Genomic DNA, 115343 nt, shown 5'->3' with positions numbered 1-115343 from the left:
GGATTCGGGGGTACGAACCGTCGCGGTTCGTACCCCCGGAACTGTTGTACGAGAGGGTGCGAACTCAGGCGTGCTGCGTGAATCCCAGCTGGCCGATCCGGCGGTTGGGCGCGTAACCCAGCTTCGCCAACGTCTCGTCGGTGTCGGCATACGTCTCACCGATCCGGTAGATGTCCCGAGCTTCCTTCGCGGTAGCCACCTCGCGGCCCAATTCGCCTGCAATGCGCACCAACTGCTCGATCTGCTGCACCGACGTCATCTTCTCGCCCTTGCGGCCCCAGATGGTGTCCTCGTTGCCGCAGCGAGCGTGCAAGCCCATCGCGATGGCCATCGTGTTCACCGGCAGGACGCTACGCATCAGCGTTTCCAGCGTCAGGCACGCACCGTCGGGAACACGCTGGACGAAGTTCATCATGTTGTACGGGTTGGGTCCGTCGAAGCCGCCGCCGATTGCGACCCACGTGAGGTTGACCGGACCCGTGTAGATGCCGCGTCGGATCAACCGCTCCACCGTTTCGAGCTGCGGAATACTGGACAACTGGAAATGCGGCTGGATTCCGGCGGCCTGCAACCGGCGCAGGTGCTCTGCCACCCACTCCGGACCAGCGGGCACAGTCATTTCCCGATACGTATCGGCCAATTCCGGACGCTGCATCGACGTACCCGCGATGTCGTCGTCGGTCATCAGTTCCATGATGTTCATCTGGCTGGTATTGATCGCGATCGTCACCTGATCGGGAGCCGGCTCCAATTCCGCCAGCATGTGACGCACGTCGTCGGACAACCACTTCGCATCGGCACCTTCCCCCTCCGGGGCAAACGAAATCGACCCGCCGACCTGCAGAATCATCTCGGGAACGGCCTCACGCAAGCGACCGAGAAGCTCGTTGAACTTCGACAGACGCTTCGAGCCCTTGCCGTCGAGTTCACGCACGTGGATGTGGAGAACTGTGGCACCGGCGTTGAAACAGTCGACGGCTTGCTGGACGTGCTCGTCCATCGACAGAGGGAGGTCTTCTGCAAAATCGTCCGGCTCCCACTCCGGTCCGTAGGGAGCAACGGTGATGACAAGCTTGTCCTGGGTTTCGGGGAACAGTGAATCGTCGTGGAAATGCATAGCGTGACTCCGATCGAGTGAATGAATTTATCTTCGGGGCTGGGAAGAGAGATCAGAACGGTGCGTCGCCGATGATTCCGGCGCGCTCCATCTTTCGAACCGCGGGCCAGTAGTCCTGCACCGCGTAATGCTGTGTCGAACGGTTGTCCCAGATCGCGACGCTGTTTTCGGTCCAACGCCACCGAACCTGGTACTCGGGAATCTGAGCCTGGCTCGCCAGGTAAGTGAGCAGATTCCCGGCGCCGGGGGCGTAATCGATTCCATAGCGGACGTTCTCGGGCGTGTGATAGTTCACGAGGTGTGTGGCGAACGAATTGACGAAGAGAATCTTCTCGCCGGTCTCCGGATGTGTTCGTACCACGGGATGTTCGGCGTCGGGAAAGCGTTCCTTCAGCTGGTGCCGCTGTTCGATCGGCATCCGAGCGCCGAAGGTCGACTCGATACTGTGCCTGGCACGCAGATCCTTGATCTGCTCCTTGACCCGCGCCGGCAGATTCTCGTAGGCGAGTGCCATGTTCACCCAAATCGTGTCGCCGCCGACAGGAGGTGTTTCCACACAACGCAATACACATCCCATGGGAGGGTTAACGCGCCAGGTGGCGTCGCAGTGATATGCATTCTCGAAATGCTCCGGCGGGCTGTCCAGATCCTTGTAGATGCGGACGAGGCCCGGGTGGTCGGGGTCGCTGCCCAGAGCCGGATGATCCTCGAGTTCACCGAATCGCTGGGCAAGTTCTACGTGCTCGGCTTTGGAGAAGGTCTGGTCGCGAAAGAACAGAACCTTGTGTTCGAGCAACAATGCCTTGATTTCGGCGAAGAGTGCATCATCTCGCGCGACCTCGCCGAGATCCACCCCGGACAACTCTGCCCCGATCGAACAGGTCAATTTCTCGACGCGGATCGTATTCCTCGACGAGGGAAGGTTTTCTGTGAGCGTTGCGGTGTTGGTCATGACAATTCCTCTGGGAAGTGCTGTTTCGGTTCAGACGGAGAAGACGGAGGAACCGATACTGCGACCGGACTCCATGTCGTGGTGCGCACGCACCGCATCTTCGAGGGGGTATCGCTGGTTGATCTCGATCTTGATTCGCCCGGACTCGACGTGTGAGAACAGTTCGCCCGCCAGTTCGGCACGTTCTTCGGGATCCGCGATGTAATCGGCGAGAGCCGGACGTGTGAGGAAGAGTGATCCCTTGACTGCCAACTGCATTGCCTGAATCGGCGGAGTCGGTCCGGACGCCGTTCCGAAGCACACCAGCAGCCCCCGCCTGGCAAGGCAATCGAGAGAGATGTCGAACGTGGATTGCCCGATACTGTCGTAGACAACCGGCACGCCGACGCCCCCGGTGATCTCCTTGACACGCGCGACGACGTCCTCGCGGGTGTAGATGACGACTTCATCGCACCCGTGAGCTCGGGCAACGCTCGCCTTCTCGTCGCTCGACACCGTTCCGATCACTTTGATTCCCAACAGTTTTGCCCACTGGGTGAAGATCAGTCCAACCCCGCCCGCCGCAGCATGTAGCAACACGGTGTCTCCCGCTTTCAACGGGTAGATGCGACGCAGAAGGTAGGCGGCAGTCAGTCCTCGCATGGTCATGGCGGCCGCGGTGTCGAAGGCGATGCCGTCGGGTAGCGCGATCAGGTCGGACGACGCCATGATCCGCTCGGTGGCGTACGCACCCAGCGGACTGCCGGTGTAGGTCACACGGTCCCCCACTGCAAAATCGACTACTCCCTCGCCGATCTCTTCGACCACACCCGCGCCCTCGACGCCCATCCCGGCAGGCAATTGCGCAGGATAGAGGCCACTTCGAAAGTAGGTGTCGGCGAAGTTCAACCCCACCGCTTCATGACGAACCCGAACCTCTCCGGCGCCCGGTCGTCCTACCTCGATCTCTTCCCAACGCATGACGGACGGTGTGCCGATCTCGTGGAACCGAATGGCGTTTGCCATCAATGCTCTCCAATTCTGTGGGCGGGCTCGACTCGATTACGGTCGAGCTGTATTCGTACGCAACAACTTCCAGAAGTCGGTGCTCGGCTTCGTGGTCGTGCCGAACTGATGTGAACAAAACTATGTGAGATCCGGCTCACATGCTTAACTTGACGAGACACACAACACAACATTTCGGGACATCGAGTAAAGGGGGACCTATGAAGCCACTCGCCCGCTACGCGTCACTGAACCGATACGTCGACCTGTGCCGAACAGTGGACGTGGACGCTGTGGCCCTCATGAGAAGTGTCGGCCTGAGCCCGGCAAGCCTGGCGAACCCCGACCAATGGGTACCGGCCGCCTCCATCGCATCGCTCCTGGAGCGATCGGCAGCGGAGTCCGGACACGAAGACTTCGGGCTTCTACTCGCCGGCCTGCGTCGACTGTCCAATCTCGGCCCCCTCAGCTTGGTCATCAGGGAAGAACCAGACGTCAGGAGCGCACTCGACGTATTGATGCGATACGAGCACACGTACAACGAGTCATTACGTATTCGATTGAACGAGGTCAACGGACTCGCCACTCTGCGAATCTCGCTCGAGGTCGGCGAACCGGTCGACACCAGACAGAGCGTCGAACTCGCAGTCGGCGCGACACTGCAGATCCTGCGGAGTTTCCTGGGTTCTCGATGGCAACCGGTCAGCGTGGGATTCACGCACAATGCCCCGAAAGACACGAGCACGCATCGGCGAATCCTCGGCGAGACGGTGGAATTCGATCACGAGTTCACCGGTATCGTTTTCTTCGCCGCCGACCTGGATGCGGCTAACCAACTTTCCGACGAGTTACTCCGGCCGTACGCTCGCCAGTTCCTCGACTCGCTTCCCGCCTCGGAAACCTCCGATACCCTCAGCCGCACCAAGGAATTGATCGAAGTTCTGCTTCCGACCGGCCGCTGCTCTGTCGAGCAGGTGGCACGCAGTCTCGGATTCGACCGGCGGACACTGCACCGTCATCTCGCCGAATCCGGAGATACGTTCACGGCCGTTCTCAATTCGGTTCGAAGCTCCCTCGCGGAACGATTTGTCTCCAACCCTCGCTATTCGTTGACCGAAGTGGCTGTGCACCTCGGGTTTTCGACGCAGGGTAGTTTCTCGCGCTGGTTTCGCACTCAGTTCTCGATGAGCCCGAGCGCGTGGCGGACTCAGCGCTCGATCAGCTGACCAGCACGACTCCGACGTAGGCGATCGTTGCCACCCACACAGTGGAAATCGCGGCCAGCACGAATGGCCGGGCGCCAACTCCACGAATGACGCTCAACCGCACCCCCAGCCCGAGTGCGAACATCGCGGCCGCCAACAGCGCCGTCTGCACCGTCTTCGCCAGCCCCAGAAGCTCATCCGGCAAGATGCCCGTGGAGCGCAAGCCCATGCAGCCGATGAATGCCACGACGAACAACGGAATCAGCGGGGGACGCTTGGCGGCAGTGCTGTCGACCATCCTGCGTTGCCGGATACTCAGAAACGCCATGACCGGCGCCAACATCAACACGCGCGCAAGTTTCACCACGGTCGCGACACCCAACGCGGTGGCGCCGAGAGCGCTGCCGGCAGCCACCACTTGCGCCACTTCGTGGATCGACCCACCGGCCCACATGCCTGCACCGACCTCGTTCATACCGAAAGCGTTGGCCAACAGTGGGATTGTCGGAATCATCAGAGTTCCGAAGATCACCACCAACGCAACAGCGGTGAGCAACTCTTCCTCTCGCGCATTCACCACACCGTCCGCAGCAGCCACGGCGGCAGCGCCACAGATCGAGAAGCCGCAGGCAATCAGAATTCTCTGCGACCAACTCAATCCGAGAAGTTTTCCGGCATACATGGTCCCGGCGATACCGAGGAACACAATCGCCACCACAACGGCGATCACTCCCCAGCCCAAACCGACGATGTCGGAGAACATCAATTGCAGCCCGAGCAGAGCGATACCCACCCGAAGTAGCCGTTTCGCCGAGAATGCCAGGCCAGGTTGGAATTTCGCCGGCAAAGAGACGGTATTCGCCAACACCGCACCCGCCACGATCGCAATCAGCAACGGACTCACGGCGGAGGTGAACCGACCGGCTATCAGCGCGACCGTGGCCCCCAAGGCGCACAACGCAACTCCGGGCACCAATGCAGCCACACTGGACCACCGTCGTACTTCTGACGAAGGGGCGACTGCGGGTTTCTCGGCCACGGACTTCACATCACGGTTCACTCATCCAGCGTCCTTGAGCCACCATCGCTCCGGTAGGGCGATTTCTACCATCACGGCATATCAAATCGATATGAACGTGAAGTTCGGTATAGCCTGTTTGCATGACCAGACGGTGGCCCGGCCTCACCACTCTCGAGCTACTCATCGGCATCGATGATCACGGAAGTCTCAGTGCGGCAAGCCGTTCAGCAAACATTGCGCAGCCGAATGCCAGCCGCGCCGTCAAAGCCCTCGAGCGGCAGCTCGGGATGCCCCTCATACACCGAAGGTCGACGGGGGCGACTTTGACTCCGCAGGGGACCGTCATCGTCCACTGGGCGCGCCGCGTCCTCGCCAACTCGAGGCAGCTTCTCGACGTCGCCGAAGGGATGCGGACCGAACGATCCGCGGAATTGACCGTGTGTGCCAGCATGACCGTCGCCGAACATCTGATTCCGGCCTGGCTCGGTATCTTTCGGTCACTACATCCTGGTGTCACCGTCCACCTTCAGGTCTACAACTCGACCCGCGTCCTCGAGGCTGTCGAGGTGGGAATGTGCAACCTCGGATTCGTCGAGTCACCGACCGTTCCGAAGAGCCTGTCCAGCGTCACCGTCGCGCGTGACTCGCTGGTCGTGGTCGTTCATCCGGATCATCCATGGGCGCGTCGACGAAAGCCGCTGACCGTCGCCGAACTGGCAGCGACGCCGCTGCTGGTGCGCGAGCCCGGATCGGGAACCAGAACGACTCTCGACCTGGCGTTACACGAATACGAGCGCGGTGCACCGTTGTTGGAACTGGGTAGTTCGGCCGCGATTCGAACCAGCGTGCTCGGTGGCGTCGGCCCGGCGGTACTGAGCACGCTGGCCGTCGAGGACCAGGTGAAGCAGGGAGAACTTCGGGTCGTAGCCGTCGAAGGCTTGGAACTCGACCGATCCCTGCGCGCAGTGTGGCGCCCGCCGCGTCAGCTCGAGGGCCCCGCAGGCGACCTGATGAAAGTAGTGCGTGCGAGCGGGTCCCGGAAGTCCTGAAAGCGGCTTACTTCTTGTCGGCCTTCGCTGCTGCCTTTGCGGCCTTCTTGAACTCGCGGACCTCGAGCAAAGACTGTTCGTCGACCACGTCTGCAATCGAGCGCCTCGAACCTTCGAGCCCGTAGTCGCCGGCCGCTTGGCGCCAACCTTTCGGCTCGACGCCGATCTGTTTTCCGAGCAACGCCAGGAAGATCCGGGCTTTCTGATCCCCGTAACCGGGTAGGGCTTTGAGCCGCTTCAGTACTTCCTTGCCGTCGGGATTTCCCGAAGTCCAGATCGCCGCGGTGTCGCCGTCGTAGTTCTCGACGATGAACTGGCACATGAGCTGGATACGCTCGCCCATCGACTTGGGGAATCGGTGCACAGCCGGAGGCTCGGCACAGACGGCGATGAACTCGTCGGTGTCCATGTCGGCGATACGCCTGACGTCGATACCGCTGAGCCGATCCGCCAGCTTCTTCGGACCGAGGAAGGCCGTTTCCATCGGAACCTGTTGATCGAGAAGCATTCCGATCAACAACGCCAACGGGTCCTCGGCGAGGAGAGCATCAGCTTCGGGGTCACCGACAAGGTTCAGTTGAAGTGCCATGAGTCCGATACTGCCACGTCAGGCGGCAGTTGTGACCGGCGCCGACGCATCCGGGGCCGGAATCTTCCACTTCTTCCAGCCGAACAGAACCAACGTCGAGACCGCGGCAAGCGTGAAGACCCAGAGGTAGACGCCGACGGTCGGAATCCGCAGATACTCGGGCGGCACGAACATGAACAAGCCCATGCCGACAAAGCGATCCGTGCCCGGAATGTCTGCAGGCACCCACCAGGTGTGGGACCAGTTCAAGACCGGGAGCAGGAAAACGAACGGCGCCACCCACGCCCAGCGCTTCTTCGACACCATCGCGTAGTGCGCGGCGAGGACGACCAGCGGGACGAACCACACCCAGTGATGACCCCACGAGAACGGCGAGACAGTGGTCGCGGTCAACCCAGTCATGGTAAGCCCCAGCAATTTCTGACCATGGCGGTGAGCGACCCACGCTGCCCCCAGCCCGAGGCACGCGGCGACTGCACTGCACGCGAGAACCAACAGTCGTGACGGAGTCGGTGTGTGGGTTAGTTGAGCGATCAGACCGGACACGGACTGGTTGCTCGGAGCGTCCGTCGGTCCGACGCGTTCGCTGTCGACAAGAGTGCCGGTCCAGTACGTGTACGCATCGTGGTACATGACGATGAAGCCGAGGGCGACGGTCGCTGCAAACGTCACGACTGCAGTCACCAGCGCGCGCCATTGGCGCGTGATGAACAGGTATACCCAGAAGAAGGCCGGAGTCAGCTTCACACCCGCGGCAATGCCGGCTCCGATTCCCCGAAGGCGACTCTTCTCGTCCCGCCCGAGGTCCCACACAATCAAGAGCAGCAGGAAGATGTTGATCTGCCCAAGCCAGAACGTCGTACGTACCGGTTCCATGAACAGAAAAATCGTGGTCGCCAGCGCGCTCACGACGTATGCCTTCACGTCGAGCCGATAGCCGAGATACTTCCAGCACAACACGACCACCGCGAAAAGCGCTACAACATTGAGAGCCGACCACACGACAATCGCCTGTTGAAACGTAAGCACGGCCCACACCGTGAACAGGATTCCTGCAAACGGTGTGTACGTGAACATCATTCCCTGCAGGACCGGACCGTCGTACAGCGGAAGTCTCTGCACGACGAAACTCCCACCGTGGCGGTAAACGTCGAGATCGAGGAAGTTGTGGAAGATTCCCCAATAGTTTGCATCCATCGGAACGCCGTACAGGACCATCAGGACCGACGCGATTGCGAGTACGGACAGAACGACGAAGCCCAAGACACCGACGCGGAGACGCCGCTGCGGAACCTCGGTCGGCACGACCGCTACCGGTACAACCGATTCCGAATACTTAGATTCGGCGTCCAAGCTCGAATCATCCGAAGCGTTGATCGCGCCCGTCACTACAACCTCCGGGATTTACACCCAATGTCGGGAATTGATGCTCCGAACGGTACAAGACGAGACCGAAAAGTACCGACCGGGCACGCCGCTTCGAGAACTCAGATCTCGGAGAGACGCGATTCGGTGGCTGCGAGCAGGACACACGTCGCCACGCCGTCCATGGCAACTTCGAGTTCAGCCGTGGACGGGAAGCTCGGGGCCAACCGGATGTTCCGGTCGTCCGGATCCGTGCTGTACGGGAAAGCCGATCCGGCAGCGGTGAGCGCGATACCCGCGTTCTTCGCCAGTTCGATGACGCGCTTGGCCGTGCCGTCGACCACGTCGAGGCTGATGAAGTATCCGCCCTTCGGCTCCGTCCAGGACGCGACCTTCGATGCACCGAGACGATCCTCGAGGATCCGCAGTACGAGCTCGAACTTGGGCGCGAGGAACGCGCGGTGCTTCTCCATGTGCGCACGAACGCCGTCGGCATTGCCGAAGAAACGCAGGTGGCGAAGCTGATTGACCTTGTCCGGTCCGATGCTCTTCTTGCCCAGGAACTTCTGGTACCAGGCAAGGTTTTCCGCCGAGCTACCGAAGAAGCTCACACCAGCGCCGGCGAAAGTGATCTTGGACGTCGACGCGAACACGAGCGGACGGTTGGGGTGTCCGGCCTCCGCTGCCATCGAGAGAATGTCGTAGGAAGGCGCAGTCTCGCCGACAAGCGGATGTACGGCGTACGCGTTGTCCCAGTACAGGCGGAAGTCGGGCGCGGCCGTCGGCATCGACGCGAGCGTACGGACAATTTCTTCGGAGTACACGGCACCCGTGGGGTTCGCGTAAACCGGAACCGCCCACATGCCCTTGATCTGCGGATCTGACGCAACAAGTTCGGCGATCTTGACGACATCCGGGCCGTCGTGGTTCATCGGCACCGCGATCATCTCGATGCCGAGGGACTCGGTGATCGCGAAGTGGCGGTCGTAGCCCGGTGCGGGGCAGAGAAACTTGATCTTCTCTTCCTGTGCCCACGGCCGGGCCGAATCCGGAGTGCCGTGCAGCAGTGAGAACACGACGTTGTCGTGCATGATCTCGAGGCTCGCGTTGTTTCCGGCGAGAAGGTTCGCAACGGGGATACCCAGCAGCTCACCGAAGATGGCGCGCAGTTCCGGCAGACCGGTGAGTCCGCCGTAGTTACGGCAGTCGGTGCCGCTTCCGTCACGGAAATCACCGTCGCCGGGCAGCGTCAGCAGCTCTGCGGAAAGGTCGAGTTGTTCCGGGGAAGGCTTACCGCGGGTCAGATCGAGTGCGAGCTTCTGCGCCTGGAGCTGCGTGTACTTCGCGCTCTGGCTCTCATGCTCGGAGGTGAGTTCTTCATGGCTCATCAACCCGATCTGGGTTTGGATAGGCATCCGGAGCGGCCTTTCACCGACGAGGCGGGGTCGGGTATGTGAAAAAAATAGAGGACCCCGCGCACCCGGCAGAGCCCGTTGACCCTTGCTGCCTTCCGGCCCTGGGGGAGTTCACAGGATGCGCGCCGCGCGGGATCCAATGAACAGTGTAGACGGCTTTCGCCGGCCGCTGCACACCACCTACCGGGGCCGAGATGCAAACATCGAGTTCCACCGGTTCTTCGCAGGTCAGGTAGCCGTTTAACGCTTCGCGCCCGCAATTGGGTATGCTGCTCCACGGAGGATTCGCCTAGTGGCCTATGGCGCTCGCCTGGAACGCGGGTTGGGTTAACGCCCTCAGGGGTTCAAATCCCCTATCCTCCGCCAGGGAAGTCCCCGACCAGTCTTGGTCGGGGACTTTTTCTTTGCCACGAAGCATCGCCGAGCAGCGATACTGTCGACGAATGCCTCCCTCGACAACGGGCCGGGTCATCGCAGCAGGTACCGGTCTGATACTGAGCGCACTTGTCGATGCCCCCGTGAAAAAGTGGATGTCTCACTGCCGAACACCTGCCTACGCCGCCGGCCTCGTGATCGCCGCGGCCGTTTATCCCGTGGCTCGGCAGGGACAAGCTCGGCAGGGACGCATGGCCGACGTCTCCATTCCCACTCGCGAATGGAGTGCAGTGGCCGCAACATTTGTGGTCTTCGTCGGCGCACTGGTTCTGCCGCCGGGTACCGCACGGCGATTGGTTGCAGCGAGCTGGGCCGTCCACCCGATTTTCGACCTACTTCACGAGCGTGGTCCAGAATCACGTCTGCCGGATTGGTACCCCGCAATTTGCGCGGGATACGACCTCGGAGCCGCTGGACTTCTTGCTGCCGAACCACGCAATTTCGTTTGACAGACTCACAAACCCGAGGACAGACTTTCCGTCCAACCCAACCATCGGGAGTACGCGTGATTGCCGGCCAGACCAATCTGCTCGCAGATTGCAGCAGTTGCTTCGGTCTGTGCTGCGTCGCACTCCCCTTTTCCAAGTCCTCCGACTTCGCGACCAACAAGAATGCCGGCGACCCCTGCAAGAACCTGCAGCAGGATTTCCGTTGCGGCATTCACACCGGATTGCGAAAGAAGGGCTTCACCGGTTGCACCGTCTACGACTGTTTCGGTGCGGGACAGAAGGTTTCACAGCAGACCTACGACGGCGTCAGCTGGCGTGATGCCCCGGAGACCGCGTCAGACATGTTCGAAACCTTCCCTGTCATACGCCAGTTGCACGAACTGCTCTGGTATCTCGCCGAGGCCCGCTCGCTGAAGCAAACCCACTCGATACGAAAGGAACTCGACGCTGCACTCGCAGAGACGGAAAGCCTGACCAACGGCACACCTTCGCAGATTCAAACCGTCGACGTCTCAGCACACCGAGCGGCAGTCAACACACTGCTCTTGCAGACGAGTAACCTTGTGCGCTCACCGATCTCAACCAAGAAGGGTCGAAAACTCGACCACCGCGGCGCAGACCTCATCGGCGCCAAATTTCGTGGTTCCGATCTACGTGGGGCCAACTTTCGCGGGAGTTACCTGATCGGTGCAGACCTACGCGACTGCGAACTCGATCGAGCCGATCTGATCGGTGCAGACTTGCGCGGCACCGACATTCGCGGCGCAAAACTCCGCGGCAGTATCTTTCTCACGCAGTTCCAGATCAACGCGGCGATCGGCGATTCGGCTACCACGCTGCCCGATTCACTGACCCGCCCCAGCCACTGGGCCTGAACCCGACTGTCAACTCCGTCGACGGAGAACGACCTTGTTAGCTTCCGGATCGACAGACACCCACGGCGGGTCACCGTCCGTTCCGTCCTCACGATGCATCAATGCGCTCTGACGCTGTTCGAATTCATGATGCTTGGACCCCTGAAACAGGGCAGCAACCTCTTCGAAGCCCGCGGCCGAGACCGGACGAGTCGTACGTCCCCGAGTCCACGGCAGTGCCCGGCCGCCGGTGAGCCGGTTCCAGAGAGTCTCGGCGAAAGCGAACAGGACCAGCAGCACGAGCAAGCCTGGCAGCGTCAACGCGAACAGAGTGCCCATGAAAGAAGTCTAGCGACGAACGCCCCCGGTCCCCTCGACTTCCGATCGGCCGCCCTATGTCTGGTCCCGCGGTCGATGATCTGCCACAATGCAAGCTGTTACGACTAGTAACACCTTCGGGGGGAGGATTTCACGTGAGCTTGATACTTGCAGCTACCGATCGTTCGGAGCTTGTCCAGACGCTTGGTACCGAATTAATACATTTCGGGCACCAGATACAGCTCGTCCGCACCGGGCGTCGACTACTCGACGACCTGGACACCGACAGTTTCGATATCGCCGTGATCGATCTCCTTCTGCCGGACATCGACGGCTACGAGATCGCACGGCAGATCCGCTTGCGCAGTTCGATGCCGATCATGATGCTGGTGGATACCTACGAGGACATCGACGAAGCACCACATCGCACTGTCTCGGACTTTGTGCTGAACCCGATCGATTCTCACGCGCTCGATCTTCGGGTCACCGCAATCCTTCGTGAAACCGCACATCCCGCCCCCGGCAAACACCAACGTCACGGTGACCTGCTCCTCGATCGACGTGCGATGACGGCGACGATGGGCGGAAAGCTGCTGGTCCTCAGCCGGACCGAATGGCGGGTGCTCCTGGAGCTGTCGACCGAGCCTGGGCGCGTGTACTCACGTGATCACCTGATCCGAAACGTGTGGGGTTCCGACCACGAAAGGACGCGTGTGGTCGACGCAACCATTCTCAGCCTGAGGTCCAAACTCGAATCCGATCCCGCGAAACCGAAGTACATCAAAACCATCAGGGGATTCGGATACCGCTTCGGCCCGGTCGACTGAAGTCGCCTTCGTGTCGGTGCCGCTCGATAAGCTCTTGTCATGGGTTGGTACACACCACAATCGGTCGCCCCGGATCTCTCCGACATCCTGGTGTGTGGCTGGACGGCGTGCGCAGAAGGAGAACACCTCCTCGTGCCCGATGCTTGCATGGACGTGCTGTGGATACGCGGCGTCGGCATACGCGTCTGTGGCCCCGAAACCGCTGCATGGTCATTCACTCTTCCGCCCGGAACACGCTCCGTGGGTGTTCGATTCCGCCCTGGATCGGCATCGCCGATGTTGCGAACCTCGGCGTCCGAGCTTCGGGATTCTCGCGCCGATCTCAGCGATGTAACCGACGCACGCACGGAACGAATACTGTTGAACCGCTTGGAAAATTCCGAAGACCACGAACAGGTCTCCATCCTCGAAAGCGCTGTTCGGAGTTGGGTAAGTTCGAGTTTCCGTCACGATCCGGTGATCAACCACGTTCGCACCGCACTGTCCGAACATTCGTGGAATGTCAGCTCTCTCGCCGACGCGGCGGCACTGACTTCGCGCCAACTCCAACGTCGATGCAACGACGCCTTCGGATACGGCCCGGCAACGCTGCGCTCGATCCTGCGCCTCCAGCGCTTCATGGCGCTCGCTCGCAGTCGACCCGCGCTGGGACTCGCTGAATCCGCCGCCCACTGCGGATTCAGCGATCAGGCCCACTTGACCCGTGAATGCCGCCGAATCTCGTCGCTGACCCCGGCGGCTCTACTCCGCACCCAAGCCCCCGACTGGCACGGGTCGGATACCGTTGTCGCGCTGGCGGAGGGAGACGCGGTCGCGTAATCCCGACCGCGCTCCCCCGCCGTCACTTCTGGCTGAAAAGCGTCCTTGCCGACCACAGCCCACCGAGGGAAAGAACTGCGACCGTCATGTAGTAGTAACTGGGGGCGTCGAGCGAGCCTGTTGTACTGATCAACCAGGTCAAGACCAACGGCGCGATTCCGCCTAGCAAAGTCACTCCGAGGTTGTACGACAATGACATTCCGGTAGCCCGGATCTCTGCCGGGAACAGCGAACTCATCAGGGCGGGCAAGGGACCGAAGGCAAACGCCATGATGACACCCAGGACCGAAACAACCAGGACGAGAGTCAGAGTCGACGGGTGATCGACCATCAATTTGAAGAGCGGCCAGGCCAAGACGATTGCCGCAACGGCGGCCCAGGTCATAACTCTCGCCGGTCCGACCCGGTCTGCAAGATGCCCGATCAACGGCACGGTGATCAAGGTGACCAGTCCGGCGACGATGCCGCCGAGATAGCCGGCCGAGGCGGAAACTCCGAGGTTCTTCACGGCAAACGTCGGCATGTACAAGATGAGGTAGATCGAGATAGTCGCGACGCCCACTACTGCGGCACCGGTCAGCACCCGGCCGAGATGCCTGGTCAGCGTCGTCTTCAGCGGAGCCCTTTCCGGAACGCTCGTCTTGAAATCGTCCGTTTCGTCAAGCTTGGCACGGATGTAGAGTCCGACCGGCCCGACGATGATGCCGAAGAAGAACGGAACGCGCCAGCCCCACGAGTAGAGCGCTTCATGCGAAAGGTGAGTGTTGAGCACGTATCCGAACAGCGATGCCAGGAAAACCGAGGCACCCTGGCTGGCAACTTGCCAGGAAGAGTAGAACGCCTTCTTGTGTGGCGCAGTCTCCACGAGGAAGGTTGTAGCAGTACCGAATTCACCGCCGGCGGAGAATCCTTGAATGAGACGTGAGACAAGGATGACGACGCCGGCCCACGGTCCGATCATCGAGGTCGTCGGCGCCACGGCCATGATGAGCGTGCCGATCATCATCAGCATCATCGTCAACGTCAAGGCGTTCTTGCGCCCGCGACGATCGGCGTAGCTACCGAGAACCATCCCGCCAAGCGGCCGGATGACGTACGAGATCGCGAACGTCGCGAACGTCAGTATCAAACCGAGCGTGTTGTCGCCGCCGGGAAAGAAATTATGGGCGATCACCACTGCGAATGATGCGTAGACGATGACGTCGAACCATTCGAGCGCAGCGCCGAGCGAACTGCTGATCACCGCCTTGCGAGCAGCGGCCAGGCGTTCCGGGGTGACTGTTCCGGAGGTTGGCGTAGTTGCCGTGGACATGGTTTTCCTTAGGGGGTCAGGGTGGGTCAGGCGCGGGCGTGAGCGATGACGTTCCGAACGAATTGCTCGCACTGTGCCAATTGGTCAAGTGTCACGTACTCGTCAGGTGCATGCGCCTGAGTGATGCTTCCCGGCCCACACACGACAGTGGGGATACCGATAGTCGCGAACATCCCGGCCTCGGTGGCGTACGCGACCTTTTCGTCCGATGCCCGACCACCCCATTGTTCGACCAGTGCGGCCGCCGAAGCATTCGCATCCGTCTCCAGGGGAGGGACCGAGGCCGACACGTGCATCGTCACGGAGGCTGACGGGTTTTCTTCCTGCATCAGGTTCTCGATCCGATTCGTCTCGGCGGCAAAGCGTTCGAGCAAATCTGCGGCGCCAGCTGAGCTGATGCTCCTGAATTCGAAAGTGATGGAGCAATCCTCGGGGACAGTGTTCACTGCGATCCCGCCGGATACGAGATTGACCGAACACGTCGTCCAGGCCACGTCGAATGCGTCGTCGTACGGGCCGGACGCACGGAGCTCGTCGGCCGCGCTTCTGACGAATCGAATCAACTCCGCGCCGTATTCGATCGCGTTGACTCCTTGCGGAGTGAGCGACGAGTGCGCCGAAACACCATGCAGATCAACACGTATGACGTTCATCGACTTGTGTGCGCGAATGACCCGCATCTCCGACGGCTCTCCGACGACGCACACATCAGGGCACAGGTTCCGGGAAACAACCTCCTCGACCAACCCGGCCGCACCGATGCAGCCGACTTCCTCGTCGTAGGAGAATGCAAAGTGAATAGGCTTCGCCAGCGGCCGAGCAACGATGTCGGGGATCGCAGCGACGACGATCCCGATGAACGACTTCATGTCGCACGTGCCACGTCCGTACAGGCTTCCGTCGCGAACGTCGGACGCGAAAGGGTCGCTACTCCAGTCTTGATCGTCGACCGGCACTACGTCTGTATGGCCGGAGAACATCACACCGCCGGCAGTACTTCCGTCAGGAGGAGTGAACGTTGCCAACAAGTTGAGCTTCGTTCCCTCGTCATCGGCAACAAGTACCGGCTCGACCCCATGGCGACGTAGTTCCGCCGCAATGAGATCGATCAACGGTCGATTGCTCACGGCACTCGTCGTATCGATTCCGATGAGGCGTTGCACCCACTCGAGGCTTCTCTCTGTCGGAACAGCGGGCAACGTGGTCGATGACATCTGGTTTCTCCTTTCACAGCATGAACGCGGTGGGCACTCGCCACCGCGTTCTGCCCTTCGAGCATGAATGAAGTGATCCCAGACACAATGAAGATGCACGATACTTGCACCATGATCGAAGAAACGCAGGATTCCGCCGTACTGGACGACGTCGACCTCGCCCTGATCAATTGCCTGCAACTCGACCCGCGAGCGTCGTGGCGCACGGTTGGCGACGCGCTCAAAGTGGATCCGGTTACCGTGGCTCGCCGCTGGCAGCGGTTACAGGATTCCGGCACCGCCTGGGTCTCTGCCAGGGCAACCGGCCATGGCCGTCCGGAGTCGTGTCTGGCTTTTGTCGAAGTCGACTGCACGACTTCGAACGCGTTGACGATTGCAGAACGACTTGCCCGCTGGCCGCACGTACTGAGCGTCGAACACACAAGCGGCCCAGGCGACTTGACACTTCTCGTCGAGGTCAGAGACATGGCTTTCCTGTCGCGCTTCCTGCTTCGGTCGCTCGCGTCGGTACCCGGGATCGTCAGTTCGCGTGCACACCTCGTCACCGAGGTCTTCGCGATCGGAGACGACTGGAAATTGCAGGTACTCGATGCCGCGCAGCGAGCGACGATGACAGACCGGCCTGTGCGATACAAATACGCGCCGACGGATCAGCGCCATCACGGGAAGACGTTCGACGCTGTCGACCGCCAATTGATATTGAAACTGGGTGAGGACGGTCGATCGTCGATTGCAGAGCTCACAGTCGGTACCGGCCTCAGCGAAAGTACGGTCAGGCGGCGACTTGCCGAATTGACGTCGCGCAACCAGATCGTGTTCCGCTGCGACGTGTCTCTGCCACTGTCCGGCTGGCCCCTCGTGACCTGGGTGTGGGGATATGTCGATCCCACGGACCGGTCGACGATTCGTGCCCTGGTGGAGCGAGTGCCGGGAACGCGGGTGTGCATGCGGATATCCGGTGGACGCGCCAACACACTGCTCGCGATCGCCGCACACTCCCTTCGCGAAACTCCCATTACCGAAGTACAACTCGCACAAGAGGCACCGGGCCTGGTGGTGCTGAACAGGTCAGTGGTGCTGCGATCGATGAAGAGGGTGGGCCGACTTCTCGACGACGAGGGCAAGAGTGCCGGGGTCGTACCGATGGACATCTGGGCGGAGGCCCCGGAGATCGAGTGAATGTCCGAAATAATCAATCATGACGCGCCGCGGTGGAGAAGGATTGTTGTCATGACTTCAACAGAGATCTCCCCCGCCCAGCGTTATCGGGATCTGGCCGCCGGATTCACGGCGCGGATCGACGCCGTACCCGCCGACCGCTGGGACGACGATTCCCCCTGCGAGGGCTGGACCGCCCGCGACGTGGTGAGACACGTGCTCGACAGCGAACGAGACATGGTCAAGGTAGTCGGCCTGGAATTGGCACCCGGTCCGTCGGTCGACGACGACCCGTCGGCAGCCTGGGCGGCCGTCCGCAATTCGATGCAGGAAATTCTGAACGATCCGGCAAAGTCCACCCTGGAATACGACGGACACTTCGGCAGGACCAACCTCGGGGCCACGGTCGAGGGGTTCTTGTGTTTCGATCTGGTCATCCACGGTTGGGACCTCGCGGCCGCAACCGGCACCGATACGACGATGCGAGACGCGGACGTGGAGTGGGTGTCGGAGATCGCCGCGGGCCTGGGCGAGTCGATCCGCATGAGCGGTGTGTGCGGCCCGGAAATACAGGTTCCGGACAACGCTGACAAAGCGACGAAACTCCTTGCCTTCCTCGGCCGGAAGGCGTGAAAAAGCACCCCTGACGTGGGCATTACTTCCATACGCATGTAATGTCGCGGTATGCCGGAACGCCGAAAATCCTCCACGAGTCCAGACCTGCTTGCGGCGGCATTGTTCGATGTCGCCGCGGAATCCGGACTGGAAAATGCCAGCGTTCGCGAGGTCGCAAAACGGGCGGGTGTCTCGATCGGCGCAGTGCAACATCATTTCTCGACCAAGGACGAGATGTTCGCATTCGCACTGCGAACACTCGTCGATCGATTGTTGACGCGACTGGCCGAATCGTCCGCCGACGCGGACCCGCATACCGCCCTGTTCCAGGCGCTCTCGCAACTCCTGCCCCTCGACGAGCAACGCACGCGTGAGGCGCATGTGCTCGCCGCGTTTGCCGTGCGCGCCGCAACCAGTGAGTCACTCTCCGAAATCCGCCGGACAACCCTGTTCACAATCCGCACCGGCATCTCGACAGTTCTGATCGGCATCGGAACTCCGGAAGCGGAAACCAGAGCGGCACTTCTGCTTTCAACCGTCAATGGATTGGCACTCGACGCACTCGGAAGCCCCGCCATGTATCCGCCGCAGTACCTCGATCACGCTTTGGAAACCCAGATCCGCCTCACCCTGCACGACGCCGAGAACCCGCTCGCCACCGTCGGGCTCGCCAGCTGACGTGGAAGGAGCAGGACGCTTCGCGCCGAGCCCGTCCGGCGATCTCCATCTGGGAAACCTCCGGACTGCTCTCCTGGCCTGGCTGTTCGCCCGCACCAGCGGGCGCGACTTCCTCATTCGGGTAGAGGATCTCGACCGTGTCCGCCCCGGCGCGATGGAACGACAACTCGACGATCTGCGCAGGCTCGGCCTCACGTGGGACGGCCCAGTCGTATTGCAGTCACACCGTCTTCCCTTGTACCACAAGGCTATCGACCAATTGCGCGAGCGTGACCTGACCTATCCCTGCTTCTGCACACGCAAGGAGATCCTGCAGGCACCGTCAGCGCCCCATGCTCCAGACGGCGCCTACCCCGGCACGTGTCGGAACCTTTCGGAGGCCGAACGCGCCGAGAAATCGGCAAGTGGCCGATCTCCCGCGCTGAGGCTACGGGCCGGCATCGACTCGTTCACCGTCCATGACGAACTGTTCGGCGAGGTGACGGGACCAGTCGACGACGTCGTCCTGCTCCGCGGAGACGGGGTGCCCGCTTACAACCTTGCCGTTGTCGTCGACGACGGTGCACAGAACATCGACCAGGTGGTTCGCGGCGACGACCTCCTGACCTCGGCTCCACGTCAGGCATACCTTGCCCAGCTGCTCGACATCGAACCACCGTCGTACGCCCACGTTCCTCTTGCCTTGAACAGTGAAGGCAAGCGACTCGCGAAGCGCGACGGCGCAGTGACTCTGGCAGATCAACTCGAGGCCGGACGCAGTACCGAGCAGGTTCTGACGATGATCGCGTCGAGCATCGGTCTCGCCGAACCCGGCGAGGTTGTCACACCACCCCAATTGGCGGATCGATTCGACTCTCGCAAGATCCCCCGGACCCCGTGGATTTTCCCGGCGAAGTAAGTGACGTATCAATCGGTGCCTCGTCGGAACAAAACTACGATTGTCCGATATGACAAAGCCGTCCGCAATAGCTATTCGTTGGCAATTCTCGAATAGTGAAGTACGGTCGAGACTGGCGAAGGAAATTCAGGGCGAGTTGTTCCTGCAAAACCACGCCCGGGATCTGAACCTGGAATCCGACCACAGTACCCACTTGCAGCATCCACGCTGACACGCACGTGCGGCACGGGCGACTCAGGACGAAAAGGAATACGCATGGTCCGCGAGCTTCGCGAGGCACTCGACGACCATCAATTCGAGGTGTTGTATCAACCCCAGGTCAATCTGAACTCGTCAGCAATTATCAGCTATGAAGCTCTTTTGCGTTGGCGCCATCCGCTGCGAGGGTTGATCGAACCTCAAGATTTCATGCGCTCCGCCGAATCCTCTGGGCTCATCATTCCCATCGGGCTACAAGCTCTGGAAATGATTTGTGCCCAAACAGCGTCGTGGCCTGAGCACATGATGGTCGCGGTCAACTTTTCGCCTCGCCAACTCGCTACCCCGCACGCCGCTCACGAGATCCTCGGAGCGCTCGACAGTTCACAAACGCCACTGAGCAGAATAATCGTGGAAGTCACCGAACTCGGCGTCGTAGGCCGGCATGCCGCCGAGACTCTTCACGTCTTGCACAACGAGGGAATTCGAATCGCGCTGGATGATTTCGGGGCGGGCTTCGCGTCCTTCTCCGCATTGTCGGAATTGCCGCTCGACATTCTCAAGATCGACCAATCCTTGACCTGGGCTGTCAGCGCAGCGGGTCGTGCTGGAGACCGCGCCTTCATGGTCATGGAGTCCATCGCCGACATCGCTCGGAAGCTAGGGCTTGATTCGATCGCAGAGGGCGTCGAAACCGCGGAACACGCAGCCAACGTCTTGCGGGCCGGCTGCGACATGGGCCAGGGCTATTACTTCGGCAAGCCACTTCCTGCGTCGTCCGTCGTCACTCCCGTGTGAGCGCTCGCCACTTCAGCACGACGACACTTCAGTACGACGACGATGCACTCGCTATGAGTGCGACCACGAGAATCACGGCAAAAATTGCCAAGAAGGCCGCGCCGACCGCAATTCCGGCTATCGCAAGCCCGCGCCCCTGTTGACCTGTCTGCTTGATCTGATTGAGCGCGACAATTCCCAGAATGATTCCGACGATTCCGCCGAGACTGTAGAAGCAACCACCCGCAAGCGATACAACCAGCGATGCAATTGCGAGACCATTGGTGCCGACCGGCTGCATCGGCGGTGCGTACCCACCCGCGAATTGATTCGGTTGACCGTACGGGTTCGGAGGTTGGCCGTACTGAGGCTGTCCGTATTGAGCCTGTCCGTATTGTCCGGGTTGCTGATATTGATTCTGCTGATATTGATTCTGCGGTCCGAAATTCTGCGGCGGCAGGTACGGGTTCGGTTCACCGATTCCGCCCGGCTGGGGGTTATTACCGGGCGGGTTGTACGACGGCGGTGGATAACCCGGGTACTGCTCGTTGGGAGTGGTATATCCGGGAACTTCAGGTGAAGACTGCGTTTCGGACGGGGACACGCCGTACCCCCCAGGAGGCAGGCTCGGAAATTCTCCGTACCCAGGTTTTGCCTGGTAATCGCTCGAAGAATCGTCGTTGTTGCCCCCGGAACTCGTCATACAACGCAGCCTAAACCACAGGTGACCTCCGAATCCAAGTGAGCAGATGTCATCCACATCGCTCTTTGATCCCAGTAGGGTCATATCCACTGTCACACTCGAGCGCGATATTTACGACTGAGGGGAACACATGACAACCGGTGGGTACAACCCCAACCAGAATCCAGAAGGCGGGAAGCAATTCCCACCCCAGGATCCATATGGCCAGCAGGGAACACCTCCTCCCGGAAGTTACCCACCACCCGCAGGCCCCCCGCAGGGAGGTAGCTACCCGCCGCCTCCACAGGGCGGAAACTTCCCGCCCCCTCAAGGTGGCAACTACCCGCCGCCTCCGCAGGGTGGAAGCTATCCCCCTCCCGGTGGCAACTACCCACCGCCTGGTGGGTACCCGCCTCCTCCCGTGGGCGGCAACTTCCCGCCGCCGCCCGCCAATGACTACGGCGCAGGATTCGGTGGACCACAGCTTTCCGTGGGTGCCGCGCTGAATTACGGCTGGGAACGCTTCAAGAACAATGCGTTGACGTGGATCGGCATCACTGTTGTCGCGGGCCTGATTTCGTTTGGCATCAACCTGTTGTTCGGGGGCTTCGACTTCTCGACCGACGGGTCGACTTCGGTGTCGGCGTTGAGCATCATAGGCGGATTGGTCTCGATCGTCGTCAGCATTCTGATCCAGGCTGCCTACGTTCGAGGTGCCCTTCATGAAGTCGACGGCAACAAGCCGGCTTTCGGTTCCTTCTTCCAATTCTCGAACATCGGCGCCGTTATTCTGGCGAGCATCTTGGTCGGGTTCGCGGTAGCGATCGGCCTCGTCCTGCTGATCATTCCGGGCATCGTCATCGCATTCCTGACCTATTTCACGTTGCAGTTCGTGATCGATCAGGATCAGGATCCCGTCACCGCAATCAAGTCGAGCGCCAGCGTCATCTCGAAGAATGTCGGCCCACTGCTTCTACTGGCACTCGCGGCAATCGGCATCAACCTCGTTGGCGCACTGCTCTGCGGTCTCGGATTGCTGGTCACCGGACCGGTCACTCTCATCGCAGGCACCTATGCGTATCGCGTCATCACAGGACGCTTCGTAGCAGCACTCTGACGAGGCTTCACCCCATCACCGAAGGCCCTGCGGTTCCACGTGAAACCGCAGGGCCTTCGGTGTGTTCTGCGCAACTGGACGGTCGCCAACTCGCATCCGAGCGCCTTGTGGTGCTTGGATGACGGACGTGACAGCTCAGGATCAGCAAGACGAATCGACCCACGAAACCAAATTTGCGCACGTCAGCCGGGGTTATTACCCGACGATCGTCGCGCTCTTCACCGCAACGCTGCTGATCTCGAACGTGGCGGCGACCAAGGGGGTCGCCTTCTTTGCGGATTCCGACTTCTCGCTCGGTCCCTTGCAGATTCTGCCCATAATCACCGATGGTGGATTCTTCTTGTTCCCGCTCGCCTACGTCCTCGGTGACGTGCTCAGCGAGGTCTACGGCTTCAAAGCGACCCGACGCGCGATCTACCTGGGCTTCGGCGCACTGATTCTTGCCGCTGCGTGCTTCTGGATTGCAGTGCAACTCCCGTCGGCAGAGTTCTACGAGAACCAGGCCGCCCTCGAAACCGTGGTCGGTGTCATTCCCCGGCTACTGGTCGCGGGCTTGGCCGCCTACCTCGTCGGACAGCTACTGAACTCACTGGTTCTGGTCATGATGAAAAAGCGCATGCAGGAGAAGCATCTGTGGGCGCGACTGATCGGCTCGACCGTCGTCGGCGAATTCGCCGATACCCTCATCTTCTGTTCCATCGCGGCCGGTGTCATCGGCATCAGCACATGGGAAGACTTCATCAACTACGTGCTGGTCGGCTTCCTGTGGAAGACGCTTGTCGAGGTTCTGGTCATGCCGATCACCTACCGCGTCATCGCATACGTGAAGAAGCGCGAACCGACCTACGCCTGAGGTGCAGGCGTCTTCGCCGCGTAGAACTTTCCGAGCATGTCTGCCTTGAAGTCGTGGAAGTACCCACCTTCGATGCTGGCTCGGATGTCGTCGACCAACTTCACGGTGAATCGCTCGTTGTGGATGGTGCAAAGCGTCGACGCGAGCATTTCCTTCGCCTTGAAGAGGTGATGGATGTACGCGCGGGTGTAATTGGCGCACGTGTAGCAGTCGCACTCGTCGTCGATAGGCGTGAAGTCACGACGGAATCGGCTGGTGTTGATGTTGAACCTGCCGGAGCGGACGTAAATCGCAGCATTGCGAGCAACACGCGACGGGTTGACGCAGTCGAAAGTGTCCGCGCCGTTCTCGATTGCGACGAAGAAGTCGTCCGGTTCACTGATGCCGAGCATATGACGCGGCTTGTTCTCGGGTAGTTCCTCGTTACACCAACGCACGATCGTTCCGAGGTTCTGCTTCTCGAGGGCGCCGCCGATGCCGTAGCCGTCGAAGCCGTATCCGTTCTCGCCTTCGATCGACTCGAGTCCGCGGCAGGCTTGACGTCGCAGATCTTCGTACTGCGCGCCTTGGATCACGCCGAAGAGAGCCTGATAGGGCTTGTCAGCGCGTTCGGCGGTGAGCTTCTCGTGTTCATTGATACAGCGGATCGCCCACGCCTGCGTGCGCTCGACCGATCGCTCCTGGTAGCCGCGGGTGTTGAGCAGCGTTGTGAGCTCGTCGAACGCGAACATGATGTCGGCGCCGAGCTGATGCTGGATCTGCATCGACACCTCGGGGGTGAAGCGATGCTTACTGCCGTCGAGGTGCGATTTGAAGGTCACGCCCTCGTCGTCGACCGTCGCCAGACGCTCCTTGCCCTTTGCGATGACGTCGTCGGACTGCACGCCGACGGCCTCCATCGCGAGCACCTTCTTGAACCCGACGCCAAGAGACATCACCTGGAAGCCACCGCTGTCGGTGAAGGTGGGGCCGTCCCAGTTCATGAACTTGCCCAGCCCGCCGGCCTCGTCGACGATGTCGGGTCCCGGCTGCAAGTACAGGTGGTACGCATTGGCGAGCAACGACTGCGCACCGAGTTCCTTCATGGACTCGGGCAGCACGGCCTTGACCGTGGCCTTGGTTCCGACGGCCACGAACGACGGCGTCGCGATATCACCGTGCGGTGTGTGGATGGTGCCGGTTCGTCCGAGCCGGTCCTCGAGCCTGGTCCCTACCGTGAAGATCGACTCGGGACGCTTGTCGACGACGGGCTCGGGCGGTGTCGGTACTGCAGAAGTCACGGGTTCAATCCTGTCACAGCCGCAGAAAGGGGCACGTCGTGCAGTATCGCTACGTTCACGATCCCGAGGATGCCGACGCTGCAATCGTTGCGGTGAGCGCAGCAGTGGTGGCTGCCTGCGTCGCGGCGATCGACTGCCGCACTGCCTCGCTCGCCCAGTTTCCTTGCGACAGCACTTTCGCTCGCGCTTTCGCCGCCTTGAACTGATCGGCCGGAACGATCACCTTGAGCATGTTCGCGCCTGCCAGGATCGATACCAATGCACCTTCGGTGGAAGTGGGTTGGCGGACGCCCAGCAGAATCTCACGCAGCACGAAGCGCAGTTGATCCTCGTACTGCGGACTGGTCGCCGGCCATCTGACGCTCGGAAAGATCCCGAACACTTGATGTTCCACGGCCGTCACTATTCCGCGGGCTCCCATACCTGCATAGAGCGCTTTCCTTGCACCCTTCGCAAGTCGGTTCACCACCGCAGTCGGCCGGGCCGGTGGCTTCTCGGCCAGCCGTGCCAATGCAGCGTTGAGAGTGGGATCCGCGAGTGGCCGATTGTCGATGACGACCGCCCGCGCCCGCCATCCGGAGCCGTCGAGGCGAACGCGGTCGGCAAGCACAAGCTCGACCAACAAGGCGCCTCCGAGCGCAACATCGACGTAGGACGACGAACGCAGTAGCTTTCCGCTGACGTCGTCGGTGGCGAGCAACAGCAGATCCTCGGCAATCAGCATGCTCACCACCGTAGTAGTGCGATCAGATCTCCGCGCCCACGAATTGGCTGTTGTACAGACGGAAGTACGCGCCGCGGGATTCGAGCAGAGCCTCATGGCTCCCCTGCTCCACGATCCGGCCTTCCTCCATCACCACGATCAGGTTCGCATCACGAATTGTCGAAAGACGGTGCGCGATGACAAAGCTGGTGCGGTCGTTGCGCAGAACCGCGGTGGCGCTCTGGACCAGCAGTTCGGTGCGTGTGTCCACCGAACTGGTCGCCTCGTCGAGGATCAGGATGGACGGCTGCGAGATGAAGGCGCGGGCGATAGTGATGAGCTGCTTCTCGCCCGCACTGACGTTGCTGCCTTCCTCGTCGATGACCGTGTCGTAACCCTCAGGCAGAGAGTGCACGAACTTGTCGACGTAGCTCATCTCGGCCGCGCGACGAATCTCCTCGTCGGTGGCACCAGGCTTGCCGTACGCGATGTTCTCGCGGATGGTTCCACCGAAGAGCCACGCGTCCTGCAGAACCATGCCGATCCGTGAGCGCAGATCGTCTCGCGTCATGTCGGCGATGTCGATGCCGTCCAAGGTGATTCGGCCCGAATTGAGTTCGTAGAACCGCAGGATGAGGTTGACGAGGGTGGTCTTGCCGGCGCCGGTGGGTCCGACGATCGCAACCATCTGGCCCGGCTCGGCAGTCAGGGATAGGTCCTCGATCAGCGGCTGTTCCGGCTTGTAACTGAAGGTGACGTTCTCGAACTTGACGCGACCCTTGTCGACCGTGGGCGACTTCGCACTCTTCGGGTCCTCCGACTGCTCCTCTTGGTCGAGCAGCGCGAAGACCCGCTCGGCCGAAGCGACGCCGGACTGCAGCAGATTGGTCATCGACGCGATCTGCGTGAGCGGCTGGGTGAACTGCCGCGAGTACTGGATGAACGCTTGCACATCGCCGAGCGTCATCGTTCCGGATGCGACGCGCATGCCACCCACCACTGCGATGGCGACGTAGTTGAGGTTGCCCAGGAACATCACGGCCGGCATGACCAGACCGGAGATGAACTGCGCCTTGAAGCTGGACTCGTACAGATCCTCGTTCTGCTTGCGGAAGCGCTCCTCGACCTCCTGCTGGCGACCGAACACCTTGACCAACTCGTGGCCGCTGAATGCTTCCTCGACCTGCGCGTTGATTCCGCCGGTGCTCTTCCACTGCGCCACGAAGTGCTTCTGTGAACGCTTCGCGATAAACGCCGTCACCATGATCGACAGCGGAACAGTTGCCACCGCGATCAAGGCGAGCAGAGGTGAGATCCACAGCATCATCACCAGAATGCCCAGGACGGTCATCACCGACATGACCAACTGGCTGAGCGTCTGCTGCAAGCTCTGCGCGACGTTGTCGATATCATTGGTCACGCGTGAGAGAACATCACCGCGGGCATGGGTATCGAAGTACCGCAAGGGAAGTCGGTGAATCTTCTGCTCGACGTCCTCACGCAGACGACGAACGGTTCGCTGGACCACGATGTTGAGCAGATACGCCTGCAGCCAACTGAACAGCGACGCGCAGACGAACAGCAGCAGCACGATCATCAAGACCTTGCCGACTGCGTCGAAATCGATTCCGGTTCCAGGCACAACTGCCATGCCGGACACCATGTCGGCGAGCTGACCCTGCCCCGAAGCGCGCAATCCTTCGACAGCCTGTTCCTTTGTCGTCCCCGGCTGGAGTTGCTTGCTGACGATGCCGTCGAAGATCAGGTTGGTGGCGTTTCCCAGGATCTTCGGAGCGATCGAGGAAAGTACGACGCTTGCCGTCACCAAAGCGAAGATCAGGACGACGATCGGCTTGTCGGGGCTCAAGCGTCCAAGGAGACGTTTGAGCGAAGGGCCGAAGTTCATGGCCTTCTTTGTGGGATCACCGCCGCCGGGCGGGCCGATGGGAGGCGAGGAAGTCGGCCGATTGCTCATGATGCGTCCTGTACGGCTAGCTGAGAGGCGACAATTTCGCCGTAGGTGGGACAACTGACCACGAGTTCGTCGTGCGTGCCGATCCCCACGATGGCGCCGTCGTCGAGCACGATGATCTGATCGGCTTCCACGATGGTGGAAATGCGCTGCGCGACAACGACGATGCAGGCGTCTTGCGTGACCGGCCGGAGCGCCGCACGCAGCCTCGCATCAGTAGTGAGGTCGAGTGCCGAGAAGGAATCGTCGAACAGATAGATCTGCGGCTTACGCACCAACGCTCTCGCGATGGCGAGTCGCTGACGCTGACCGCCCGATACCGTCGTACCGCCTTGTGCCACCGGTGTGTCCAGGCCTTCGGGCATGGCGCGGACGAAGTCGGCAGCTTGGGCGATCTCGAGGCACTCCCACAGCCATTCGTCGGTAGCTTCGGGGTTTCCGTAGCGGAGATTGGTGGCGACAGTGCCGGAGAACAGATACGGCTTCTGCGGGACCAGACCGATCACCGAACAGAGCAGCTCCGTGTCGATGTCGCGGACGTCGACGCCGCCCACCGATACCGATCCGGAGGTGGAGTCGATCAACCGCGGAATCAGGTTGAGCAGAGTGGTCTTTCCCGATCCGGTGCCGCCGATGATCGCCGTCGTCTTGCCTGGTTCGGCGCGGAAGGTGATGTCGCGCAACACTGGCTCCTCGGCTCCGGGGAACTGGAACTGAGCTCCACGAAGTTCGACGACTCCCGGGTCCTTCAGTTCTCGGACAGGATTCTCGGGCGGGATCACCGACGAATCCGTGTCGAGTACTTCGGAGATACGTTCGGCGCACACCGACGCACGCGGCAGCATCACCGCCATGAAAGTGGCCATCATGACGGCCATCAGGATCTGCATGATGTAGCTGAGCATCGCGGTGAGCGAGCCGATCTGCATCGAGCCCTCGTTGATCTGATGGCCACCGAACCAGATGACCGCGACGCTGGTGACATTGCTGATCAGCATCACGAGCGGGAACATCAGTGCCATGAGGCGGCCGACGCCGAGTGCAGTCTCCGTCAGCTCACGGTTGGCATCGCCGAAACGCTCTACCTCGTACGGTTCCCGTACAAACGCTCGGACGACACGGATGCCCGTGATCTGTTCGCGAAGAACACGGTTGACGGCGTCGAGGCGGCCCTGCATGACCCTGAATCCGGGGACCATCCGGGCAATCAGGAAACCCATCGAGACTACGAGAAGCGGGACGCTGATCCCCAGGATCCAGGACAGATTCAGGTCCTGACGCAGAGCCATGATGATGCCGCCGACGCACATGATCGGCGCCATGACGAGGATGGTGCAACTCATCACGACCATCATCTGCACTTGCTGGACGTCGTTGGTGTTGCGGGTGATCAGCGAAGGCGCACCGAAGTGCCCGACCTCTCGGGCCGAAAACGTCCCGACCTGATGCAGCACCGAAGCCCGGAGATCGCGTCCGACGCCCATGGCGACTCGCGCACCGAAGAAGACGGCACCCACCGAGCACAGGATCTGCGTGAGCGTGACCATCAGCATCATCCCGCCGGTGGAGAGGATGTAGCCGGTGTCGCCTTTCGTCACGCCGTTGTCGATGATGTCGGCGTTGAGACTCGGAAGGTAAAGGGCCGCCATAGTCGAAATAAACTGCAGGACGACAACGCCCGTGAGTTCACCCCGGTACGGCGTCAGATAAGTGCGCAGCAGCCTGATCAGCATAGTGAGCGAAGGTTACCAATCCTGGCCGACATGTGCCGCTGGATATTTCGATACACAAAAACTGCTGTGCGCCTTTATTAACCGCGGGGGGTTAATAAAGGCGCACAGCAGAGATCAAGCAGATGCGGACTGAAGCTCCGCTTCCTTTTCTTCACGGAGGGCCTTGCTGAGCTTCTCACCCTCGATGTCGACGTTCGGCAGAATCTTGTCCAGCCACTTCGGCAGCCACCACGCCTTGTCGCCGAGCAGTGCCATGACGGACGGGATGATCACCATGCGCACGATGAAGGCGTCGAAGAACACCGCCGCGGCAAGCGCGAAGCCGATCGACTTGATGAACGAGTTCGGTTCCGCGATGAAGGCACCGAACACGGAGATCATGATGACCGCGGCCGCACTGACGACCCGGGCGCCATGGTTGAAGCCGATGGTCACGGCCTCCTTCGCGCTCGCGCCGTGGACGTACTCCTCACGCATACGCGTCACGAGGAACACCTGGTAGTCCATCGCGAGTCCGAACACCACACCGATCAGGAAGATCGGCATGAAACTCACGAGTGGTTGCGGGTTCGAGATGATGCCCAACCAACCGTGCTGGAAGATCGCCACCGTCGCACCGAATGTCGCGAGCACGCTGAGCAGGAAGCCGAGCGTCGCCGTCAGCGGAACCAGGATCGAACGGAACACCAAGAGCAACAAGATGAATGCAAGGCCGACGACGACGGCCAGGTAGGGCACCAATGCATCCTTCAGCGTGTCCGAAACGTCGCCTTCGAGTGCGGTCTGACCGGTGATGCCGTAGCTGACGCCGATCGAATCGTTGAGTCCGCCTTCGGCTCCACGAAGGCTGGACACCAGATCCATCGTGGCGGGGTCGGTCGGACCACTCTTCGGAGTGATCAGTACCTGCGCGGTGTCGCCGGCCTCGTTGACCCCGACGACCTGTGCGTTCTGGACGTCATCGAAGCTCGAGATGGTCGAGACGACCTCCGCAAAGGCCTCCCCGGCGGGAACGCTGGCCCCCTTCGCGTCGACAACGGCGATGAGCGGTCCGTTGCGACCGTCACCGAAGCCCTCGTCGATCAGGTCGTATGCCTGACGCGCACTGGTCGCCGGGTCACCGGTGGCCTCCGACGGCAGTGCCAGGCTCAATCCCGTTGCGGGCAGAGCCAATGCGCCCAGAAGCACTACTCCACCGATCAGCGGCACGAGCGGACGACGGACGACGGCACTGATGAAGCGCAGAGCCAACTTCGGCTTGCCCGAATCTTCGTCTTCGGACTCCTCAGCGCGCTTGCTGAGGAAGGGAATCTTGCCGGCAAAAGCCTTGCGTCCGAACATACCCAGGATCGCAGGCAGCAAGGTCAAGGCGATCAGAACCGCGATCAGCACGGTAAAGGCCGCTGCCGCACCCATATCGGAGAGGAACGGGATGCCGACGACGCGCAATGCAACCAGCGCGATGATGACCGTCAAACCAGCGAATACCACTGCGGAACCGGCGGTTCCGACGGCGCGACCTGCTGCTTCGGCACGGTTGTCGGTAAGGGTGAGCTCATGCCTGAACCTGGACATGATGAACAGCGAGTAGTCGATCGCCACGGCCAGACCGATCATGATCGCCAACGTCGGAGTCATCGAACTGAGATCCATGAATCCGGTGGCAACCGTGATTCCGAGGCTGCCGATAGCGATACCGATGATCGCGGTGAGGAGCGGAAGCCCCGCGGCCACAAGCGAACCGAACGTGATGGCCAGAACGACTGCGGCAACGGCGATACCGATCAGCTCGGTGACACCACCGGGCATCTCCGCTTCCTGAGCAGCAGAACCACTGACCTGGACGTTGAGTCCCTCGGCCCGACCGACATCGGCTGCGGAGTTGATCGAATCACGCAACGCCTGATCGAGATCGGCGAAGTCACCGCTGAACGGAACCTCGACGTACCCGACTGTGCCGTCGGCACTGAGCGGCGACAACGCACGCGCGTCGTCCACGGCCTGTGTCTCGGAAGTTCCAGCCGCAGCAGCCTTTTCCTTGAACATCGCAACCATGGAGTCGTTGCCGGTAACCGGATTGACCAACGCCTTCGCGGCCTGTTCCGGAGTGGCAGTCGCCGGGTCCACCTTGGCAGAGTCGGCGACCTTGTCGATGCCACGAATACTCGCGAGCATGTCGTCCATGGCCTTGACGTTCGCCGGATCGGCCAGCGTCGTGCCTGCCGGAGCTTGCACTACGTATCGCGCGCTCAGCGAATCCATAGGATTGGGCGCGTCGGGAAAACGCTCCGCCATCAGGTCTTGCGCCTGCTGCGCCGGGGTTCCCGGAATGGAGAACGAGTCCTTGGTGGGGCCGGACAGAGTCGCTGCCCCGACGCCCATCAGAACCAGGATTATCAGCCAAACGCTGAGGACCGCGCCTTTTCGCCGGTAGGCGAACTTGCCGATCCGATAAAGATAGGTGGCCACGACGGGCTCCTTGCTGTTTCGGTGCGTGTACGTGGACAGGTATTACGTGTGGGGCTCAGAGACGAGACATCTCAGGGACGCGACATCTCAGGGGCAGGCGGCGGCGCGGGCAACCCGGCACGAATCTGCCGAAAAGCGTCGTGAACCAACTCTTCCGGACTGGAAGCCTCCGACTTTCCGCCAGTCCAGACGTCGATCACCGATTTAGCGGCTCCGCCCACCGCTCCCAGGAGGAGCGTCGGGTACAGGTCCTTCTCGGCGTCGGTACCGGTGCGCTCCGCCAATGCCTGAACGACTGCACGGTTGATCCGCTGATGCATGTCTGCGGCATCCCGGTAGAGCGCGGGACTCGAATCCGACAGCAGCCAGATACTTGCCTTCTCACTCCCACTCGGACCTGAGTCGTTCACGATTTCGACCACAAGTTCTTCGAGGACGTCGAGAATTGGTTCGTCCGCGGGCCGTGACGCAAGCGCCTCGATCCACAGGTTCACCGATTCCTCGAAACTGGCGAGCACTGCCTCCTCCTTGCTGGAGAAGTAGTTGTGGAACGTCCTCGTCGACACTCCGGCCTCGGAGGCGATTGCGTCAGCGGTGACGCATTCGATCCCCAGCGCACGAGCGAGCCGTGCTGCCGCGCCGCTGAGTGCGGCACGGGTTGCTGCCTTCTTGCGGTCACGAAGGCCTTGTTCGATGATCACCCCAACACGGTACCGAACTTGCAGAGCTCTGCAACTTTGCAGAGGTCTGCAATATTGTGCGATCGAACACACGGCACGGAAACTCGAGGCGTACCTCACACTCACGCACGGCAAATGCCTGAACAGCGCGACAGAGAGAGTTGCGAGCAACTCCACCGCCTGATGCCCCCTGCCAAGTTGACGCGTGAATCAACATGGCCTGACATACTTTGCGGTGAATTAACCGTAATTTGCTCGGCGAAGGAATCTGATGGACCCGCTCCTGCACACCTGGCCGGTTTCGTCCACGGTGATGCTGTGGGGATCGAAGTCCGGACGAGGCTCCGTACTACGTCTCGTCCGTCTCACCATCGGGTTCTGCTCACTCAATTTCTCGATCGTGGCGTTCCTGTTTCTCCTCAGCGGAGAGGGCCCGGACGGACCGTTTGCGCGCAGTTGGCTCGTCGGCATTGCGGCCGTCAACCTGATCCCTACGATTCTCTGGTTTGTCGGCCGAATCAGAGGTTCACGCATGCTCAAGCTCTACGGACTGTGGGCGGATCTCGGAACTGCCTCGGTTCTCATCACCTTCACCAGCCATAACGCCGCCCTCTTCGGCGCGGCACTCTTTGTCGCCACCGGCGCCTACTTCACCTATTTTCTCGATTACCGCTGGTTGGCCTTCCATCTCGCCTTTGCCACGACATTTGTCATCGCCCTGACGGTGCTCGGCCTGACGAACGGCGACTACTCGACAACCAGCGTGATCGCACGCACGGACGTCGTCCTGTGTGCCGTGATCTTCATTCCGGCCACGATTCAGTTCACTTGGCGGCAATTACTCGCGCGCGCAACGGGATCCAAAGTGGATGCGCTTACCGGCCTGTTGAACCGACGAGGACTGTGGGACATGTCGGAGCGCATCTGGTCGGTCGCGTCGGCAAATCGTGCCGACATTGCTGTTGCCGTCGTCGACATCGACAAGTTCAAGGCGGTGAACGACACGTTCGGCCACGAAGTCGGTGACGCCGTCATCATCCGGACCGGAACGCGCCTGCAGGCGCATGTGAACGGTTTCGGTTACGCCGCGCGCACCGGCGGCGAGGAGTTCACCGTTGTGATGATCGGTACTCCGTACGGACTTCGCAAACGAATCGCGACGCTCCCCAAAGCCGTGGTGAACGCCTCCGACGACCCCCTGGCCACGGTCAGCGTCGGCGCAGCGACGCTACCTTTCATCCCACATCAGGAAGAGTTCGACTACAACGAGTTCTCCCGAGCAATCGTTGCGGCCGATCATCTGATGTACGACGCAAAATCCGCGGGAGGCAACACCGCGAACACTGCTCCTATGGCAGTTCCGCGTCGACGGGCACACTGAAACCGGGCTGTATCAGCGCCGATTCCACGCCTCGGGATCCGCCGTCAGTTCGTGAATGAACTCGGGCAACTCTCCACCTGCAACATCGGTGAGTGTGACATTTTCGAGCACAGCACGGAGGTTGACTCGCACTGCAATCCACACCTCCTTGAGGGGCGTTGCCGGTCCCCCGTAGTCGACGTCTTCCGGTCGCTGACCCCGAATCGAAGCCAGCGGTCCCTCGACAGCTCGTATGACGTCGGCAATCGTGATCTCGTCCGCGGACCGAGCGAGCCAGTATCCCCCGTCCGGGCCTCGACGGCTGTTGACCAAGCCGCCGCGCCGCAGGTCCGAGAGCACCGCTTCCAGGAACTTGTGGGGTATTACCTGGGATTTGGCGAGAAACTCGGCCTTGGCCGGGTCAGGACCAACTGCCGCGAGCTCGACCAGAGTCCGCACGGCGTAGTCCACCTTCGCGGTGATATGCACCGGCAATTCCTACCATCGTTCTATGAATAGTCGCAACAAACCTGCGAGTTCTTCGCCGCAAAGGGTTCCCTGACGTTACATTTTAATGCATGATGTAACGATCAGAGCTAGAGAACAGGACAAATCGCGTGTGGGAAACCCTTCTCGAATCATGGAAGTCACTGCTCGAACCGCTCCATGATCCCGTTACGCTCGCAATCCCCGCGTTTGTCATCTTCCTCGCAATCGAATGGTTCGCGGCCCGTGCGCTCGAAGATCATCCCGACGACGCCGACGGACGCGCACGGCCGACACAGGGCGGCTACCGAAGCGTCGACGCCAGAACCAGCGTTCTACTCGGACTCGTGTCGATCGCAACGAGCACCTTCTGGAAAGTGCTGGCGCTGATCGGCTATTCCGCAATCTGGGTGTATCTCGCTCCGTGGCACCTCTCGCCGACTGCCTGGTACACCTGGGTGATCCTGCTGCTCGGAATCGACGTCCTCTATTACGCGTATCACCGCATCGCACACCGAGTTCGAGTCATCTGGGCCACACACCAGGCTCACCATTCGAGCGAGTACTTCAATTTCAGCACCGCACTGCGGCAGAAGTGGAACAACAGCGGTGAGATCATCATGTGGTTGCCGTTGCCGTTCCTCGGGATCCCGCCGTGGATGGTGTTCGTCGGCTTCTCCGTCAGCCTCGTCTACCAGTTCTTCGTCCACACCGAACGTGTCGGAAAACTCTGGCGGCCCATCGAATTCATCTTCAACACGCCGTCACACCATCGCGTCCACCACGGCTCCGACGCCGAGTACCTCGACCGCAACTACGCCGGAATCCTCATCATCTGGGACCGGATGTTCGGAACCTTCGCAGCCGAAACCCACCGGCCCACCTACGGACTCACGACGCCGGTCGGAACGTACAACATCTGGAAGCTCCAAACGCGCGAATATGCTGCCATTGCTCGTGATTGGAAGGCGTCGACATCGTGGCGGCAGCGAGCCGGCTACGTGTTCGGCCCGCCCGGCTGGGCGCCGAAAGCCGAGGTCACTTCAGCAGAATCCACAGCCCCGTCGCACTGAGCAGGAGCAGAGCGACCGCGAGAGTTGCTCCCATACCCAAAGCGGGCGTTGCCTTTTCGGCCGAAAACTGGGCCAACCGCCTGGGCCGCGACCGACGTTCGTAGACCGTCACCGCGACGACGAGCACGGCAGCGACGGACGGGCCGATCAGGGCCACCGACCCGAACGGCGGCAACCATCTCAGACAGGCGGCAGACAAGCCGAGGATCGACAGACTCGTACGCACGAACGAGAGCGATGTGCGCTCGGACTGCAAGCCCTTGTCCGGAGGCTTGACACCTTCCGACGGTTCCAGCGCGGTCAATCAGTTCACGACCTCGACCACCAGGACGGTCGCGCAGATCACCAGCACGATGCCGACGACCGGCGCCATGAGCGGCACCGGCAACGAGCGCTCAGTTCGCAGTGCACGCTCGGCGCTGATCCAGTGGACAAAGGAAGTGATGGCGATCAGAGCACCGCCGACGAGCAACAACGCGGCCAAGCCGGCACGAACCGTCGGGTCGAGAATGTCGCCGCCGAACGCTTCGAGTCCGACGCCCGACGCGACGAAGGCCGTTGCAGTGCGGATCCAAGCCAGATATGTCCGCTCATTGGCGAGCGTGAACCGTGGATCGGGGTCTTCGCCCGTTCGGAACGGTCTCCACCGGGGCATCACCTGTTCATTCCGTCCGGGCAGAGATCGCACACTGCCTTCGGAACGGACAAGAAGAAAGGAAGGTCATGTCCTTAATCTTCCCTGCCCGCCCCGAAGCAGTGCGAATCGGGTGGACGTAATTCAGCTCGCGGCGAGTGAGACCAGGAAGTCCACCGAGCCGCTGCCGTCGACGGTGACGAAACCGAGGGACGGAGGCTCGACTCCGAAATCGGTCCAGGTGACCGGAATCGAGCCCGATGCGATCAGCGAATCACCCGAATGCAGCACGGTCATGTCGACCGACACCGGCTTGGACTGACCCTTGAGCGTCAGCGTTCCTGACACCGTGACCGTCGCCGTTGTTCCGTCCGTCGGTACAGCAGACAAGTCCACCGGCGAGTCGATTGTGAACGTCGCCGTCGGATACGTGCTGGTATCCATCACATTGCCCGTGAACTGGCCGTCGCGCCGATCCGAGTCGGTCTTGATGCTTGCCACCTGCACCGTTACTTCGCCGGAAGTGAGCTTTTCACCCTCGACAACCGCGTTTCCGCTCACCTCGCCGGTGGTTCCGACGACGGTCACACTCGATCCGTTGAGAATCTCGTGCACGGTGTACCCAGCTGCCGTCTGGTTGTCCCCCTGCCCGGCGACGACGGTCCATTGCCCGTCGATCGATCCGGACGCCGCCTCCGCGCCCTCAGTGGACACCACGGCCGCCGGTGCATCGTCTTCAGCGATGAACTTCCCGTACGCCCACGGCCCCACGAACAGGGCGAGTACGACCACAACTACTGCTCCGCCGATCCACCAGATCTTTTTCATGGGCTCGACGATAGTTGCAGCTTCAACAGTTGTCAGGACTTACGACCTGGGAGAACCCTGTGAAAGTGCTCCACGACCACCCAAGGCGAGCCACATCTACAGCCATTAGTAATCATTTGGTAAAGTCGACTGTGCATTCCGGCCCCCAGCCTGGAATGCCTGGGCCGTGCGCATCGAATCATGCATCGATCCCGATGCGCACGGTCTGCCCGAAACACGAATCACACCGATCGAGGGAGCTCGCGATGGCGGACCTGACGCTCCTGACCGACGACGAGTTACGCGAGCGTCGGATCGCCCTCAGTCGCTCCCTCACTACCGCAGCAGATTTGATCCCCACCCCGCCACCCTCGTTCTTCGAGAAGCTGAAGCAGGACATCGATGCCGCCGCTGCAGAGTGGATCGCCCGCCGCTCCTGAACATTCGAATTGCGCACACAGAACCGGTTTTCGATTTCCTCACCGGTTCACCCCGCAAGGGTGATGATGCAGCGGACGGTCACCGGCACCATGACTTCATGGACTCCCCGACCGACTCAATCGCACAAGGTTTCACGCCGGCACACGCTCAACTGGCGAGATCGGCCGGAGTTCCAGCAACGCTCGCCGCTGAGAGTTACGTGGAAGCCCTCGCCCGGATCGTCTATTACTGGGGCTATCCAGCTGTGGACACCTTCGGCCGTACAAACATGTGGGAGATCATGGATGGCAAGACCGGACTCCAACTCGGTCTTCTGCCAGGCGCCGCCAAGAATTACACAGGTGCCCTCACCGACTACATGAGCCCGGCGCAGCGGTGGGTCGTCTCACCCAACAACGACACGATCTACGGCGCAGGATTCGCCGATCTCACCGACGAAACCGCAGTGATACAGACCCCGACCGAGGTACCCGACGGCCATTACTGGACTATCCAGATCGTCGACGTGCTGACCAATGTGACTCACCAACTTGGTTCGGCGACAGGCACTCCCGGCGGAAAGTTCCTTCTGGTCGGACCTGATTGGGATGGCGAGTTGCCGGAAGACTTCCTCGATGTGCTTCGATCACCGACGAACGTGGCTGGTGTCTTCCCTCGCAGTTTCGCAGCACGTTCCGAGGCGTCCAAGCAGCAGGCGCGGTCGGTGCTCGACCAGATCGGCATGTACCCGTTCAGCGAGGATCGCCCCGGCCCGCGGTCCTTCGGCTACGAGGCCCACGCCGCGAACTCGATCTACCCTCAGGGCGTCACCGCCGAAATGTTGGCGGCCGATCCCGACGCCAGTCGACCTCAATGGGTGAAGCCGGAATCTTTCTGGACCGATCTTGCAGCAATGCTCGATTTCAACCCGACCATGGGCGCAGCAGACACCCCGATGGCTGATCAAGCCAAGACGCTTGTCGCACTGCATCGTTCGGACAAGTCGTACCGAGCGCTGCTCGACCGCGCCGCGCTCCGCGCCGACGTCGCCCTCCATCAATCGGCGAGCTACGTCCAAACCGGGGTCGACGCAGGCAACGGATGGCAACGGCAACGCAACAGTGGCCTGTGGGGCACCGACTGGTTCGGACGGGCGCTCGCGGCCGTCATCTACATTTACGTCAACGACTTTCACGAGGCTGTCTACCTCATCCGGGGTACCGACCACGACGGAGCGTTGCTCCACGGCCGCGAGCGGTACACCATGACCTTCACAGAAGACGCACTCCCACCCGTCGACCGCAGTCGCGGCGGCTTCTGGTCTCTGACCATGTACGACAAGGACGCATTTATGCTCGCCGACGCACCGGGTAACCGCGTCAACCTCGGCACCGTCAATCTCGACGCGGGCGATCTCGTCTTTCGTGACGGGAAGCTCACCTTGCACCTGTCTCACGACGAGCCGACCGATCCGGATGCTCGTGCCAACTGGCTACCCGCTCCGCACGACGAATTTCGACTGATCATTCGCAGCTATGTCCCCGACAAATCAGTCCTCGATGAAACCTACCGATTCCCTGACGTCGTCCGAGCAACGGGACTATAGGCGCCACCAAGCACAAAAAAGCTCCCCACCTGCGTGAACAGGTGGGGAGCTTTGGCGGTGGCGGAGGGATTTGAACCCTCGGACGGGGGTTACCCGTCACACGCTTTCGAGGCGTGCTCCTTAGGCCGCTCGGACACGCCACCGTTGGTGACTTTACCGGATGGAGTGCCCGTGGCTGAAATCGCCAGGTGGAGCGGTATTACGTGAGCTTGTCCTTGATGCTGGAAGCGGCGTCCTTGACCTTCTCGCCTGCATCCTTGACGGCCGATTTCACCTGGTCGCCCTTGCCTTCGTTTTCGAGGTCCCGGTCACCGGTAGCGCTGCCAGCAGCTTCCTTGGCCTTGCCCCCGAGGTCTTCGGCCTTGTTCTGAGCCTTGTCTGCGATTCCCATGAGTACTCCTCTGTGAACGCGAACGAATCGCCTTCCGACGATCCGCCGATGCCCTGACGGCATCTGCCTCCACCATGCCCTCGATTGATGGATCCGGCTACCCGAGTGTGCGATCACTCTCGATGGGGAATACCGAATTCAGGCCCGCTGCTCGCGGAAGAAATCTTCCAAAAGCCCAGCGCATTCGTCCTCGAGGACCCCGCCGCGCACCTGCGGCCGATAGGTCAATCTTTTATCTCGAACTACGTCCCATAATGATCCGACGGCTCCGGTTTTCGGCTCCCACGCCCCGAAAACGACCCGAGAAACCCGGGCGAGGACCAGAGCGCCCGCACACATCGTGCATGGCTCGAGGGTCACGGCAAGCGTCGCACCTTCCAGGCGCCAGCCGTCACCGTAGGTTTTTGCGGCAGCACGCAACGCGAGGATTTCGGCGTGCGCGGTCGGATCGGACGACGCTTCCCTGGCATTGGAGGCCCGAGCAACTTCAACGCCGTCTGCGTCGAACACCACTGCCCCGACCGGGACGTCTGCGTCGGAGGCGGAACGTGCGGCCACGATGGCCGCACGGATCATGCGCTGGTCGTCAGCGAGAGTCATCTAGCGCGGGAGCTTGTCGAGCGCTGCGCCGAACTCGGATGCGAACCCGAGTCGCTGCGCGATCATCCCCAACTGCTCGTCCGGATAGAGATCGGTCTCGGCCGCAATGACGGCGAGCACGGGTTCCGGCAGGCCCAGATCGGCCAGCACGGACAGATCGCCCTCTTCCCAGGGTTCGACATCGTCGAGGTCGTCCGGGTCGATGTCGGGGATCTCGATGTGCAAGGCGTCGAGGACGTCGGCTGCGATGTCGTAGTCGATGGCGGCGGTCGCGTCGGAAATCAGCAACTGCGTGCCCGACGGCGCCGGACGCAACACGATGAAGAACTCGTCGTCGACGTCGAGAAGACCGAAGACGGCACCCGAACTTCGCAGCTCACGCAGCTGCGTTTCGGCGGCCGAGAGCGAGGTCAACGCGTCGGGCGTCAGTGCCTTGACCGTCCAACGCCCCTCTTCACGGACCACCGCGACACCGAAGCCTTCAAGCTCCTCCGACTGGTTCGAAGAGGCGCTCTTGTTACCCGCGCGCTGTGCACCCATGGCGCAACGGTAGCCCGCCTGGTGCCAGTGAGTGAAGTCCGAGCATCGATGTGCCAACCTGAACTCGTGTCTGCGATCGATTCCGCCCCACCAGTCTGCGTTCTCGGCCTCGGATTGATCGGCGGTTCGCTACTTCGCGCCGCCGTCCGATCCGGCCGCCGGGCGTGGGGTTACAACCGTTCCAGCGAGTCCGCCGACGCGGCCCGAGCCGACGGTTTCGACGCCGACACCGATCTGGTTTCAGTGCTGCAGAGAGCAAACGAAAGCGGCGCGATCATTGTGATCGCCGTGCCGATGCCTGCCGTCGACGCCACCTTGGAGGCAATCGCCGCGCATGCGCCCGACAATCCGATCACGGACGTCGTCAGCGTCAAGGGTGAAGTGAAGGCCGCGGTCGAACGAGCGGGCTTGAGCGCCAAGTTCGTGGGCGGTCATCCGATGGCGGGGACGTCAGCTTCGGGTTGGGCGGTCGGGGATGCCGATCTGTTCGTCGACGCGGTATGGGTCGTTGCCACCGACGAGGGCGTCGACGCAGACGTGTGGTCGCAGGTCGCCGACCTCGCGCTCGACTGCGGCTCGGTCGTCGTGCCGGCCGAATCTCTGGAACACGATCGAGCAGTCGCGCGAATCTCGCATCTGCCTCACCTGCTCGCGGAAACGCTTGCGATCACCGGAGCTGCCGGAGGCGAACTGGCTCTCGGGCTGGCTGCCGGATCATTTCGCGACGGCACTCGCGTGGCCGGGAGCGCTCCTGGCCTGGTGCGGGCGATGTGCGAGGGCAACCGCGACGCCCTGCTGGTCGCGCTGGACGAGGCGCTCGACCTTTTGCAGGGCGCACGTACCGATCTGCTCGACAACGGCTCGACGGCACGATTGGTGGACGCAGGGTTCGCGGCGCGCGGCGCCTACGAGTCGCACGAGCGGTGGGACATCGAAGACGTTCAGGCCGGAGAACCCGACTGGATCAACCGGATGCGAGACGCCGGTCGACGCGGCGGCGTCATCCGGCGATCCGCAACCTAGAACTACGCAACCTGGAGATACGAAACCTAGATACGAGTTGCCAGACCCGGGTAGTCGAGGACAAAACCTTCGGTGTCGACGGACAGCGTCGAGCTGGACACCGGGGACAGCACACTGATTCCGTCGGCGCCGGAGCTGTAGGTGATGGTCGCACCCTCGACGCGCAGGTCGAGGAGATTGACGTAGACGACCGGGACCTCGGCGTCTTCGATGTCGTTCTGCAAGCCGACGCGGCGGATGGGCAGCGTGTTGAAGAACGGGCTGAGGATCACGTCGACATCGAGTGCGCCATCGAACGCAGAGCGCTGGTGACTGGCGCCGTTCTCGACCATCCAGGTGCCTTCTTCGTCCCGGCTGATCGACATCTGACGCTCACCGGCGGCCAGGGCGGTCCGCACGGACAACCGGCGGGTGATGCCGGCCTCGTCGGTGACCAGGTCGTACGACGCGCTGAATGCCGGGTGCTCACTGCAGGCTCCACCGATGATCCGGCCGGAAGCCTTGATGCGATTTCCGTTCAGCTGCACACGAACAGACTCCATACGAGGAGCGTTGTGGGCCTGCCAGGTCAATACCGCGGGCCAGGACGCGTCACCGGAAGGTTGGATGCTCACCCGACCACGGTAATGGACGAACGGGCACGGAGCACCGCTGGTTCGGGTTATTGCTTCGATCAGGGACCTTTTAGGGACTTCGATCGGCCCCGAAGATCTCGATGTAAGGCGTTTCACAACGGTTCTTCCGTAAGGAGCACGCCGCGGACCGAATAGTTGGCAAACGGTGTCGGAGTTCTCGAGTACCGTGCTTCTAGGTCGGTTCGTGAGGAAGGGTGCTGTGACGTCGTCGCGGAGCATGGTGGGTTTGTTTGCCGGTATCGGTGGTCTCGAGTTGGGGCTCTCGGAACATGGGTGGAACACCGAACTGCTGTGTGAAATCGATCCGGGCGCGCAGGCAGTTCTCCGTTCGCGTTTCGCCGACGTGCCGTTGCACGGTGACGTCACCAAACTTCGCGCGCTGCCCAGTGACATCGAATTGGTGGCCGCCGGTTTCCCCTGCCAGGACCTCTCTCAGGCCGGCAAAACGGCAGGCATCACCGGCGCACGCTCAGGCCTGGTGGACGAGGTGTTCCGTCTGGTCAAGCGTAAGAAGGGCCCGCGCTGGCTGTTGATCGAGAACGTTCCGTTCATGCTCCAGCTCGGCAAGGGCGCCGCCATGCGGCACATCACCGACGCCCTCGAAGACCTCGGATACACCTGGGCGTACCGGGTGGTCGACGCCCGCGCCTTCGGACTCCCCCAGCGTCGCCAGCGAGTCATCATGCTTGCCTCGCGCACAGACGATCCCCGCGAAATCCTGTTCGGCCAGGACGCCGGCGAGCGCCTGGGTGGCGATCCCGCGGACTACCCCTGCGGCTTCTACTGGACCGAAGGCACTCGCGGTCTCGGATGGGCCGTCAATGCCGTGCCGACGCTCAAGGGCGGCTCGTCCGTCGGCATCCCCAGTCAGCCGGCAGTCCGGTTGCCGTCAGGTGAGATCGTCACTCCCGGTCTAGTCGATGCCGAGCGACTGCAGGGTTTCGATCCCGACTGGACGCTGCCGTCCGTCGAGGTTCCCGGCCTACGCCACAGCCATCGCTGGAAGCTCGTCGGCAATGCCGTGAGCGTGCGGATGGCGTCGTGGGTCGGTGGCCGGTTGAGCGATCCCATCGAATACGACGCCGCGGGCGAGACGCCACTCGAACCGGGCGACGCCTGGCCGAGTGCGGCCTGGGGCCGTAACCGCCAGGCCTTCCGCGTCCATACCTCGACCTGGCCGGTCCAGTACGACTACGAGGATCTGAGCGGCTTCCTCGAAGACACGCGGTTGCTGTCGGCTCGGGCCACCGCAGGCTTCCTCAAGCGCGCACGCATGGGTAATCTTCGGTTCATCCCCGGTTTCATCGAGGACGTCGAAAGCCATCTCGAGCGGATGGGCGGATACCCCGAGGCCGCAGCATGACGGACTCGCTGTTCCCCGAACCTGAAACGCTGTTTTCCGAGCCGGAACACGAACCACTGTGGAGTGCACTGCAACTCGCGGGCGACAAGCCCCCGGCCGACGCCGATCGCGGCGAGAAGAAGAACTACGCCCAGCGACTGTCCAATCAACTGGCACAGACGGTGGCCGACGCTCTGCGTCCGCTGTATCCCAACATCACCCCGACGGCGTCCGGTGAAGGCCAGGAGGCAACAGTCGATGTCGCCAAGGGCCGAAAGCGCTTGGACGTCAAGGCACTCGACCCCACTCTCGGCCTGATCCTCTGCGTCTCCATCAAGACGTACAACTTCCAGGACTACAGTCCCCGCAGCGGCAAGCTGGGACGGTGGACCAAGAACATCGTCCGCAACGACCACGAATTGCGTGGCGAGGCAATGGTTCTGCATCAGCGTCAGCCGTACAGCGTGTTGGTCGCCGTCATGTTCGAGCCGTACGCCACGTGCGACGACGGCGACCCGACCAAGACCAGCGACACCGGCAAATCCTCTTTTGCACACCACGTCACGACGCTCTCGAAGCGCTCGGGCCGGGGCAAGCGCGCGGTGGTCGGCGTTCCGGGAAAGGCCTGGGTGGATCTCGGCGCCGAGGACACCCGCTACGACCTCTTCGAGAAGGTCTACATCGGACTCTACGAACCCGATGGCGCAGTTCGGTTCTTCGACGTCGACGAGCCGCCGCCGCGCAACGGACGCCCCACCGAAGCTCAGACGCTCTCGTTCACCGACTTCGTGACCGTCGTGCACGGTGAAGTGGAGCGTCGCAACAGGTTTGCGCCCACTTGGTCCGATCCCGAAGACGGCGAAGATTCCGACGGCTGAGGGAACCACGGTGCCTGCGACGGATCCTGCCACCAGCGCTCGGATGAGCGCTCAGCGTCGGCGCGACACCAAACCCGAAATCGCACTTCGACGCGAGCTGCATCGACGCGGACTCCGGTACTTCGTGGATCGGGCGCCTGTCAAAGGTGTTCGCCGACGGGCCGATCTGGTATTTCCACGCCGCAAAGTCGCGGTGTTCGTGGACGGATGCTTCTGGCACAGCTGCCCGCAGCATGCGACGTTTCCCAAGAACAACGCGCAGTGGTGGACGGACAAATTGGCCGCCAACGTGGTTCGAGACCGCGACACCGATGCACGTCTGGCAGAGCAGGGTTGGACCGTCATCCGCGTCTGGGAGCACGAAGATCCGCTGGTAGCGGCCGAACGCGTCCAGAAAGCCCTGCTCGGTCCGTAAGCTCGATTTCGTGAAGGAACGCAACGTTGCGCGGTGGGGTTTGGTGGCTGCGCTGGCTCTGGGCGGAATCGTCTACTCGTCGTGGATTCTCGAATTCTTCCTGGACACCGGCCTCGACCCGGTGACATCGTTCCTCAGCGAACTCGATGCCGAGAACCAGAAATACCGCGATGTCTTCGGTAACGCCGATGTCCTGTCCGCAATCTTGATGTTGATCTCCGGAGCGCTGGGTCTGCTGATCACGCCCCGGCGAAGGCTCTACGTCACGGGCTGGATTGCGCTGGCGGTGTTCGGCATCGCGACCATCGCCGACGCGTCGTTCCCCCTCGAATGCTCGGGCGAGGGTTGCCCGTCGAGCGCACCCGACGGTCTACTTCCGCAGCTCCACCATGTTCACGCGTTGACGAGCAGCGTGGCGGTCTTCGCGATCTTCACCGCGATGATCGCATTCACCGTGGGAGCGTTCAGGTATCGCGAGCACCCTTCTTTGCGGACGGCGGGTCTGACCATTCTGATCCTGACTTCCCTTGCGACGGTGTGGATGTTGACGACCAACAGCATCGAAGTCTCCGGCGGCGGTAATCTCGGATTGGGTATCGCTCAACGTGCGCAGGTGCTGGGAATGTCGTTGTGGTTGTGCACCCTGGCATTTGCGATGTCGAGGCCGCCATCCACCGGGCTCCCGGCGTCGCCGCGCTGACAGGTTTTCCGGCAAGCGATTCGGGCGATCCTGGAACTACAACTGAAAATGGCTGCCCCGAACTAGCGAAGGTGTGCCCATGTCTCTCGCGTCGTCGTTCTTCGCCCATCCGCACCAGGCGTTCACTGCTGGTTTCTATCGCAACGAGTCCTTCGACTTCGAGCTACGAGTCGTTCTCGGGCAAGCCACCTTCGGCGCGGCAGACACCGGCGAAGTGCTCTCGGCCATCGCTCACGTCGGCGAGAAGGACCTCGAAGGCTGGTACGAGGCCTGGTTCGACCTCGGTACACGGGTATTCGGGCAGGCCGATGAGGCAGCCGAGGCCGGGCATTCGCGAAGCGCGTCCAACGCGTACCTGCGGGCGGCGTCGTACTTCGGTGTGGCGATCAACGCCGTCGACGGTCTCAGCGACGATTCGGTTCTGGTCCCCACTTTCAAACGTCACCGACAGGCGTGGGACCGCTTCGTCGACACCACCTCCCAGCCCGTCGAACGCGTCCGGATCCCTTACGAGGACACCTACCTTCCCGGGTACTTCTTCCGGCCGCCCGGCGACGTGCGACGGCCGACGTTGATCATGGTGAACGGTAGCGACGGCCCAATCAGCGGGCTGTGGGGCAGCGGCGGTGCCGGGGCGCTCGAGCGGGGCTACAACGTGTTGATGTTCGACGGCCCCGGTCAGCAGTCGATGCTCTTCGAGCGCAACATCCCGTTCCGTCACGACTGGGAAGCCGTCATCACGCCCGTCGTCGACTATCTCGTGGACCGGCCGGACGTCGATGCGTCGAAGCTGGCGATGTACGGGATCAGTCAGGGCGGGTACTGGGTGCCGCAGTCGTTGGCGTTCGAGCATCGGATCGCGGCAGCGATCGCCGATCCGGGGGTCGTGGACGTGGCCGCGTCGTGGCTCGCCCACATCCCCAAGAACATGCAGAAGCTACTCGACGAGGGAAAGTCGGAGGCCTTCGACCGCGACATGGCGATAGGGCTGGGAATGAAATTCTCCAAGGACAGCGCCCGAATCTGGCGTTTCCGAGCGCGTCCGTACCTCGCCGACGGCTACTACAACACTCTCGCCGAGGTTCGGAAGTACCACCTCGAACACGTCGCCGGCTCGATCTCCACTCCCCTGCTCATCACCGATCCGGAAGACGAGCAATTCTGGCCCGGTCAATCCAAGCGCCTTGCCGCCCTATCCGGCGGACCGACGTCGGTGGTTCCCTTCACCGCTGCCGAGGGCGCGAACTTCCACTGCCAGCCCATGGCGAGGCGTCTGACGGATCAGCGGATGTTCGACTGGCTCGACGAGCAGTTGGATCTCTGAATCAGGCCCTCGAATCAACGATCGAATGATGGCGTATTTGCTGTGCGCTCGATGGAGTTCGGCATTCGTCGGGTATCAATCTGTGGAAGCGTGCGAGTGTGCCTACCTATCACGACTATGTGTGGATTCAGCAGTACCTCAACACGAGCCTGTCTCTCGGGTACTGCGCTGCACTCATCCCTCGGTCCACTCCCGCACAGGTGTTGAGTGCCCTCGGCGCCGACGAGAACACACAATCGGAGGCAATCGGGATCGCCGAACTCGGCGAGGTGATGTCCGATCTCACTGAACAGCCCGAGACAGCCGGGGCTGGGCAGGTAGTCGCAGTCGCGGCGGTGGGCGACGACAGCACACTGTTGATGCAGATCAACGGCGGTTCCTTCGCTATCTCGGAAGAATTGATGCGGCCCCTTCTATCCGATCGCGAGGTGGCTTCGCACTATCTCAGCGTCAATGCCGACAGCCAGTTCATCTGGTGGTCGAACGGCACACGCGTGGCTGAATTCGAACTCTTCGGATCCAGCCCGGTGGTCGGGGACGATCGGATGGTGGATTTGATTCTCGATGTCGGCGGAATCGGAATCGACGATGACGCCCAAGGCTATGCAGGTGAGCATGCGTTGGAGGGCGCCTTTGCTCTCGCCGAGCAGATCACCGGCGTCGCAGTCCCCGCCTCGCTATTCGTGGAAGGCCAATTTATGGTGGCCGTTGTCCCCAAGTCAGGACAGTCCCCCTCGGCAGATGTGCCATCTGAGGCTTCTCCGCGAAAGTCGCCCGCTGCGTGGAGCGAGGTAGCGCGACGTTACAAAGCGGCGGAACGGATTCCGCTACATGGGGTGATGTTCCGCGGGCGACCCCCCGGCGGTCGTCCCTCCGTGCGACTCGAATTCTGGTTCAAGCCGCGCACCTGCATCCGTCTCGAAGACGAGCAGGGAGTGCTGTTTCTGCAGAACCGACAGAAGCAGACGTGGTTCCGCACCGACGGGGTCCTCGAACGACGAAACGGCGGATACAGTCTCGACATCCATATCGAACAACTTCTCCAGATACACAGAACCTGGCCGTACACACCTTTCGCCGACCTACGCCCACCCGACACGACAGGGCGGGAAGTAGAGGTCGACGGGCGGAGAGCGTGGGAATTCGCGATGCCACCGGATTGGGCCGGCCGTGATGCCACGGTGGCGTTCGACGCGGAAACCGGGATCCCTTTGCGGTGGGCGGACCGAACGGGCAGCCATGAGATATCGGCGCTGGAAACCGGTATCGACGTCGACGACGGCTTTTTCTCCGGCCCCTGATAATCGAAGCAAGCGAAGCGTCTGACGGATCAGCGGATGTTCGACTGGCTCGACGAGCAGTTGGATCTCTGAATCAGGACACTTTCTCTTTCTTCGACAACAGAGTGGCAATCATCGGCAACAGCAGAACCGTGATCGCCCCGGCCGCGACAAGAATCGACGCGTTGTCCGAGGACATCTGATGCGCGTCGACGGCCGCGCCCGTGACCGCCACGATCATGGGCAGGCCGGTAGCCCCGTACAACGCGACTTGCGCACTTTCGCGCGTGGTGAAGGGTGGTTCGACCTTCTCGAACTTGGTCACGAAGAACACCGGCACGCCGCGGACTACAACGATCAGGATCAAAAACGCAATCAGTATGCCGGGACTGGCGGCGACCGCCGAGACGTCGATCGCCATGCCTGAAGTGATGAAGAAAATCGGGATGAGGAACCCGAAGGCGATCCCGTCGAGCTTGATCTCGAGGCGCTCGTCGCCCTCTGGCATCAGTCGCCGCAGGATGAAGCCGGCGGCAAATGCACCGAGAATGACGTCGAGTGAGAACACAGCCGACAGCACTCCGAGGCTGACCAACAACAGAACGGTGAGGCGGACCGTCGTCTGCGCCGTCGTGTCCGCCCCTGCCCGCACCAGGCGATGTGTCCACGAGCCTTCGTGAATCAGCTTGCCGGGCAGCACCGCAACGATGACAGCGATCAAGGCGAAGACGGCAAGAACGATCAGCGACAGCACGGCACCACGGGCACTCAGCAGCACCGCCATCGCGACGACCGGCCCGAGCTCGCCGACGGCCCCGTGGTTGAGGACGGTCTTACCCAAGCGTGTGTCGAGGAGTTTGTTGTCCTTGAGGATCGGCAGCAGCGTGCCCAGAGCGGTCGACGTCATCGCGATGGCAACAGCGGCTTCGGCGGAGATCACGTTCCTCATGCCAAGCAGCGCGACCACCGTGAACGCCAGCGCGAGGCAGAACAGCCACGTGTAGAGCGCTCGACGTCCGCCGCGCCCACTGAGTTCCTGTCGGTCGATCTCGTAGCCGGCGAGCAGGAACAGCATGCCGAGGCCGAGTTCGCGCAGGATGCCGACCGCTTCGCTGTCAGCTGCGATGTTGAGGGCGAACGGCCCGACCACTGCGCCCGCGACCAGTAGCAACACCACTTCGGGAACCAGTCGACGCGGGATCAGGCCCGCGACTATCGGCGCAATGGCCGCGATCAGCGCAATCCAGAACAGCGAGGAGGCAATTGAAGGCACGGATCATTGTCGGACAAAACCGACCACTCTGCACACATTGCGACCGGTCAGTCTGGTAGAAGTATCGAATGCTCACCTAGTAATGCGTGAGCAATCCCACGTGAAGGAACGGCCATGACACAACCCCCGCAGGACCCTAACCAGCCATATGGCCAGCCGCCTCAGCAGCCGTACGGGCAGCAACCCCAGCAGCCCTACGGACAGCAACCACCGGCTCAGCAACCTTATGGACAGCCTTATCCAGATCAGTCTGGCGCGCCGTTCCCGGGCCAGTACGCTCAGCCGGCCGGTGGATTTCAGCAACCGCCGCCTTCACCGGCGAAAAAGAAGAAGTGGCCATGGGTCGTCGGAGGCATCGTGGCGTTCTTCGTGATTGTCGCGATCGCCACTGGCGGCGGGGACAAAGACAAGGAAGAATCCGCCGCGGCCCCCACAACCACGCAAGCCGCGGCCAACGGTGCCTCCGTGGCCGCAGTTGCCCCGGCCGAAGCTCCCAAGGAAACGAAGTCTTCGAATCCCGGAATCGGCGAGGAAGTGCGAGACGGAAAGTTCGGTTTCGTCGTGACGGGTATCGAGACCGGCCTCACGACGATCGGCGACAATCCCTACTTGCAAGAGCAAGCTGAGGGTCAGTTCGTACTCGTTCACGTCGAGATCACGAACACTTCCGACAAGCCCCAGGCTTACTTCGGATCCAATCAGACCTTGATCGACACCGAAGGTCGCGAGTTCACCAACAACACGATGGCAGCGATCAATATCGACGCCGAAACCGCGATCGGCGGCGACATAAACCCCGGCATCACACGGAAGACCACCATTGTCTTCGACATCCCGACCAGTGCCACCCCCAAGGAGATCGAGGTACACGACTCGATGTTCTCCGGTGGCGCCACAATTTCGCTTCAGTAAACCCGGAACAGTAAGAACGACGGTCTCCACCAGTTGACGATCAGCTGGTGGAGACCGTTCTCCTGCGAAAGGCCAACGGACTGAGGTCAGTACAGGTACTTGCGGTACGCCTCTTGTCTGGCGGGTTCGAGGTCCTCGACGCGCAGGCTGTGTTGCTCCGCCATCATGTCGCGCAGACTCGGCACCTCATCGGATGCGGGCCACGTCGACGGATCCCACAGCTTCGCCCGCAGAATTGCTCTCGCGCAATGCAGATACGCCTCGTCGATCTGCACGATCACCGCAAGCTGTGCAGGCTTGCCGTTCATCGCCATCGAATCCAACAGATCAGGATCGGTGGACAGAGTCGCCGTGCCGTTGACGCGCACGATCTCGTCGTGCCCGGGCGCGAGAAAGAGGATCCCCACGTGAGGATTCTCGATCATGTTCCGGTACGAGTCGGCGCGCCGGTTGCCCGGACGATCCGGGAGCACCAGTGTCTTCTCGTCGGGGAAGAGAACCTGACTGACCAAGTCTCCGCGCGGCGAGCAATCGCAATTTCCGGCCGCATCGGATGTCGCGAGCACAAAAAACCGTGCCTGCTCGATGAATTCACGGATCAACGGAGTCGTGTAAGCGGTCTGCTTCTCCATGATCGTCGGATGGGGCTGTCCGAGAATCGCATTGAGTTGTTCCACGGATTCGATCCGCCCGCCCGGGGCGTTCGACGCCGTCACGTCGACACGTCGTCGAGCACATGGTGGCGCCCGAGCGGCAACACCAACGGCTTACCCGACATGGGGTCGGGGATGATTCGGCTCTCGAGACCGAACACGGTGCGGACGTTGTCGCTCGTGAGCACCTCGGCAGGATCACCCGCCGCGTAGACCCGGCGATCGGCCATGGCGACGAGGTAGTCGGCGTAGCGGGCGGCGAGATTGAGATCGTGCAGAACCATGACAATCGTTGTACCCCGAGTCCGGTTCAGGTCGGTGAGCAGGTCCAAGACCTCAACCTGGTGGCTCACGTCCAAGAAGGTGGTCGGCTCGTCGAGTAGAAGCAGATCGGTTTGTTGGGCGAGCGCCATCGCAATCCACACACGTTGGCGCTGACCACCGGAAAGCTCGTCCACCGATCGTTCGGCCAATCCGGTTGTGTCCGTGGCCGCAAGCGCCTCGGCGACAGCTGCGTCATCCTCGCGGCTCCACCTCGACAGCACCCGCTGATGTGGATGACGACCACGGCCGACGAGATCGGCGACAACTATCCCTTCCGGTGCGATCGGTGACTGCGGCAGCAGACCGAGCGTGCGAGCGAGCTTCTTCGCAGGCAGGCGGTGAACATCCTTGCCGTCCAACAGAACATGACCGCTTCGGGGACTGAGTAGCCGCGACATCGACCGCAGCAGTGTCGATTTGCCGCACGCGTTGGCGCCCACGATGGTCGTGATCTTTCCCGGCGGCACCGCGAGGTCGAGCGATTCGACGACGGTCCGTCCTCCGTAACCGAGTTCGAGGTTTTCGACAGTCAGAGTATGGAATTCGGTCACAGCGAACCTCCCGTTCGGTTGGAGCGAATGATGAGGTAGACGAGATACGGCGCTCCCAGCGCGCCGGTCACCACGCCAACGGGGTAACGGGTGCCGAAGGCGTACTGTCCGCAGAAATCGGCAACGAGCACCAGCAGCGCTCCGACCAGCGCCGACGGAATCAAAAGTGATGTTCCCGGACCGACGATGCGGGCGGCAATGGGGCCGGACAGAAATGCGACGAAGGCGATGGGCCCCGCAGCGGCAGTGGCAAAGGCGATGAGTCCGACGGCCGCAATGATCGTCAGAATGCGCGTTCGTTCCACTCTGACGCCGAGCGCTTGTGCTGCGTCGTCACCGAGCTGGATGGTCGAAAGGTTGCGCGATTGGCTCAGCAGCACCGGCCCGAGCACGACCAGCGCCAGGAGTACGGGAACCGTCGAACCCCAGTTGGCACCGTTGAGACTGCCGGTGAGCCAACGCATCGTCTCCTGCAGATCCCACGCGGCGGCGGTACTGAGCAGGTAGGCGGTGACGCTGTCGAGCATCGCGGCGATGCCGATACCGATCAGTATGAGCCGAGTGCCCGCCACACCGTCCCGGAAAGACAGAACGTAGATCAAGACTGCGACGCCCAGACCGACAGCGATAGCAAAAACCGATACCTGTGAACCGCCGAGTGAAAGCGAGATGATCGCGAAAGCCGCTGCAGCGCTTGCGCCGGAGCTGATTCCGATGATGTCGGGGCTCGCGAGCGGGTTGCGCAGCATCGTCTGGAACGTGATGCCGCCCAAGCCGAAACAGATTCCGGCGACCACAGCGAGGACAGCGCGAGGCAGCCGGAGGCGGCCGACGGTGAACGAGGCACCAGGCACGTTCTCCCCCAGCACGACCCGAAGCACATCTGACGGCGAGTAGAAGGTTTTTCCCACCATCAGAGTGACCGCGAAGGAGGCGACGACGAGGACCATCAGCACGGCAATCACGATGCGGCGGCGTCTACCTCGTCGGATACGGCTTGCTCCGACTGCGTCGACCTCGACTTCGGGAGTAACGAATGTAGTGGTCACAGCTCACGTATTTTCTGACGGCGGACTATGTAAATGAAGAAGGGCGCTCCGATGAGCGCGGTGATGATGCCGACGTCGATTTCGCTCGGCCGGGCGACAATTCGTCCGAGAATGTCGGCGGCGACCAGAAGGGCGGCACCTGTCAGCGCAGAAAACGGTAGTAGCCAACGGTTGTCAATCCCGATCAACAACCGGCACAGGTGCGGGACGACCAAACCGACGAAGCCGATCGGTCCCGCGATGGCAGTGGCCGCACCGCAGAGCAACACTGCACCGAGCGCTGCCACTGCACGAACCACCGCGACGCGTTCGCCGAGACCTGATGCAACCTCGTCGCCGAGCGCAAGAGAGTTGAGACTGCGCGCTGACAGCAGACAGATCACGCAGCCGACAATGAGGAAAGGCAGACCCTGCCGGATCACCTCGAAACTCGCGCCACCGACGCCGCCGATCTGCCACGAACGAATGTTGCCCGCAATATCGTTTCGCGGCAGCATGATCGCAGTGATGAACGAAGCAAACGCAGCCGATGTTGCGGCCCCGGCAAGAGCCAACTTGAGTGGCGTGGCTCCACCTCGCCCGAGTGACCCGACCACGTAGACGAACAATGCCGCCCCGGCTGCACCGAGTACGGCCACCCAGATCATGCTGGTCTGGGTCCACAATCCGAACCACGCCATTCCGATCACCACGGCGAGCGAAGCGCCCATGTTGACGCCCAGGATTCCGGGATCCGCCAAAGGGTTTCGGGTAATCCCCTGCATCACCGCGCCGGCAAGACCGAGCGCAGCACCCACGACGATCGCGAGCACCGTCCGCGGAATGCGCTTGGCAATCGCACCCTGACCGATATTGTCGGTGGAACCGCCAAGTGCGGCAACGATGTCGGACCAATCGACCTCACGAGAGCCGATGACGATCGAGGCGCACATGAGCACCGCGAGGACCACGAGAAGGGCGATCAGCCACAGCGAATTGCCGAACGTCGGGCGCCGCGTATCGCGAGCGCCCGACGTCGAATCCTGCGAGGTTACAGTCACTCCGACTTTCCAGCGGCCCCGGCGAGCAGATCGACGTAGTCGCCGAGTACCCACGAAATCGCGAGTGGAGTCGGGTTGGCCGCCGTTCCCATCGGCCCGGTTCCATTGAGGAACACGATCGCGTTGTTGGCGACGGCAGGCATCTGCGAGAGCAGCGGGTCAGCCTTGAGTGCGTCGACAAGTGCCTGGTCACCGTAGGTGACGATCAGTTCGACGTCGTCGAAGACGTCCACACGCTCCGCACTGACCTTCTTCGAGAACTCACCACCCGTCGAGGCGTCGGCAACGCTCTTCGGCGTCGAAAGTCCGAGGTCCTCGAAGAACGCGGCGCGCGTGTCGTTCGCCGTGTAGAAGCTGACCTGGCTCAGATCAGCGGTGTCGACGTGCGTCAGGAACATGGTTGCCTTGCCTGCAAGCTGCGGATGCGCGGCAACCTCGTCGGCGATCTCCTTCTCGATGGTGGAGATCAGTTCCTGCCCTTCGGATTCCATGCCGAGGCCCATGCTGTTGAACTTGATGACGTCACGCCACGACGTCGCCCACGGCCCCTCAGGATACGCCACAACCGGAGCGATCTCACTGAGAGTGTCGTAGTCCTCCTGCGTCAATCCGGAGTATGCGGCAAGAATGACGTCAGGGTTCGTATCGGAGACGGCTTCGAAGTCGATGCCGTCGGTCTCGTCGAAGAGCACCGGCGGCTTCGCGCCAAGGTCGTCGAGCTTTTCCTCGACCCACGGCAGCATTCCGTTGCCGTTGTCGTCACCGAAAGTCGCCGCTGCCATTCCGACGGGAACCACGCCGAGAGCAAGGGGCACTTCGTGATTGGCCCAGGCAACGGCGGCAACTCGCTCCGGCTTGGCGTCGATCGTCGTAGTTCCGAAAGCGTGCTCGATCGTGACAGGGAAGGAGCTGGATCCGCTTCCGGCGCTGCCGCCGTCGGCGGTCTCCGAGGAGTCGGAACTGCAAGCTGTCATGCCGAGGGCGACTGCGACCGCTGCTGCGGCCACCGCCAAGAAGCGTTTTGAACGCATGAAAACAGAACTCTCTCGAGAAGGGGTACGGCCCTCAACCCGGCTCAATCAGGCACTTAGGTGAGGTTTGCCTAAACCGTATACGGGAGGGCAATGTGGCGCAATCGCGTGTTTGGGACACCCCGTGTAGCGATCGAGACAAGGTGTGATGGCCGATCAGCTAGCCCGGAACATCCCTGGTGTAGCGCCGGTAGTGCGCCGGAATGCCGCCCCGAATGCGCTGGTCGAGTGGTAGCCCACACGCTCGGCAACCTCTTGTAGATCCAAGCCGTGGGCAAGAAGGGTCACCGCTCGTTGGGCGCGCACAGCCGAGACCCACTGCCCGAAACTCATCCCGGTCTCCGACCGAAATACCCGGGTGATGGTTCGCGGGCTGACACCGAGGAGCCTTGCCCAGTCGGACAGCGTTCGCATGTCACTCGGATCGTCACCGATCGCATCGACGATGGGTTGCAGAAGTGGCGAGTCCGGCACCAGCACCAGCAACTCGTTCGGCGACGGTGCCAGCACGTCGATCACCATCTGCTCCGTGAGCGAGCGTGAAGAGGTTCCGAGTGAATCGTCTGCCAGTCGCTCGAGGAGGTTCCGCAGCAGCGGAGTGACCTCGATCGCCACCGGCACGTCGGACAGAGAAGGAACTGACGCGATGTCGAGCTGAGCGGCCCGATACCAGGTGCCGGCCGGCGCGATCGCCGAGTGCAGGACGCCGGCGGGCATCCACAGACCGACGGTCGGCGTAATGGTCCACGTGCGCGATCCCACCGTGGCGCTCGACGCTCCCCGCTCGTTCCACAACAATTCGTGAGTCGGGTGCGAGTGCGCATCCCACCGGGTCTCGCGGGAGACAAGTTCGTCCATGCCCGCAATGACAAAGGGCACCTCGACCGCCCCCGCCGAGTAGACCGGGAGCGTCCGACTGTCGACGGTCTCCAACGGGTTCTCCTCGGTTCGCGTGGCTGCTCCGCAGAAAGCATAGGTCGCGGGGATCGGTTGTCGGTTCCCACGATCGCGAGGATCACCGCCCGAAATCGCCGAGGTGACCTCACACACATTCAAGAATTGCGTATGCACCACAACAAAAAGAAGGTCACAGACCTCAAGTCTGTGACCTTCTTTCTTGTGCGCCCGAAGGGATTCGAACCCCTAACCTCTTGATCCGTAGTCAAGTGCTCTATCCGTTGAGCTACGGGCGCATGTTCTGTTGTCTTGCTGGTCTTGCGTGTCTTACCGTCGTAATTTCTATCATTTCTAACCCGCCGGTCAAAATCACCGGCTTGGCGGAGGCGAGAGGATTTGAACCTCCGGTCCCTCGTAAAAGGGACAACTCATTAGCAGTGAGTCCCATTCGGCCGCTCTGGCACGCCTCCCTGGGGGTTCCGATCCTTTCGGACCGCCGGATCGAAAGATTACACACCCTTCGCCACCAAAGGCAAAACGTGTGGTCAGCGGACTGTTTTGTGGACTTACCGCAGGTGGCTGTCGAACCAGTCGAAGATCCGGGTCTGAGCTTCGATGATCGAGGCCGAATCAGGGTCGTCGAGGTCAGCGTCCTCGGACAGCTGTGGCGGCTCGTCCGCCCGGTGAGCCAGTCCGGCGTAGCTGACCACCAGTGTCGCGACGTCGGCCTTCGCGGTCGCTTCCCGGAGCAGAGTCACGTGTTCGCGAGGCGTGCTGGGATCGTCCTCGCCGTACAGCGCCAGCCACGGCGCCTGCAGGGAAGTGGCCGCGTCGACAAGCGCCTGAGCATCCACCGACAAGGCTTCGACGATTCCCCGGGCGGCGACGCTCACCGCGGCGCCGACCGGACGGCTGGTGGCCACGAGCATCGCGGCGGTACCGGCGTCGTCGAATCCGAGCACCCCGATGGTGTCTGCGAGAACTTCGCGTCCGACGAGCCAATCGAGGGTCGCGTCGAAGTCGGCGAAGAGGTTGTCACCGAACACCTCACCCTGCATGTGTTCGGGTTCGCGGTGAAACAGGTGAGGTGCGACGCTCACCCACCCTTCGCCGGCAAGCGCGCACATCAGATTCAGCAGAGCCGGGCTGAACTTCCGGGCTTCATGCAGGACGACGATCCCGCCCCGCGTCGGGCCGTCCGGCTCCACCACGGTCAGCGGAACAGCCGTGGCGACCTCCCCTTCGGCTCCGCGCAGATACGCGGTGGCTCGGAAGATTTCCGACATCTTCTAACTCTGACACGCAGACGGCCGCTACGCACCAAATCAGTGCGCGCATAATCGACTCGTGACCGCACACATTCGCCCTGACCTCGCCTCCATCCCCGCCTACGTTCCCGGACGCAATTTTCCGGGTGCGATCAAGCTGGCGAGCAACGAAACGACAGTAGGGCCGTTGCCCGGTGTGCGTGACGCCGTCGCCGACGCGGTCGCCAATGCCAACCGCTACCCGGACAATGCCGCGGTTGCACTCATCGAGACGCTGGCCAGCTTCTTGAAAGTCGAGCCGGCCAACGTCGCCGCTGGTTGCGGCTCCGTGACGCTGTGCCAGGAACTCGTGCAGATCACGTGCGATCAGGGTGACGAGGTCATCTACGCGTGGCGTTCGTTCGAGGCCTACCCCGTGGTCACTCAGGTCGGCCACGCCGTCTCGGTCAAGGTTCCGCTGACCGAGGACTTCGGCCACGACCTCGACGCGATGCTGGCCGCGATCACGGATCGCACGCGGTTGATCTTCGTATGCAACCCCAACAACCCGACCGGCAATGCACTGTCGAAGGCAGAGCTCGAGAGCTTCCTCGACGCGGTTCCGGCGCACGTCGTCGTCGCACTCGACGAGGCGTACTTCGAATACTCACGCTCGGACGCCGACGGCATCGAGCTGTTCCGCAGCCGCCCCAACGTGGTTGTTCTGCGCACCTTCTCGAAGGCGTACGGCCTCGCGGGAATCCGCGTGGGTTACGCGGTCGCGGATCCGGAGATCATCGTGGCCCTCGGCAAGGTGCACACCCCGTTCACCGTGAGCGCTGTCGCGCAGGCCGCCGCAATCGCTTCCCTGGCTGCAGCAGACGAACTGCTTGCCCGCACCGAAGGTGTCATCGCCGAGCGGACGCGAGTTCGAACCGCTCTGATCGAAGCCGGGTACACCGTCCCCGAGTCGTCGGCGAACTTCGTCTATCTCCCCCTCGGAGAACTCTCTCCCGCTTTTGCCGAGGCGAGTACCGAAGCGGGCATTCTGATCCGCCAGTACGGCGTCGAGGGCGTCCGGATGACCATCGGCGATCCACACGAGAACGACGCATTCCTCGCTTTCGCTGACACCGACGTCGCGAAGCAGGCCGCGGGCATCGGCGTCACCGCGTGACACTCGATACATAACTGTTACGCCGAGGACTGGAATTCGTTTCGGCAGACGGGCACACTCAGGGAGGTTCGAGGCCGGTCCGAGTGAGGGAGCACGACGCATGACGCGACGCATGACACGAACGTGTGCCGTGCTCGCAACGACCCTTCTCGCCACCACCGCGACCTCCCTGAGTGGCGTCGCCAACGCAGAGTCCCAGGACACGGTGTCGGTACGTCTGTTGGCGTTCAACGATCTGCACGGCAGTCTCCGCCCGCCGGAAGGTGTTCGCAGCGAGATCAGGCAGGCCGACGGCTCGCTCACTCCCGCAGGTGGCGCGGCGTATCTCGCTGCTTACGTGACGCAACTTCGCAGCCAAGCCACCAACTCGCTGCTGTATTCGGTCGGTGACAACTGGGGATCGTCGGCGCTCGAGTCGGCGATGTTCAACGACGAACCGACGGTCGAACTCCTGAACCGGATGAAGATCGACGCTTCCGCGATCGGCAACCACGAACTGGACAAAGGGCTCGCCGAGTTCCGTCGCATGCAGTCCGGCGGTTGCTCCGCCGTCGATGCGTGCACGTTCAGTCCGTCCTTCGGCGGCGCCAACTTCCCTCTGATGGCCGCGAACATGACGTACACCAACGGCGCTCCGGCCACGCTGCCGTTCACCGTGAACATGGTCGACGGCATTCCGCTCGGAGTCATAGCGATTTCCCCCGCCAACACGTCGCAGATCGTGACACCGGGCGGGATCGCCGATCTGCAGTTCGGCGACGAGGTCGAAGCGATCAACCGCACCGCCGACGTCCTCGACTTCTTCGGCGTCAAAGCCATCACCGTCCTCCTGCACCGTGGGGACGAACCGGCCGTCGAAGGTGGGCCCAACGACTGCAACGTCGAGTCCGGGCCGGCCCGCGACATCGCCCTTCGTGCGTCACCGAAGGTGGACGTCATCTTCACCGCCGACAGCCACCAGCAGTACAACTGCGAATTCCCTGATCCCGCAGGCAATCCCAGAGTCGTGATGCAGGGCGCTTCGCACGGCCGGATCGTGTCCGTCGCAGACGTCACCATCGATCGCAACACCCGCGAGGTCGTTCGCGATCAGACGTCCGCGTTCAATCAGATAGTGACACACGATATTTCGCCGGATCCCGATATTCAGGCTCTCGCCGACCGGGCCTGGTCGGAGGCGTCGGACAGCGCTCAGCGGCCGGTGGGGACCATTACCGCCGATCTGACACGCGACCGCGTCCCCAGCGGCGAATCGACACTCGGCAACCTGGTCGCCGACGCTCAACTCGCCGCCGGATCGACACGAGGCGCCCAACTAGCGTTGACGAACCCCGGCGGCATGCGCGAGGACTTGGACTTCGGCACTTCCGGCCAGGTCACCTACCGCCAGGCCTACGGTGTTCAGCCATTCGGTAACAGCCTCGAGGTGCTCTCCGTCACAGGAGCGGTGTTGAAGGACGCTCTCGAACAGCAATTCCAGATCGACCTCGACGGCACCGCTACCGAGCGCATCCTCTCCCCGTCCGCGGGCTTCACCTACGCCCTGGACCGGCGGGCGGCACCAGGCGCGCGAATCTCGGAAATGCGTCTGAACGGGCAGGACATCGCGCCCGACGCCGTCTACAGCGTCGTGGTGAACAAGTTCCTCGCCGAGGGCGGGGACGGCTTCACCGCACTGAAGAACTCCACCCAGATGACCGGTGCTGGCAACGACCTCGACGCCTTGACCGCCCTGTTCGCAGCCGGGTCGCCGGTCTCGCCACCTGCCACCGACCGCATCCGCACCATCGGCTGACTAGGCATCCCCGCGCTCGATTGCCTAGTCTCGACGGGTGATCATCGCGACCCATAACGGCAAGTTCCATGCAGACGACGTCTTCGGCGTATCGCTGCTCAAGCAGCTGTACCCCGACGCCACCGTCGTTCGCAGCCGTGACGAGTCCGTCCTCGACAGCGCGGACATCGTGCTCGACGTCGGCGGTCGCTACAACCCGGCCGAGGGGCGCTTCGACCATCACCAGCGTGATGCCGGCGAGCGCAGCAACGGCATCCTGTACTCCGCCTTCGGTCTGCTCTGGCAGGAATACGGCCTGCAGTTCTGTGAAGGCGACGCCTCCGTGTTCCGCCGTATCGACAGCCGACTGGTCGAGGGCATCGACGCCGTCGACAACGGCCAAGAGATCTACACCCTCAACGACTACGGCACCAAGCCTTTTGATCTGTCGTCCGTGCTGGACCTTTTCAATCCGATCTCGTCCACCGACGAGGAGTTCGACACCCAGTTCGAGCTGGCCGTCGTTCTCGCAACCCAGGTCTTGATTCGCCTGCGCGCCAAGTATGCCGGCGACGCGGCGGCCGAGCGCGAGTTCACCGAGACCTACGAAAAAGCAACGGATCCGCGCTTCGTCGTCCTGGAACGCTTCGTTCCCCACGGCCGCGCCGCGTCGGCCCAGCCGGAGCTGCTGTTCACCATCTTCCCGAACACCAACGGCGGCTGGTCGATTCAGACGGTCAAGCCTGCTGACTCCAAGTTCGGTTCACGAAAGCTGTTGCCGGAGCCGTGGCGCGGCCTGAACGGCTCGGATCTTGCCGCCCAGACGGGCGTCGACAGTTCGGTCTTCTGCCACAAGGCCGGGTTCATCGCGGCTGCGCAGACCCGTGACGGCGCCCTCCAATTGCTCGAACTGGCACTGGCCGAGTAGTTCTCAGCTCACATTCCCAGCGCCGTCTTCACCGTCGGCCAGGAATCGTGAAGCGCGTCTTGCCAGTACGGCCACGAATGGGTGCCGTCGTTCCGATACGCGAATACTGCGGGAATCGACAACTCGCCCAACCTCGCTTCGAACAGTTGTGTGCACGTATTAGCGAGCGCCTCGAGCGGTCCGCCTTCGATGGCAGTCTGCAGTCCACTCGGGGTGAAGACGTTGTCGTATTCTCCGGGCGCACCTGTACCGGAGGACACGTAGATCGTCTTCCCTCGCAGCGTTTCCGCGTTGGTGGACGGGTCGTGCTTTTGCCAGTCGGGGTCCGACGCCGGACCCCACATATTGGTGGCGTCGCCCGCCTTGCTGGCCACGGTGAGCCGCACGGAATCCTGCGAGGACGATTCGGAGTTGTCGAGACAGCCACTGTACGAGGCCAATCCGGTGTAGAGCTTCGGGTGATGTGTGATGAGGTTGGCCGCGCCGAGCGCACCCATGGACACCCCGCCGACCACGTTCGTCCCATTTCCGGAAAACGCAGAATCGATCAACGCCGGAAGCTCTTCAGCGAGAAACGATTCCCACTTGTTCACACCGAGGTTCGGATCGTCGTTCTTCCAGTTGGTGTAGAAACTGCCGGTACCGCCAACAGGGAGAACGACGTTGACGTTCTTGTCGGCGAAAAACGCTTCGATGTCGGTCTTTTGAGTCCAGGTACTTTCGGAGTATCCGGATTCCGAACCGGCACTGACGCCGTCGAGTAGGTAGAAGGACGGACGCGAACCGGCACTCGACGCTGGATGCAGAACCTGCACTTGCACCTCGCGCCGCATGGCCGGCGACTCGACGAACACGGCACTGCGTGTGGGCGACAACTGCTCTATGCGATTGATGTGAGCCCCGGTCTGACCGGCCGAATCTCCTGGTGGGTTTTCAGGTGCCGGTTCGGCATACGCCACTCCGCCCACGACAAGCGCGAGCACGACCAACACAATCCCGACAAACCCAAATCTCCGCATCCGTCAAGCGCCCCCTGAGCATCGCACGACTACCGCTGACCCTCGATTGGACAGGACGAACGTCCCGGGGTCAACCCACTGGTTGGGATTTATTACTCGCGGGTATCCAATGGAGTTGGACAGTTCTCCACCGATGCACACACAGGTGTGGATAACTTCATTCACATCCGCTTCCCAGTTGTGCATAACCTGTGGACAAAAGGATGAATTACAACAGAGTTATTCCTCCTACCTGCAACGATTCGTTTCCCCACAATGTGCATAACTTTGTCGCACAGGGCTCGCGAGACGCCGGTTTCCGGGCGTGTCCATGCAGTTCACACCGCCGCGCCACTCTTTGTTCACAGGCACGACACCACCGGCCGACAATGCTCCCCACCCCGACTTCATACTTGTTGCATGCTGACCGCTCTGCTCGCCGCCACAGCTGTGCTCGCCCTACTGACTCTGGTCCCCGGGCCCGACATGGCCGTCGTGACGCAGGCTGCTCTCGGCGCGGGCAGATCTGCCGGTTTCCGGGTAGCGGCCGGCATCGTCTCGGGCCTTCTGGTGTGGGGTCTGTTGACCGTCCTCGGGCTTTCGGCGATCCTCGCCGCGTCGGCCGAGGCGTACACGGTGGTCAAGCTCGCCGGCGCGGCTTACCTGATCTATCTCGGTGTGCGAGCACTGTGGGAGAGCCGGACGTCGCGGATGCAACACAATGCCGACGCTCCACGATCGCAGAAGGCCGGGACATGGAAGACGGGCTTCACCACCAACCTGCTCAACCCCAAGATCGCCGTCTTCTACACCGGACTGTTGCCGCAGTTGGTTCCGGCCGGGTGGCCGACGGGACCGTCGCTTGCATTGCTGGTGCTCATCCACGCAGCCATCACCATCGTGTGGCTCAGTGGCTACGTGGTCCTTCTCTCGCGAGCGCGTAGCACCTTCGAGAAGCCCCGAGTGCGACAGGCACTCGAGCGCATAACCGGAACAGTTCTTCTAGGATTCGGAGCGAAGATCGCGCTCGAAGCGCGCTGAGACGGCAATAGGAAAAGAGTAGACAGTGGGCGCGTGGGGATCGGGACCGTTCGAGAACGACGGTGCAGGGGATTTGATCGCGTCCATCGGGCACGGTGACTTCACCTTCGAATCGGTGGAGTGGGCATTCGAGGACGACTACCTCGAGGTGGACGGCGGCCAAATCGCCATCGCCTTGCTCGAATTGGTGCTGATCGTGCGCGCCGATCGCAAGCGCGACCCCGCCACCCAAGACCTCGATCTCGATTCCTTCACCGCGGCCCTGACCAGCGAGCGGCTCACCTGGCTGATCGAAATGGTGGAGCGCACCATCGCATCGACCGATTCGGAACTGTTCGAATTGTGGGACGAGCAGGGACCGGAAGAGCTTGCGTCGTGGCGAGTTCCCGTCGTGGACGGTCTCGAGGATCTGCGCGTTCTGTCGGTCTGATTCCGTCGCCGCTCCATCACGTTTGCTTATCGGGCCACAACGGTTCGGTCTTGGTCAGATGCCCTGGTAGGACCCTATGGTCGAACGGATCACCGAGTGAGAACTGTGGCTCGTCGACGACGGGAATCCACGCTCACCCCGGACCCAGGAGCAGACCATCATGGCGACTTTCGTTCCGGCTGCGCGCGTCGACAGAATCAGGGAGTCGCCGAGTGTGGCTGCCGCACAACGAGTGCGCGAGCTGAAGGCCCAGGGCCGTGAAATACTCGACCTGACCGTCGGGGAGCCCGATTTCGACACACCCGACAACATCAAGTCTGCGGCGATCACTGCGATCAACACGGGTCAGACCAAGTACACCGCAGTCAACGGCATCCCGGCTCTACGCGAGGCAATCGCAGCACGCGCGGCTTCGCGAACCGGAATCCAGTACGCGGACAACCAGATCACCGTCGGCGGCGGCGCGAAACAGGTCATCTTCCTCGCTCTCATGGCGACGGTCGAAGCCGGCGTCGAGGTTATCGTTCCCGCCCCTTACTGGGTTTCGTACCCGGATATGGTCCTCGCTCACGACGGAACTCCGGTGATCGTTCAGTGCGAGGAGTCCGACAACTTTCTTCTCACAGCCGAAGCACTATCCGCTGCAATCACTTCGAAAACCAAGTGGGTCATCCTCAATGCCCCGGGCAACCCCACCGGATCTGTGTACACCCGCGAGCAGCTGCAGGCCCTCGCCGAAGTGATAGAGGCCAATCCCCATGTCAGTGTGTTGGTCGACGAGATATACGACGAGATCAACTTCGGCGACGCTCCGATCCCGAGTCTGCTGCAGGTCGCTCCGCACCTCCGTGATCAGGTACTGGTCACCAACGGAGTCTCCAAGTCTCATGCCATGACCGGGTGGCGACTCGGATACGGACTCGGAAATTCCGGATTGATCGGCGCCGTCAACAAACTGCAGGGTCAGAGTTCTTCCTGCCCGTCCTCGATCAGCCAGGCCGCAGCCGTGGAAGCCCTTACCGGCGACCAGAGTTTCCTCACCGAATCCGTACGAAGTTACCGACGACGACGCGACCTCTCGGCTCACCTCCTCAGTGTTGTCCCCGGGCTCGAGCCCGTCGTGCCGCAGGGTGCGTTCTACCTGTTCGTCAACTGTGCCGGCTTGATCGGCAAGCAGACCCCGGATGGCACCGTGATCGAGTCCGACCAGGATCTCGTCCTCTATCTCCTCGACGAGGCGTCGGTTGCCACCATTCAGGGTTCGGCTTACGGCGCATCGCCGTACTTCCGTATCTCCTTCGCCACCTCCGAGGCCGTCCTCGAAAAGGCCGCGGCACAGATCGCCGCGGCAGTCGAACGCCTTTCCTGATCTTTCATACTTTCTGGAGTACAAGATGATTCACGTCAAGACGAAAATTGATCGCGCGGACAAGGACCTGATTGCCGAACTGGGGACGTTCTCCGCGGCCACGATTCACGAGGCACAGGGACGTAAGGGGTCGCTGCATCCGGCGATCAAACCGATCGACCGCGACATGAAGTTCTGCGGCTCCGCCTTCACAGTCAAGTGCCATCCCCGTGACAACCTCATGCTGCAGGTTGCGATCAGCTACGCACAGCCGGGTGACGTCCTGATCGTCTCTTCAGGTGATCAAGCCGCCGGCCAGTTCGGCGATGTCCTCGCCAATGCCTGTGTTGCGCGCGGCATTACCGCACTGGTCACCGACGGCGGAGTGCGCGATACCCGGGAGATCCGCGAACTCGGATTCCCCGTCTTCTCCAAGCACGTGTACATCGAGGGAACCGTCAAGGAATCTCTCGGCCCGATCAACCATCCCCTGGTCTTCGGAGAACAGGTCATTTATCCCGGTGACGTCGTCAAGGGTGACTGCGACGGCGTTGTCGTGGTCCGCCGCGAGGAGGTTGCCGAGGCAATCGAACTCTCGCGTGCCCGTGACGAAGCCGAAGCCGGGTACATCGAGCGTTACAAGCGGGGAGAGACCCCACTCGAGGTGAGCAATCTGACTGCTCTGCTGGAAGCCAAGGGCCTGGTGGTCGAATAACCTGCTGTGCGCCTTTATTAACCGCCCGCGGTTAATAAAGGCGCACAGGGTCGAAGGACTCAGAACCGCAACAGCACCTTCCCCGACACCGAAGCATCCTTGGCGACTGCGAAGGCTTCCAGAGCTTCCTCGACCGGATATTCGTGTGTGAGAACAGCATCGACAGCAAGCGAACCGTCGGCGAGGGCGAGCAGCACCTCGTCGATTTCGTCGTTGAAGCGGAATGAGCCCACCAACTCCAACTCTCGCGTGATCGCCAGCGAAATGTGTACCGGTTGAGGTCCGGACGGAAGAAGCCCGAGCATGACCACCCGTCCACCGCGCGTCGCCCCGCGAATAGCGGATTCGAGCCCGCGATGATTGCCGGTGCACTCGACGACCACGTCGGCATCGGATGCGGCGACTGCCTCGGCGTCGGTGGCCTCGAGAACCCGATCCGCACCGAGCGTCGACGCGATCTGCAGCGGAACGTCGTGCACGTCGACCGCGGTGATCGACTGCGCGCCTGCTCGTCTGAGCACAGCCACGACCAGTGCGCCGATGGGTCCGCAGCCGACGACCAGCGCCTTCTTCCCGCGTACGTCTCCCGCTCGCGAAACAGCGTGCCAGGCAACGCTTGCCGGTTCGGCTACCGACGCAGTCCGCAGGTCCAACCCCTCGGGCAGTTCCCGGAGCATGCGTGTCGGGAGCACTGCGTATTTCACGAAGGCGCCCTCGGTGTGTGGGTACTGCGCTGCACTTCCCAGGTATGTGCAGCAGGGCGAGAGGTTGGGCCGATCGCTCGGGAACCGAGGCGCGGTCCCACCGGGCGTTGCGGGGTGTACGGCCACGGAAGTTCCAACTGCCGGCCCCGTTCCGTCCGCCGCGGCCGTCACGACCGTGCCGACCACCTCGTGACCGAGCAGCATCGGTGCCTTCAGAATCGACTCCCCCGCCGCGCCGTGCGTCCAGTAGTGCAGATCTGATCCACACACACCGCCGTAAGCGATCTCGATCACTGCCTGCTCGGCGGTCGGCGCAGTCAACGCAACATGCTCGACCCGCAGGTCACCTGCCGCATGGGCCACCACTCCGAGCGTCGTTTCCGGTAGTACAAAACTCATGATGCGCTCTCTCAGTCGTTGCGACGGATGAAGTCGAGGCCACCGGGCACCTGGAAGGTGGGGAGCACCTCGATGAGACCAAGATTGACGTGGCCAGGGGCGTCGATCGCGAACTCGATGGTATCCGCGATGTCCTTGGTAGTGATGGATTCGTAGCCTTCGTAGAAGGTCTCCCACGCTTCCTTCATGGCTTCGGGCGTGCCGCCGAGGTTGCGACCGAAGATCTCGGTCTCGACCCGGCCAGGGCAGATCTCGGTCACTCGAATCCGCTTGCCGATGCAGTCGTTTCGCAGCTGGCGCGAAATCTGGTGCACCGCAGCCTTGGTCGCGTGGTAGGCAGTGTGGCCGTAGAAGTTGTACAGGCCGGCGATGGAGCTGATGTTGACGACATGACCTAGATCGCGCTCCACCATTCCCGGCAGCAGAATGCGGCACAGGTGCAGCACCGCACGAAGATTCACGTCCACCATCGCGTCGACCGATGCTTCTTCGGCGTCGAGAATGTTTCCGGTTGCGGACACCCCCGCGTTGTTGACGAGGATGTCGATCTCCAGTCCGCCGACAGCTTCGGCGAGCGCGGCGGTGTCGGTGATGTCCACGGGCAGAGGGATCATTCCGGTGCGATCGGCAACCTCACCGAGCTTGTCGGCATTGCGGGCGACGCCGTAGACCGTCAGTCCGCGCTTGGTGAACATCTCGGTGACGGCGGCACCCATTCCGGTGTTGGCGCCGGTGACGAGAGCTGTGCGGTAATCGGAGAAAGGCATTGTGTGCTCCTACAGGAAGAAATTGGTATGACCCGGCGGCCGCCGCGGACTGCAGGCGGCCACCGGGCCGGATCAGGAGTGACTCACGCGAGAAGTCACAGAGTGTCGCGTAGCGGAACGTGGGCGCGATCGGTGATGGTGCTGACCGCGATCAGCGTGCCGACTGCGGTGATGACCGCGTAGAAGGCGGGAACGTAGATACCGAATTCGGGGATCAACCAGGTCATCAACAACGGTGCGGTACCACCGAAGAGTGCGGACGAGATGTTGTAACCCAAACCGTAGGCGGAGTAGCGAACCCGCGTGGGGAACAGTTCGACGATCAGGATGTGGATGACGGCTGTGTGCCCGGCGAAGATCACTGCCATGAGGCAGGCACCGAGAACGGCGAGGCCGACGTTGCCGGTCACGATCATGGCATAGCAGGGGATCGCTCCGATCGCCATTGCCGCAGCTGCACCGGCGATGACCTTCTTGCGACCGATCCGGTCGGAGAGAGCACCCATGAACGGAATCGCGAAGCAGATCGCGACCAGGCTGGATGCGGTGACGAGAAGCGCTGTCCCGGTCGAGAATCCGATCTGATCGCCTTTGAGGAACGTGGGCATGTACGAGAACAGAACGTAGTAGCCGGAACCATTCATCAAGGGGATGAACAGGGCGAGGATCATGGCGCGACGGTGTTCGGGAGTGGAGAATGCTTCCTTGAGCGGATTGCGCGACAAACCGCCGGATTCCTTGAGCCGCTCGAAGTTCGGGGTATCGGAGATCGCGCGGCGGATGTACCAGCCGATGATTCCCATCGGAATGGCCATGAGGAACGGGATGCGCCACGCCCACGATGCGAGTCCGCCGCCGTTGATCGCGTCGGCGTTGAGCCACGGCGACATGGCAAACGCGATCATCGTTCCGGTCAGCAGTGCGAGGAACGACGCGATCTGCGCGTAGCTCGTGATCAAGCCGCGCTTGCCTTCCGGGGCGTGTTCGGCGAGGAACGTCATGGCGCCGGCAGCTTCACCACCGACGGAGAATCCCTGCACGATCCGCAGAAAGATCAGCAGTGCCGGTGCCGCGATACCGATGGCCGCGTAGGTGGGCAGCAAGCCGATACCGGCGGTCGCCACGCTGATCAGCATGATGACGAACACCAACATCTTCTGTCGACCGATCCGGTCGCCGAGGATGCCGCAGACCACCGCGCCGAGGGGTCGAACGAAGAACGAGACCGCGTAGCCGGCGAACACCAGCATCAGCGCGTCGCTCGACTTCGATACGTCGAAGAACACGATGGCCAGTGCCGTCGCCATGAACGCGAAGACACCGTTGTCGTAGAGCTCGACGAAGATGCCGACGCAGCCCGCTGCGACGACTTTCCGGACCTTGCGCGGGTCGGCTACCTGGCCGTCTACCGCTTCGATGGTGTTGGTCATGCTGTCTCCAAAATAGACGCGCGGCGCGGAGCGCTCGCGGGGCGTGTGGTGCCGACGTGGCTCGGTACTCGGGCTTCCGAGGTGTGAAGAGGTATCCGGAGGGTGGTGAATACGTTCTCCACACGCCGCCTCAGCAAGGCGATGCGGTGCTGCTGTTCGCGGTGCTCTGCAACCGCCGTTGCGACGCTGCAGTTCCGGAATCGGACGCGGTGCCCGGGTCGGGCCTGTCCCAGCTGTGAGAGTGAAACGGTGGTGACGACTGCCAGCACCGGATAACCGGCGGTGACGCCTCTACCTCGATGCAGGACCAGAAGTTCGTTGCCAGCGGGTACTTCGACGGCGCCGATGGGGACGCCGCGCGAGAGGACCTCGCCGGTGCCGGTGCGCTGTGGGAGCGGCTGCTCATCGGTAGATGCCAACCGAAGCCCGATGTGATTGCTCTGATCGCCCACCACGAATTCGGTGCCGAACAGCGCGGCTGCACTCTCCCCGAAGTCGTCGATGTCGGGGCCGTCGGTCACGTCGAGCGTCCACACGTTGCCGAAGGACGGTCGGTCGGGCAACAACCGGAACAGCGGTAGCCGGAAGACCGGGTGGTCGATCGGCGGGCAGTCGGTGTCGACGACCAGCGTCTCCCCCGCGGTCAAGTGACGGCCGAATCCGAGGACCTGGTCGGGAGCGCAGCTGCCCAGGAGGTAGTCGGCCGTCAGCTCTCCGTGGACGGCGACGTAGACGCGCAATCCGTCGTGGATTCCGGTGACGGCAAGCCGCTGACCGGCTCGCCAGACGATCGGTTCCCACTGCGGTTGCCGATGTCCGTCCACCGTCACCGTTGCGGGTGCACCCGTGACGGCGATCAGCAGATCCGTGGACGCCGACGCTGAAAAGTCGAGGGCCGTCAACTCCAGTAGCGGGGCCTCGCGCCTACTACCCACCAACGCGTTGGCGATCTCCGCGCTGATCTGGTCGGCTGCGCCGCCCGTCGCCTGACCGAACTGTGACGCCGATCCACGCCCCAAATCCTGGACGGAGCTGATTCCGGGAGTCAGGACGGTGACGGTCTCAGCCATGGGGATCACCCCCTACGGGCAGGAGCGAGCGTCCGTCGAAGTCGTCCCAGCGATCGGCGTCGATCGCACGGAAGACGAACAGATCGCCCGGGCGGTAGGCAGAAATCTGCTCCGACGCCGGATCGACCAAGATGAGCGGGGTCCGGCCGATCACTGCCCAACCGCCGGGCGCAGGCCTGGCCGAAACGACTGCCTGACGTCCGGCCACCGCAACGGAACCGGCCGCGACGTGCGGTCGCGGGCTCGATCGGCGCGGGATGGGAAGGCCGAACGCCGGGCCGTCGAGCATCGGGGCGCCGCCGGGTGAGCCGTAGCAACGCATGACCAACGGGGCTGCGGAGTGAAGGCGCACCACTTCGGCTTCGGTGACGCCGAGAAACCGCGCTGTATCACCCAGGTCCGGGCCGTGTTCGCCCCCGTAGACGACGGGGATCTCGAACGTCCTAGGTTCACCTTCCAGTGGTCGGGGGATAGTCGTTGCTTCGCGAACCAGGCCGCGGACGGCGTCGTGGTCGGTGAGGAGGTTGTCGAACTCGACCAGCAGGGCGTCGTATGTCGGGATGACGCTGACGATGCCGTCGGCACCGAGATCGAAACGTGCAGCGATCGATCGAACGGTGTTCCAGTTCTGCTCGGCGGTCCCGCCGCTGACACTGACGCGAACGGCGGCGTCACCGCAGTCGGCGACGTAGGTCTTCACGCGGGACACCCGACATCACGGGCCCGCCGTGACGCCACGACCCGGGTCAGCGGCGCAATGGTGACACCGGCGGCCTCGAGCGCGGCGCGAATCGCCTTCGCGTTCGCGACGGCACCGGGGTTGTCACCGTGCACGAGGACCGTATCGGCGACAACCGGGATCAACGTGCCGTCCACAGCTTCGACGACTTCCTCGACCACCATCCGAACGGTCCGCTCGACCAGAACGTCGACGTCGTGAATCACCGCTCCCGGCTCGCTGCGGGGCACGAGAGTTCCGTCGGAGTTGTATGCGCGATCCGCGATTCCGACGATGCCGACGCTCAATCCGCGGGCAGTCGCCTCGTCGGCCAACGCCCCGTCCTGGGCGAGCACGATCAACGACGGATCGAAGGCCGCGACCGCATCGACGACGGCGCGCGCGTAATCCTGGCGTACGGCAACAAGATTCCCGAGCTTGCCGTGGGGAGCGATGTGCGACAACGACGTTCCGCTCGCGACCGCAAAGGCGTGAAGGGCGCCGAGTTGGAACAGCACGTCGGTTCGGACCTCGTTCTCACTGAGATCCATCGCGCGACGTCCGAATCCGGCGAGGTCCGGAAAACTCGGATGCGCGCCGATGCCGATACCGCGCGATACGCACCCCCGCACGGTCGCATCCATGGTTCGTGGATCGCCTGCATGGAATCCGCAAGCGATGTTGGCCGAAGTCAGCGTGTCGAGCAGAGCATCGTCGGCGCCCATGGTCCACGTGCCGAAACCTTCGCCGAGATCGGCGACAAGATCGATGCTGGTTGCCATTTCGGTCCTTCCGGTTCGTTTACTTGTTCGTACGGGCGCCGTTGCCCGTGGTTGGTCCGACTGTCGAAGTTCTGTGTGTCGACTTCGGTGTTTCTGGGACGCTACTCAGGAACGCCAAAGGGTTGTTAATACCGTTTCGCGTTGGGGTGATCGGAATTCGATATGTCCGTTGAGCTGGTAGTTTGCACAGCATGGACACGAGAAGGCTCTACTCGTTCGTACGAATTGTCGATGCCGGCAGCATCACCCGAGCCGCCGACATCCTGCACATCGCACAACCCGCCCTGAGCCAACAGATGACGTCGCTGGAAACGCAGTTCGGTCAGCAACTTCTGATCCGCAGCAAACAGGGTGTCGAGCCGACCGATGCGGGGCACGCACTCTATCGGCATGCTCAGGTGATTCTGCGTCAGGTGGAGAGTGCCCAGGCCGAGGTGTCCGTGGTCGGACGGGCGCTGGCGGGTGGCGTCTCGGTCGGCCTCGCCCCGTACAGCACCGCCACGGCAATCGCCTTGCCGCTCTTGGCCCGTGTGCGCGAGCAGCACCCGAATATCTTGTTGCACATCAACGAGAACTTCGGTGGCGTGCTCAGCGAAGCGATGATGACCGGTCGCATGGATCTGGCGTTGTTGTACGACGCCGGCCCGATCAAGGGTGTGACGTTCGAACGCTTGCTCACCGAGGAGCTGGTGGTGGTTGCCCCGTTCGGTACCGGACTGGCAGGCGAATCGGGATCCGACATCTCCCTGCCCGAGATCGCCGAACTGCCACTATTGCTTCCGGGTCGGATGCACACCATCCGCAAGGTGGTGCAGCAGGCTTTCGACCGTGCAGAGCAGCAACCGAACGTCGTGGCCGAAGTGGAATCGGTGATGACGCTGTCCGAGGCCGTACGCACCGGATTGGGCGCGACGGTTCTGCCGTGGTCGGTGGCCCGCAGGGTCATGGACGTCGAAGCGCTCGAGCTACGACGCATCGAGCCGGGCATCGAAGTGCATGTCTCCCTTGGCACCCCGGCCAATCAGCCCCTCTCCAAACCGGCCGAGGCGGTGCGCGATGTTCTGCGCACCGTCGTTGCCGATTACGTGAAGGGAACCAACGCGAGCGGTCAGTAGCCCGCCGACGGATCGATCACGGCGGCGAGGTCCTCACCTGCGGCGAATCGGGCGACGTTGGCTGCAACGTGATCTGCCAGGACGCGGGTGAGCGTCGTAGCCGGGTTGGCGACGTGTGGAGTGATGATCGCGTTGGGCAGCTTCCACAGCCGATGCCCGTCCGGCAACGGCTCGGGATCGGTGACGTCCAGTGCCGCCCCGCCGATCGAACCGGCTTCCAGTGCGTCGACCAATGCGTCCGTGTCGACGAGGGTGCCACGCGCGATGTTCACGATCCAGCTCGACTCCGACATCTGGTCCAGTTCGGCCTTGCCGACCAGATGCCGCGTCGCGGATGTCGACGGTGCTGCGATCACGAAGTGATCTGCCTTGGACCAGATTTCGCCGGTGCGGTCGGCCGAGAGCGTTTCGGAAGCACCCTCGACAGGGGTCCCGGAGCGGGTGATCGCGATGACCTTGACTTTGGACGCGGCGAGGTACGGGATCAACGCACGGCCGATTCCGCCGCAACCGATGATCGCCACTGTCGAGCCCTGCAAAGTGCCCACCCGCGGGTCGAACTCTTCCTTGCGCCACGACTGCGCCGCCAATTGTTCGGGGAGAGAACGAACTCCGGCGAGGAGAAGCATCATCGTATGTTCGGCAACATTGCCCGCGTACGCTCCGGCAGCAGACGTCCAGACCCGCTTGTCGTCGATCACCTTGGCGTCGAACCAGGGCTCGATGCCGGCGAACGGCAACTGCACCCAGCGAACCGAATCGGGTAGCGACGACGGGAACGTCTCCGGCCCGTGTACCCACACGACGCCCTCGGCGTCTGCCAGTGGAACGAGAACTCCACCGGCTCGGCGTATTCCGTCGGCGACGTGAGGATCCTCGACGGGACCGAGGTGGATGCGAGGGGCGCTGGCGTCTGTCATGTGGGTGCTTTCTGTTCGAGTAGCGGACGATCTAACAGCGGACAATCAGACGACGGCCGTCATTCCGCCGTCGACGTAGAGGATCTGACCGTTGACGAAATCCGAAGCCGGGGAGGCCAAGAACAGTAGCGACCCGATCAGCTCCTCCGTACGGCCCCAACGTCCGGCGGGTGTCCGCTTGGCGAGCCACGCGGTGAACTCCGGATCGTTGACCAGCGCAGAGGTCAGTTCGGTGTCGAAGTATCCCGGTGCGATCGCGTTGATCTGCAAACCGAAGGGTGCCCAGTCGGCGCACATCCCGCGGGTGAGCATCTTGAGCCCGCCCTTGCTGGCCGCGTACGGTGCGATTCCCGCTCGGCCGAGTTCGCTCTGCACCGAGCAGATGTTGACGATCTTCCCGTGTCCGCGCTCGACCATGCCGCGGGCGAATTCACGTCCGACGTAGAACGCACTGGTCAGGTTGGTGTCCATGACACGCCGGAAGTCGTCGTCGCCGAACTCGAGAAGCGGGGCGCGGTGCTGCACGCCGGTGTTGTTGACAACGATCTCGACCGGGCCGACCTCCGCCTCGATGCGTGTCGCCGCATCCCGGACGGCGGCCGAATCGGTGACGTCGAACGCGTATGCGTGCACCGTTGCGCCGGTCGCGTCGGCGATGCGTCGACGCTCGGCTTCGAGCACGTCGGAATTTCGGCTGTTGAGCACCACCACCGCACCCGCCTCGGCGAGACCAGTCGCGAGGGCCGAGCCGATGCCTCGGCTCGAACCCGTCACCAGCGCGACCTTCCCGGAAATGTCGAACGGGCCGGGGCTTGCGGTGCTACTCACGCTGTGACGCTCCTCTGAGATGTATGGATGTAGTCGACTGCCTCGCCCACCAGTGTGCTCGGTTCGGAGACGACATTCAGCGTGATGCCGCGCTCGTCGTCTGTAAGCGGTTCGAGAGCCTCGAACTGGGAGATGAGCAGACTCTCCGGCATGAAGTGCCCGGCGCGGAAACGCATACGTGCGGAGATAGTCTCGAAATCACCGGAGAGGTGGACGAACTGCACGTCGAGACCGTCCGGGCGCAACCGGCCCCGATAGTCCTTTCGCAGAGCCGAACAGGCAACGACGCCTGTTCGTCCCGCATCGGCACGCTCGGAAAGCCAGGCCGCGATCGCGTCGAGCCACGGCACACGGTCTTCGTCGGTCAACGGTGTCCCCGAACGCATTTTGGCGACATTGGACTCGGGGTGCAGATCGTCACCGTCGACGAAGTCTGCCCCGAGAGACGTGGCGAGACCCACTGCCACGGTGCTTTTTCCAGCACCGGCCACACCCATCACAACTACCTGCACGGTCATGCTTCGACCATGCCCGACTACCGAAGGCCAGACAATACTCGAGTGATACCGGTTCGCGAGGGTGCCATAGCGGAACGATCTAGGAACTTCTGCCCGTTCGAGCCCTATCCGTTCGCCTTCGCGATCGAATCCTTGCCCTCGGCCGCTCCACCCTCGATGGTGTCGTGCTGGATGGGAACGAACTTCTTCTTCGGCAGCAGGAACAGCCACGTCGCGAAGACGAACGGGCCCGTTCCGGCCGGCAGGCTGATCGGAGCAAAGGCAGACACCAGCGTGCCGTGGATGACAACAGTCACCAGTACTCCGAAGACGGTGTAGACGAACACACGCCACGACGGGTTGTAGAACACCGATCCGAGAGCAATTGCCGTCAGCACCGAACTGAGCCCGTAGAGACCATTGCCGATGTCGACGGTGTTTGCGCCCAGCGCCAGTACCGAACCCATCGCTATCGCGGAACCGATGAGCGCGAACAACGCCGCCCAACGCGACGCGACCAGCAGCGCGATCACGAAGATAATGCCGGTGACGGTGTTGTTGATCAGAAAGATCTGGGAGACGTTGCGGAACAGCGTGTCCCACAGGAAGCTGAAAGTGATTTCGGCATGAACTGACGCGTCCCCGATGTGCTGGGGAAACTGGCCCGCGCTGAGGTCTGACGTTTCGATCCGCAGGAACTGGAACGCCGCAAGAAGGAAGAACCAGTTGACGAGGTTGAACGGAAAGGTCAGCGCCGGTACGCCCCACGTCTTGAAGACATTGGCAACGGCCAGGAACGCGATCGTCGACGCGGCAGCTCCCACCACGAGGTAGATCCACAGCATCACACCGCCGGCAAGGAACGTCGGAAAGGCAGCTCCCACAAGAATTCCGTTGTATCCGTACAGGCCGATACGCATCGAATCGTCGTCGGAGTGCAGCATCATGCCGGTGACGGTGGATACCACCAGACCCACCACGGCACCAATTGCGACGGTGATCGTGTCCGCGGCTATCGCTCCCCAGAAGATACCGACCAGAAACAGCAGGCCCGTCAGCGCATTGCCCTGGAACATCACCTGCCCGGAGCCTTTGAGATTGGTGTCGATGAATCTGAGCACGACGTTCTTGTCCGCGACGTCGTCCCAGGGTTTGGTGATGGTGGTCATCGCACGTCCCTCGATCCTTCTCCGACGATCCGCGTCATCCCCACAGCGGGACGGGCGGAATGGTGGTGTCCAGAACTGCCTTTCGCACCAGAGCCCAGAAATCACGAACCTTCGCCTTGACGGGTTCGCTCTCCGGACCGAGGACTTTGAAGATGAGACCGGCGTCGTTCGGTAGCCGACTCGCTCCGGAAACGACCTTGCCGTCACGGCCCGGAACTACCTCTTCGAGAATCGCGTCGGCGTGCTCCTTCGGTGTCAGCAGGATGACATTGCCGAACACGTCGTGGTCGCCCATGATTCCGCCGTATCGCACGGGGAAGCGTGCCGGTTCGATCACCAATTTCTCGGTGAAGAGGTTCTTCCCGTCCGGACGCTCCGCCTTGATCATTGTGGAGTACAGGTCGTAGACGAACATCTCTCCGCCGTCGTGGTACTTGCGACCCGACATCACGATCTCCGAGAACAACAGCGTTGCAGTCGGATCCACCGTGATGTCGGTGCGCGCGTAGTACCTCGCGTTGCGGTGTGGGATCGTCACCCCGGGCATCAGTTCGAGATACGAATTCTCCGCGAGCACCACTTTCTGGAGTTGCGACGCGTGATTGGCATCCATCCGGTGAACCTTGGTGGCCGACTGAGTGGTCACGTGCGCGAGGGAACCCGGTTCCATCTCGATGGTCAGGAACAGTCGATCGCCTTGCAACACACTGCCGGACGTCGAGATCATGTAGACGCACGGCATGGTCGGCAACGCTTCGTCCCAGTACAGCGCCTGCTGAACGAGCAGCGGTGTCTTGCGGTACATGTCCCGCAGAATCGTCTTGTCGCCCCGGTCGACAAATCGCATCTCGAGAACGCCGGTCTTCCCGACCTTGCCGGCCGGGGCCTGCTTCGGCTGGTCCTGGTACTGGTCGAGTTCCGGGATGGTCGGGATCGGCCCCGGGAGCGACCGCGATGCTCCCGGGACGGACGTTGCGCTCACGGTGCGCTCGCTCCCACTTCCTCTTCGTCGAAGAGTACTCCGTGCACGATGAGGTCCACCACTTCCTTGATGCCTTCCCCGGTCATGCAATTGGTGAAGACGAACGGCTTGTCGCCGCGCATCCCCTTGGAGTCGCGATCCATGACTCCGAGATCGGCGTTGACGTACGGTGCGAGATCGGTCTTGTTGATGACCAGGATGTCGGACTGCGAGATTCCCGGACCGTTCTTGCGCGGAATCTTGTCGCCTGCGGCTACGTCGATGACGTAGATGAAGAAGTCGACGAGAGCCGGACTGAACGTCAGTGTGAGGTTGTCGCCACCACTTTCGATGAACACCACGTCGGTGTCGGGGAACGTCTTCTCCATGTCCTCGACCGCCGCGAGATTCATACTCGGGTCTTCGCGGACGGCGGTGTGGGGGCAGGCTCCCGTCTCTACGCCGACGATACGTTCCTCCACGAGAACACCTTTGAGAGCCTTGCGCACATGCTTGGCATCTTCGGTGGTGACCACGTCGTTGGTGATGATCAGAACGCTGGTGCCCCGCTTGATGAACTCCGGTGTGATCGCCTCGATGAGCGCGGTCTTACCCGAACCCACGGGTCCGCCGATTCCGATGCGCGTTGTCTTCTTCATCGTTCTCCTTCTAGTTCATGAACATTCGGACGTGCGCCTTGACGTGCACCGCAGCCAGAATGTCGATCATCGGGGCGAAATTGGACATGTCGTCGAGTCCGTAGTCACGCACTGCGGCGTACTCATGGCCGGCAGTCTGATTGACCTCGAACAGAATCTCTTGCGTCGCGAGGTGATCGACTCGGACGATACGAAGGGCAGCGCCGAGCAACGTCATCGCGACGCCGTACTGATTGACCGTGAAAGCGTCCTCTTCCGGAGAACCCATCTCCGCGAAAGCAATTCCGAGGCCGACGGGGTAGGTACCCGGTGTCTCCCCCGATGCGATCGCGGCCAACCACTTGTTGAACAGGGTCTCACCGGCCAAGCGCCCGCCGAGTTCGGCCAACTTCTTACCCATGCGGGTACTCATCGTGCGTGCTTCTTCGTTGAGCTTGCGTTCGATCACTGCATGATCGGCCGCGAGGATCGCCGAGAAGTCACCGGCGGTCGCGCCCCGGTGCGCCGCGAGTACGGCGATACCGTCACACGTCGCGCCCTGATGGGTGGCCGAGAGCACAAACTCCCGCAGCGACGGACCGCCCGTGACAATTCCTTGCGCCACGGCCGATTCCAAACCGTTGGAGAACGAGAAGGAACCGACCGGGAACATGGAATCGGAAAACTGCATCATCCGCATCGCGCGGTTGATGCTGAGCCCGGATCCCTCAGACGAGAGGGTCATGGGTATGCCCCTCGCCCTCACGCGCGGCCGCACCGAACAAACGGCGTGCCTCGTGTGGAGCGATGTAGGGAATGACCTCGGCGCCCGGGATGAAGGTGTACTCGATGCCCTCGAAAGCATGTGTCCGCATCACCGAGCCCATGACCGCCTTGTCGACGGTCAACGGAACGTAGACCTTCATTCCCTTCACCACCGCAGGCCAGTGCTGGTTACCCACGGCATGTCCCAACTCCAAGCACGTCTGAATCATCTTCTCGGGCGTGACGTCGACCAGCGCGCTCAGGTCGATCTCCAACACGTCCTTGAGGTTGATCCTGGCCACGACCACGGTGTTCGCCGGCTCGTCCCACAGCAGAATGTCGCCGTCCTGCAACTGAATACCGCGATCGAGCGAGACGGCCAACTCACGTCCACCGATCGTGGTGCGGCGCAATCGACTCTTCTGCGCTTCCCACTGGTCGAGCGACAAGACGTCCACTACAGCCTTTTCGAGTCGACCGGCCCACTCCTCGTCGGTCTCCTTCCCGAGCAGCGCGTCGACTCGCGTCGGCTTTCCGCTCGGCGCGGTCATCTCGCCGTGCGTGTGTGGCGTCGCATCGGCGCCGTGCGTGTGTGTGATTGTTCCCGACACTGGAGACCCCTAACTGAAGAAGTAAAGTTGGTTCAAACGAATGGATTCGGCGGGTTCGACGTACGCATGGACGCCGTCCGCAGTCACCGCGAAGGTCTCCGGGTCCACCTTGATTTCCGGAGTAGCCGAGTTACGAACCAGATCACGCTTGGTGACCGTCCTCGTGCCCTCGACGGCAACAACCTGACGTTCGAGACCGAGTCGATCCTTGATGCCGTCGTCGAGCGCCGCTCGCGAGACGAACGAGACCGAACTCTGCGGCAACGCCTTGCCGAATCCACCGAACATCGGCCGGTAGATCACCGGTTGTGGTGTCGGGAGCGACGCATTCGGATCTCCCATGGCGTGCCAGCTGATCAGACCGTTCTTGATGATCGTCTTCGGCTTCGCGCCGAAGAATGCGGGCTCCCAGAGAACAAGATCCGCCATCTTCCCGACACCGATCGACCCGACCACATGCGAAAGACCGAACGTCAACGCTGGATTGATCGTGACCTTCGCGACGTAGCGCAACACGCGGAAGTTGTCGTGTGTCGGTGAATCCTCTGGCAGCTTTCCGCGGGACCGCTTCATGCAGTCCGCTGTTTGGATCGCGCGAAGCCAGTTTTCTCCGACGCGGCCCATCGCCTGCGAGTCACTCGAGAACATCGAGATGACGCCCATGTCCTGCAGTACGTTCTCGGCACCGATCGTCTCCGCGCGAACGCGAGACTCGGCAAACGAAACATCCGAGGGCACTTTGGGATTGAGGTTGTGACAGACCATGATCATGTCGAAGAGCTCGGCCTGAGTGTTGATGCCGTACGGCAACGTCGGATTGGTCGACGCCGGAAGTACGTTGTCCTCGCCCGTCACCCGCAGAATGTCGGGTGCGTGACCACCACCCGCACCCTCGCTGTGATAGGTGTGAATGGTACGGCCTTCGAAGGCCGCGATGGTGTCCTCGACGTATCCGGCCTCATTGAGGGTATCCGTGTGAATGGCGACCTGAACGTCCATTTCGTCTGCCACCCGAAGAGACTCACGAATTGTGGCCGGTGTCGCGCCCCAGTCCTCGTGGACCTTCAGACCGGCCGCACCGGCCTTGATCTGTTCGACCAGCGACTGATGCCCGGACGAGTTCCCCTTGCCCAACATGCAGACGTTGACCGGCAAACCCTCGTTGGCCTTGAGCATCATCTCCATGTTCCAGATACCGGAAGTGATGGTGGTGCCGTTGGTTCCGTCGGTCGGGCCGATGCCGCCACCGATCAGCGTCGTCACTCCCCCACTGAGCGCGTGGTACGCCTGCTGTGGTGACACGAGGTGCACGTGCGGATCGATGCCGGCGGCAGTGAGGATCATCTGCTCACCGGAAATCGCGTCGGTCGCCGGACCGGTGGTCAGCCCCGGGGTGACGCCTTCCATCGTGCTGGAGTTTCCCGCCTTGCCCCAGCCGACGATCTTGCCGTCTTTGATTCCCACGTCTGCCTTGACGACGCCGATGGTTGCATCGACGATGACCACGTTGGTGATCACGAGGTCGAGGGCACCGTCGATGCTGCACGACTCCGGATCCTGGCCCATGCCGTCGCGCAGCGTCTTGCCGCCGCCGTAGATCGACTCGTCGCCGATCGTTCGAAGATCTTCCTCGACCTCGATGTACAGGTCGGTATTACCCAGCCTGATCTGGTCACCCGTGGTGACCCCGAACAGACCCGAATACTCTTGTCTCGAAATGCTTGTCATGGGTGTTGCTCTCCTTCGTCCGCCGTGAACGAGAATCAGTCGGTTTGAGGTTCGGACAGGAAGCCGAGTTCTTCGGCACGCTGGACGGCTCCGGGGAGCCTCGGCCGGTAGGCGGCGTGGGTCGGCGCCCAACCGTCGACAAGTCCGTTGAAGCCTTGCACTCGTTGCTTGCCGCCGAACGGCACCAACGTCACTTCCTTCTCGTCGCCCGGCTCGAACCTGACCGCCGTGCCCGCGGGAATGTCGAGGCGCCAGCCGAAGGACTGTTCACGATCGAAGGACAACGCGCGATTGACTTCCATGAAGTGGTAGTGCGAACCCACCTGGATGGGACGGTCACCGGTGTTTCGGACTCGCAACTTCAAACGTGGACGGCCCTCGTTGAGTTCGATCGGCTCGTCCCGCAACACGTATCCGCCGACCGGTACTTTCTTCTCGCCGCCGGAATCCTTCTTCGTCGATTTGCTTGCCATCTTGGAGTGCTCCTGACATCTCGGTCGGGCTACTGGATCGGAGAGTGCACGGTGACGAGCCGGCTACCGTCGCGGAACACCGCCTCGACCTGCACACGTGGAATCATCTCCGCCACACCGTCCATCACGTCGTCGACCGTCAAGGCGTGCGATGCGTCGGCCATGACCTCCTCGAGAGTCTTGCCCTCCCGAGCTCCCTCCAGGGCGGCTGCAGTGATAACTGCGACGGACTCCGGGTGATTGAGTTTGAGCCCCTTTGCCTTTCGCCTCAGTGCGACATCCGCCAACATGAGGATTGTCAGCTTGTCGAGTTCTCGCGGTGTCAGATGCATTCTGAAGGCTCCTTGTCGATCATGCGGTAACTCCCTGTCGTCGAATACATGTCAGCTCCCCTGTTCCGTCGCTTCGGTGAGAGGTTCGGCCGCTTGCTGGACGAAACCGCTCCTCCTGCCGCCCGAGTACTCGTTGATCGCGTCCAGAACCGCCTGTGCATGTTCCGAGGCGACCAGCACCTCGACACGCAACCGCTCGGTGAACACGACGTCGTTGCGTTGTCCGCGGAACTTGAGCGAGGCCGAGTCACTCGCGGAGACATGCGCTTCCGATACGACTATCGACTCCGCTCCGGCGGCCAGCAGCGCCTCCCGTAGCTTCTCGGACTCGATGGTCTGCAATACCGCGGTGATGAGTTCGTGCTTCGGGGCGCCGAGGTTCGGAACAAGTTTTGCCCCCTCGACCAGGACCCCCGAGTCGAACCCGCTGGTCTGCGGCGCACCACCCGCGTCCACGAATGCGGCGTTGTAGCGGTATGCGTCCATGCCTTGCTGACGACGGTCGATGTCCACCTGGTCTTTCGGGGCCAGCTTGAGACCGATGGTCTTCTCGATGCCCGTGGCGATCAGCCAGGTCACCACGAACGAGAAAGCGATGACGACGATCAACGCCAGTGCCTGCTCGCCGAGTAGTCCTGCCCCGCCGCCGAAGAAGAGTCCGTCGCGGCCGATCGAATTGATGGCTTTTTCGCCGAACAAACCGAGAAGGAGTGAACCGAGGATGCCGCCGATGAAGTGGACCGCGATGACGTCGAGCGCGTCGTCGAACTTGAAGATCGACTTGAGCGCGAGCGCGAAGTGGCAGACCAGTCCGGCAAGCGCGCCGATCGCCAACGCGGAGAAGGTGCTGACGAAGCCGGCGCAAGGGGTGACGGTCGCGAGACCGGCTACCGCGCCGGTGATTCCGCCGATCGCCGTGGCCTTGCCCTCGGTGTACCTTTCGATGACGAGCCAGACGACCATACCGCCCGCTGCGGCGATGTGAGTGTTCATCAAGGCTTGTGCCGCAACACCATCGGCGGCCAATCCGTCGCCTGCGTTGAATCCGAACCAGCCGAACCACAGGATGCCTGCGCCGATCAACGCCAGAGGCACCGAGTGCGGGACTGCCTCGGCGTTGGGCCATCCCGGACGTTTACCGACCACCAGCAAGATTGCCAGGGCGGCGGCGCCGGCGGATGCGTGGACGACAATTCCGCCGGCCCAGTCCTGAGCTCCGCGGAGCGCCAACCAGCCTTCGGGATTGAAGAGCCAGTGCGCAATCGGGGGGTAGACGATGATCGACCACAGCACGAGCAGAACGGCCCAGCCCAAGGGCTTGAGCCGGTTTGCGGTCGCACCGGTGATCAGCGCGGGCGTGATGATCGCGAACATCATCTGATAGACCACGAACGCCAGAGTCGGTACCGCGACTGCACCTTCGATCAGGTGGAAGCCCGGGGCGGCGGCTGTGTGTATGTCCTGCAAGCCGAACAATTTGAGGTCACCGAGGAAGCCGGAACCCCAGTCTCCACTGAACGCGAAGCTGTATCCGAACACGACCCAGGTAATCGAGACGAGTCCGAGTGGGACGAGGTTCTGCTGCAACATGACGAGCGCACTGCTACCACGCACCAGACCGGCGTAGAAGAAGGCGAGTCCGGGAACCATGAAGAGAACCAGACCCGCGGAGATCAGCACCCACGCCGTGTCCCCACTGTCTATCACTGCTTCGGCTAACACCATTTCCATCGACATCGACGACCTCCGAGCATTATTCGGACCTGAACAAAGTCATTGGTTAGAGCAGCAATTCGCGATGTTCCGGTTCGCTGCGACAGTTACGCTACGCCCCATAGTTGCACCTTCTCAGCAAAATCGGGGGAACATCCGGTTTTCACGTTTAGTAGAGCATTGTTCTGGGAAAAGATGGGACTTTGCCTAAACATTGCGGACGCTCCACAACCTACAATTGCGGGACTAATTCTCGCCGAAAGTGGTTTAAGTCCTGCAAAATGGGGAACGTAGCCGCAGGTGAGCGCCACTTTCGGAGCAGAAATGCCGTTTCCAGCTCGGGACTTAGCTCCCTAACCGAGACAGCTGCGAGCGCCTTATTTGATTACCAACGTCGGTGACCCGCCTATCCAATCGGGTAGGTAATTTCACCGAACATCTTCTCACCTGTTCAGATGATTAACCTTCACCGCACTGAGGGCAATCCTGTCGTTAATATGTTCTTCATCCGTACTGGATATTTCGACTGGAAGGTCGAAGATCACCTTTCGATAACCTTTAAAGGTGAAATAATTTTCGCTGTAACTATTTTGTTATGCAGAACCTAGAGGGGAGGATTGATCCCACCAGGCGAGCACTCGGATGCCGGACAAAGTCAGCCACTTCGACGGCTCCCCCGCCTTTGTGTCGACCTCGAACCACACCCGCCCCGGTTGGCGACCGGCCTGGAGCCACGTCCCATCCGAGGCTCGAGCGGCCCGGATCATCTCGATCGCGTCCGCCATTCGCGGATCAGGCTCATTTCCATCCGACAACGACGCTTCACGGAAGTAGTCGGCCGCATTGAGCACGTTGTAACGCCACCGGAATGGATACGCGAACCGTCCGACCCAGGGCCCCAGCGGTTCGCCGGTCGAGAGTCGCCGGAACAGACCGCGCCGCAGTAAGAATTCCTCACCGGATCGCCGAGCCGCGCGCGTCTCATCTGTTCCCCCGGTCGCGATCTCGTACGCGAGAAGCCCTTTGAGTGAATTGAGCGTCGAATGGAACGACGATCGGGTCGAACCTTCGATCCACTCACAGTTCCACCCACCATCCGGAAGTTGATGCCGCACAAACCAATCAGCCAGTTCATCAACGGGCATGCCGAGCCAAACACCGTTTGCCACCGTCCAGGCGTTGATGCAGCAATCGACCTCACCGTCCCAGTACGGCCGGCCCTCGTACTCCCAGCGACAGTTCTCCGCGAGCAGTTCTGCAGTACGACGCTCCCGCAGAACACTGGCGTCGAGGCCCCACTCACGCAAGGAGTTGAGCGTCCAAGTAGTTGCCGTCCAGGGTTGCGAACCATCTTCTGCTGCTTCGGGTCCCACGAAGTCGAATTCTGCCGGGAAGAACGCCCCACCCGCCCATTTGCCGTCTCGATCCTGCAATGAAGGCAGGCGTGCACCAAATCCTTTGGTAGCGATCGACGCGCGCGTCGCCGCCCACACAGTGGGCGCTTCGTTCAGCAGGTCGCGCTCCACCTGCCACCGAATCGCCGGATCCGAATCGAGGAGCCACGCGAGCAAGTCGGCTCGGGGTGCCATCTGGCAATACTATCGAAAGGCGAAGCAGGTCATCCGGTTAACACATTTCTCGACGTCTGATGCAATGGTGAACTCCGGACCCGTTGCGTGGCCTACACCGGATAACCCAACGCCGCCCGCACCGCCACGATGTCGGCGGCAGCGACCTGCATAGGCTTGTCCCCCAACCGAATCAACGTGCCAGTGGGCAGTTCCTCTACCACCGCAGATTGGGGCAGCGCGCTGCGATCGAACGTAACTCCGGAATGGAAGTATGTTTCCCATCCCACCTCGACCTCACCTTTCGACCGATTCTGAAGGTGCCGGTAGTCTCCGATGCTCCACCGAGCTCGCTCCGGTTCCCAATGCTTGACGATCACTCTCATGATCGCGTCTCCGATATCCGGGTCGAGCAACCGCCGGGTACTGTCGGTGAGCTGCGTCTCCGTCGGCAACGACACCAGGACACTGTTGGGAGCACTGGTTTCCAGCCCGCCGACCCAGGCACCGACCCGGCGCGCGGTCCCGTCCTCGGGCGACAAGTCGATGTCGTAGCCCGGTCCCGGGGTGTCCGAATACCCCATCTCCTTCGAGCGGGAATACTCGAAGATTCGCACCAACCCGTCCACACTGAGATCTGCTGGCGCCTTGTCGAACTCGGCAGTCGAGACCCACGACAACGCCAGCCCCGGGTCGATCGCTTCCAGATCATCGAGGAAGGCCCGCATCGTCTGCGCCACTTCCTGACTCGACTGCACCCGTGTCCCCCAATATCCGGCTAAAGTCGGCCGCCGCCCGAACATGCTCATCGCCCCGTCCTTTCCAATCCGACCTGATCTCCATAGCCCGACACTGCGCGCACTGCCACGATGTCGGCGGCACCGACGTGCATAGGCTTGTCTCCCAACCGGATCAACGTGTCAGTGGGTAGTTCCTCGATCACGGCGACTTGGGGGAGCGCGCTGCGCTCAAGGCATGCCATCACATAGTTTCACCACGGCAAAGCATATGTTGGGCAAGTTGGTTCAGCCGAGCCATTCGGAGATGGTGGCGTTGTCGACACCGCCACCGAAAGAGTGGAACACCAGCAACGCTTGCCCCGACATCACCAGGCGACCGTCCTCGGTGAGGCCGATATCGAGCATCCCCGCTTGCCCATGCACCTGGCACCACACGAAGTCGGGAACCCGCAACAACCCCGACGCCGGGTCCGTATCGAGGTCCGCCGGATGAAGGGACACTTCGCCGAAGACGTTGTCCTCGAGCGCTTCCGCGGTCTCACGGTCCACCAACACCAGCGGGCCGGCGCCGATCAGTCCGTCGGTAGGTTGCCGGGTGAACACGAAGTGAGCCCTCTCCACCGTCGGCGGCAAGGTTGCGGTATCGACAACTGTACGATCCCCGACAAACCCTGGCTCTTCCGGGACGACGACCCAGTAGTCCATTAATTTCTCCCCTTGAAGTGTTGTGGTCGAAGCAAATCCGAGATTCTTGCACTCACATGGCTAGCCGTCGCCCAGGTCTTCGAGAACGTCGGCGAACACCGAATCCGGTAACGGGTAGTGCTCACGCACCGCGGCACGGCGATGCTCGTCGAGCCACCGCAGTGTCCTCTCACGATCATCGGCAGCAGCGACTTCACGAAACTGTGTCCAGAACATCACAAGTGGAGCTTTCGGGTCGGCAACCCAGCCGCGGAAGTATTCAATTGCGTTGTCGATAACCTCGAGCGGTGAACCGGTGTCAGTGATCACACGCAGCCCCGCCAAGATTGTCCAGCGTGCTGGACCCGACTGATTGCGCTCAAGGTACTGCTTCTCACGGAGTGGGGTGAGTGCCGCCTCCGATCGTGCGTCGAACAGCTCGGATGCTGGCCCCTCAGCCCACCAGATCACTAGCTCGGCAGCGGAGACGGTATCAAAGATATCAATCTGGCGGCCATGGTAGTCGTGTCCGCAATGCCTGCTGTCGTAGTGGTCCTGCCACTCAGTGAGTGTTCCGGGATCGAGGGGTTCGATGAGTGGTAGGTGAGTAATCGTCAGTTTCTCACGGTTGGGAATCGGATCGATCCCGACGGTGTCGAAAAACCATCGCACCGGAGTGTGCAGCAGCTTGGCTCGCAACCCGCTCCCGATGATCGTCCAGTTCGGGCCGAGCGTCTCCACTGCCGCTCCCAACACCTTCTCCCACGCAGCGCCTCTCCCCTTTTTCGGAGTGAGGTCCGCGATCGCATCTATCGCCATCTCCCGCAACTGATCCCGGTCCATTCCCAGGGACTCCAGGACCTCAGTGACCGATTTCGGCGACTTAGGCTTGTCATCGCTCATGTGCATGCTTGCCATAAAGGACCATTCGTATTATTTGGTAGACGAAAAGGAGCGACTGTGCGCACCGCCAGCGGTTCTCCGACGCGGCGCGCGATCCATCCGATTCCACTCCCTCACGCCTACTTCCCTCGGCTACGAGTCCTCAGTACGGAAAATCACATCGGCAAACGCAGAATCCCGAAGCCCGTATGCATCCTTTACAGAACGACGTCGTTCTTCGTCCAGCCACTGCAATGTCGCTAGTCGGTCTCTGTTTTCCGCGACCGCGCGAAATTCTCGCCAGAAACTTTGGACGTGGCCACCGACATCACGGCGAGCCAACTCCCAGAGGACGCTGTCGATGACCTCGATTGGCGAACCGGTGTCAGCTATCACCCGCAGTCCAGCCGAAATCATCCAATCCCGGCAAGGCTCTTCCTTGCGGTCGGCATAAGCCTGCTCGGCTGCAGCTACCGAGTCGGGAAGCGGCGCTGCAGCAAAGAACTTGGTGGACGGACCGAGCGCCCACCAGCGCACGATCTCCGCAGCACCGCGGGTATCGAAGATGTCCATCTGAATATTCGGTGGTTCAGAATCTGTGGGACCAGGTTGATATGAACTCTGTCGAAAGGTGATAGTGCCCGGCGTGAATTCTCTCATCAGGGGCGCATGACTGAAGGTCAGCTCTTCCCGATTCGGTTTGGGATCCAACCCAATGGAATTGAACCACCATCGCACTGGTAGATGGATCAACTCCGCCTGAGTGCCAGATCGTGCCACAACCCACTCTGGGCCAAGGTTGCTCGCCGCAGACTTCAACACCCGCTCCCATGCAGAACCGCGCCCCTTCCTCGGGGTCGACATGGCCAAGCCATCGATTCCCTCGAGGATGGAAGCCAACTTCGCTCTCCGGTGTATCAAACGATCGAGCGCTGCCAGTGGCTTTCTCCAGGTAAATCACGATAACGCAGCAAGAAGTCGGAAATATTCCGCCCCACGATAGGCCAGTCCTCACGTCCGTCGAGAGTTGAAGCTAACAGAACATTGAAGTCGTTTTTTCTTGTGTCGAATACAATGAAATCTGGCTCGACCACCATTGTGCCGATTATTATGTCACTCTTCAAGAAGCGCCCATCCTCGTCATCCCAGAATTCCAGCTCGCGTTCCGTAACTTCTCGAGCTTTAGGCGGAGAAAGGAGTGTTATTCCGTCCTTTCCTAAGCCCCTATCGTGGTGAAGTCTGCATTCTCTCGCACTTCTCCATAAATCGAAGAGATCTCTCGGCAGGGTATCTAGGTTCCAATACTGAGACACCTCTTCAGCCTCTGCCGGCGGGTCGTATGTGTTGTAGACGTCGAATGATCGGCCTGGATGCGTCGGGACTAGGACCCGCTGGATGTCGGGATAGGACTCCAGCGCATCAGTTATAGATATCGGCATAAAATTCCCACCATCGAGTGAAGAGTGCATGTATAGAAGTGGGCAGGGGAACTAGATTCCAGAATTCATTCGTACCTCCGTACTTTCGGGGAAGTATGTGATGCACCTCCCAGCGCCTTCGACCGCGCCGGAATCTCCCACATCGACTGGATCGCCGAAGGGTTCGACGCCATAGACAAAGGCCGCAGCCGGCCGCCCGCCTTCGAAAACGGTATGGTCTCCGCTGACCGCCTCACTACCGACCCACGAATCATCCGCACAATTAGCCCCGGCCTACCTGGCAGTCCGGACATCATCCCTCAGTATCAAGCACTATCTGCGAGGGTTCCGGAATCGCGGGATCCGGGCGTGCAGGTTCATTCACGGACGGAACAGAGGGTTGATCATGCTCGGCAGGTGGAACGGTACCGTCGATGGCGGGTATGCCGCGCGGTGGCACTCCACCCGGAGCGTCGATCAGCTGGTGCGTAGCCGGATCGGGATCGCGGCGCGGTAATTGCGGGCAGGCTGGTCGGTCCGCGCCATCCCTACCTGCAGGCAGCCCCGAGTGCGCCCAACGTAGGGCTCACAGCCGTCTGAAACCTTTGGGTAGAGGAATCTCCGGTCGTTCGGTCGGCAGTCCTGCTGCTGCGCGGATGCTTCGGATGTCCTCGACGGTTACCGGCGTGGACAGATTCTTCTGGATGACGATTGTGCCGTCATGGTAGGGAAATGCCTCCACGCTGGGCGGGAGCTGCGTTTCCTTGATCGGCAACTCAGGACCGAAGTAGGTGCAACTGCCCACGATTGCGTCACCCGGTACGTTGCGCTGAGGCGATGATTCGGTTCGGCGGTAGAGCACGGTGACACGCGAGTCCCAGATGTCGGCTAGTCCCTGTACGAGCTTCGATGCCAGCGAAATCAGTGATTCGTCGGCAAAGGCACATGCGAATGCGCCGGACCCTGAGGTGCCCCCGAAACTAACAACGACTTTGACGTCTCCAGCGGGTGAATACAGGGTCATATGTCGTCCCAATGAGAGGGGATACATACCGCCGGTGGCATCAGGGGATCGTCTGCGCTCGATCAATGCGGCTTCGATCGATTTTTCCGTCGGAGGCACAAGGATCTGACGGATATTCGACGCCAAGGCTTGCTCGACTCCGGCACCGTCGGGGAGGGCATCGCCTACTGTTTGGTACAAGTCGACGTCGAAGACAGGATCGATGTCGCGAAGCAATCGTAGCGAACGTGCAACGAGCGCGGCCGTGACGGCCTCGCTTTCAGGCGCACCCTTTCGTGGAATGACCTTCACTGTCAAGCCCGCCGTAGGATTGCGGCGCAGTGATGATGTAGGCACTCTTCACTCCCCTCCAAATACGATGATGTTGATGTTCTCCAGCCCGATTACCTCGTCGAACGCATCCTCCATTATCTGCGCAGCTTGTTCTTGCAGAAACACCCATTGGAGGTGTGCATCGCTGCCCGCAAGAGCTATGGCTCGGACCTGTCGCTCAGCTTGCTCAAGCATGCCATCGACAATATTGTCGCGCATGAAGTCTGGTACATGCGGTCTGAACAGCATGTCGTAATTACCTTTGACCTCTTGAAGAATATTGAGTTCTCGGATCCAGTTGTCGATACTGATGCGCCCGGTTGGTCTGAAAGGCGCCGGAAGGTAGTAAGTGAACGCTGGGTCAACTCCGGTAACCAACTGCTGAAAAGCTGCGTTGGGTGTCAAATTGCCGTTCTGGTCGAACATCGACGCGATCTCTGATGGATAGGCGTTGTCCCAAATACCGTGACCGCCCTCAGGATCTCCGAGTATCGGAATACGACCTGCAGGAACGTCTGCGGGTTCACCGGTTTCGATTCCGCCAGGATCCGTCTGCGTGTTTGTAATCGGAAGCGATACGCCTGGTTCGCCAGAATCGGGCTGTTCCGGCGGGGTAGCGACAGTCGGCCGGTCTGTCGGACCTGGAATAACACCTGGCTGCTCGATCGTGCTCGGATCGGTGGCGAAGGGGTCGAATTCCGGTGGTCCGGGTTGCTGCGGAGCGCCGGGAGCATCCGGATTCACCGGCACATGACCGACATCGGGCAAAGTCGGCACACTCGGTTCCTCGACGTGACCTGGCGAGGGAGCCTTCGGTTCTGGGTTCGACCCCGGATCAGCAACCTCACCGGGCGAGGGTGATTCCCACTCGCCACGATCGGGATCGCCGGGCGAAGTGGGTTGCGAGGGTTCCGGAATCGTGGGATCCGGGCGTGCAGGTTCATTTACAGACGGAACAGAGGGCTGGTCATGCTCGGCAGGTGGAACGGTGCCGTCGATGACGGGTATGCCGCGCGGTGGCACTCCACCCGGCCGGGGAACACTCTGCGCCGGAACAGACGGTGCGCTGGTCGGGGGCCGGGTCGGTGTTGTCCGGTTCGAGACGATCAGGTCTTCGGCCCGGACTGCGCCAGCAATCAGACGCCCCCCACGCAATGGTGGGAGAACGAAGCTCATGATCTCGCCGGTGTAAGGCTGATCGAAAGCAACGCCCGGGTCCAGATAATGCGGGTCGCCGATCAGAACGGGTTCGCCGGTGCTCCAGTCGTACAGGTACAGAGTGGAGGTGTAGTTGTCGAAAACCCGATGCGGGCGACCCTGCTCGTCGTAGGTGACCTGCAGGTCGTGCTCTTCTCCCTGGGCGTCGGTGTACGTCCAACTCCACACGTTCGGCACTTTCGAGGCTGTGCCAGACCAGCTGGTTCCGTTTTCGTCCGTGAAGGAGGTGTCAGTGACGACAGGTTCGGTGGTGTAGTCCTGCCCGCCGATGTTCGAAGTGATCGGCTCCTGGGTTTGATTGGCGAGTATTGCGTCGCCGACAGGGTTTCCGGTTCCTGTTTCGGTGATCGGTGGTTCGGAGACCTCGGAGTTAGGGTCACCGGACATGAGATGGCCGAGGTCTGAATCTGCCGGGTCCGCAGGTTCTGTGGTGTAGTCCTGCCCGCCGATGTTCGAAGTNGTGAAGGAGGTGTCAGTGACGACAGGTTCGGTGGTGTAGTCCTGCCCGCCGATGTTCGAAGTGATCGGCTCCTGGGTTTGATTGGCGAGTATTGCGTCGCCGACAGGGTTTCCGGTTCCTGTTTCGGTGATCGGTGGTTCGGAGACCTCGGAGTTAGGGTCACCGAGCATGAGCTGCTCGAGGCCTGAATCTGCCGGCTCCGGGGGGGTGGCGGCGAGGACGTTTTGTGCGTCCCTGCGTGCTTGTTCGCCCTCCGGGGTCATCGGGCCGATGAAGTTCGCCTGCGCTTCGAGCGCAGCACGTTCTTCCGGTGTCAGCTCCGGGTCGGCGAGGATCGGGTACAGCAGGTTCTCTATGCCCGCGGTGTCGACGACCTGGACGAGTTGCCCGTCCCGGATCTCGTAGTGCGTCGGAACAGGAGTGCCGTTGGCGTCGTACGCCCACGGGGCATCGATTGTCGAGACCGGATTCCCGTCGGCGTCGAAGACGGTGACCGTGCCATCGGGGTTGACACTCATGTGACCGCCGGGCGGCACCGTCACCGGAATCACGGATTCGTGCGACGACGTTTCGTCGTGGATCAGGAAGAAGAACCGGCTTCCGCCGGTGATCGGATCGAACACCCGCAACGAGGACTGCCCGCCAGGTGCGTACGCAGTCAACGGCGACACGACAGTCCCGACCGCCTGGGAGAGTACTGATTCGGGCGTGCGGGGGCTGAAAGGTCCCGGCCGCCCGCGCACTCCGATACCCGCAGCGGTGAACGCCGCAGCGCCGATCAGGGCGAGTTCGAGATACCGGTCACGGCCCGAGTCCTCCCCGGCGGTGGAAACATCTGCTGCCGGGTCCGGAACCGTTTGGGCCGGTGCGATATTCGAATCCGAATCCGCGGGGATCGGTCCGGGACCACGATCGGTGGTGGTTCCCTCACCCGGGGTGGGTGTGGGTGAGGGAACCGCTGATGCCGATGCATTGGGGAATGCACCGACACCAGTTTCCGAGGCCGGGGACTCGGAAGTAACGGGCGGAACCTCGATCGTCGGCACAGGGACGATGGGGGTGCCGTTGTAGGTGGGAAAGTTCGTCGGAGCATTGGCCCCGACATTCGGGCCACCGCCTGGAGCCTGCACACCGGGGAGCCCGACAGTGGTCGTCGGCGCAGCTGTCGACGTCGTGGACGGCGCGCTCAGGCACGGGTTGATGATCTCTGGCGGGATGGGCGCGCCAGGTGGCAGCGACGCAATGAGATTCAGGTAGATCTGATGATCACGTGCCCGCACCGCCGCGCAGTCTTCTTCCGGCGTCGCGTTCGCCGGAGCGGCGGAGAGTGCAATTCCCGCACCGATCGCTCCGGCCGCTCCGGTCAACAGCGCCCCGGCGGCAAGCACTCCCGCGAGAGTCCGGCGAAGTCGTCTACCGGACTTCACCGGCGCGCACCACGATTGTCACTCTTCTTCGTTCGGAGTAGCGCGATGAGTTTGTCTGCGCCCCACCAGAACAACCGTCCGGAGATCGACATCCACAAGAAGAACGCCAGGTAAACCAGGATCGTCCCGTAGTCGTTCGCCCAGCCGGCGAGCTTCCCGATCACCGCGAATGCCGCGATCAGCAACCCCAGTCCAACTGCCGTAGCGATCACAGCCTTGGAGAGTGGACCGAGTTCACTGTCCGGATCCCAGTCATCAACGTCTGCAACGTCTTTCCTATCGACGGCAGCGGGTTCCGTTTGGACACTGCGGCGTTCGGCGTTGTTGACGGTCATGGCTGGAACTCCAAATAGGAAGGGAGAGCGGGGACAACGGGTCGCCGACGTTCGGCCTGGTATCAGTTCCAGTACTGCTCCGTCAGCACTATGTGCCCCTCACTGGCGGGGTGATTCGGGTCGGAGACAAAGACATTGGCATGCCCACCACGCGCGGCTGCTTCACCGAGCACAGCTCCTTCGAGGGCGTCGACCTTGCCATCGGTAACAGTTATCGCGGAACCAGGCGCCAACCAGACCCCCCTCAGCGAACCTGGAACGATGTTCGCAATCGCATCAGGAATCGGGCTCGCCGCCAATGCCGCGGTTTCCGCATTCGAGAGCGACAGACCGATCCGGCCATGTTCCGGTTCGACGATCGGAGTTGCGGCAGATGCCACGCCGGCGCCGAGAACACCGATCAGGGCGATACCTGCGGTGAGAGTTCCGGCAGTGGCCAAGGTACGAATCTTCATGATTTCTCCTTTGTGGGCGTGATGAGTAACCACCCCTGGACGGGGCGGATCGGGAATAGTCGCCAGCAGCGCTGACGACGGCTGCGTGGGTTAGAGCCAGGTGGGATCGGAGTACACGAACAACGTGTTGTCGGACGTCGCCGTCGACACCGAGAGTTGTGCGTACGAGCGGATCGTCACCGGCCCCATGCACGCATCAACCTTCACGTGCACGTTCTCTGCCGTGATCGACGCCTTCGACGACTCGAGATCCTTCTCCCCCAACGGAATCGTCGTGATCGTGCCCGGCGCAATCGTCGACTGAATACTCGGATTCACCGACGCATTCACACCCACGTTCGCCGACGGGACACCCGAAATACTCACACCGACAGACGGGCCGAGCGAAAAGCCAAGCCCCAAGCCAAGTCCGGAGGAAACATCGATCTGGCAGCCGATCTGCAATCCCTGCTCGACATAACCGGTCTTCACCGCCGAATCGCCCGCACCACCGATCGTGCCGGTCACCTTCGCCGACACGAACCCCTCACGAGTGAACGCCGTCGTCGCCAGATTCGGCACCGGATTCGCCGACAGTTTCGTGGCGGCAAGATCCAACGACCAGCCGTCATCGGTGACCGTGCTCGCGAATTTGTCCGCCAACGCCGTCGGCGTTGCCGATGCGCTCCCTGCGAAGACCACACCCGACGACAGCGCGGCAACCGCACACGCCGCGAGCCCTACCGCGGCCCTCGATCGACGGTGGGATACGCCGTTTTGCGATTCGATCGACATGAACTGCTCCTCCACGTGACACAGCAACCAGAGCGGTAGCCGACAACTAACTGAATTAGTTACCGGACGGTACCAATCGTCCTGTTTGCCCGCCAGCGCGCCATCTCCCCCATCTTGGATTTAGGGTGAACTTTCGGTAACAGATATATATCGACAGGCTTATCAGCAGCGAAAAGGACCTAGGTCCTACTATGAGCAAGGTCACCGTTTACGGACGAGAAGATCCCTCAGAAACAGTGCGGCAAATCGAATTGAATCCGCATTTCGCGGGCCTCAGAGCAGTTGGAGACCGAAAGTGCGGGCATCAAGCCAGTGCGCGTACTTGAATATGAAACCAACAGGCATTACTTGGCAATCAATCGTGAAGTACGGCGCCCGAGCGGGGCCTGGGAGCGCAACTCTGCACAGCTCACGCGGAGATACTCACTTCGTGGTCGGCGCGAACTCGTCGGACCCACTGGCATCGCATCGTTAGCTTGTCAATCACTGATTAGCGCAGGCGACGCACACAAGTAGTACGCAAGTACGAGAAAAGGCTCTGACCAAGACCGGAGTCCTTGATCAGAGCCTTACCAACTCGGGGTCGAAAGTTATGCCGGTTCTCTCATGATGCCGAGATGCCGTGCAGTCCCTGACACCCCAGGAACCTCTTGCACAGGAGACCAGGTGTTCAGCCCGTCCGTGCTGTCGGAGTAGAGATACTTACCTTCGGTATAGGCGTCAAGATAGATCCGCCAGTCGCCGCTCGGCAACTGAACCACGGCCGGACCTTCGACAAGCGAACCCCAATTCCCTGGCGGGACAAACGAATAAGGTCCCGTCACCGAAGGAGCGACCGCATGCTCGACGACCTTTTTCGTCTCGTTCTTGGTGAACGCATGATAGGTCGATCCGACTTTGACCACGGTGGTGTCGATGTGGTCCGCACCGATCCCGGCGAGCGGAACAGGCGGGCTCCACAACCGGAGCGACGGTTCCAACGCCGTCATCAGATACGGCACAAATCCTCCACCGGTCGACATCGACAGGATGACGTTGACGCGATCGCCGTCCACAAACCATTCAGGCGCCCAGGCCTTGGTGACGAATGGTGACAGCGACGGTCCGTCGCTGAATCCGGCCGAACCCGAGAAGCCCGGGGGGCTCGCAGAACCGGTGCCATCTCCCGTGCCAGGCATCAAGGCGCAGCAAAACGGAACCGGATAGTTCCCCAGCGGCGTCCAGTTGATGCGGTCGCTGCTGCGTGCGAACCCGATGTTCGCCCCACCACCCGTCGTGTAGGTGAGGTAGTACACCCCGTCCGTGTTCCGGAAGATGCTCGGATCACGCACGAGCCCAGATGGCGGCCTGTACGCCGACTGCTGGACGAGCTGAAAGCCGGTGCCGTCGGCCGACTCGTAGACATCCATGTCGCGGTCGCTGGCATTGCTGAACGCCACCATTGTGTATTTCCAGTCAGGCGGCGGCGCGGCGCTGCTGGCAGGGGCTGCGACCAGCAACCCCGCGACGACGAGGATCACCAGCGATACAACAGAAAGGCCGGTCCGTTTTGTCGGAATCACCGATGAAGTATGTATGACAGCAGGCCCACCATGGGTAACTTCGGTCGGAGGCAGAGCAGGATCGTTACCTAAGTCGATTCGTCTTGTAGTGACGGCGGGACGGCGGCAGGTCGGCCGTTAGCATCACGCCATGGAACTTGGGGTGCATTTCGCGCTGTCAGACAGCGTGGCAGCGGAACTTCTGGACGCGCGCGGCGACGACGACAAACTCGGCGCTGTGGTCGAGGACATCGAGGAGACGGGCCGATCCGAGTTCTCGTGCGACACGGACAAGGCGTGGGATCCGATCCTGTGCGCCCTCTCCAGCACGGGGTACGAGCGCGTGTCCGAGAACTGGCCGGCCTACGGCGTGATCCTGGGGGACGAAGACCTCAACACCGACACCGACGACCAACTCGTCACCTACCTGGCACCCGATCGGGTCGCCGAAGTCTCCTCGTACCTGGCGGAAATCACCGAATCCGAGTTCGGCGTGCGCTACGACGCGATGCCGCTCGACGACCGCAACCCGGAGTACGGCTCCGACGAGCGCGGGTACGCCTGGGGCCGGCTTCAGGAAGTGGCGGACTTTTTCCAGCGCGCGGCCCGAGAGCGTCGCCACGTGGTATTCACCGTGCGGTTCTGACAGTCGAGAGCCCACTGCCGAAGCAGCGCGCCCTCGAAGAAGGAAAGACCGCTTGACAGTGGCGCTCAACTGCGGAGGACCCTCTGCGCGGGTTCTTGCTCTGACAATTCCTGTGCCGCAGCGTTTCTGGGTGACCGAGTGCGTGTCCTTCTCGCAGCCAGACTGACCAGTAACGGAAACGTAACGACGGCCCGGGCGCTTCTCTGGCATTCACGATCTTGACCAGCAATTTCACTGAAACAGTTTATTCTTCAACGGATTTCCAGTAGTGAGCTGCATCTCAAACCAACCCAATGGATTGCTCATTGTTTGCAACATGTCGTTGACTGTTACCGGAAGAATCAGACAAAGTGGCCCGTGGAGGCGCCAACTCGAGTGGGCCACCGACGAGGGAGAAGCCGAATGACGCACCTACGCAGGATGATTACCGCGGCCGCATTGATACCTGCCGGTATCGCAGCCATCGCACTCAGTGGCGCGGGCGCAGCATCAGCTGTTACTCCGATCGCCGACAACGGGCGCATCGGCGTGCAGCTGAACCAGGGTGAGACGGCATTGTTCGGCCAGCTCAATGCCGGCGCTGCGATCGAAAGCATCACTAACTCCACCCAGATCGGCGTGCGCCTCGCACCAGGATCGCGCTTCGAGAGCGGCCCCAACGTCGTCTGGGGACGTCTCGACCAGTTCGCCAACGAAGCAGCCTCCCGTGGTGGAGAAATTTCTCTCGGCGTACTCAACCCGGCGAGGGGTTCACAGCAGTTCTTCTTCATTCAGAACTGGTAATACCCTCCGCCGTCGAATTGATGCTTCGCTCTTCCTGTGGCGGGGCGGAGCATTTTTCGTTTCCCGTGGCCACGTTCGTCGCCGAGTGTTGAACAGGCGACGCTATCCCGGGCGACTTTTGTGAGGACTGTAAACGGGCACCGATTCGAGCGAGAAATTCCTTGTGCCGCTGCGTAATAACGCATCCACAACCGACCCCTGAGGCGAACGAATGAGCTGGACTCGAAAAGAGATAGCGATCATCGTGACCGCCACCGCGGTGAAACGGGTGCTGCCGTCATGGTGCGAAATGGTGTGACGCTGTTCCCAGCAGGATCCGGTCCCACAGGGTTCAGCGTGTGCATGGTGAATGGCAAGCAAAACAGCAGCGCGGGACCATCGCTGAGGTGGTCAAGACCGTCTTTGATTAATCGTCCCCGGACCGAACAAAAAGGACTACGGAAGCAATTCCAAGAATTCTTGGATAAATTCTCGAACTGCCGTCTCATTTTTGGATGCCTTCGCGGGATCGTCCCACCGCACCGCATTTACTATTTCAATCGGAAACCACGCACCCCTCAATTCCTCGAAATCGGGCGCATTTTCGGATTCACGTGCGTCCACATAACTCTCAAATATATCGACGAGCGTTTGTAAGGATATTTTACCTTCCCTGTAATCACGACTAACTTGCTCGCCTTCAGTGCGATATTTTCCGTTTCCCGTCATATCAACTTCACTTTCCTCTTAGCCGACCAAATGAGGTCGTCACAACTGTACCGACCTCGTTAACGACGACTGATAGGTTATTTGCCGAATCATAGAATACGATCGTTGCGTCGCTGCTAGGGGTGGCCACCCCATTTCGAATTGCCTGTTCGACAAGGGAGGGGAGGTTGCCGCGCCGCTGCATTCGATCAAACGCATGCCCAGTGTATTCGCGACCGTTGACCACTCCCGGAGGATTGGTTCCTGGCTTTACGTCCAATTCGCGGCGGATGCTCGAAAAAATGGGATGAGCTGCAGAGACTAGGGGAAGAGGACTACCGCTCGCGATGGCGTTGACAGCTACTGAATTGGGCTGCGCGAAGAGCAGTTTCGAGCCATCGATCATCCTGGTTGCTGTACAGCTTGCGCAAACCGGGCGCGTGTACGCCGCCATGTGGAAAGTACTGTTTCCCATGGCATCTCACTACAAGCTGTTCGGGTACGCGCGAGGGTGGTATTGAGGACATCACGTCAAAGCGCTCTACGCGCCGGCTCAGGTGTTGACCTGATTTCCGTCAGAATCGGTATCTCGTGCTTGGCGGTCAGTGTCTTTGTAGTGCAGTTTGTCGTACCTGTTTACCGGAGGTGCATCCTTCTGCTCGCGGTAGAGCGCCCGTGTCAGCCAAGCACCGAAAACATCGTTGAATCCGGTGGGATGCCTTCGCGTGAGGAAGGGGGTCCACCACCACGCCACGAACACAGCAGCGAAACCGCACAAAAGGACAGGTCCGAGAATCGACCGCTGAGGAGCGGTGAGCCAACCGAAAACGATGGTCAGGATCGACGAACTCCAGTAGATCGTTCTCGCATGACTGCGGTACATCACGTAGGGCGTGGATGCGATCAACGCCACAGCCCCTGTGGTGATCGCACAAATTACATAAAAGGTGGTCATGGTGCCGATTCCGCTTGAGGAACGGTGTGTTGTCGGTGCACAGGACTCTTCTGCTGGACGCTGCTGTACAGGTAGTCGGTTTTACCTGGAATCATCAGGATGTGGTTGTGTTCCTCTGGGATGCGGTAGGCGAGGTAGTCGTGATCGGCGATCAGGGCAAATGGATGGCCACCCTCGAAGGCGAAGACGTCTGAACCGTCAGCCTGCGAATCCTAATCTGCTCCCACATCACAATAAGCAACTGCTGGCCAGTGTCACTTGACATGACACTGGTCGCGCAAGTGAGTCAAAGCCTGCCTTGATTAGTCGCCCCTGGACCGAGAAAAGAGACTACGGAAGCAAGTCCAAGAATTCTTGAATAACTTCTCGCACCTCCGACTCATTTTTGCTCGAATTCGAAGGATCATCCTGGTTAATTGCATTCATTATTTCAATTTGACCCCAGGCCCCCCTCAGGGTTTCGGAATCTGATGCACGCTCCGATTCGCGTTCTCTGACGTACCTCTCGAATATTTCAACTAGCGCATGCAAGGATATTTTTCCGTCACAATAATCGCGATTAACCTGCTCAGCTTCCAGGCGGTAAATTGATTGATCCGTCATGTTTTTCACTTTCCCGATAAATTGCCAAATGAGGTGGTCACAACTCTGCCCGTTTCATTGATGATAACTGATAGGTTGTTTATCGAATCATAGATCACGGTCGTGTTTCCTCTGCTCGGGGTCGCCACCCCTTCACGAATGGCCTGTTCAACCAGGGATGGGAGTATGCCGCGCTCTTGCATTCGGTCGAACGCATGCCCCGTATATTCACGACCGTTGACTATTCCAGGACGATTGGTTCCGGGCTTTACATTTATTTCGCGATCTCCGCGCCCACCCACAGGCGTCGAGGCCGGTCTGTCTCCGACGGGAATAGTCGGATCGCTAGGGGCTCTATTCCCGGCCTCACCGGCGGTGGCGGCTGCCCTGCGACCTGCGGCTTCGGCGTCTGCGGCGGTTCCGCCGCGCCGCAGAACAGCCTCCACCGCTTCTTGCACGGCAGCTCCGCCGACTCTGCCTCCTGTGCCTACGATCGGAATGAGGGAGACGATATTTGCTGCTGCGGCAGCGATCTCAGCCGGAGAATGCTCGGGTGAAGGTTGTGCTCGTTGGCCGCGATTGAAGCCGAACGGATCGACGGCGGCATCGTGCACGGGGACTACGAGGAAGTTTCGCCACGCATCTCCGAGCGTTCCGACGCTATCGACTGTTGTGTCGACGGCACTTTCCCCGACACCCCACGCGGTGTCCCATACTTTTTGCGGGAACGATCGGTCGTCGGGCGCGTTCGGATCTGGCGGGATCGGCACATTGCCGGTGAACCCGGCAGGCACGTCCCCGTGCGCTTCGGCAAGCTGGTTCGCAGCTTGTTGACGTGGACTGACAGTGGGTTTGGGGCCCGGACTGGTTGTGGTGCGTGGCGACTGATTTGGTTGCGCGGGTTTCGAAGGTGCAACCGGAGGGACTTCGCCGTGTGCTTGGGCGTGTTGGTTCGTTGCTTGTTCCTGAGAGGTCGGCGCGGGCTTCGGTCCAGGTTTGGTGGTGGTGCGCGGTGACTGATTGGGAGATGCAGGTTTCGTGACCGGAGCGGAGCCTTGGGTGGTGATCCCGGCGTACTTACCAGCGGTGGTGCCGCTGTTCGTGGCTCCGGAAGTGTTGCCCGAGTTCGTGTTTCCACTGTTCTGCGGTTTCTGCGGACTTGTGCGCGAGGTCATCGAATTCGGCTTGGGTGCGGCGGTGTTCGTATTTTTCTGGACTTGTTTCGAAGCGACAGAGGTGGGTGCTTTCGCCTTCTTTTCCGGCGGATCAGCCAAAATCGGGTACGCGGTCGCTTCGTCGGCGTACACCGTCTGAATCAGGCGGCCGTCGCGAACTTCGTAGTCGGTGGGAACAGGATTGCCGTTGGCGTCATACGCCCACGGAGCTGCGACGACCGAGATCGGGTTTCCGTCCGCGTCGAAGACGGTGACTGAGCCGTCCGGATTAACGCTCATATGCCCGCCGGGCGGGACGTCGACGGGGATTTCCGCTTCGTGTGAGGACGTCGCGTCGTGGATGAGGAAGAACGTACGACGTCCTCCGCCGGGTTCGGTGACTGTGATCTTCGACTGGCCACCCTTGACGTACTGCATCAGCGGTGAGGCGAGGGTACCGACTGTCTGGGAGAGGATCGATTCCGGCGTACGCCCACCCAACGGTATGCGTGGGCCGAACGGTGAACGACGCCCACGTACTCCGATCCCGCCGGCTGTGAATGCGGCGGCACCGACCAACACGAGTTCGAGGTACCGGTCACGGCCGTCGCCTTTGTCGAGCCCCGAGGGGGTGACCGTGGGATTTGATTCCGATTGCCCGGGAGCACTATTCGGCGTTCCAGAGGGAACAGGTCCGGGACCACGATCGGGGACCGCTGTGGGTGCGGTCGATCCAGCGGGTTGGGGTGTGGTCGGGGCAGGTCCGCTGGTGGTCGTCGGAACCGGGACTCCTGCAGGGTTCTCGATACCAGATGGTGTCGGCGTATTCGGCTGTCCAGGCAGCGCGGCGCCGGGGACGGGGACGATGGGGGTGCCGTTGTAAGCGGGGAAGTTCGTCGGCGCGTTCGCGCCGACGTTCGGGCCACCGCCCGGAGCCTGTGCACCCGGTAGTCCGACGGTGGTTGTCGGGGCCGCCGTCGGAGTCGTGGTGGGTGCGCTCAGGCACGGGTTGATGTACTCGGGCGGGACGGGGGCACCGGGTGGCAGTGACGCGATCAGGTTCAGGTAGATCTGATGATCACGTGCCCGCACCGCCGCGCAATCCTCCGCCGGTCCCGCAGTCGCAGGTCCAGCGGTCAGCGCGATTCCCGCACCGATCACCCCCGCCACCCCGGTCAACAGTGCTCCGGCGGCGAGTGCTCCCGCGATGGACCTGCGCAGCTTCAGCACGGACTTCACCGGCGATCGCCCGTGTTCGACTTCTTCCGCGCCTCGGCGATGAGCTTGTCTGCGCCCCACCAGAACACCCGGCCCGCGATCGACATCCACAGAAAGAACGCCAGATATACGAGAATCGTCCCGTAGTCAGCCGCCCAGCCCCCGAGCCGTCCGATCACCGCGAACGCCGCAATCAACAATGCGAGACCGAAGACGGTGGCGATCACGGCCTTCGAGGTTTCGCTCAGCTCGCTGTCGGGGTCCCAGTCGTCGGTATCCGCACTGCGGGCGCCGCGAGCAGTGGCCGGCGGCTCAGTCATCGGGCGGGACCGAGCGTGTTCAGCGTTGCGGATGGTCATGACAGAAACTCCAAACGGCGGATAGGTGAAGTGAAACAACGAGTTCGGCGGCAGCAGTCAGGGTCTGGGTTTACCGGCCCTAGTTCAGTTCCAGTGCTGGTAGGTCTGCACGATGTAGCCCCCGGTGACGGGATTGTTCGGGTCGGACACGTAGATGTTGACGTAGCCACCCGGATGCGCAGCAGCTTCGGCGATCACGACCCGATCGGGGGCGCTGGCCCTGCCGTCGACGTTCGTGATGACCGAACCCGGTGCCCGACCAACCCACCGCTGCGAGCCGAGAACAATGTTCGCGATTGCATCGGGGATCGGGCCCGCCGCCAGTGCTGCGGTTTCCGCATTCGAGAGCGAAAGCCCAATCCGACCATGATCCGGCTGCACGATCGGGGTGGCAGCCGATGCCACGCCCCCGCCGAGAACACCGATTACGGCGATGCCTGCGGTGAGCACTCCGGCTGTGGCCAAGGTACGAATCTTCATGAACTTCTCCTGTGATGGTGATTGATGGGCAGACCCATGCCTAGGGCCTCGCCTGATGAGTGCGCGCGGACACGGCGACTTGCACGGATCGGATTTCGACGGCAGCCCTGACGGTGCCCCGTCAGGCGTCTAGAGCCAGGTCGGATCGGAGTACACGAACAACGTGTTGTCCGACGTCGCCGTCGACACCGAGAGTTGTGCGTACGAGCGGATCGTCACCGGCCCCATGCACGCATCAACCTTCACGTGCACGTTCTCTGCCGTGATCGACGCCTTCGACGACTCGAGATCCTTCTTCCCCAACGGAATCGTCGTGATCGTGCCCGGCGCAATCGTCGACTGAATACTCGGATTCACCGACGCATTCACACCCACGTTCGCCGACGGGACACCCGAAATACTCACACCGACAGACGGGCCGAGCGAAAAACCGAGCCCCAAGCCAAGTCCGGAGGAAACATCGATCTGGCAGCCGATCTGCAACCCCTGCTCGACATAACCGGTCTTCACCGCCGAATCGCCCGCACCACCGATCGTGCCGGTCACCTTCGCCGACACGAACCCCTCACGAGTGAACGCCGTCGTCGCCAGATTCGGCACCGGGTTCGCCGACAGTTTCGTGGCGACAAGATCCAACGACCAACCGTCATCGGTGACAGTGCTCGCGAACTTGTCCGCCAACGCCATCGGCGTTGCCGATGCGCTCCCTGCGAAGACCACACCCGACGACAGCGCGGCAACCGCACACGCCGCGAGCCCTACCGCGGCCCTCGATCGACGGCGAGATGTTCGTGCTTTCAATTCGGTTGCCATGAGTAACTCCTACGTCGCGGACCAGCAACCAATTCGGTAGCTGAACACTAACTAAATGCAAGTTACCGGACAGTACCAAGCGTTCCGTTTTATCAACAGGCTCCCGCGACCAACTATCGGAGACTTGCGGTGAACTTCCGGTAACAGATACATATCGACAGGGCTCAGAGCAGGGAATGGGACTTAGGTCCCAATGTGGCGAACGACACCAAACTTGGACCATCCGCCCATTGGTGACAGTCGAGCAAACGTGCAAACAAGGCACGATCCGGAGCATTTCAGCAGATTGAATGCAACGTGGTCTCTGGCGATATGGCCACGCAAACTTATTGAACGGTCAACAGTTAATTGGTGGCGCGCAGCTCATTCGGACACCAAGCGCAAGGAGGCCGCGTAAACCACGAGCCCATCTAGCCAAGGAGGGAATCGAATTGACCACCAGCCGCACGATGCGATCACCTGGAACTCTCGTCGCCGAGCGCCGCAATGGCTGATCGTTCACCACAGCACAACGAGAACCGGCAGATTGCCGCAACATCGGACGTAACACCGAAGTGGCGAAGCCATTGCTTCACCCGGCGACCCCAGGGCGGCAAAGATTGCTACACATCCGACTCCTCGACGCTCCTGCGCTTCGTAGGGCACGAAAAAACCCAGCCCACGCTTTCGCGCGGGCTGGGTTTGAACAACGAACATTTGGCGGAAGCGGAGGGATTTGAACCCCCGGTGGGTTTAACGCCACGCTCGCTTTCAAGGCGAGTGCATTCGGCCGCTCTGCCACGCTTCCGTGGGCGATCCTATCGGGTGTTCCCACGGACCGCGAAAACGGCTCCAGAAGTCAGCGCTCGCCGATGGCTTTGTCGACCTTCTCGAAGACGTCTGCCAGCACGTCCAGTTCCTGGGGAGTCAGCAGATCGACCAGATTGTTCCGCACCCCGGCCACGTGAGTAGGCGCTGCCTCGGCGAGGCGACGCCTACCCTCTTCCGTGATCCGCGCGAGCACGCCGCGACCATCTTCGACGCAGGTGTCTCGCACGACGATGCCCTGAGATTCCATCCGCCTGATCTGGTGCGTGAGGCGACTCCGCGAAGACAGCACGCCGTCTGCCAGGTCACTCATCCGCAACGACCCGTCAGCTGACTCCGAGAGCATGACCAAAATGCGGTAATCGGCCAACGACAGGTCGTGTGAATCCTGCAGTTCGCGGTTGAGAACCTCCATGAGGCGCTGATTACCGTCCATGTAGCCGCGCCATGCACGCATCTCGCATGGCGTCAGCCACGGTGTCTCACCGTGCGCCGCCTGCGATGTCTCCTCGGTTGTCGCTTCAGCTGTCACAGGTTCCAAGTTTAGACCTGTGTCCGCCCGTCACAGTAAGACTCACCCTAAAGTCACGAATTGGACATCAGGATCGAACGGTCGATTTCGGCAACCGATGCCAGCCCCGCCAGTCCCATAGTGAGATCCAGGTCGGCCAGGAGACTGCGCAATGCATGACGCACTCCGTCCGCTCCGGCCAATCCCAACCCGTACACCCACGGCCGCCCGTACAGCACTGCGTCGGCACCCAAGGCCAGAGCCTTGATTACGTCTGCGCCACAACGAATTCCGGAGTCCATCAGGATGTCCACCTCATGCCCCACCGCATCAGCGACGGGACCGAGAGCGTCGAGTGCCGAAATCGACCCGTCGACCTGACGCCCACCATGGTTGCTCACCACAATGCCGTTGGCGCCGGCCGCGACGGCCTCACGTGCGTCGTCGGGATGGACAATTCCCTTCACTGCGATCGGAAGTGTCGTCCACTGGCGAAGTTTCGCGATATCCGCGATCCGCACCGCATGGTTACCGAACAACGACACCCACGTGAGAACCGCGATCTGCAGCGCTTCTGCGCTCTCCTCGGGCGGCGTCGCCAGTTTGGCGCGGAACACCGGATCCGACAGATAGTTGGCAATACCCTTCGCCTGCAGGAACGGAAGGTGGCCGAGCTCGAGATCCCTTGGACGCCAACCCATACCGGGAGTGTCGGCAGTCAGGACGATAGCCTTCGCGCCCGCCGTCTCCGCTCGGCGGACAAACGACTCCGCAAGTTCGTCGTCGGCCGGCCAGTACAGCTGGTACCACCAGTTCTCGCCGGAGGCCGCCGCTACGTCTTCGATGGTCGAGGATGCCGCCGTCGAGAGAATCGATCCGATCCCCAACTCGGCAGTGACCGAACCGACCGCAACCTCGGCGTCGTCGTGGACCAAGCCGAGCACGCCCACCGGAGCCGTCAGGATCGGTGCAGCCAACCGCGTCCCCAACACCTCGACGCTCAGATCACGCGCGTCGGGCGCCGCAGTCCCCCGCAACATCCGCGGCACGATCGCATGCTTGTCGAACGCCCGCAGATTCGACACCGCGGTTCGTTCGGTCGACGCGCTACCGGCGATGTACCCGAAGGCCTCCGGTGAGAGTTGCTCGCGCGCGGCATCTTCCAAGCCTGCCGCAGTCATCGGCAAAGCCGGCTTCGCGCCGCTCAGTCCCGTCAGATAAATCTCGTTCTGCATGTTCCCGAAGTAAGTCACGTCCGCGACGGTAGCGGCAAAACACCCGTCAGCGGGGAGATTCGCTAGCGTCGTATCCATGTACGCCATAACGATCGATCAGCCCGGCGGTCCCGAGGTCATGAAATGGGCGCAGCAGCCCGATCCTGAACTACCTCGCGGGCACGTACTCGTCGAGGTCGCCGCGACCGCAGTCAACCGCGCCGACCTGCTCCAACGTCAAGGCTTCTACCCGCCGCCGCCCGGCGCGAGTGACATTCTCGGCCTCGAATGCTCGGGTGTGATCACCGAACTCGGCGAAGACGTCACCGGTTGGTCCGTCGGCGACGAAGTCTGCGCACTGCTGGCCGGCGGTGGCTATGCCGAGAAGGTTGCGGTCCCGGCAACACAACTTCTCCCCGTTCCCGCTGGCGTCGATCTCCGTGTCGCAGCGTCTCTGCCGGAAGTTGCGTGCACGGTGTGGTCGAACGTCGTGATGCGCGGCGGCCTACGACGCGGACAGGTACTACTCGTCCATGGCGGTGGCGGCGGAATCGGCACCCACGCCATCCAGGTCGGCAAAGCCCTCGGCGCCCGCGTCGCAGTTACCGCGGGTTCGGAGGACAAATTGAACCGCTGCCGCGAATTGGGCGCGGATATTCTCATCAACTATCGCGACAGCGACTTCGTAGCATCACTCGCCGAAGCCACCGACAACCACGGCGCCGATGTGGTTCTGGACAACATGGGAGCGTCGTACCTCGGGCGCAACGTCGACGCACTCGCCATGGACGGCCACGTCGTGATCATCGGAATGCAGGGTGGCCGCAAGGGCGAAGTCGACATCGCCAAGCTGATGGGAAAGCGCGGAAACATCACGTCGACGGGCCTGCGCGGGCGTCCGCTCACCGGCCCAGGCGGTAAAGCGGACATCGTCGCCGACGTCCGTGCGAAGTTGTGGCCGTTGATCGCCGATGGATCGGTTCAACCGATCGTGTCGACCGAACTTCCGATCACCGAGGCGCCATTAGCCCATCAGTTGCTGGATTCGCCGGAAACCGTAGGCAAGGTCATCCTCACCGTGAAGTGAGCCGAGCGGGATCGATCAGCCCAGGGCGCCGAGTTCGGCGACCAGCTGATTGATCTCGTACCGCGTCGTATACGGCGCAAGGCCGACGGTGACCGCGCCGCCTTCGTCGTTGACACCGAGGGCGTCGAGCAGCCTGGAACCACCATGCGTACCGCTGACCGTCGCGATGCGCTTGTCGGCCAGGTGCGCCGCGACCTTGTCTGCCGCCATCCCCTCGAGTGTGAAACTGAGCGTCGGCACCCGCGTGGGTGCGCCGCCGATCACCATCACGTTGGGCAGGGCTGCGAGAGAACGCATGAGGTGATCGAACAGACCGTCCTGGTAGTCCTGCAGCGAGCTGATCGAGGTTTCGAGGCGCTCACGCCTGGTTCCCGTTGCCGATTCGTCCAAGCCCGCCAGGAAATCGATCGACGACGTGAGACCGGACAGCAGCGCGAACTGATGACCGCCCACCTCGAGTCGCTCGGCGCCACGCGCGTACGGGTTGAGCGACACGGCCGGAATTCGGTCGAGCAGTCCGGGATCGCGGAAGACGAGTGCGCCCACCTGCGGACCGCCCCACGACGGCGCGCTGACGGCAACGATGTCCGCCCCGAGATCAGCCATGTCCACATGCGCATATGGCGCTGCACCGACGGCGTCGACCACCATCAGTCCGCCGAATTCGTGCAGACGATCAGCTGCGGCGCGGACGTTCGGAGCCGAACCGACGACCGGTGATGCGGCCGTCAAGGCCACCAATCGAGTGGTCGAGGTGATGAGATCGTTGAACTGCCAACTCGGGAGCTCACACGTTTCGATTTCGACCTCTGCCCATCGCACCTGAGCGCCGTAGCGACTGGCCACACGAAGCCAGGGCGCGACGTTCGCCTCTTCGTCGAGGCGCGAGAGTACGAGACCGGTTCCGAGGCCCAACCGCGAACTGAGCGACTCGGCGAGCCAAGCCAACAACACCGCTCGGTCTGATCCGAGAACGACTCCCGCAGGATCTCCGCCGACCAGATCCGCGACCGCGGTGCGCGCACTCTCGAGAATGGCAGCACTACGACGGTTCGAGACGTGGCGACCGGAGGAAGAAGATGCAGAGGCACGGAACGCGGTGGAGACCGTCCGCGAGACGGCGTCCGGGATCTGCATTCCGGCCTGCGGATCGAGGTGGATCCAGCCGTCACCGAGTGAGGGAATCAACCCCCGTACGCGGGCAACGTCGTAAGCCATGCTCGACACTCTAGGTGCAGACGCCCGCTTAGTCGAAGGCAGTCACCCAATTACCCGTCAGTACAGTTATTCGGTAGCTAACTTTTTGGGGGTTACGCGGCGTTTGTCGCCCACACACGACAAGATGGAAGCATGACGAACCCCGACAAAGAGCAGGTACTCGTTATCGGACCCGACGGTCGACCCGTCGCGATGCCGGTGGCCGAGGCAGAGGCCGCCACCTCCGGCACCACCGAAGGCGCGGAATCCGAAGCCGAGTCCGTCGCCGAGATGGTCGAGCAGCCGGCCAAGGTCATGCGAATCGGCACGATGATCAAACAACTCTTGGAAGAAGTGCGCGCCGCGCCGCTCGACGACGCCAGCCGCAAGCGCCTCAAGGACATCCACACCTCGTCCATCCGAGAACTGGAACAAGGCCTGGCACCCGAACTCCGTGAAGAACTCGAGCGACTGAGCCTCCCGTTCACCGACGACTCCATTCCCTCCGACGCCGAACTGCGAATCGCGCAGGCCCAACTCGTCGGCTGGCTCGAAGGACTGTTCCACGGAATTCAAACCGCACTGTTCGCGCAGCAGATGGCAGCGCGCGCTCAGCTCGAACAAATGCGTCAGGGCGCACTGCCTCCCGGCATGAGCATCGGGGCTCCGCATTCGCCTGCACATCCGGACCAACAGAGCCCAGGAACCGGCCAGTATCTGTAACGAGCAGCGCTGCGTCCCCAGCTGAAGTCTTCACGGTGTTGCGCCCCGGTAGGCTCGGTGCTCGTGCCCGACTCCGCGAACTGAGCGGATTCAATCCCGGCGACGCCGAACCGGGGAGCCCGCCCAACCAGGCGCTCCACCGGATGCAAGGAGCAGAATGACCGAGAACGTCAGCATCGAAACACGCGGAGCGTGTGTCGACTTCCCGATCTTCGACGCGAAATCGCGTTCGCTGAAAAAGGCGTTCCTCGGTCGTGCAGGTGGCGCAATCGGACGAAACGATTCCGACGTCGTTGTCGTCGAAGCTTTGCGGGACGTGACGTTGTCCCTGAAGGAGGGCGACCGAATCGGACTCGTCGGCCACAACGGTGCAGGCAAATCCACATTGCTCCGACTGTTGTCCGGGATCTACGAGCCGACTCGCGGATCAGCCGCAATTCGTGGCCGCGTAGCCCCTGTCTTCGATCTTGGGGTGGGTATGGATCCCGAGATCTCGGGATACGAGAACATCATCATCCGCGGAATGTTCCTCGGAATGACCCGTAAGCAGATGCTCGCGAAAATGGATGAGATCGCAGACTTCACCGAGTTGGGCGACTACCTCTCGATGCCGCTTCGCACCTACTCGACCGGAATGCGGGTCCGAGTGGCACTCGGTGTGGTGACCAGCATCGATCCGGAGATCCTGCTCCTCGACGAAGGCATCGGTGCCGTCGACGCAGAATTCATGAAGAAGGCGCGAACCCGTCTCCAAGACCTCGTCAAACGATCTGGAATCTTGGTTTTCGCGAGCCACTCGAACGAATTTCTGGCGCAACTGTGCGACCGCGCGATGTGGATCGATCACGGAACTGTCAGACAGTCCGGGGGAATCGAAGAAATCGTCCGCGCGTACGAGGGCAACGATGCCGGCGACCACGTCGCTCATGTGATTCGCGAAATGGAACGCGAAGACGCCGCGGCATCGGCGATTGCTGAAGCGAGCTCGGACGATGCCTGAGCGGATAATCGGCGTCGTTGTCACCCATCGGCGTCGTGAACTTCTCGCTTCGTCCCTGAAAGTACTCACAACCCAGACGCGCCCACTCGACCATCTCGTCGTCGTCGACAATGCCGACGAATCCGATGTCCGCGCGCTCGTGGACGACTGCTCGATCCCCACCACGTACATAGGGTCGGCACACAATCTCGGCGGCGCCGGTGGTTTCGCCCTCGGAATGTTGCTGGCATTGTCGCTCGGTGCAGACCGAGTCTGGCTTGCCGACGACGACGGCCGCCCCGAGGGGCCCGAGGTACTTTCGACGCTTCTCGATTGCGCAATTCGTCACAACCTGGCGGAAGTATCTCCCGTCGTGTGCGACATCTCCGAACCTGACAAGCTGGCCTTCCCGCTACGCCGTGGGGTCGAATGGCGTCGACGACGTAGCGAGCTGGGTGAAGGTGATCTTCTCCCGGGAATCGCGTCCCTCTTCAACGGTGCGCTGTTCACCGCGGAAGCGATCGAGACCGTTGGCGTTCCCGATTTGCGGCTCTTCGTCCGTGGCGACGAGGTGGAGGTCCATCGCCGACTGATCCGTTCCGGACTTCGGTTCGGCACATGCCTACAGACTGCGTACCTGCACCCCGACGGCGCCGACGAATTCAAACCCATTCTCGGCGGCCGTATGCACACGCAGTACCCGGACAACGAGACCAAGCGTTTCTACACCTATCGCAACCGTGGCTATTTACTCTCGCAACCCGGGATGCGACGGCTCCTTCCACAGGAATGGGTGCGATTCGGTTGGTACTTCCTCATCACCAGGCGTGACGTCTCCGGGCTGCGCGAGTGGATGAGGTTACGCAAGCTGGGTAGATCCGAACGCTTCTCTCGCATCTGATCGAGCCCGCTCGGCGACCGAGTAGGCTTGGCGGCTGTGTCTGCCCCAACCCTTGCCGACAAGGCCCCCATAGCGCCGGCGTCCCGCACGTTCGCCCGAGCAATCCAGGATCTGCGCGAGGGTCTCGGCCATCGAGAACTGTGGTTCCATCTCGGGTGGCAGGACATCAAGCAGCGCTACCGACGATCCATCCTCGGACCGTTCTGGATCACGATCGCCACTGGCACCACTGCAGTCGCGATGGGCATCCTCTACTCGTCATTGTTCAATCTGGACGTCGCGGAATTCCTCCCGTACGTCACTCTTGGCTTCATCGTGTGGAACATGATCTCCGGTGCCATCCTCGAGGGCGCCGAAGTCTTCATTTCCAACGAGGGACTGATCAAACAGCTACCCACGCCGTTGAGCGTTCACGTGTATCGGCTGGTCTGGCGCCAGTTGATTCTCTTCGCCCACAACTTCGTGATCTACATCGTCATTTTGATCGTGTTCCCGAAACAGCTTTCCTGGACGGATCTTTCGTTCATTCCTGCTTTGGCGTTGATCGCGATCAACGCAGTGTGGGTTTCCCTGGTTTTCGGCATCCTCTCCACTCGGTACCGTGACATCGGCCCGTTGCTCGCGAGCGTCGTTCAACTCTTGTTCTTCATGACTCCCATCATTTGGACCGAGAAGTCACTGCAAGGAACAGCCAACGCTGAACGAGCACGAATCGCGGAGCTCAATCCCCTGTATCACTTCCTCGACATCGTGCGAACGCCACTCCTCGGCGGGGACCAGCAGCTGTACCACTGGGTCATCGTGCTCGCCGTCACCGTCGTGGGGTGGGGCCTGGCACTTCTGGCCATGCGCAACTACCGTTCACGCGTCGCGTACTGGGTATAGTCACCTGCGTGTGGAAGGAACCATCTGCACGATCTGCAAGTGGTGCAGCGGTGTCGCTGTTTCGACAACGAACCCTCGCACTGAAAGTTGTGTGAACAGTTCCGTGTCGATGAAATGGAAAGGCTCGAAATTCCACACGACATTGGCCGTATGAAGTATTGCCTCATAGCTCTGACGCTCACCGTCGGTGACGACCCACACGGTCTGGCAGCCCTGTGCCCGCTCGGCCGTCTCGTCCACTGAATATTCGGAATCCCACAGCTCGTCGATCGAGTTCGCATCATGCTCGAGGCCGATATCTCGCAAACCTTTGATCGAGTCAGGCCGTGCCTCGGCGACAGCATGCAACGAACTCGGCGCCCAGGACACCACCGGCTGGAACGCGACGCAATCGCCCGCATTCCCATTGGCTTTCAGAAAATCCGCAGCCGTACTGTAGTCCATCCCACCCGATTTTCCCCACGGCTCTCGCTGGCTGACGTATGCAGGTAGAGACGCCGCAGCAAGAAGTATCACCGCCGCCGAGGCCAGGACCCAGCTCGACGTCAGGCGGCTGATCATGACACCCAGCAGCAAGGCCACACCGGGCGCAGTGAATATGACGTACCGATCGACGTAGATGTTTCCCAGGACGACCGAATACACGAGAAACAGCGCCATCGGGACCAGAATCCACACCAGTGCGACAGTCGACGCACTGCGATCCCCGACAGTCCACCGACTGGGTGCGAAGAAATAGCCCGCAATCCCTGAGAGCACGATGATCCCCGCCACGACAGCAAACAACGGACTCGAAAGGAACCATTGGTCAACGGCGATCGTCGTGAAAATATGCCGATCCAACGGTGGTATCCAACTGACTTGCCTCGATTGTCCGAGCGACAGGGCGATCAGCGGGGACACAAGCAGGACCGCGGACGCGGAAGCACCGACAAAGCACAACCCGTTGAAACGATTCCGCTTCGAATCGGCGTCCGGAATCACCTTGGCCCCGAACACCACGATGACAGCGTGTACCAGCAGCAGCACGGCGCTGTAGAGAAACAGTGCTACAGAGACAGCTGCCAACACGCCGTACAGGATCCACCACGCGCGCTTCGACGTTCGCAGCGAACACACGAGCACCAGCATTGTGACCGTGGACAATGCCAACACCATTGCATACGAGCGTGCCTCGGTGGCTGCCCAGGTAACTCGGGGAAGCACCATGAAAGTGACGCCGACGATAACGCCGAGTCTGGTACCCCCGAGCATCCGCGCCAGCGCTACCAACGCTGCCGTCGCGATTCCGACTGCCAGCGCACTCGGCGCTCGCGCAGAGAATTCCGATACCCCGAAAACCTGAAACCACCAGTGGATCAGCACGTAATAGAGCCCATGGACCGCATCCACGTGTCCGAGTGTTGCCAGCGTCGAACGAAGCGATCGGTCCGCCATCGAGACCGTCGCCGCTTCGTCCCACCAGAACGACGGACGACCGGACCACGCGACACCCACGACGGTAGCCGCGAGCCCCAGTAGAGCCGGCAAGCGCCACTGGGCCAATCTCTGCCCCAGCGGGAGGGCCACAAGCTATCCGATCTTGTTTCCGTACAAGCGCGTCCAGTTCTCGGCGCTCGTGAGGCGCGGCATGGCGTCCGAGTACGCCTTCTTCATCTCAGGTGCGCGCTTACGCAGCTCCCAACAGACTTTGGCCGCGCGCTTGGCCAACTCGGTAGCCTGCTTCTTGTTGCGCCGACGGACGCGGACGCCGTTCTGCGACGCGTCCGTGACAGCGGCATTTTCGAACAACGACACATGCCACCAGTCGCCGAAGATCGCAGGAACCGTTACCGGTCGACGGTCGACACGCCCAGTCCACTGTTGAACTACGCGCTTGAGAAGCACCAGACCCTCGCGGTTCTCGTCGGGCTCGAACTCCCACACGGTCATCTGCGTATGTGGATCGGACTCCGCACCGACTGCCGAGGCCGGCTGCATTTTCGTTTCAGGGTATTCGTCACGTAGAGCACGAACGTCGACAAGAGCAGATTGCCCGCCGTCGTTGAGGAAGTCAGGCCCCTGCAGGAAATCCTCAGCCGCCTTGACGAATGTTGCCGCCAACCCGTACTGCATTCCTACAATGAGCTGAGTAATCTTGCGTAACAAGAACTTCGAGATCACCTTACCGTCGAACGGGCCGTAGATCGAAGAAACGATCAACCCATTTCGAATGCTGAAGTACCGGGACCAGTCGTCGTAATCCTTCAGATGGAAATCCGCGTGCCAGACACCGGCATTGGGCAGAGTTATCGTCGGGTGGCCGGCGAAGCGCGCTCGGATTCCGTACTCGATGTCATCCCACTGGAAGAAAAGCGGTATCGGCAAGCCCAGCTCGGAGATGATCTCGGCCGGCAACAGGCAAGTCCACCAACCATTCCAGCCCGCATCGAAGCGCATCTCCTGCTTCTTCTTCAACAGGTCGACGCCCATCATCGCGCCAGGAGTCAGGACCCCGGCCTTGAGCTCGTCGAGAACCTCTCGCTCCGCACTGACATGCAACATCGTCGGATTGTTCAGTGACAACATCTGAGCCCCGACGATTGCCGGCTCGACCGTCATATTTGCGAATGCATTCATCCTGAGCACCGATTCGGGCTCGCAAAGAATGTCGTCGTCCATGAGGATGACGTTGGCGTGCTCAGAACCTGACGAGGAAGTGATTTCGAGCATTCCACGCGAGAAACCACCCGCGCCACCAAGATTCGGCTGCGTCAGATAGATCAACTTCTTGCCGAGATCGTGCGCGACAGTCTTGAAACGATCCCTGGATTGAACCTGATCTGTGCCCTGATCGACCACACAGACGGCGTCGATACCGGTCATCGCACCCGCATCGGACGCCATGGTCGCAACGGTTTCGACACAGTCGTCGGCGCGATTGAAAGTGCAGATGACAACAGCCGCCGGGCGTATGAACTCTGGGGCCGAGACAGTCCATGACACGCCGGAAACGACAACGGAACCTTTGGTCGCGACGAATTCCAACCACATCGCCCCGCCGTCGACGAAATGAGCGAGTGGGGCATCGATCGAGAGTTCACCCGATCCGGCGACCGAGTGAAGTGAAATCGTCCTCTTGCGTCCGCGCACATCCGATGCACGCAGGCTGACGTCGAGCCCGCCGTCGCCGACGTAGCTCAGCTGAATCCGCACCGAACTCACAGGCGTCCACCGCTGCCAGAAACTGGCAGCAAATCGTCCGAAATACGTGTTGGTGCTCGCGGTCGCCGCTTCGCCCAATGTCAGAGAATGCCGATCGACGAGCGCATCACCCTTGGTAACCACATACATTGCCTCTGGCACCTTGGGGGACATCGATCGGAAGATGCCACGCTGGACCAGAAAACGATCCCCGTGTGGATGCTCGACCATTACCTCGTCAAGCACAGCCGTGTCATTTGCGACCGGCGTATCCGCGGAGGCCTCGTTCATCTACTGATCCCTACCGTTGTTGATGTAGCTACATCTGAGCACGTATCGGGCTCGAGGGTATCAACCGCGGCAGCCGGTGGTTCAGCGGACGACGGATTCTCCGGCTGAATACGTTGCCTCGACGCCGGCCTTCTGCGGACGCCACCACTGCTCGTTGTCGCGATACCACTCGACGGTGGCTTCCAGTCCGCTTCGAAAATCGCGGTACTGCGGCTTCCACCCAAGTTCCTGCTGCAGTCGCGTCGAATCGATCGCATACCGCAGATCGTGACCAGGGCGGTCGGTGACGAAGTCGAAATCGTCCGGCTTGCGTCCGAAAATTTCGAGCAGGGTCGCAATCACCGTCCGGTTGTCGGTTTCACCGTCGGCGCCGATCAGATACGTCTCGCCGGACTTTCCGCGGTCCAGGATGTCCCAGACGGCGCGGTTGTGGTCCTCGACGTGAATCCAGTCGCGGACGTTGCGGCCTTCCCCGTACAACCGTGGACGCACTCCGTCGAGCAGATTGGTGATCTGGCGTGGGATGAACTTCTCCACATGCTGGTACGGGCCGTAATTGTTGGAGCAGTTCGAGATGGTCGCCGCGATCCCGAACGAGCGCACCCAGGCGCGCACGAACAGATCACTCGACGCCTTGGACGCGGAGTACGGGCTCGACGGGTTGTACGGTGTCGTCTCCGTGAACTTCGCCGGATCATCCAGTTCGAGGTCGCCGTACACCTCGTCGGTCGAAATGTGGTGATAACGGACCCCGTGCGAACGCACTGCCTGCAGGAGCGAGAAGGTTCCC

The 115343-nt window shown here is 61.6% G+C and carries 118 protein-coding genes, 5 tRNA genes, 1 other RNA gene and 1 pseudogene (1 of these 125 running past the window's edge); 42 read left to right on the top strand and 83 right to left on the bottom strand.

Annotation, left to right across the window (positions count from 1 at the left end; all coding sequences use genetic code 11):
- Positions 1-64: 64 nt before the first annotated feature.
- From ATN38_RS23350 to ATN38_RS23340, 3 genes are read right to left on the bottom strand one after another with little or no spacing between them, the layout of a single operon-like run.
- The gene (locus tag ATN38_RS23350) at positions 65-1117 is read right to left on the bottom strand and encodes a 3-keto-5-aminohexanoate cleavage protein (RefSeq protein ID WP_003943988.1); all 1053 of its coding nucleotides are present in this window, start codon (positions 1115-1117) and stop codon (positions 65-67) included.
- A 52-nt stretch (positions 1118-1169) separates the two neighbouring features.
- A complete protein-coding gene (locus ATN38_RS23345) occupies positions 1170-2069 on the bottom strand; it encodes a TauD/TfdA family dioxygenase (RefSeq protein ID WP_007731564.1) in 900 nt (299 codons plus the stop codon).
- Positions 2070-2099: 30 nt separating this feature from the next.
- Positions 2100-3074, bottom strand: coding sequence for a quinone oxidoreductase (locus tag ATN38_RS23340; RefSeq protein WP_003943928.1), 975 nt, complete (start codon positions 3072-3074; stop codon positions 2100-2102).
- A 200-nt stretch (positions 3075-3274) separates the two neighbouring features.
- On the opposite strand from ATN38_RS23340, the gene ATN38_RS23335 reads away from it, so the two are divergent.
- Positions 3275-4279 (top strand): AraC family transcriptional regulator, encoded by a 1005-nt coding sequence (locus ATN38_RS23335; protein WP_007731570.1) that lies wholly within the window; start codon positions 3275-3277, stop codon positions 4277-4279.
- Here the strand turns inward: ATN38_RS23335 and ATN38_RS23330 are convergent.
- Entirely contained in the window at positions 4272-5318 is a 1047-nt protein-coding gene (locus tag ATN38_RS23330; RefSeq protein WP_082920526.1) for a YeiH family protein, read from the bottom strand. The genes ATN38_RS23335 and ATN38_RS23330 overlap by 8 nt on opposite strands.
- 101 nt (positions 5319-5419) lie before the next feature.
- Between ATN38_RS23330 and ATN38_RS23325 the strand changes: the two genes are divergently transcribed.
- Entirely contained in the window at positions 5420-6328 is a 909-nt protein-coding gene (locus ATN38_RS23325) for a LysR family transcriptional regulator (protein ID WP_161121119.1), read from the top strand.
- 7 nt (positions 6329-6335) lie between these two features.
- On the opposite strand, the gene ATN38_RS23320 is transcribed toward ATN38_RS23325, so the two are convergent.
- From ATN38_RS23320 to ffs, 4 genes are all read right to left on the bottom strand, one after another.
- Positions 6336-6917, bottom strand: a complete 582-nt coding sequence (locus ATN38_RS23320) for an HhH-GPD-type base excision DNA repair protein (RefSeq protein WP_003943868.1) — start codon at positions 6915-6917, stop codon at positions 6336-6338.
- Positions 6918-6935: 18 nt separating this feature from the next.
- The gene (locus ATN38_RS23315; protein ID WP_042447736.1) at positions 6936-8306 is read right to left on the bottom strand and encodes a glycosyltransferase 87 family protein; all 1371 of its coding nucleotides are present in this window, start codon (positions 8304-8306) and stop codon (positions 6936-6938) included.
- Between the two features lie 98 nt (positions 8307-8404).
- Positions 8405-9697: an aminotransferase class I/II-fold pyridoxal phosphate-dependent enzyme gene (locus ATN38_RS23310; RefSeq protein ID WP_019746524.1), complete on the bottom strand. Its 1293-nt coding sequence runs from the start codon at positions 9695-9697 to the stop codon at positions 8405-8407.
- A 42-nt stretch (positions 9698-9739) separates the two neighbouring features.
- Positions 9740-9839: signal recognition particle sRNA small type (gene ffs / locus ATN38_RS23305), an RNA gene on the bottom strand.
- A 136-nt stretch (positions 9840-9975) separates the two neighbouring features.
- Between ffs and ATN38_RS23300 the strand changes: the two genes are divergently transcribed.
- From ATN38_RS23300 to ATN38_RS23290, 3 genes are all read left to right on the top strand, one after another.
- Positions 9976-10063: transfer RNA gene (locus ATN38_RS23300), tRNA-Ser, on the top strand.
- Positions 10064-10140: 77 nt separating this feature from the next.
- Positions 10141-10581, top strand: coding sequence for a hypothetical protein (locus tag ATN38_RS23295; protein ID WP_230793284.1), 441 nt, complete (start codon positions 10141-10143; stop codon positions 10579-10581).
- Positions 10582-10637: 56 nt separating this feature from the next.
- Positions 10638-11456: a pentapeptide repeat-containing protein gene (locus tag ATN38_RS23290; protein WP_042447733.1), complete on the top strand. Its 819-nt coding sequence runs from the start codon at positions 10638-10640 to the stop codon at positions 11454-11456.
- Positions 11457-11465: 9 nt separating this feature from the next.
- Here the strand turns inward: ATN38_RS23290 and ATN38_RS23285 are convergent, their stop codons facing one another.
- Positions 11466-11774 carry a DUF6191 domain-containing protein gene (locus tag ATN38_RS23285; protein WP_007731580.1) on the bottom strand — a complete coding sequence of 103 codons (309 nt, stop codon included), beginning with the start codon at positions 11772-11774 and terminating at the stop codon, positions 11466-11468.
- Positions 11775-11908: 134 nt separating this feature from the next.
- Between ATN38_RS23285 and ATN38_RS23280 the strand changes: the two genes are divergently transcribed.
- Together ATN38_RS23280 and ATN38_RS23275 are read left to right on the top strand one after the other, a co-directional pair.
- Positions 11909-12580, top strand: coding sequence for a response regulator transcription factor (locus ATN38_RS23280; protein WP_042447732.1), 672 nt, complete (start codon positions 11909-11911; stop codon positions 12578-12580).
- A 39-nt stretch (positions 12581-12619) separates the two neighbouring features.
- On the top strand, positions 12620-13399 hold the full coding sequence (locus tag ATN38_RS23275; RefSeq protein WP_003943809.1) for a helix-turn-helix domain-containing protein: 780 nt from the start codon (positions 12620-12622) through the stop codon (positions 13397-13399).
- A 22-nt stretch (positions 13400-13421) separates the two neighbouring features.
- On the opposite strand, the gene ATN38_RS23270 is transcribed toward ATN38_RS23275, so the two are convergent.
- Both ATN38_RS23270 and argE read right to left on the bottom strand, forming a co-directional pair.
- On the bottom strand, positions 13422-14711 hold the full coding sequence (locus ATN38_RS23270) for an MFS transporter (protein ID WP_030535736.1): 1290 nt from the start codon (positions 14709-14711) through the stop codon (positions 13422-13424).
- A gap of 26 nt (positions 14712-14737) precedes the next feature.
- Entirely contained in the window at positions 14738-15925 is a 1188-nt protein-coding gene (gene argE / locus ATN38_RS23265; protein ID WP_218748749.1) for an acetylornithine deacetylase, read from the bottom strand.
- 111 nt (positions 15926-16036) lie between these two features.
- Between argE and ATN38_RS23260 the strand changes: the two genes are divergently transcribed.
- The 5 genes from ATN38_RS23260 (at position 16037) to ATN38_RS23240 (ending at position 20270) form a co-directional block, all read left to right on the top strand.
- A complete protein-coding gene (locus ATN38_RS23260; RefSeq protein ID WP_064073653.1) occupies positions 16037-17104 on the top strand; it encodes an Lrp/AsnC family transcriptional regulator in 1068 nt (355 codons plus the stop codon).
- A 51-nt stretch (positions 17105-17155) separates the two neighbouring features.
- Positions 17156-17716, top strand: coding sequence for a TIGR03086 family metal-binding protein (locus ATN38_RS23255; protein ID WP_218748747.1), 561 nt, complete (start codon positions 17156-17158; stop codon positions 17714-17716).
- A gap of 51 nt (positions 17717-17767) precedes the next feature.
- Positions 17768-18376, top strand: a complete 609-nt coding sequence (locus ATN38_RS23250; RefSeq protein WP_218748745.1) for a TetR/AcrR family transcriptional regulator — start codon at positions 17768-17770, stop codon at positions 18374-18376.
- Between the two features lies 1 nt (position 18377).
- Positions 18378-19274 (top strand): tRNA glutamyl-Q(34) synthetase GluQRS, encoded by an 897-nt coding sequence (gene gluQRS / locus ATN38_RS23245; RefSeq protein ID WP_042447725.1) that lies wholly within the window; start codon positions 18378-18380, stop codon positions 19272-19274.
- 255 nt (positions 19275-19529) lie between these two features.
- Positions 19530-20270, top strand: coding sequence for an EAL domain-containing protein (locus tag ATN38_RS23240; protein WP_003943863.1), 741 nt, complete (start codon positions 19530-19532; stop codon positions 20268-20270).
- Between the two features lie 28 nt (positions 20271-20298).
- Here ATN38_RS23240 and ATN38_RS23235 read toward each other — a convergent pair whose 3' ends face one another.
- Positions 20299-20952, bottom strand: coding sequence for a DUF4190 domain-containing protein (locus tag ATN38_RS23235; protein WP_204855050.1), 654 nt, complete (start codon positions 20950-20952; stop codon positions 20299-20301).
- A 400-nt stretch (positions 20953-21352) separates the two neighbouring features.
- Between ATN38_RS23235 and ATN38_RS33125 the strand changes: the two genes are divergently transcribed.
- Both ATN38_RS33125 and ATN38_RS23225 read left to right on the top strand, forming a co-directional pair.
- On the top strand, positions 21353-22048 hold the full coding sequence (locus tag ATN38_RS33125; RefSeq protein WP_308112948.1) for a hypothetical protein: 696 nt from the start codon (positions 21353-21355) through the stop codon (positions 22046-22048).
- A gap of 118 nt (positions 22049-22166) precedes the next feature.
- The gene (locus tag ATN38_RS23225; RefSeq protein ID WP_030535741.1) at positions 22167-22901 is read left to right on the top strand and encodes a queuosine precursor transporter; all 735 of its coding nucleotides are present in this window, start codon (positions 22167-22169) and stop codon (positions 22899-22901) included.
- Here the strand turns inward: ATN38_RS23225 and tgt are convergent.
- The 6 genes from tgt to ATN38_RS23195 all read right to left on the bottom strand — a co-directional run bounded on the left by tgt (position 22892) and on the right by ATN38_RS23195 (position 31759).
- Positions 22892-24181 carry a tRNA guanosine(34) transglycosylase Tgt gene (tgt, locus tag ATN38_RS23220; protein WP_042447721.1) on the bottom strand — a complete coding sequence of 430 codons (1290 nt, stop codon included), beginning with the start codon at positions 24179-24181 and terminating at the stop codon, positions 22892-22894. The two genes, ATN38_RS23225 and tgt, sit on opposite strands and share 10 nt — an antisense overlap.
- A 55-nt stretch (positions 24182-24236) precedes the next feature.
- Positions 24237-24905, bottom strand: coding sequence for a GPP34 family phosphoprotein (locus ATN38_RS23215; protein ID WP_042447719.1), 669 nt, complete (start codon positions 24903-24905; stop codon positions 24237-24239).
- Between the two features lie 22 nt (positions 24906-24927).
- A complete protein-coding gene (locus ATN38_RS23210; protein WP_003943946.1) occupies positions 24928-26859 on the bottom strand; it encodes an ABC transporter ATP-binding protein in 1932 nt (643 codons plus the stop codon).
- The gene (locus tag ATN38_RS23205; RefSeq protein ID WP_003943950.1) at positions 26856-28589 is read right to left on the bottom strand and encodes an ABC transporter ATP-binding protein; all 1734 of its coding nucleotides are present in this window, start codon (positions 28587-28589) and stop codon (positions 26856-26858) included. The genes ATN38_RS23210 and ATN38_RS23205 overlap by 4 nt, the downstream gene beginning before the upstream one ends.
- Before the next feature lie 114 nt (positions 28590-28703).
- Positions 28704-31058 (bottom strand): MMPL family transporter, encoded by a 2355-nt coding sequence (locus tag ATN38_RS23200; protein ID WP_063315228.1) that lies wholly within the window; start codon positions 31056-31058, stop codon positions 28704-28706.
- A 71-nt stretch (positions 31059-31129) separates the two neighbouring features.
- Positions 31130-31759 carry a TetR/AcrR family transcriptional regulator gene (locus ATN38_RS23195; protein WP_007731646.1) on the bottom strand — a complete coding sequence of 210 codons (630 nt, stop codon included), beginning with the start codon at positions 31757-31759 and terminating at the stop codon, positions 31130-31132.
- Between the two features lie 250 nt (positions 31760-32009).
- Between ATN38_RS23195 and ATN38_RS23190 the strand changes: the two genes are divergently transcribed.
- Positions 32010-33119, top strand: coding sequence for a GGDEF domain-containing protein (locus ATN38_RS23190; protein WP_020968182.1), 1110 nt, complete (start codon positions 32010-32012; stop codon positions 33117-33119).
- A 12-nt stretch (positions 33120-33131) separates the two neighbouring features.
- On the opposite strand, the gene ATN38_RS23185 is transcribed toward ATN38_RS23190, so the two are convergent.
- The gene (locus ATN38_RS23185; RefSeq protein ID WP_003943908.1) at positions 33132-33587 is read right to left on the bottom strand and encodes an Rrf2 family transcriptional regulator; all 456 of its coding nucleotides are present in this window, start codon (positions 33585-33587) and stop codon (positions 33132-33134) included.
- A 128-nt stretch (positions 33588-33715) separates the two neighbouring features.
- Here ATN38_RS23185 and ATN38_RS23180 point away from each other — a divergent pair, with 128 nt between their 5' ends.
- On the top strand, positions 33716-34657 hold the full coding sequence (locus ATN38_RS23180) for a sterol desaturase family protein (protein WP_007731649.1): 942 nt from the start codon (positions 33716-33718) through the stop codon (positions 34655-34657).
- Here the strand turns inward: ATN38_RS23180 and ATN38_RS23175 are convergent.
- From ATN38_RS23175 to ATN38_RS23165, 3 genes are all read right to left on the bottom strand, one after another.
- Entirely contained in the window at positions 34623-34961 is a 339-nt protein-coding gene (locus tag ATN38_RS23175) for a DUF202 domain-containing protein (protein WP_003943794.1), read from the bottom strand. The genes ATN38_RS23180 and ATN38_RS23175 overlap by 35 nt on opposite strands.
- A complete protein-coding gene (locus ATN38_RS23170; RefSeq protein ID WP_210377943.1) occupies positions 34962-35312 on the bottom strand; it encodes a YidH family protein in 351 nt (116 codons plus the stop codon).
- Between the two features lie 123 nt (positions 35313-35435).
- Complete coding sequence (locus tag ATN38_RS23165; RefSeq protein WP_218748739.1) at positions 35436-36119, bottom strand: YceI family protein; 684 nt, start codon at positions 36117-36119, stop codon at positions 35436-35438.
- A 245-nt stretch (positions 36120-36364) separates the two neighbouring features.
- Between ATN38_RS23165 and ATN38_RS23160 the strand changes: the two genes are divergently transcribed.
- Both ATN38_RS23160 and ATN38_RS23155 read left to right on the top strand, forming a co-directional pair.
- Positions 36365-36538 (top strand): hypothetical protein, encoded by a 174-nt coding sequence (locus tag ATN38_RS23160; protein WP_003943953.1) that lies wholly within the window; start codon positions 36365-36367, stop codon positions 36536-36538.
- Between the two features lie 98 nt (positions 36539-36636).
- Positions 36637-38124: a DUF1254 domain-containing protein gene (locus ATN38_RS23155; protein ID WP_242430844.1), complete on the top strand. Its 1488-nt coding sequence runs from the start codon at positions 36637-36639 to the stop codon at positions 38122-38124.
- Between the two features lie 52 nt (positions 38125-38176).
- On the opposite strand, the gene ATN38_RS23150 is transcribed toward ATN38_RS23155, so the two are convergent.
- The 4 genes from ATN38_RS23150 to ATN38_RS23135 form a co-directional block, all read right to left on the bottom strand.
- Positions 38177-38267: transfer RNA gene (locus ATN38_RS23150), tRNA-Ser, on the bottom strand.
- 56 nt (positions 38268-38323) lie between these two features.
- On the bottom strand, positions 38324-38515 hold the full coding sequence (locus tag ATN38_RS23145; protein WP_003943869.1) for a CsbD family protein: 192 nt from the start codon (positions 38513-38515) through the stop codon (positions 38324-38326).
- A 138-nt stretch (positions 38516-38653) separates the two neighbouring features.
- Positions 38654-39115, bottom strand: coding sequence for a nucleoside deaminase (locus ATN38_RS23140; protein ID WP_003943976.1), 462 nt, complete (start codon positions 39113-39115; stop codon positions 38654-38656).
- Positions 39116-39655, bottom strand: coding sequence for a tRNA adenosine deaminase-associated protein (locus tag ATN38_RS23135; protein ID WP_003943823.1), 540 nt, complete (start codon positions 39653-39655; stop codon positions 39116-39118).
- A 48-nt stretch (positions 39656-39703) separates the two neighbouring features.
- On the opposite strand from ATN38_RS23135, the gene ATN38_RS23130 reads away from it, so the two are divergent.
- The gene (locus ATN38_RS23130) at positions 39704-40678 is read left to right on the top strand and encodes a prephenate dehydrogenase (protein WP_031332706.1); all 975 of its coding nucleotides are present in this window, start codon (positions 39704-39706) and stop codon (positions 40676-40678) included.
- A gap of 26 nt (positions 40679-40704) precedes the next feature.
- On the opposite strand, the gene ATN38_RS23125 is transcribed toward ATN38_RS23130, so the two are convergent.
- Positions 40705-41292, bottom strand: coding sequence for a putative glycolipid-binding domain-containing protein (locus tag ATN38_RS23125; protein WP_073512852.1), 588 nt, complete (start codon positions 41290-41292; stop codon positions 40705-40707).
- Positions 41293-41530: 238 nt separating this feature from the next.
- Between ATN38_RS23125 and ATN38_RS23120 the strand changes: the two genes are divergently transcribed.
- The 6 genes from ATN38_RS23120 (at position 41531) to ATN38_RS23095 (ending at position 47273) form a co-directional block, all read left to right on the top strand.
- Positions 41531-42676: a DNA cytosine methyltransferase gene (locus ATN38_RS23120; RefSeq protein WP_030535749.1), complete on the top strand. Its 1146-nt coding sequence runs from the start codon at positions 41531-41533 to the stop codon at positions 42674-42676.
- Positions 42673-43533, top strand: a complete 861-nt coding sequence (locus tag ATN38_RS23115; RefSeq protein WP_030535750.1) for a hypothetical protein — start codon at positions 42673-42675, stop codon at positions 43531-43533. Before ATN38_RS23120 ends, ATN38_RS23115 begins: the two co-directional genes overlap by 4 nt.
- A gap of 10 nt (positions 43534-43543) precedes the next feature.
- Positions 43544-43948, top strand: a complete 405-nt coding sequence (locus tag ATN38_RS23110) for a very short patch repair endonuclease (protein ID WP_042921136.1) — start codon at positions 43544-43546, stop codon at positions 43946-43948.
- Positions 43949-43958: 10 nt separating this feature from the next.
- A complete protein-coding gene (locus ATN38_RS23105) occupies positions 43959-44648 on the top strand; it encodes a DUF998 domain-containing protein (protein WP_218748737.1) in 690 nt (229 codons plus the stop codon).
- A 79-nt stretch (positions 44649-44727) separates the two neighbouring features.
- Positions 44728-45972: a S9 family peptidase gene (locus ATN38_RS23100; protein WP_218748736.1), complete on the top strand. Its 1245-nt coding sequence runs from the start codon at positions 44728-44730 to the stop codon at positions 45970-45972.
- Between the two features lie 98 nt (positions 45973-46070).
- Entirely contained in the window at positions 46071-47273 is a 1203-nt protein-coding gene (locus ATN38_RS23095) for a DUF6461 domain-containing protein (protein ID WP_030535753.1), read from the top strand.
- A gap of 73 nt (positions 47274-47346) precedes the next feature.
- Here ATN38_RS23095 and ATN38_RS23090 read toward each other — a convergent pair whose 3' ends face one another.
- Entirely contained in the window at positions 47347-48525 is a 1179-nt protein-coding gene (locus ATN38_RS23090; RefSeq protein WP_030535754.1) for a cation:proton antiporter, read from the bottom strand.
- 357 nt (positions 48526-48882) lie between these two features.
- On the opposite strand from ATN38_RS23090, the gene ATN38_RS23085 reads away from it, so the two are divergent.
- Positions 48883-49437, top strand: a complete 555-nt coding sequence (locus ATN38_RS23085) for a DUF4352 domain-containing protein (RefSeq protein WP_051720817.1) — start codon at positions 48883-48885, stop codon at positions 49435-49437.
- An 86-nt stretch (positions 49438-49523) separates the two neighbouring features.
- On the opposite strand, the gene ATN38_RS23080 is transcribed toward ATN38_RS23085, so the two are convergent.
- The 9 genes from ATN38_RS23080 to ATN38_RS23040 all read right to left on the bottom strand — a co-directional run bounded on the left by ATN38_RS23080 (position 49524) and on the right by ATN38_RS23040 (position 56268).
- The gene (locus ATN38_RS23080; RefSeq protein ID WP_042447707.1) at positions 49524-50153 is read right to left on the bottom strand and encodes a pyridoxamine 5'-phosphate oxidase family protein; all 630 of its coding nucleotides are present in this window, start codon (positions 50151-50153) and stop codon (positions 49524-49526) included.
- Positions 50150-50965: an ABC transporter ATP-binding protein gene (locus ATN38_RS23075; RefSeq protein ID WP_165638730.1), complete on the bottom strand. Its 816-nt coding sequence runs from the start codon at positions 50963-50965 to the stop codon at positions 50150-50152. Before ATN38_RS23075 ends, ATN38_RS23080 begins: the two co-directional genes overlap by 4 nt.
- Entirely contained in the window at positions 50962-52014 is a 1053-nt protein-coding gene (locus tag ATN38_RS23070; RefSeq protein ID WP_151097620.1) for an iron chelate uptake ABC transporter family permease subunit, read from the bottom strand. Before ATN38_RS23070 ends, ATN38_RS23075 begins: the two co-directional genes overlap by 4 nt.
- Positions 52011-53054: an iron ABC transporter permease gene (locus tag ATN38_RS23065; protein WP_218748735.1), complete on the bottom strand. Its 1044-nt coding sequence runs from the start codon at positions 53052-53054 to the stop codon at positions 52011-52013. The genes ATN38_RS23070 and ATN38_RS23065 overlap by 4 nt, the downstream gene beginning before the upstream one ends.
- Complete coding sequence (locus ATN38_RS23060; protein ID WP_218748734.1) at positions 53051-54085, bottom strand: iron-siderophore ABC transporter substrate-binding protein; 1035 nt, start codon at positions 54083-54085, stop codon at positions 53051-53053. Before ATN38_RS23060 ends, ATN38_RS23065 begins: the two co-directional genes overlap by 4 nt.
- Positions 54086-54241: 156 nt before the next feature.
- Positions 54242-55159, bottom strand: coding sequence for an AraC family transcriptional regulator (locus ATN38_RS23055; RefSeq protein WP_080712703.1), 918 nt, complete (start codon positions 55157-55159; stop codon positions 54242-54244).
- A gap of 46 nt (positions 55160-55205) precedes the next feature.
- Positions 55206-55278, bottom strand: a tRNA-Arg gene (locus ATN38_RS23050).
- Between the two features lie 82 nt (positions 55279-55360).
- Positions 55361-55452: transfer RNA gene (locus ATN38_RS23045), tRNA-Ser, on the bottom strand.
- A gap of 96 nt (positions 55453-55548) precedes the next feature.
- Positions 55549-56268, bottom strand: a complete 720-nt coding sequence (locus ATN38_RS23040; protein ID WP_003943860.1) for a dienelactone hydrolase family protein — start codon at positions 56266-56268, stop codon at positions 55549-55551.
- Positions 56269-56329: 61 nt separating this feature from the next.
- Here ATN38_RS23040 and hisC point away from each other — a divergent pair, with 61 nt between their 5' ends.
- From hisC to ATN38_RS23025, 3 genes are all read left to right on the top strand, one after another.
- Positions 56330-57406, top strand: coding sequence for a histidinol-phosphate transaminase (hisC, locus tag ATN38_RS23035; protein ID WP_193595715.1), 1077 nt, complete (start codon positions 56330-56332; stop codon positions 57404-57406).
- Positions 57407-57506: 100 nt separating this feature from the next.
- The gene (locus tag ATN38_RS23030) at positions 57507-59201 is read left to right on the top strand and encodes a bifunctional UDP-sugar hydrolase/5'-nucleotidase (protein WP_218748733.1); all 1695 of its coding nucleotides are present in this window, start codon (positions 57507-57509) and stop codon (positions 59199-59201) included.
- A gap of 37 nt (positions 59202-59238) precedes the next feature.
- Positions 59239-60108, top strand: coding sequence for an MYG1 family protein (locus ATN38_RS23025; RefSeq protein ID WP_003943978.1), 870 nt, complete (start codon positions 59239-59241; stop codon positions 60106-60108).
- Positions 60109-60116: 8 nt separating this feature from the next.
- Here ATN38_RS23025 and ATN38_RS23020 read toward each other — a convergent pair whose 3' ends face one another.
- Positions 60117-61127, bottom strand: coding sequence for an alpha/beta hydrolase family protein (locus tag ATN38_RS23020; RefSeq protein WP_064687965.1), 1011 nt, complete (start codon positions 61125-61127; stop codon positions 60117-60119).
- Between the two features lie 399 nt (positions 61128-61526).
- On the opposite strand from ATN38_RS23020, the gene ATN38_RS23015 reads away from it, so the two are divergent.
- From ATN38_RS23015 to ATN38_RS23000, 4 genes are all read left to right on the top strand, one after another.
- Positions 61527-62147 carry a LysE family translocator gene (locus ATN38_RS23015; protein ID WP_007731691.1) on the top strand — a complete coding sequence of 207 codons (621 nt, stop codon included), beginning with the start codon at positions 61527-61529 and terminating at the stop codon, positions 62145-62147.
- A gap of 25 nt (positions 62148-62172) precedes the next feature.
- Positions 62173-62577: a DUF4259 domain-containing protein gene (locus ATN38_RS23010; RefSeq protein ID WP_165638725.1), complete on the top strand. Its 405-nt coding sequence runs from the start codon at positions 62173-62175 to the stop codon at positions 62575-62577.
- Positions 62578-62737: 160 nt separating this feature from the next.
- Positions 62738-63946, top strand: a complete 1209-nt coding sequence (locus ATN38_RS23005; RefSeq protein WP_218748732.1) for an aspartate transaminase — start codon at positions 62738-62740, stop codon at positions 63944-63946.
- Between the two features lie 25 nt (positions 63947-63971).
- Positions 63972-64640, top strand: coding sequence for a 4-carboxy-4-hydroxy-2-oxoadipate aldolase/oxaloacetate decarboxylase (locus ATN38_RS23000; protein ID WP_007731695.1), 669 nt, complete (start codon positions 63972-63974; stop codon positions 64638-64640).
- A 59-nt stretch (positions 64641-64699) separates the two neighbouring features.
- On the opposite strand, the gene ATN38_RS22995 is transcribed toward ATN38_RS23000, so the two are convergent.
- From ATN38_RS22995 to ATN38_RS22970, 6 genes are all read right to left on the bottom strand, one after another.
- Positions 64700-65743 (bottom strand): L-idonate 5-dehydrogenase, encoded by a 1044-nt coding sequence (locus tag ATN38_RS22995; protein WP_030535776.1) that lies wholly within the window; start codon positions 65741-65743, stop codon positions 64700-64702.
- A gap of 11 nt (positions 65744-65754) precedes the next feature.
- Complete coding sequence (locus ATN38_RS22990; protein WP_007731698.1) at positions 65755-66510, bottom strand: SDR family oxidoreductase; 756 nt, start codon at positions 66508-66510, stop codon at positions 65755-65757.
- A gap of 95 nt (positions 66511-66605) precedes the next feature.
- Positions 66606-67940 (bottom strand): MFS transporter, encoded by a 1335-nt coding sequence (locus ATN38_RS22985; RefSeq protein ID WP_042447696.1) that lies wholly within the window; start codon positions 67938-67940, stop codon positions 66606-66608.
- Entirely contained in the window at positions 67937-69010 is a 1074-nt protein-coding gene (locus tag ATN38_RS22980) for a biotin-dependent carboxyltransferase family protein (protein ID WP_007731701.1), read from the bottom strand. Before ATN38_RS22980 ends, ATN38_RS22985 begins: the two co-directional genes overlap by 4 nt.
- Positions 69003-69710: an allophanate hydrolase subunit 1 gene (locus tag ATN38_RS22975; protein ID WP_172403470.1), complete on the bottom strand. Its 708-nt coding sequence runs from the start codon at positions 69708-69710 to the stop codon at positions 69003-69005. Before ATN38_RS22975 ends, ATN38_RS22980 begins: the two co-directional genes overlap by 8 nt.
- Positions 69707-70510 (bottom strand): LamB/YcsF family protein, encoded by an 804-nt coding sequence (locus ATN38_RS22970; RefSeq protein WP_042921153.1) that lies wholly within the window; start codon positions 70508-70510, stop codon positions 69707-69709. Before ATN38_RS22970 ends, ATN38_RS22975 begins: the two co-directional genes overlap by 4 nt.
- A gap of 191 nt (positions 70511-70701) precedes the next feature.
- Between ATN38_RS22970 and nac the strand changes: the two genes are divergently transcribed.
- Positions 70702-71625, top strand: coding sequence for a nitrogen assimilation transcriptional regulator NAC (gene nac, locus ATN38_RS22965; protein WP_050655599.1), 924 nt, complete (start codon positions 70702-70704; stop codon positions 71623-71625).
- On the opposite strand, the gene ATN38_RS22960 is transcribed toward nac, so the two are convergent.
- From ATN38_RS22960 to ATN38_RS22835, 26 genes and pseudogenes are all read right to left on the bottom strand, one after another.
- Positions 71619-72545, bottom strand: a complete 927-nt coding sequence (locus ATN38_RS22960) for a D-isomer specific 2-hydroxyacid dehydrogenase family protein (RefSeq protein ID WP_030535781.1) — start codon at positions 72543-72545, stop codon at positions 71619-71621. The two genes, nac and ATN38_RS22960, sit on opposite strands and share 7 nt — an antisense overlap.
- A 45-nt stretch (positions 72546-72590) precedes the next feature.
- A complete protein-coding gene (locus ATN38_RS22955; RefSeq protein ID WP_007731708.1) occupies positions 72591-73373 on the bottom strand; it encodes an SDR family oxidoreductase in 783 nt (260 codons plus the stop codon).
- Entirely contained in the window at positions 73370-73891 is a 522-nt protein-coding gene (locus tag ATN38_RS22950; protein ID WP_209921595.1) for a gluconokinase, read from the bottom strand. Before ATN38_RS22950 ends, ATN38_RS22955 begins: the two co-directional genes overlap by 4 nt.
- Before the next feature lie 104 nt (positions 73892-73995).
- A complete protein-coding gene (gene yut / locus ATN38_RS22945; protein ID WP_054827084.1) occupies positions 73996-75039 on the bottom strand; it encodes an urea transporter in 1044 nt (347 codons plus the stop codon).
- Between the two features lie 34 nt (positions 75040-75073).
- The gene (locus ATN38_RS22940) at positions 75074-76021 is read right to left on the bottom strand and encodes an urease accessory protein UreD (protein ID WP_007731712.1); all 948 of its coding nucleotides are present in this window, start codon (positions 76019-76021) and stop codon (positions 75074-75076) included.
- The gene (ureG, locus tag ATN38_RS22935) at positions 76018-76659 is read right to left on the bottom strand and encodes an urease accessory protein UreG (protein ID WP_007731713.1); all 642 of its coding nucleotides are present in this window, start codon (positions 76657-76659) and stop codon (positions 76018-76020) included. Before ureG ends, ATN38_RS22940 begins: the two co-directional genes overlap by 4 nt.
- 10 nt (positions 76660-76669) lie before the next feature.
- Positions 76670-77383, bottom strand: coding sequence for an urease accessory protein UreF (locus ATN38_RS22930; protein ID WP_161121249.1), 714 nt, complete (start codon positions 77381-77383; stop codon positions 76670-76672).
- Positions 77367-78014 carry an urease accessory protein UreE gene (gene ureE / locus ATN38_RS22925; RefSeq protein ID WP_003943839.1) on the bottom strand — a complete coding sequence of 216 codons (648 nt, stop codon included), beginning with the start codon at positions 78012-78014 and terminating at the stop codon, positions 77367-77369. Before ureE ends, ATN38_RS22930 begins: the two co-directional genes overlap by 17 nt.
- A gap of 9 nt (positions 78015-78023) precedes the next feature.
- Entirely contained in the window at positions 78024-79742 is a 1719-nt protein-coding gene (locus ATN38_RS22920) for an urease subunit alpha (protein WP_003943847.1), read from the bottom strand.
- Positions 79743-79777: 35 nt separating this feature from the next.
- A complete protein-coding gene (locus ATN38_RS22915; RefSeq protein ID WP_003943812.1) occupies positions 79778-80215 on the bottom strand; it encodes an urease subunit beta in 438 nt (145 codons plus the stop codon).
- A 29-nt stretch (positions 80216-80244) separates the two neighbouring features.
- Positions 80245-80547 (bottom strand): urease subunit gamma, encoded by a 303-nt coding sequence (locus ATN38_RS22910; protein ID WP_209921592.1) that lies wholly within the window; start codon positions 80545-80547, stop codon positions 80245-80247.
- 51 nt (positions 80548-80598) lie between these two features.
- The gene (gene amt, locus ATN38_RS22905; protein WP_228117877.1) at positions 80599-82278 is read right to left on the bottom strand and encodes an ammonium transporter; all 1680 of its coding nucleotides are present in this window, start codon (positions 82276-82278) and stop codon (positions 80599-80601) included.
- A 575-nt stretch (positions 82279-82853) separates the two neighbouring features.
- Positions 82854-83849 (bottom strand): squalene cyclase, encoded by a 996-nt coding sequence (locus ATN38_RS22900; protein ID WP_218748730.1) that lies wholly within the window; start codon positions 83847-83849, stop codon positions 82854-82856.
- A 92-nt stretch (positions 83850-83941) separates the two neighbouring features.
- Complete coding sequence (locus ATN38_RS22895; RefSeq protein WP_256932082.1) at positions 83942-84637, bottom strand: Imm52 family immunity protein; 696 nt, start codon at positions 84635-84637, stop codon at positions 83942-83944.
- Positions 84634-84810 carry a hypothetical protein gene (locus ATN38_RS22890; RefSeq protein WP_166655149.1) on the bottom strand — a complete coding sequence of 59 codons (177 nt, stop codon included), beginning with the start codon at positions 84808-84810 and terminating at the stop codon, positions 84634-84636. Before ATN38_RS22890 ends, ATN38_RS22895 begins: the two co-directional genes overlap by 4 nt.
- Positions 84811-84853: 43 nt before the next feature.
- Positions 84854-85273, bottom strand: a complete 420-nt coding sequence (locus ATN38_RS22885; protein ID WP_050655601.1) for a hypothetical protein — start codon at positions 85271-85273, stop codon at positions 84854-84856.
- Between the two features lie 60 nt (positions 85274-85333).
- A complete protein-coding gene (locus ATN38_RS22880) occupies positions 85334-86155 on the bottom strand; it encodes a hypothetical protein (protein ID WP_143541217.1) in 822 nt (273 codons plus the stop codon).
- A 132-nt stretch (positions 86156-86287) separates the two neighbouring features.
- Complete coding sequence (locus ATN38_RS22875; protein ID WP_143541216.1) at positions 86288-87034, bottom strand: hypothetical protein; 747 nt, start codon at positions 87032-87034, stop codon at positions 86288-86290.
- A gap of 17 nt (positions 87035-87051) precedes the next feature.
- Entirely contained in the window at positions 87052-87603 is a 552-nt protein-coding gene (locus ATN38_RS22870) for a hypothetical protein (RefSeq protein WP_128637879.1), read from the bottom strand.
- Positions 87554-87706 (bottom strand): annotated as a pseudogene (locus tag ATN38_RS33440) (HNH endonuclease signature motif containing protein); the annotation flags it as partial. The pseudogene ATN38_RS33440 and the gene ATN38_RS22870, both read right to left, overlap by 50 nt.
- 432 nt (positions 87707-88138) lie before the next feature.
- Positions 88139-88912 (bottom strand): hypothetical protein, encoded by a 774-nt coding sequence (locus ATN38_RS22860; protein ID WP_228232371.1) that lies wholly within the window; start codon positions 88910-88912, stop codon positions 88139-88141.
- A 3-nt stretch (positions 88913-88915) separates the two neighbouring features.
- Positions 88916-91993: a Tox-REase-5 domain-containing protein gene (locus tag ATN38_RS22855; RefSeq protein ID WP_218748728.1), complete on the bottom strand. Its 3078-nt coding sequence runs from the start codon at positions 91991-91993 to the stop codon at positions 88916-88918.
- Positions 91990-92328, bottom strand: a complete 339-nt coding sequence (locus ATN38_RS22850; protein WP_058227052.1) for a hypothetical protein — start codon at positions 92326-92328, stop codon at positions 91990-91992. The genes ATN38_RS22855 and ATN38_RS22850 overlap by 4 nt, the downstream gene beginning before the upstream one ends.
- Positions 92329-92390: 62 nt before the next feature.
- Positions 92391-92783 (bottom strand): hypothetical protein, encoded by a 393-nt coding sequence (locus tag ATN38_RS22845; RefSeq protein ID WP_020968150.1) that lies wholly within the window; start codon positions 92781-92783, stop codon positions 92391-92393.
- A gap of 90 nt (positions 92784-92873) precedes the next feature.
- Positions 92874-93557, bottom strand: coding sequence for an MspA family porin (locus ATN38_RS22840; RefSeq protein WP_218748727.1), 684 nt, complete (start codon positions 93555-93557; stop codon positions 92874-92876).
- A 590-nt stretch (positions 93558-94147) separates the two neighbouring features.
- Positions 94148-94999 carry a glycoside hydrolase family 43 protein gene (locus ATN38_RS22835; RefSeq protein ID WP_007731746.1) on the bottom strand — a complete coding sequence of 284 codons (852 nt, stop codon included), beginning with the start codon at positions 94997-94999 and terminating at the stop codon, positions 94148-94150.
- A 250-nt stretch (positions 95000-95249) separates the two neighbouring features.
- Here ATN38_RS22835 and ATN38_RS22830 point away from each other — a divergent pair, with 250 nt between their 5' ends.
- Positions 95250-95744: a DUF1877 family protein gene (locus tag ATN38_RS22830; protein WP_218748724.1), complete on the top strand. Its 495-nt coding sequence runs from the start codon at positions 95250-95252 to the stop codon at positions 95742-95744.
- Positions 95745-96146: 402 nt separating this feature from the next.
- A complete protein-coding gene (locus ATN38_RS22825; protein ID WP_020968146.1) occupies positions 96147-96527 on the top strand; it encodes a hypothetical protein in 381 nt (126 codons plus the stop codon).
- Between the two features lie 435 nt (positions 96528-96962).
- Here the strand turns inward: ATN38_RS22825 and ATN38_RS22820 are convergent, their stop codons facing one another.
- Together ATN38_RS22820 and ATN38_RS22815 are read right to left on the bottom strand one after the other, a co-directional pair.
- Positions 96963-97235, bottom strand: a complete 273-nt coding sequence (locus ATN38_RS22820) for a hypothetical protein (protein WP_218748722.1) — start codon at positions 97233-97235, stop codon at positions 96963-96965.
- Positions 97236-97767: 532 nt separating this feature from the next.
- Positions 97768-98169: a hypothetical protein gene (locus tag ATN38_RS22815; RefSeq protein ID WP_218748720.1), complete on the bottom strand. Its 402-nt coding sequence runs from the start codon at positions 98167-98169 to the stop codon at positions 97768-97770.
- Between the two features lie 35 nt (positions 98170-98204).
- Between ATN38_RS22815 and ATN38_RS22810 the strand changes: the two genes are divergently transcribed.
- Positions 98205-98363: a hypothetical protein gene (locus ATN38_RS22810; protein ID WP_155250639.1), complete on the top strand. Its 159-nt coding sequence runs from the start codon at positions 98205-98207 to the stop codon at positions 98361-98363.
- 414 nt (positions 98364-98777) lie between these two features.
- Here the strand turns inward: ATN38_RS22810 and ATN38_RS32940 are convergent, their stop codons facing one another.
- The 7 genes from ATN38_RS32940 to ATN38_RS22775 all read right to left on the bottom strand — a co-directional run bounded on the left by ATN38_RS32940 (position 98778) and on the right by ATN38_RS22775 (position 105406).
- The gene (locus ATN38_RS32940; RefSeq protein ID WP_308256468.1) at positions 98778-101144 is read right to left on the bottom strand and encodes a hypothetical protein; all 2367 of its coding nucleotides are present in this window, start codon (positions 101142-101144) and stop codon (positions 98778-98780) included.
- A complete protein-coding gene (locus ATN38_RS22800) occupies positions 101141-101482 on the bottom strand; it encodes a hypothetical protein (protein WP_205907271.1) in 342 nt (113 codons plus the stop codon). Before ATN38_RS22800 ends, ATN38_RS32940 begins: the two co-directional genes overlap by 4 nt.
- Before the next feature lie 84 nt (positions 101483-101566).
- Positions 101567-101962 carry a hypothetical protein gene (locus tag ATN38_RS22795; RefSeq protein ID WP_020905809.1) on the bottom strand — a complete coding sequence of 132 codons (396 nt, stop codon included), beginning with the start codon at positions 101960-101962 and terminating at the stop codon, positions 101567-101569.
- Between the two features lie 129 nt (positions 101963-102091).
- Positions 102092-102775, bottom strand: coding sequence for an MspA family porin (locus tag ATN38_RS22790; RefSeq protein ID WP_020968141.1), 684 nt, complete (start codon positions 102773-102775; stop codon positions 102092-102094).
- A gap of 697 nt (positions 102776-103472) precedes the next feature.
- Positions 103473-103562: transfer RNA gene (locus ATN38_RS22785), tRNA-Ser, on the bottom strand.
- 51 nt (positions 103563-103613) lie between these two features.
- Positions 103614-104039 carry a MarR family winged helix-turn-helix transcriptional regulator gene (locus ATN38_RS22780; RefSeq protein ID WP_020968140.1) on the bottom strand — a complete coding sequence of 142 codons (426 nt, stop codon included), beginning with the start codon at positions 104037-104039 and terminating at the stop codon, positions 103614-103616.
- 128 nt (positions 104040-104167) lie between these two features.
- Positions 104168-105406: a lactate 2-monooxygenase gene (locus ATN38_RS22775; protein ID WP_044480920.1), complete on the bottom strand. Its 1239-nt coding sequence runs from the start codon at positions 105404-105406 to the stop codon at positions 104168-104170.
- Here ATN38_RS22775 and ATN38_RS22770 point away from each other — a divergent pair.
- Positions 105405-106394, top strand: a complete 990-nt coding sequence (locus ATN38_RS22770; RefSeq protein WP_007731765.1) for an NAD(P)H-quinone oxidoreductase — start codon at positions 105405-105407, stop codon at positions 106392-106394. The genes ATN38_RS22775 and ATN38_RS22770 overlap by 2 nt on opposite strands.
- Positions 106395-106409: 15 nt before the next feature.
- Here the strand turns inward: ATN38_RS22770 and ATN38_RS22765 are convergent, their stop codons facing one another.
- The gene (locus tag ATN38_RS22765) at positions 106410-107612 is read right to left on the bottom strand and encodes a cysteine desulfurase-like protein (RefSeq protein ID WP_007731767.1); all 1203 of its coding nucleotides are present in this window, start codon (positions 107610-107612) and stop codon (positions 106410-106412) included.
- A gap of 132 nt (positions 107613-107744) precedes the next feature.
- Here ATN38_RS22765 and ATN38_RS22760 point away from each other — a divergent pair, with 132 nt between their 5' ends.
- From ATN38_RS22760 to ATN38_RS22745, 4 genes are all read left to right on the top strand, one after another.
- A complete protein-coding gene (locus ATN38_RS22760) occupies positions 107745-108314 on the top strand; it encodes a bacterial proteasome activator family protein (RefSeq protein ID WP_007731772.1) in 570 nt (189 codons plus the stop codon).
- A 157-nt stretch (positions 108315-108471) separates the two neighbouring features.
- Positions 108472-109314 (top strand): ABC transporter ATP-binding protein, encoded by an 843-nt coding sequence (locus ATN38_RS22755; RefSeq protein WP_003943818.1) that lies wholly within the window; start codon positions 108472-108474, stop codon positions 109312-109314.
- Positions 109307-110194: a glycosyltransferase family 2 protein gene (locus tag ATN38_RS22750; RefSeq protein ID WP_047272765.1), complete on the top strand. Its 888-nt coding sequence runs from the start codon at positions 109307-109309 to the stop codon at positions 110192-110194. The genes ATN38_RS22755 and ATN38_RS22750 overlap by 8 nt, the downstream gene beginning before the upstream one ends.
- A gap of 36 nt (positions 110195-110230) precedes the next feature.
- The gene (locus ATN38_RS22745) at positions 110231-111079 is read left to right on the top strand and encodes an ABC transporter permease (protein ID WP_003943943.1); all 849 of its coding nucleotides are present in this window, start codon (positions 110231-110233) and stop codon (positions 111077-111079) included.
- Here the strand turns inward: ATN38_RS22745 and ATN38_RS22740 are convergent, their stop codons facing one another.
- From ATN38_RS22740 to rfbB, 3 genes are all read right to left on the bottom strand, one after another.
- A complete protein-coding gene (locus ATN38_RS22740; RefSeq protein ID WP_287977567.1) occupies positions 111080-112648 on the bottom strand; it encodes a glycosyltransferase family 39 protein in 1569 nt (522 codons plus the stop codon).
- A gap of 3 nt (positions 112649-112651) precedes the next feature.
- On the bottom strand, positions 112652-114553 hold the full coding sequence (locus ATN38_RS22735; RefSeq protein WP_042447641.1) for a glycosyltransferase: 1902 nt from the start codon (positions 114551-114553) through the stop codon (positions 112652-112654).
- An 81-nt stretch (positions 114554-114634) separates the two neighbouring features.
- Positions 114635-115343 carry the 3' portion of a dTDP-glucose 4,6-dehydratase gene (gene rfbB / locus ATN38_RS22730; protein ID WP_042447638.1) on the bottom strand. The gene runs 296 nt beyond the window's last position, so only the last 709 of its 1005 coding nucleotides appear in the window; its start codon lies beyond the right edge, outside the window; it ends in the stop codon at positions 114635-114637.

Source organism: Rhodococcus sp. FH8 (assembly GCF_019266085.1).
GTDB classification, from domain to species: domain Bacteria; phylum Actinomycetota; class Actinomycetes; order Mycobacteriales; family Mycobacteriaceae; genus Rhodococcus_F; species Rhodococcus_F qingshengii.
This window is presented reverse-complemented; position numbering and strand designations above follow the sequence as displayed.

Excerpts from the sequence above, each read along its gene's own strand:
- ATN38_RS23350 (WP_003943988.1), bottom strand. The coding sequence starts at position 1,117 with ATGCATTTCCACGACGATTCACTGTTCCCCGAAACCCAGGACAAGCTT.
- ATN38_RS23345 (WP_007731564.1), bottom strand. The coding sequence starts at position 2,069 with ATGACCAACACCGCAACGCTCACAGAAAACCTTCCCTCGTCGAGGAAT.
- ATN38_RS23340 (WP_003943928.1), bottom strand. The coding sequence starts at position 3,074 with ATGGCAAACGCCATTCGGTTCCACGAGATCGGCACACCGTCCGTCATG.
- ATN38_RS23335 (WP_007731570.1), top strand. The coding sequence starts at position 3,275 with ATGAAGCCACTCGCCCGCTACGCGTCACTGAACCGATACGTCGACCTG.
- ATN38_RS23325 (WP_161121119.1), top strand. The coding sequence starts at position 5,420 with ATGACCAGACGGTGGCCCGGCCTCACCACTCTCGAGCTACTCATCGGC.
- ATN38_RS23320 (WP_003943868.1), bottom strand. The coding sequence starts at position 6,917 with ATGGCACTTCAACTGAACCTTGTCGGTGACCCCGAAGCTGATGCTCTC.
- ATN38_RS23310 (WP_019746524.1), bottom strand. The coding sequence starts at position 9,697 with ATGCCTATCCAAACCCAGATCGGGTTGATGAGCCATGAAGAACTCACC.
- ATN38_RS23295 (WP_230793284.1), top strand. The coding sequence starts at position 10,141 with ATGCCTCCCTCGACAACGGGCCGGGTCATCGCAGCAGGTACCGGTCTG.
- ATN38_RS23285 (WP_007731580.1), bottom strand. The coding sequence starts at position 11,774 with ATGGGCACTCTGTTCGCGTTGACGCTGCCAGGCTTGCTCGTGCTGCTG.
- ATN38_RS23275 (WP_003943809.1), top strand. The coding sequence starts at position 12,620 with ATGGGTTGGTACACACCACAATCGGTCGCCCCGGATCTCTCCGACATC.
- ATN38_RS23270 (WP_030535736.1), bottom strand. The coding sequence starts at position 14,711 with ATGTCCACGGCAACTACGCCAACCTCCGGAACAGTCACCCCGGAACGC.
- argE (WP_218748749.1), bottom strand. The coding sequence starts at position 15,925 with ATGTCATCGACCACGTTGCCCGCTGTTCCGACAGAGAGAAGCCTCGAG.
- ATN38_RS23260 (WP_064073653.1), top strand. The coding sequence starts at position 16,037 with ATGATCGAAGAAACGCAGGATTCCGCCGTACTGGACGACGTCGACCTC.
- ATN38_RS23255 (WP_218748747.1), top strand. The coding sequence starts at position 17,156 with ATGACTTCAACAGAGATCTCCCCCGCCCAGCGTTATCGGGATCTGGCC.
- ATN38_RS23250 (WP_218748745.1), top strand. The coding sequence starts at position 17,768 with ATGCCGGAACGCCGAAAATCCTCCACGAGTCCAGACCTGCTTGCGGCG.
- ATN38_RS23240 (WP_003943863.1), top strand. The coding sequence starts at position 19,530 with ATGGTCCGCGAGCTTCGCGAGGCACTCGACGACCATCAATTCGAGGTG.
- ATN38_RS23235 (WP_204855050.1), bottom strand. The coding sequence starts at position 20,952 with ATGACGAGTTCCGGGGGCAACAACGACGATTCTTCGAGCGATTACCAG.
- ATN38_RS23225 (WP_030535741.1), top strand. The coding sequence starts at position 22,167 with ATGACGGACGTGACAGCTCAGGATCAGCAAGACGAATCGACCCACGAA.
- ATN38_RS23215 (WP_042447719.1), bottom strand. The coding sequence starts at position 24,905 with ATGCTGATTGCCGAGGATCTGCTGTTGCTCGCCACCGACGACGTCAGC.
- ATN38_RS23210 (WP_003943946.1), bottom strand. The coding sequence starts at position 26,859 with ATGAGCAATCGGCCGACTTCCTCGCCTCCCATCGGCCCGCCCGGCGGC.
- ATN38_RS23205 (WP_003943950.1), bottom strand. The coding sequence starts at position 28,589 with ATGCTGATCAGGCTGCTGCGCACTTATCTGACGCCGTACCGGGGTGAA.
- ATN38_RS23190 (WP_020968182.1), top strand. The coding sequence starts at position 32,010 with ATGGACCCGCTCCTGCACACCTGGCCGGTTTCGTCCACGGTGATGCTG.
- ATN38_RS23170 (WP_210377943.1), bottom strand. The coding sequence starts at position 35,312 with ATGCCCCGGTGGAGACCGTTCCGAACGGGCGAAGACCCCGATCCACGG.
- ATN38_RS23165 (WP_218748739.1), bottom strand. The coding sequence starts at position 36,119 with ATGAAAAAGATCTGGTGGATCGGCGGAGCAGTAGTTGTGGTCGTACTC.
- ATN38_RS23160 (WP_003943953.1), top strand. The coding sequence starts at position 36,365 with ATGGCGGACCTGACGCTCCTGACCGACGACGAGTTACGCGAGCGTCGG.
- ATN38_RS23155 (WP_242430844.1), top strand. The coding sequence starts at position 36,637 with ATGGACTCCCCGACCGACTCAATCGCACAAGGTTTCACGCCGGCACAC.
- ATN38_RS23145 (WP_003943869.1), bottom strand. The coding sequence starts at position 38,515 with ATGGGAATCGCAGACAAGGCTCAGAACAAGGCCGAAGACCTCGGGGGC.
- ATN38_RS23140 (WP_003943976.1), bottom strand. The coding sequence starts at position 39,115 with ATGACTCTCGCTGACGACCAGCGCATGATCCGTGCGGCCATCGTGGCC.
- ATN38_RS23135 (WP_003943823.1), bottom strand. The coding sequence starts at position 39,655 with ATGGGTGCACAGCGCGCGGGTAACAAGAGCGCCTCTTCGAACCAGTCG.
- ATN38_RS23130 (WP_031332706.1), top strand. The coding sequence starts at position 39,704 with ATGTGCCAACCTGAACTCGTGTCTGCGATCGATTCCGCCCCACCAGTC.
- ATN38_RS23120 (WP_030535749.1), top strand. The coding sequence starts at position 41,531 with ATGGTGGGTTTGTTTGCCGGTATCGGTGGTCTCGAGTTGGGGCTCTCG.
- ATN38_RS23115 (WP_030535750.1), top strand. The coding sequence starts at position 42,673 with ATGACGGACTCGCTGTTCCCCGAACCTGAAACGCTGTTTTCCGAGCCG.
- ATN38_RS23100 (WP_218748736.1), top strand. The coding sequence starts at position 44,728 with ATGTCTCTCGCGTCGTCGTTCTTCGCCCATCCGCACCAGGCGTTCACT.
- ATN38_RS23060 (WP_218748734.1), bottom strand. The coding sequence starts at position 54,085 with ATGCGTTCAAAACGCTTCTTGGCGGTGGCCGCAGCAGCGGTCGCAGTC.
- ATN38_RS23040 (WP_003943860.1), bottom strand. The coding sequence starts at position 56,268 with ATGTCGGAAATCTTCCGAGCCACCGCGTATCTGCGCGGAGCCGAAGGG.
- ATN38_RS23030 (WP_218748733.1), top strand. The coding sequence starts at position 57,507 with ATGACGCGACGCATGACACGAACGTGTGCCGTGCTCGCAACGACCCTT.
- ATN38_RS23020 (WP_064687965.1), bottom strand. The coding sequence starts at position 61,127 with ATGCGGAGATTTGGGTTTGTCGGGATTGTGTTGGTCGTGCTCGCGCTT.
- ATN38_RS23015 (WP_007731691.1), top strand. The coding sequence starts at position 61,527 with ATGCTGACCGCTCTGCTCGCCGCCACAGCTGTGCTCGCCCTACTGACT.
- ATN38_RS23005 (WP_218748732.1), top strand. The coding sequence starts at position 62,738 with ATGGCGACTTTCGTTCCGGCTGCGCGCGTCGACAGAATCAGGGAGTCG.
- ATN38_RS23000 (WP_007731695.1), top strand. The coding sequence starts at position 63,972 with ATGATTCACGTCAAGACGAAAATTGATCGCGCGGACAAGGACCTGATT.
- ATN38_RS22995 (WP_030535776.1), bottom strand. The coding sequence starts at position 65,743 with ATGAGTTTTGTACTACCGGAAACGACGCTCGGAGTGGTGGCCCATGCG.
- ATN38_RS22990 (WP_007731698.1), bottom strand. The coding sequence starts at position 66,510 with ATGCCTTTCTCCGATTACCGCACAGCTCTCGTCACCGGCGCCAACACC.
- ATN38_RS22985 (WP_042447696.1), bottom strand. The coding sequence starts at position 67,940 with ATGACCAACACCATCGAAGCGGTAGACGGCCAGGTAGCCGACCCGCGC.
- ATN38_RS22980 (WP_007731701.1), bottom strand. The coding sequence starts at position 69,010 with ATGGCTGAGACCGTCACCGTCCTGACTCCCGGAATCAGCTCCGTCCAG.
- ATN38_RS22970 (WP_042921153.1), bottom strand. The coding sequence starts at position 70,510 with ATGGCAACCAGCATCGATCTTGTCGCCGATCTCGGCGAAGGTTTCGGC.
- nac (WP_050655599.1), top strand. The coding sequence starts at position 70,702 with ATGGACACGAGAAGGCTCTACTCGTTCGTACGAATTGTCGATGCCGGC.
- ATN38_RS22960 (WP_030535781.1), bottom strand. The coding sequence starts at position 72,545 with ATGACAGACGCCAGCGCCCCTCGCATCCACCTCGGTCCCGTCGAGGAT.
- ATN38_RS22950 (WP_209921595.1), bottom strand. The coding sequence starts at position 73,891 with ATGACCGTGCAGGTAGTTGTGATGGGTGTGGCCGGTGCTGGAAAAAGC.
- yut (WP_054827084.1), bottom strand. The coding sequence starts at position 75,039 with ATGACCACCATCACCAAACCCTGGGACGACGTCGCGGACAAGAACGTC.
- ureG (WP_007731713.1), bottom strand. The coding sequence starts at position 76,659 with ATGAAGAAGACAACGCGCATCGGAATCGGCGGACCCGTGGGTTCGGGT.
- ATN38_RS22930 (WP_161121249.1), bottom strand. The coding sequence starts at position 77,383 with ATGACCCTCTCGTCTGAGGGATCCGGGCTCAGCATCAACCGCGCGATG.
- ATN38_RS22920 (WP_003943847.1), bottom strand. The coding sequence starts at position 79,742 with ATGACAAGCATTTCGAGACAAGAGTATTCGGGTCTGTTCGGGGTCACC.
- ATN38_RS22915 (WP_003943812.1), bottom strand. The coding sequence starts at position 80,215 with ATGGCAAGCAAATCGACGAAGAAGGATTCCGGCGGCGAGAAGAAAGTA.
- ATN38_RS22910 (WP_209921592.1), bottom strand. The coding sequence starts at position 80,547 with ATGCATCTGACACCGCGAGAACTCGACAAGCTGACAATCCTCATGTTG.
- amt (WP_228117877.1), bottom strand. The coding sequence starts at position 82,278 with ATGGAAATGGTGTTAGCCGAAGCAGTGATAGACAGTGGGGACACGGCG.
- ATN38_RS22900 (WP_218748730.1), bottom strand. The coding sequence starts at position 83,849 with ATGGCACCCCGAGCCGACTTGCTCGCGTGGCTCCTCGATTCGGATCCG.
- ATN38_RS22895 (WP_256932082.1), bottom strand. The coding sequence starts at position 84,637 with ATGAGCATGTTCGGGCGGCGGCCGACTTTAGCCGGATATTGGGGGACA.
- ATN38_RS22890 (WP_166655149.1), bottom strand. The coding sequence starts at position 84,810 with ATGGCATGCCTTGAGCGCAGCGCGCTCCCCCAAGTCGCCGTGATCGAG.
- ATN38_RS22885 (WP_050655601.1), bottom strand. The coding sequence starts at position 85,273 with ATGGACTACTGGGTCGTCGTCCCGGAAGAGCCAGGGTTTGTCGGGGAT.
- ATN38_RS22880 (WP_143541217.1), bottom strand. The coding sequence starts at position 86,155 with ATGAGCGATGACAAGCCTAAGTCGCCGAAATCGGTCACTGAGGTCCTG.
- ATN38_RS22870 (WP_128637879.1), bottom strand. The coding sequence starts at position 87,603 with ATGCACTCTTCACTCGATGGTGGGAATTTTATGCCGATATCTATAACT.
- ATN38_RS22850 (WP_058227052.1), bottom strand. The coding sequence starts at position 92,328 with ATGACCGTCAACAACGCCGAACGCCGCAGTGTCCAAACGGAACCCGCT.
- ATN38_RS22845 (WP_020968150.1), bottom strand. The coding sequence starts at position 92,783 with ATGAAGATTCGTACCTTGGCCACTGCCGGAACTCTCACCGCAGGTATC.
- ATN38_RS22840 (WP_218748727.1), bottom strand. The coding sequence starts at position 93,557 with ATGTCGATCGAATCGCAAAACGGCGTATCCCACCGTCGATCGAGGGCC.
- ATN38_RS22835 (WP_007731746.1), bottom strand. The coding sequence starts at position 94,999 with ATGGTGGCGTTCAGCAATGCCAGCGACCGCGACATGGATGTCTACGAG.
- ATN38_RS22830 (WP_218748724.1), top strand. The coding sequence starts at position 95,250 with ATGGAACTTGGGGTGCATTTCGCGCTGTCAGACAGCGTGGCAGCGGAA.
- ATN38_RS22825 (WP_020968146.1), top strand. The coding sequence starts at position 96,147 with ATGACGCACCTACGCAGGATGATTACCGCGGCCGCATTGATACCTGCC.
- ATN38_RS22820 (WP_218748722.1), bottom strand. The coding sequence starts at position 97,235 with ATGACGGGAAACGGAAAATATCGCACTGAAGGCGAGCAAGTTAGTCGT.
- ATN38_RS22815 (WP_218748720.1), bottom strand. The coding sequence starts at position 98,169 with ATGACCACCTTTTATGTAATTTGTGCGATCACCACAGGGGCTGTGGCG.
- ATN38_RS22800 (WP_205907271.1), bottom strand. The coding sequence starts at position 101,482 with ATGACCATCCGCAACGCTGAACACGCTCGGTCCCGCCCGATGACTGAG.
- ATN38_RS22795 (WP_020905809.1), bottom strand. The coding sequence starts at position 101,962 with ATGAAGATTCGTACCTTGGCCACAGCCGGAGTGCTCACCGCAGGCATC.
- ATN38_RS22790 (WP_020968141.1), bottom strand. The coding sequence starts at position 102,775 with ATGGCAACCGAATTGAAAGCACGAACATCTCGCCGTCGATCGAGGGCC.
- ATN38_RS22780 (WP_020968140.1), bottom strand. The coding sequence starts at position 104,039 with ATGCGTGCATGGCGCGGCTACATGGACGGTAATCAGCGCCTCATGGAG.
- ATN38_RS22770 (WP_007731765.1), top strand. The coding sequence starts at position 105,405 with ATGTACGCCATAACGATCGATCAGCCCGGCGGTCCCGAGGTCATGAAA.
- ATN38_RS22775 (WP_044480920.1), bottom strand. The coding sequence starts at position 105,406 with ATGGATACGACGCTAGCGAATCTCCCCGCTGACGGGTGTTTTGCCGCT.
- ATN38_RS22765 (WP_007731767.1), bottom strand. The coding sequence starts at position 107,612 with ATGGCTTACGACGTTGCCCGCGTACGGGGGTTGATTCCCTCACTCGGT.
- ATN38_RS22760 (WP_007731772.1), top strand. The coding sequence starts at position 107,745 with ATGACGAACCCCGACAAAGAGCAGGTACTCGTTATCGGACCCGACGGT.
- ATN38_RS22755 (WP_003943818.1), top strand. The coding sequence starts at position 108,472 with ATGACCGAGAACGTCAGCATCGAAACACGCGGAGCGTGTGTCGACTTC.
- ATN38_RS22750 (WP_047272765.1), top strand. The coding sequence starts at position 109,307 with ATGCCTGAGCGGATAATCGGCGTCGTTGTCACCCATCGGCGTCGTGAA.
- ATN38_RS22735 (WP_042447641.1), bottom strand. The coding sequence starts at position 114,553 with ATGAACGAGGCCTCCGCGGATACGCCGGTCGCAAATGACACGGCTGTG.